Genomic DNA, 90,588 nt, shown 5'->3' on the forward strand with positions numbered 1-90,588 from the left:
GGTACTGCAGGGGGGACCCTGTGGGAGAGTAGGACACCGCCGAACAATTATTCCAGAAAACCCCCGGGCCCTTCGGCCCGGGGGTTTTCTGCGTTTAGGGTCTGTTGTATGCGCTATGACCTGGTGATCTTCGACAACGACGGTGTCCTCGTGGACAGCGAACCCATCTCCAACCGGCTGTTGGCCGCCTACCTCACCGAGCTCGGCCATCCCACCACCTACGAGGACTCCATCCGGGACTACATGGGGTCCGCGATGCACCGGGTCCACGACCTGGTCGCGGAGCGTACGGGGGAGCGGCTGCCGGCGGAGTTCGACGACGTCTTTCACCGGCGGGTGTTCGCCGCGTTCGAGCGGGAGTTGAAGCCCGTGGCCGGCATCGGGGACGTACTGGCGAAGCTCGCCGCGGACGAAGTGCCGTACTGCGTGGCCTCCTCGGGGAGTCATGAGCGGATCCGGGTGGGACATCGGACGACCGGACTCGACCGGTGGTTCGACGAGACGCGGATCTTCAGCTCGCAGGACGTGGGCAAGGGGAAGCCGGAGCCGGATCTGTTCCTGTACGCCGCCGAGCGGATGGGGGTCGCGCCCGGGCGGTGTGCCGTCGTCGAGGACTCTCCGCTCGGGGTGCAGGCGGCTGTCGCGGCGGGGATGGACGTGTACGGGTTCACCGCGATGACACCGGCCGCCAAGCTCGCGGGCGCCACCCGACTCTTCGCCGACATGAGGGAGTTGGCCGGGCTGCTGGGCTGACCGCCCTGACATTTGTCATGCGAAGCTGCTTACGATCGTTTCTACTGGGGGACCCCGCCCGACGGCGAAGCTGAGGGCATGACGACGAACCAGCACGAGACGCAGCAGCAGAACAAGCAGAACGCTCTCGCTCCGCTCATCGTGGACGTGGCGGTGCCCCTCGGGTCGTACTACCTGTTCAAGGACGCGTTCGGGATGAGCACCTTCGCGGCGCTCGCCTGGAGCAGCGTGGTGCCGGCCGTGCGGACCGTGTGGAGCCTGGTCAGGGAGCGGAGGACCAACGGGCTCGCCGGGCTCATCCTGGTGGTGAACGTCGTCGGGCTGCTGCTGAGCTTCGTCTCCGGTGACCCGCGGCTGATGCTCGCCAAGGACGGCGGGGTCAGCAGTACCGTCGCGATCGGGATCCTCGTCTCCGTGGCGCTGGGGAAGCCGATGATGACCGCCGGACTCAAGCCGTTCCTGGTGAAGGGGGACGCGTCCAGGCAGGCCGCCTGGGAGCGGCTGGCAGGGGGCCGGGCGGAGGCCTCCACGGACTTCCTGCGGGCCGAACGCGTCTACTCGGTCGTCTGGGGCGTGGCGCTGCTCGCGGAGTGCGTCCTGCGGGTCGTGGGGGCGTACACGGTGCCGGTGGACACGATGGTGTGGCTGGGGTCCGTGGTGATGGTCGTGGCGATCGCGGCCGGGATCGTCGTCAGTGGCGGGCTTGCCGCCGGGCCGATGATGGACATGGTCATCGCCGAGGCCGGGGCCGAGGAGAAGGCCCAGGACGAGAAGGACCGGGCGAGTGGGGCCCTGGTCGGCGCCGCACGGTAAAGCTGAGGGAAATTCATCTTTGGCTGGATCTACCCACGAGTACCTCGGGGCCCTACGCTCGCCGCCATGACAGAAGTGCTGCGGCGCGGTAGGGCCTCGTTGGCGTTCAGTTTCTTTGCGCAGGGGGCCGCGTTCGCTCTGCTCGTGACCCGGATCCCGGCCATCCAGGACCGGTACGGCGTCTCGGACGCGCTGCTGCCGGTCTTCCTGGCCGCGGTGCCGGTGCTGGCCGGGGTCGGCAGTGTGACGACCGAGCAGCTGGTGAAGCGGATACCCGCCAGCCGGCTGTTGCGCTGGTCCCAGCCGGTGGTGCTGCTGGCGCTGGTCGGCGTGGGAGCGGGCGACGGGATGGCCGCGCTGGGGCTCGCCCTGGGCGTGTTCGGTCTGTCCGTGGGGGCGCTGGACGCCTCGATGAACATGCTCGGCGTGAGTCTGCAGCGGACGTACGGGCGCAGCATCATGCTGAGTTTCCATGCGGCGTACAGCCTGGGCGGCATCGTGGGGGCCTCGCTGGCGTGGGCGGGGGCGCACTGGCATCTCGCGCTGTGGGTGTCGTATCTGCCGGTGGTCGCGGTGCTGCTGCCGGCGGCGCTGGTGGGGAGCCGGTGGTATGTGGACGGGGATGCCGCCTCGGACGCGGACGGGGATGAGGACCGGGAGAGGGAGGGCGGGAAGGCCGGCGGGGGTGTCGTCTTCAAGCTGCTGCTGCCCCTGTGTCTGGTGATGACCTTCGCCTACATCGGGGACTCGACCGTCTCCAACTGGAGTGCGAAGTATCTGCAGGACGTGCTGGGGAGCAGTGAGCAGCTGGCGACCGTGCCGTACAACGTGTACATGGTGACCACGCTCGTGGGTCGGGCCATCGGGGACTTCGGGGTGCGGCGGTTCGGGGCGGCGGCCGTGGTGCGGCTGGGGGCGCTGGTGGCCGCGGCGGGGTTCGCGGTGGTCGCGGGGGCGCCGGGGGCCTGGGTGGGGATGGGTGGGTTCACGTTGGTGGGGCTGGGGTTGTGCGTGCTGGTGCCGCAGACCTTCGCGGCGGCGGGGCGGCTGTTCCCGGGGGCCTCGGACGTGGCCATCGCTCGGCTGAACGTCTTCAACTACGTCGGGTTCCTGGTGGGGTCTCCGTTGGTGGGGGCGCTGGGGGACGCGTGGAGCTATCGGGGGGCGATGGTGGTGCCGATGGTGTTGGTGCTGGTGACGATCGTGTACGCCCGGTCGTTCGCCGCTCAACCGGACCGATACGGTGGCGGGCATGAGCGGCCGCGCACAGCTGATGTGGGACGAGGCAGTAACGGGGTATGACTTCGGCCCCGAGCATCCGATGGATCCGGTTCGGCTCGAGCTGACCCGGAGGCTGGTGGGTGCCCTGGGGCTCGACCGGGAAATGGACGTCGTAGGGGCGAAACCGGCCGGGGACTCGACGTTGCGGCTGGTGCACCGGGCGGACTACGTGACCGCCGTGAAGGCGGCCTCGGCGGATCCCGGGGCGGCGGACACCGGGTATGGGCTGGGGACCCTGGACGATCCGGCCTTCGCCGGGATGCACGAGGTGTCGTCCCTGATCGCCGGGCTGTCCGTCGGGGCCGCGGAGGCGGTGTGGCGGGGGGACGCGCTGCACGCGGTGAACTTCACGGGCGGGCTGCATCATGCGATGCCCGGGGGTGCGTCGGGGTTCTGCATCTACAACGACGCCGCGTTGGCCATTGCCCGGTTGCTGGAGCTGGGGGCGGAGCGGGTCGTCTATGTGGACGTGGACGTGCATCACGGGGACGGGGTGCAGGCAGCGTTCTGGGAGGATCCGCGGGTGCTGACGATCTCGTTGCACGAGCATCCCCGGACGCTGTTTCCGCAGACCGGGTGGCCGGAGGAGACGGGGGCGGGGGCCGGGGAGGGGACGGCGGTGAATGTGGCGTTGCCGGCGGGGACCGGGGACGCGGGGTGGTTGCGGGCGTTTCATTCCGTGGTGCCGGAGCTGATCGCCGACTTCCGGCCGGATGTGCTGGTGACGCAGCACGGGGCCGACACGCACTTCGAGGACCCGCTGGCGCATCTGGCGGTGTCGTTGGACGCGCAGCGGGCGGTGCAGGTGGCGTGTCATGAGCTGGCTCATGAGTACGCAGGGGGGAAGTGGGTCGCGTTGGGTGGCGGCGGTTACGCCGTGGTGGATGTGGTGCCGCGGTCGTGGTCGCATCTCGTGGGGGTCGCGGCGGGGCGGGAGGTGGCGCCGGAGACGGTGATTCCGGAGAGCTGGCGGCAGGAGGTGTTCGCTCGGACGCGGCAGCTGGCGCCGGTGCGGATGACCGATGGACGGTGGCCTGTGGAGTGGCGGGGGTGGGAGGAGGGGTACGACCCCGCGGACCGGTTGGATCAGGCGGTGCTGGCGACTCGTCGGGCGGTGTTTCCGTTGCGGGGGTTGTTGGCGTAGAGGGTGGGTTGGGGGCTGTCCGTCCGCCCCCACCCCCGACCCGGTTGGGGACTCGGTGTGCTTCTCCGCCTGTCCGGGAGGGCTTGTCGGTTCTGTCTTCGGCGTTAGGCCGACCGTGGGGTGTTGTGGGGTTTCGCGGCGGGGGGTCGGAGGGGTGCGTCAGCATCGCTGGGGTGTCGAGCGGTGGTGGGATTCGGGCGTATCTCGTCGGGGCGGGGCTGGCCGGGGTGGTGGGGACGGCTCGGGAGGTGAGTCTGCGGAGCTATCGGCTGTTCGCGGCCCGCGATCCCCGGGTGTTGATCGGGATCGATCCTCAAGGGGGGTGGGGGGAGCGGGAGTTGGTGGAGTTGATGGCCGCCAGGTGTGGGGTTTCGGACGATCCTCGGTGCGTTTCGGGGCAGGATGTGATTGATCCCGGGCGGACCGTTGCCGCGCTTGACGCCTTTGGCGAGCGGGTGGGGGCGGTCGCCCAGCGTGGTGGGGCCGTGTTGCTGGGGACCGGGCATCCGGGGCGGTTGTTGGGGTTCTACGCCGGGCTTGCAGACGCTTTGTCGGCGGCGGGATGTGAAGTCCTCACCCCGGCGCAGGGTCGCTGTGTCGACATAACGACCCGGTTCGGTCTACGCACGGGCAGGATCGACTACGTACGGGGGGTTGGGGTTGTTCGGGGGGAAGGCGGTGAACGCGCCGGTTGTGCGACCCCTGTGCACAGTCACTCGCCGCTGCCGGTTCGGGTGGCGCTGGAGGCCGTCGTCGAGGAGGGCCGGCCGCTGCCGGATCTTGTGATCGGCGATCACGGGTGGGTCTGCGGGGCAGGTCAGCTGGGGTTTGCGGCCATCGGGCTGGCCGACGTCGATGATCCCGCGCTGTTTGTGGGGGAGGCCGAGGGGGCCGTCTCCGTCGTCGTTCCACTTGATGACGGCGTGCGGTCCGATTACTACCTGCCGCTTACCCGCTACGTACTCAATCGAGCGTGTCTGTCACAGTAGGCCTGCGATGGGTGCACCTCTTCCCCACTCGCATCACCCGCCCCTACATTGGGGAGTGAGCACGCAGCGACGAAGAGTCACCGGAAGGGGAAGCCGGTGGCCGTCGAGTCGAGTGCGGAAGGTTCAGGTGTGTCATGGCTGCAGCTGGCGAGAGGCCTCTGAACGAGGTTCAGTTCCTTACCGTGGCGGAAGTCGCCTCGGTGATGCGAGTGTCGAAGATGACCGTGTACCGGCTGGTGCACAGCGGTCATCTGCCCGCGATCCGGGTGGGGCGGTCCTTCCGCGTCCCCGAGCAAGCGGTCCACGAGTACCTCCGCGAGAGTTATGTGGGGGTGGAAACCGCCTGACACGGCGTCGGCGGAGGGGTCCGCAACAGCGTCACAGGGCACCTCAGGACCCCTCCGGCGCCCTCGATTACGACCTCAGCGCTCGGGCGGGTAGGCTGGCCCCTCGTAGGTCGTATGGGCCCATGGCGCCCAAACACCGAGTGATGAGAAGTGAGCGAGGGTAGTCGTGGGCTCTGTTATCAAGAAGCGGCGCAAGCGGATGGCCAAGAAGAAGCACCGCAAGCTGCTCAAGCGCACGCGCGTTCAGCGTCGTAACAAGAAGTAAGGCCAGTCCTTACGCGAAGCAGGACACGTTCATGCTTCGCCGACGCGAGCCGCGGAAGCGTGGTGTGGCCCCCCGGCCGGGTTCTTCCGGTGGGGGGCCACACGCATGTCCGGGTGGTGTGCGGCGGGCTGAATGCCGTGCGTATGTCTGGACGGCACCCTGGTTGATCTGGTCGTACGACCGGGTCGTTCTCGTCACCTCGTGCATCGGGCAGTCATCACAGCGCAACATCAACCGGATAGGTTGGCCCGCAGACAGGGAACGCGGCAGGGTACGAGCAGTGGGACGAGCAGTGCATCAGTGCGGACGAGAGGAAGGCGCTGGTCTTGGGGAAAGTCGTGCTCGTGACCGGAGTGGCCCGTCAGCTGGGGGGCCGGTTCGTACGACGGATTCAGCGTGACCCGGACGTCGCGCGTGTCGTCGGGGTGGACGCCGTGCGGCCCGAGCACCATCTGGGCGGTGCCGAGTTCGTCCAGGCCGACATCCGGCAGCCCACCATCGCGCGGGTGCTGGCCGAGACGGGCGCCGACACGGTCGTACACCTGGACGTGACGGCCACCGCGCTGGGCAGCGGCAGCCGGACCACGGTCAAGGAGACCAACGTCATCGGGACCATGCAGCTGCTCGGTGCCTGTCAGAAGTCGCCGAGTGTGAAGCGGCTGGTGGTCAAGTCCTCCACCAACGTCTACGGGTCCGCGCCGCGGGATCCCGCTGTCTTCACCGAGACGACCTCCGCCAAGTCGCTGCCCAGCGGTGGCTTCGCCAAGGACGCGGTGGAGGTCGAGGGGTACGTGCGGGGGTTCGCCCGACGGCGGCCCGATGTCGCCGTGTGCGTGCTGCGGTTCGCGAACATCCTCGGGCCGACGGCCGAGACCCCGCTCGCTTCGTACTTCTCGCTTCCCGTGCTGCCGACCGTGTTCGGCTACGACCCCCGGCTGCAGTTCGTGCACGAGGACGACGTGATCGAGGTGCTGCGGATCGCGTCCCACGAACCCGAGCGGGGCACGCTCAACAGCGGCACCTTCAACATCGCGGGTGACGGGGTGCTGCTCCTTTCGCAGTGCTCGCGGCGGCTCGGGCGGCCCACCGTGCCGCTGCTGCTGCCGGCCGTCACCTGGGCCGGGTCACTGGTGCGGACGCTGGGCATGACGGACTTCTCGCCCGAGCAGATCCGGCTGCTGACCCATGGGCGGGTCGTGTCGACGACGCAGATGCGCGAGACGCTCGGATTCGCCCCCAAGTACACGACGGCCGAGACGTTCGCGGACTTCGCGCGCAGCCAGGGCTTCGGGCTGCTGCCTCCCGACGTGGTCGCGGGGGCCGTCGACCGGCTCGCCGCGCTGCCTCTCGCCCGCAGCGGCCGCCCAGCGGCCCACCCCCCGACGCCGAGCGCCAGCTGAGGAGCGCATCAACGATGGCGGACGCCAAGGTCATTCCGTTCGACGACGACCGGACCCGTGGGGGTGCCGTGGCGCGGCCGCCGCGGCGCCGCAGTGCGGGGAGCCGGCTCAGGAACGGCGAGCCCGTGCCGGTCCGTGAGGTCGGTGAGGGCGGTCAGATCGGTGAGATCGGTGAGATCGGCGAGGTCCAGGCCCTGCCCACCAGGGCGGGCGCGCAGGATGATGTTCCCGTGACGGATGTGACGGGCGCGCGGGACGAAGGGGGCCTGGAGCGGCGTATCGCGGGCGGGCTGGCCTTCCTGCGCCGCCGGCTCACGGGCGACTACGAGGTCGACGACTTCGGCTACGACGAGGAGCTCACCGACCAGGTCCTCATGTCGCTGCTGCGTCCGGTGTACGAGAAGTACTTCCGGGTCGAGGTCAAGGGCATCGAGAACATCCCGGCGGACGGCGGGGCGCTGATCGTCTCCAACCACTCCGGGACGCTGCCGCTGGACGGGCTGATGATGCAGGTCGCCGTCCACGACCACCATCCCGCCGATCGGCATCTGCGGCTGCTCGCCGCGGACCTGGTGTTCGTGCTGCCGGTCGTCAACGAGCTGGCGCGCAAGCTCGGGCACACGCTGGCCTGTGCGGAGGACGCGGAGCGGCTGCTCGGCGCGGGTGAGCTGGTCGGGGTCATGCCGGAGGGCTTCAAGGGCATCGGCAAGCCGTTCAGCGAGCGCTACAAGCTGCAGCGGTTCGGGCGGGGCGGTTTCGTCTCCACGGCGCTGCGGCAGGGTGCGCCGATCATTCCCTGCTCGATCGTCGGGGCGGAGGAGATCTACCCGATGATCGGTAACGCCAAGACGCTGGCGCGGGTGCTGGGCTTCCCGTACTTCCCGCTGACGCCGACCTTCCCGTGGCTCGGTCCGCTGGGGGCGGTCCCGCTGCCCACCAAGTGGACGATCCAGTTCGGCGAGCCGATCCCGACGGACGGTTATCCGCCGGAGGCGGCCGAGGACCCGATGCTGATGTTCAACCTGACCGACCAGGTCCGCGAGCAGATCCAGCACACGCTCTACAAACTGCTGGTGCAGCGGCGGTCGGTGTTCTTCTGACGCGGGTTCCGGTACGGCTGTGGGGGCGCCCTGGCAGAAAGGGCGCCCCCACAGCCGTGTGGTCAGTCCGTGTGGTCAGTCCGTGTCGGCGCTGTCGATTCCCAGGCCTGGGAGGAGGCCCGGGAGGAGGGGCGGGACGGTGACGTCGGGGGTCGTGGACGGGGTCGTGGTGGACGGGGCGGTCGTACCGGACTCCTTCGGGGGGTCCAGGAGATCACCCGTGCTGCCGCCGAGGAGGCCCTCGTCGGTCGAGCCGGAGGTGGCGGGCTTGCTGGGGCTGTCCGTGCCCGTGCCGGTGCTCACGGAGGAGTCGCCGGTGCTCGGGGGCGCGGAGCGGCCGGTCTCCTTCGCGCTGCCGGTGGACGCCGAGCCGGAGCCCCTGCCGTCGCCGCCGCTCTGGGCGGGTGGGCGGGGGAGGAGGGACTGCAGCGGGGCGACCTCTTCGTCTATGGCGTCGAAGACGGACGAGACCTGCTGACTCACATCGCCCAGCTGGACCGGAAGCCTCTCGCGCAGCGCGCCCCAGGCATCGCGGTGCGAGCGGGAGAAGGAGTCCAGGGCCTGGATGGGGCCCAGGGAGTCCGGGTCGTGTTCGTACGCCTCGTGGAGGAGGCGGTGGCCCTCCGAGGCGTCGTGCTGCATGCCGTTCAGGGCCCGGCGGATCTCGCCCAGGGATTCGTGGTCGAGGTGGCCGCCGCGGCCGCGCTCCATGAGGCGGCGGGCCTCGCTGAGCCGGGTGGAGGCCTGGTCGAGGTAGGTCCGGCCGCGCTCGTCCTCGCCGTCGGACAGGTAGTTGAGTTTGAAGTCCTCGATGCCGCGTTTGAGCCCGTAGAGCCCGTCACCCGGCAGGGCGTCGGAACTCGCGGCCGCGACACCGCCGAAGGCGCCGGCGGCGACGCCGACGCTCAGGCCGCCGGCCGTGAGGCCCTTGGCCAGCCGGCTGCGCGGCCGGAGCTTTCCGAGCGGACTCGCCCGGTGCGCGCCCCTGGCCCGGTTGGGTCGCTGTTCCGGTACCGAAGGGTCTGTCGCTTCGCCTCCTGCGGTGCCCGCCTGCAGCATGGCCTCCATCGCGGCGACCAACTGGGCCCGCTGAACGACCTTGACCTCGGGGTCGAACTCCGGTTTCGGCAGCTCGGCGAGACTCGTCGCGAGGGCCAGGAGGCGGCCCTGCTCGGTCTGGTCCGCTGCGGCCGGCGCCGGCGGCGATCCTTCGGTCTGCTCGGCCGCCGTGCTCTGGTCGGACTGCTCCCCCAGAGCCTGGGCGAAGGCGTTCGCCCGCCGGTGCGCCGATACGTTCGCGATCACTGGCGGCACCTCCTCTCGTCATGACGGTCGACTCCCCGGGGGTCTCGAGGGTTGCACGGCCCGAACCGCTTCCACACGATCGAGTGATCGGGGGCGGCCGGGTCGTGACCACAGGGAGCCTGTATCCCGCACAACGACTGGCGCGGCACTTGGGTTACGGACGGCGGATGATCGGATCGGGAAGTCAACGGACTTTCACTGAAAGTGAGTTGGGGATACCCGACGGTAGGTGTGCCCGGCGGGGGTGGACTCGGCGGGGTGGACCTAGCGGGCGTCGTCCGGGAGGAGGCGGGCGAGGGTGCGGACCGCGCGGTACTGGAGGGTCTTGATCGCGCCCTCGTTCTTGCCCATCACGCGGGCCGTCTCGGCGACGGACAGGCCCTGCAGGAAGCGGAGTGTCACGCACTCCTGCTGCTGGGGGTTGAGACGCCGTACGGCGTCCAGGAGCGCGGCGTTGGAGAGGGACTCCAGGACGGAGTCCTCGGGGGAGCGCTCGACCTCGTTGGCGTCGAGCATCTCGCCGGTGGTGACCTCGAGGCGGAAGCGGCTCGACTTGAAGTGGTCGGCGACCAGGTTGCGGGCGATGGTGACGAGCCAGGCGCCGAAGTCGCGGCCCTGCCAGGTGAAGGTGCCGATGCGGCGCAGGGCGCGCAGGAACGTCTCACTGGTGAGGTCCTCGGCGGTGGCCTTGCCGCCGACGCGGTAGTAGATGTAGCGGTAGACCGTGTCGCTGTACTGGTCGTACAGGCGGCCGAAGGCTTCGGCCTCGCCGGCCTGGGCGCGTTCGACGAGGTCCATCATCCGGGCGCTGTCGCTGTCGGCGGCCGGTCGGCGGGGGGCGGCGGCCGCGCCGCTGGTCGAGCGTCCTCTTCTGCCGACCGCGGCGCTGCCTTCCGCCAGTGCGTAGCACGGGCCCGCCGGAGCGGTGGCCGTGGCGAAGGCGGGTACGGCATACGCGGTGGGGACGAAGCCGCGCAACAGGTCCTGGACCGTAGCGACCGTTGCGCGCAGCGTAGCCAGGCCCGAGGTGTCAACCCCGACGTGTGGGTACACGGGACTCCCAGAGGCAGAGCTTCCATCACGTTCAGTGCGGGAACTTTCACCCGTCGTAGCGACAGGAGGGTTCCGGTTTGCGTCTGAGGAGAATAACGCTTCGTATAGGTGCTGCTACACCGAGTTGCTCAAAACTTCGATTACGTCGCTTTTGTGGCCGATTGGCGCTCGATCAACTTGCCCAGGGTGAGCGGATGTTGATCGGAAAGGTTCGGGTTTCGAGTCGGTCCGGGGCGTGTTGTGGCTGTGCGCGGACAACGCGAATGGACGGTCGCCGCAAGGGGTACGACCGTCCTTCTGGTGTCGCGTTCGGTTACCGGCGTCGCCTGTGCAGGGCGATCGCCGCCGCGGTGCCGCCCGCCACGGCTCCGACGCCCGCCGCGGCCGGGATGCCGACCTTCGCCGCCTTGCGGCCCGTGCGGTAGTCGCGCAGGCGCCAGTCGAGCCCGGCGGCGTGTTTGCGGAGTTTGCTGTCGGGGTTGATGGCGTAGGGGTGGCCGACCAGCGAGAGCATCGGGATGTCGTTGTGCGAGTCGCTGTAGGCGGCGCAGCGGGTCAGGTCCAGGCCCTCCGCCACGGCCAGCGCGCGGACCGCCTCCGCCTTGGCGGGGCCGTGCAGCGGCTCGCCGACGAGCTTGCCCGTGTAGACCCCGTCGAGCGACTCGGCCACCGTGCCGAGGGCGCCGGTGAGGCCGAGGCGGCGGGCGATCACCTGGGCGATCTCCACCGGGGCGGCCGTGACCAGCCACACCTTCTGGCCCGCGTCCAGGTGCGCCTGGGCGAGGGCTCGGGTGCCCGGCCAGATGCGCTCGGCCATGTACTCGTCGTAGATCTCCTCGCCGATCGACATCAGCTCGGCGACGCGATGGCCCTTGACGATGGACAGGGCGGAGTCCCGGGCGTCCTGCATGTGCTCGGGGTCCTCGACGCCGGCCATCCGGAACCACGCCTGCTGCCAGGCGAAGCGGACCAGGTCACGGGTCTCGAAGAACCTGCGTTTGTACAGGCCGCGGCCGAAGTGGAACAGGGCCGCGCCCTGCATCACGGTGTTGTCCAGGTCGAAGAAGGCGGCGGCCAGCGCGTCGCCGTGGACCGGGAACTGCGGTTCGGCCCCTTCCTGCGGGGCCTCGTGCTGTTCTTCCTGTGTGGACTTGCGGGCGGCCTCGGCCGAGGCCTCGCCAGCCAACACGCTCCGCGCCGTGGCGGAGCGCCTACGGGGAGTGAGCCATCCCAAAGCGGCCATGGCGTGAGCATAGCCAGTTTGTTCGGTGGTTCCGGAGCCACGAGGTTCGAAGGGTGTGAACTCTCCGCGACCTGGCCGTTAAAGAGGGACGAGAATGGCCCGCATGAGTTCCCTCTTCCGGCGTACTGCCGCTCCCCGGGAGCGGTCGGTCACGCTCATCGGCAAGCCCGACTGCCATCTGTGCGAGGACGCGCAGGCTGTGATCGAGAAGGTCTGCGGAGAACTCGGTGTGTCGTGGGAGTGGAAGGACATCACCCGGGACCCGAGCCTCCACGACCAGTACTGGGAGCAGATCCCCGTGGTGCTCGTCGACGGCGAGCAGCACACTTTCTGGAGGGTGAACGAGGAGCGCCTCCGCAAGGAACTGACCAAGTAGTACAAGGCTGGACCGAACGTCGCTTAGGATCGACGGCGGTTCGGTCTCGGGGGCGGGATTCACAAGGAGTGTGTCGGTTTTGCCCCCAGGGATGGCACTGGCAAGGACACGCGTGACCCCGGTCACGTTGGGCGGGCAAAACGGACACCATCTTTGTGCACGCGTTCACAAAGACATAGCCTGCTGTCGACGGGGCGGTCCGGGTACGTGTGACCGCCTGCAGCCCCGCTCTACCCGCAGGAGCACCGTGGCAACTGGCCGAACTCACCGACCGGCGAGCCGTAGCCGAGGGATTCCCGAGGCCACCGTCGCCCGGCTTCCGCTGTACCTCCGCGCGCTGACCGCACTGTCGGAGCGCTCGGTACCCACGGTCTCCTCCGAGGAACTGGCCGCGGCGGCGGGGGTCAACTCCGCCAAGCTGCGCAAGGACTTCTCCTACCTGGGTTCCTACGGAACGCGCGGTGTCGGCTACGACGTCGAGTATCTCGTCTACCAGATCTCCCGTGAGCTCGGGCTCACCCAGGACTGGCCGGTCGTGATCGTCGGCATCGGCAACCTCGGCGCCGCGCTCGCCAACTACGGCGGCTTCGCCTCCCGCGGCTTCCGGGTCGCCGCGCTCATCGACGCCGACCCCGCGATGGCCGGGAAGCCCGTGGCGGGCATCCCCGTCCAGCACACGGACGACCTCGAGAAGATCATCACCGACAACGGCGTGTCGATCGGCGTCATCGCCACCCCGGCCGGCGCCGCCCAGCAGGTCTGCGACCGGCTCGTGGCCGCCGGGATCACCTCCATCCTGAACTTCGCGCCGACCGTGCTGTCCGTGCCGGACGGCGTCGACGTGCGCAAGGTCGACCTCTCCATCGAGCTGCAGATCCTCGCCTTCCACGAGCAGCGCAAGGCCGGCGAGGAGGCCGCGGCGGCGCACGACGGCGCCGTACCCGCGGCACCCGTCGCGCACGAGGACACCACCGACCAGGGGCCCGACGGGGACGTACCCGCCGTGATGCCGGCATGAGTCTCCTCGTCGTCGGGCTGAGCCACCGCAGCGCACCCGTGAGCGTCCTGGAGCGGGCCTCCCTCTCCGGCGACGCCCAGTTCAAGCTGCTGCAGGACACGGTCGCCGCCGAGCCGGCCGCCGAGGCCGCCGTCCTCGCCACCTGCAACCGCATCGAGCTCTACGCCGACGTGGACAAGTTCCACGCGGGTGTCGCCGAGCTGTCCACGCTGCTCGCCCAGCACAGCGGGGTCGGACTCGAGGAGCTCACGCCCTACCTCTACGTGCACTACGAGGACCGCGCCGTCCACCACCTGTTCTCGGTGGCCTGCGGCCTCGACTCCATGGTCGTCGGCGAGGGACAGATCCTCGGGCAGCTCAAGGACTCGCTGGCCAGGGCGCAGGAGCTGCACACCGCCGGCCGGCTGATGAACGACCTGTTCCAGCAGGGGCTGCGGGTCGGCAAGCGCGCCCACTCGGAGACCGGCATCGACCGCGCCGGGCAGTCCCTGGTCACCTTCGGCCTGGAGCAACTCGCCGCGGGCGGCGACGTACAGCAGTGGGCGCGGGGCAAGAAGGCGCTGGTCATCGGGGCGGGCTCGATGTCCTCGCTCGCCGCCGCCACCCTCGCGCGCGCCGGTGTCGCCGAGGTCGTGGTCGCCAACCGCACCCTCGACCGCGCCGAGCGGCTCGCACAGATACTGACCGAGGACGGGGCCACGGACGTGTCGGCCCGCGCGGTCCCGATCGAATCGGTGCCGGCCGAGCTGACACGTGCCGACGTCGTCATCTCCTGTACGGGAGCGACGGGCCTCGTCCTCACCGCGGAGCAGGTCGCCGCGGCGGTCGAGGGCAGGACCGGCACGCCGGTCGCCCTCACCGAGTCCGAGGACGTCATACGTCCGCTGCCGGCCACCTCCCTCGGTACCGAGGACGGCTGCCCGCTGGACCTGTCCGCGGTGCAGCAGCAGCCCGGGTTCTCCGTGATGGGCGAGGCCGCCGTGGCCGGCCTGGACGCCGCCACCCTGGAGCAGCACGCCGCCTGGGTCGACAACGCCGGCGTGGACCGCCGCACGGCCGGCCGGCGCGGCCCCGAGGCCGACACCGAGCTGATCACCGCGCTCGCCAGGACCGCCGCCACCGTCGGCCGCATCCCCGAGCACCGCACTCCCGAGCCGGTCGCCGGCGTCGTACGGCCCGAGCCGGTGCTCTTCCTGCTGGACCTGGCGATGCCGCGGGACGTGGACGCCGCCGCGCACCGGCTCGCCGGGGTGCGCCTGGTCGACATCGAGTCGCTGTCGGAAGCCTCCGCGGACGCCCCCCTGGCCACCGATGTGGACCAGGTGCGGCGGATCGTCTCCGACGAGGTCGCCGCGTTCGGCGCCGCCCAGCGGGCCGCGCACATCACCCCGACCGTGGTCGCGCTGCGCACGATGGCCGCCGACGTCGTCGCCAACGAGATCGCCCGCCTCGAGGGACGGCTGCCCGGCCTCGACGACCGGCATCGCGCCGAGATCACCCAGACCGTGAAGCGCGTCGTCGACAAACTGCTGCACGCGCCGACCGTCAGGGTCAAGCAGCTCGCGGCCGAACCCGGCGGCGCCGGATACGCGGACGCGCTGCGAACCCTGTTCGACCTCGACCAGGAGGCGGTGGCCGCCGTGTCCCGGGCCGAGGACAGCACCGAGAAGAACGCAGAGAACCGAGGGCCGGCATGAGCGGCATGAGTACAAGGGCACTGAGACTGGGGACCAGGCGGAGCAGACTCGCCATGGCCCAGTCCGGGCAGGTCGCGGACGCCGTACGCCGGGTGACCGGACGTCCGGTCGAGCTCGTCGAGATCACCACCTACGGCGATGTCTCCCGAGAGCACCTCGCGCAGATCGGCGGCACCGGTGTGTTCGTCACGGCCCTGCGGGACGCGCTGCTGGGGGGCGAGGTCGACTTCGCGGTTCACTCGCTGAAGGACCTGCCGACCGAGCAGCCCGAGGACCTGGTCCTGGCCGCCGTTCCGGTGCGCGAGGACCCGCGCGACGTGATCGTCGCCCGCGACGCGCTGAAGTTCACCGACCTGCCGCGCGGGGCCCGCATCGGCACGGGTTCGCCGCGCCGCATGGCCCAGCTCAACGCGTACGCGCGCACCCACGGCCTCGGGATCGAGACGGTCCCCATACGCGGGAACGTCGATACGAGGATCGGATACGTCCGTGACGGCGAGCTGGACGCGGTGGTGCTGGCCGCGGCCGGCCTCAGCCGCATCGGCCGCATCGACGAGGTCACCGACTTCCTGTCGATAGACACGGTTCTGCCCGCTCCCGGCCAGGGAGCACTGGCGATCGAGTGCCCCGCGGACAACGCGTCACTCGTCGCCGCGCTCGGTGAACTCGACGACCCCTTGACCCGGGTCGCCGTGACCGCCGAACGGTCACTGCTCGCCGCCCTGGAGGCCGGCTGCTCCGCCCCTGTGGGCGCGCTGGCCGACCTTCTGGCCGACGGGCAGATTGTCAAGGAAATGCGCCTGCGGGGAGTCGTCGGCACGACCGACGGCACCCGCATGGTGCAGCTGTCCACCACCGGTCCCGTGCCCGAGACGCATGACCAGGCAATGACGCTCGGTCGCGAACTCGCCGCCGAGATGCTTGCCCAGGGCGCGGCCGGTCTGATGGGGGAGCGAGCACAGTGAGCCCCACCGCCCTTCCTGCCGCCGGTCCTGAACACGGGCACGTCACCTTTCTGGGTGCCGGACCCGGGGATCCGGGGCTGCTGACTCTGCGCGCCGTGGAGGCGCTGGCCAACGCGGACGTCCTCGTCGCCGAGCACGAGGTGCTCGACGTCGTACGGTCGCACGCGCGGCCCGGCGTCGCCGTCGTGAACGCGGAAACCGGTCCGTCTTCGGACCCGCTTCCGGGCACGGGCACGCCTGTCCCCACGCTTGTCGACGGAACGTCAACAAGCGTCGAGGTACCCGCAGTGCGGGATGCCTCACATCTTGTCATGGAGGCCGCGCGGGGCGGCAGGCGGGTCGTCCGTGCGGTGACCGGGGACCCCGGACTGGATACGTACGCGGCGGAGGAAATGCTCGCGTGCGCCGCCGCCGGGGTGCCGTTCGAGGTGGTCCCGGGGGTCGCGGCCGCCGTCGGCGTGCCCGCGTACGCCGGTGTGCCGCTGCGGGACGCGCAGGGCGCGGACGTCCGGTTCGTGGACGCCCGTACCGCCTCGGACCGCTGCTGGACGGAGGTGGGCGCCTCGGACGGCACGGTCGTCGTGTCGACGACCCTCGACTCCGTCGCGGCGGCCGCCGGTGAGCTGGTGTCGGCGGGCCGCAAGCCCGACACCCCGATGACGGTCACCGTCGCCGGTACGACGACCCGTCAGCGGACCTGGTCGGCCACCCTCGGCACCATCGCGCAGACGCTGAAGCAGGCCAAGGTGCTGCCCTCGCCCGAGGGCGGCCGGCCGGTGATAGCCGTGGTCGGCGAGCGTTCCGCGCCCGCCCTGCGCGACCAGCTGGCGTGGTTCGAGTCCAAGCCGCTGTTCGGCTGGAAGGTCCTCGTGCCGCGCACGAAGGAGCAGGCGGCCTCGCTCTCCGACCAGTTGCGCTCCTACGGCGCCGTCCCGCACGAGGTGCCGACGATCGCCGTCGAACCGCCGCGCACACCGCAGCAGATGGAGCGGGCGGTCAAGGGGCTGGTGACGGGCCGCTACGAGTGGATCGCCTTCACCTCGGTCAACGCCGTCAAGGCGGTGCGGGAGAAGTTCGAGGAGTACGGGCTCGACGCGCGGGCCTTCGCGGGCATCAAGGTGGCCGCGGTGGGCGAGCAGACGACCAAGGCGCTGGTCGCCTTCGGCGTGAAGCCGGACCTGGTGCCGAGCGGCGAGCAGTCGGCGGCCGGTCTGCTGGAGGACTGGCCGCCCTACGACCCGGTCTTCGACCCGATCGACCGTGTCTTCCTGCCGCGCGCCGACATCGCCACGGAGACGCTGGTCGCCGGGCTGATCGAGCTGGGCTGGGAGGTCGACGACGTCACGGCCTACCGGACCGTGCGGGCGTCCCCGCCGCCGGCGGAGACCCGGGAGGCGATCAAGGGCGGTGGCTTCGACGCCGTGCTCTTCACGTCGTCGTCCACCGTGCGGAACCTGGTGGGTATCGCCGGGAAGCCGCACAACGTGACGGTCATCGCGTGCATCGGTCCGGCGACCGCCAAGACCGCCGAGGAGCACGGGCTGCGGGTCGACGTCATGGCTCCGGAGCCGTCCGTGCTCAAGCTGGCGGAGGCGCTGGCCGACTTCGGGCTGCGGCGGCGCGCTGCCGCCCAGGAGGCCGGGGACGCGGTGACGCGGCCCAGCGAGCGGCGACCGGGCTCTCGTAGGCGACGGGCGACCTGAGGCGAGGGTTTCCGGCCCCGTACCCGTTGACCCGGGTGCGGGGCCGCGCCTGTTGGTGCCGTCAGCTTCGGGAGGCGTACGGCAGGAAGAGCCCTCCGCCGGAGCCTGGAAGTGTGTGATGCGGTGGGGCGTGTGCCGGGGCGGCGGGCGGTAAAAGACCAAAGAACCCAGGGAAAAACCCCTCCAACCAACCAAACCTCGCGCACATCACACGGGCGGGTGAAACAGGCTGGTGCGGGTGGCGCGCAGGCGGTTCGGGCGTGCAGTCTCACCCCAGACAACCGCACACATGCATCGGCCCCCGCCGGGACGGCAATCCCAGTGCGAGGGCCTGACCAACGAGGAAGAGCAGAACTTCCCCATGGCTGAGCAGAAGCCTAGTCCTGCCCCACGTCCGAATCACGGTGTTCGGCGATCCACCACCCACTCCGGCGTCACCCACGTACGAACGCACCAGTCGGGCCGCTACATCGTCGTCGGCAACCACCTCGCCCAGCACCGCGAGCTGTCGCTGACGGCCATCGGACTGGCCACCCACATCCTGTCGCTGCCGGAGGGCGCCCCGGTCGACATCCGCAGCCTCGCCGACCGCTTCCCCGAAGGGCGCGACCGGATCGCCTTCGCGCTGCGGGAGTTGGAGGCGTACGGCTATCTGGAGCGGGTCCGGGAGCGTACGGAGGCCGGGCGGTTGTTCACCCGCACGTACGCGCACCACACTCCCGGCGCCAACCTTGCGCCCGCGGCCTCCGGGCCTGTGCCGTCGCCCCGTCCTCGTGGGCGAAGCGCTGTGGTTCGTGCTTCCGGGGAAAGCCGCGAGACACCTCAGGAGGATGACCGAGGCGCGGCCCCGGCTGCGTCCTGTGATGCGCAGGCCGCTGCCGTAGTTCCTTCGCCATCTGCGGCTCCCGAGCAGACGCCCGGATCGCGGAGCCTGTCCGTAGAAGCAGCCCTTCTCGACGGGCGCCACGACAGAGCCGTCACGCTCCTCGCGGGCCTGCGCGGCACCGACAAACGCCTGATCCTCTCCCAGCGGGACCTGCGGTGGCTTGCCCCTGCCGTCACGGCCTGGTTGGACCGCGGTGTCTCGGCTGCCGTCGTCCACAGCACCCTGATCAGTGACCTTCCCGAAGTCATGCGGCACCCGGCTGCCGTGCTCGGCTACCGCCTTCGCGAACTGCTGCCCGCGCCAATCCCAGTGACCGTCGTGCCACCTGCCCTGCCAGCAGACAACCGGGCACAAGGCCGCCCTCATCCCTTCCAAACCTGCGACGGCTGCGAACGCGCCTTCCGTGCCCCGCACGCCGGCCGGTGCCGTGACTGCCGATCCCGGTTGTCGGAGGCAAGCGGGCCATGTCGCGCGGCTTGAGCCACATCCATGAGTGCCAGTGCTGTGCCGAGCACGTCAGTGGCTCGAATTCCAGGAGTCCGTCACGTCGCTCCACTCGGTGTCGTTGAGCAGGTACGCGTAGGAGGGACGGCCCTTGCTGCCGCTGGTGCGGAAGGGTTTCCCGTGGTCGTCGATCCGTATCGTTCCCTGACGGCCGCCGCTGGACCACTGCAGTTCCACGTACCAACTCACATCGTGGGCGGTGACATTGGCGGTGATGTACAGCACCTCGGGGTCGGACTGGCTGACCTTGTAGGGGAAACCGGGCTGGCCGGCCTTCGGCGCGATGACGGGGTGAGTGGCGTCGAGGTCCGTGTCGAAGGACCTCGTCTGCACGCCTGCGCCGCAGCCCGCCCAGCCCCGGTAGGCGTTCCAGGCCGGGGGTCGGCTCGAGCCGGCCACACGGACGTACATGGACTCGATGACGACGGTCGCGTCCCCGGTGCCCTGGACGGTCAGGGCCACCCGCTGCGTGTCGGCGGCGATGGCGCCGTGCGCCTTCGCCCAGCCCGGCGCGTCCTGCTCCACTGGTGGCGGCGCGACCTCGCTGGGAGGCCGGTTGATCAGGAAACTGTCGCCGCACTCATTGTCCCAGGTAAAGGCACGGGTGGTCACCGTCAGCGGGACCTCGTCGCTGTCCTGGGCGCCGCTCGGGGCAGCGCTGTGCGACGACTTCTTGGCGGCGGGCGCCGTGGGGGGCGCGGGGTGGCTCGGACTCGTGGTGGGGGACGCGGACGTGCTCGGGTGCGTCGTGGGGGAGGCGGAGGACGGCCGGCCGGAGGAGGCCACGGCGCCGATCGGCCGGCCGCTCCCCTCCGTGTGCGTCTCCTCTCCCTTCAGGTTGACCATGATCGCGGTGGATATGGCGACCGCGGCGGCAGTGCCCGCCGCGATCAGTGCCCACTGCTTGCGGGCGGTCCGGATGCGCGCCGGGGTGCCGTTCGTGAGGACGACCGCTTCCGGCGACGGTTCGGCGACGAGCGCCGGAGGGTTCCCGAGCGTGGGCGGAGGTGGGACGTCCGGCACCGCCTCCGGCAGGGCTTCGCCGGTGCCTGCCGACGCTGAGCGTGGCTCCTGCTCGGTCGGCTCCCCATCCGCCGCCCGCCGTGCGCGTTCCCGTGCCGCGTCCGCCAGGGCCCAGCGCCTGTGCAGCTCGTTCAGTTCCTCGGGGGTCGCCTTGCACACCCGGGCGAACCGGGCGACGACAGAGTTGTCGGCCGGCACCCCGTCCCCCTTGCAGTACCGGTGAAGCGACGTGGTGCTCATGTGCGCCCGCTTCGCCAGAGCCTCGTAACTCAGCCCGGACCGCTCCTTCAACTCGCGCAGCAGCGCGGCGAAATCGGCGATCTCTTCAGCCGCCCCCACCGGTCCTCCATTCCGTTCGGCATCCCACGATGGCCACGTTTCTCCAGGTCAGAGCCAGTGTGAGCATCCCGGCATTCCGAAACCCCCGATGGAATGGCGGATGGGACGCCGCCTGGCACAGGTTTGGGCCATCCAAGCACGGCGCCTCGCCGGACACGGTGACCGCCCCGCCCAACTCCTTTTCAAGGGCGCGTATTTCGGGTCGGACCCCTCCCGGGGCCAGGACCCCATCCCTGTACCCGGGAAGGCAAAACCCAGCATGGCTTCAGTCCGAGTCACACCCGCCGTGAGGCACGGGAAGCACCCTGGCATGAGCAAGACATGTCTCGGTGTGATCGCCGCCGGTCTGCTGGCCACCGGCTGCTCCGCAGGCCTTGCGGACAGCGCCCAGGACGTGAGGACCACCCCGCCGGCCATCGCGGCCGCACCGACAGCGCCCGCCACCGGATACGACGGACTGACAGGCCTGCCGCTTTCCGCCTACGGCACCTCCGAGCAGGACGACGTCCTGCTGTACGACACGAACGAGGCGCTGGTCGCCCGCTGCATGAAAAGCCGGGGATACACAAGCTATTCAGACCAGAAGAAGACCCAGACCGCCGCGAAGACGAAAGAAGAAAAAGAAGCGATCCGCCCGGCCGGCGCCTGGGGCTACATCGGCGGTGCGACCGCGAAGCGCATCGGTTTCCACGTCGCAGTGCCGGTCCCCGTCTCCAAAGGCCCGACCGGGCAGGAGCTGAAGGACTACAACGTCTGCTGGGACAAGGCGGACAAGCAAGTACCGTCACTCGCCGGCACCCGGGGCTGGAAACTGACCCAGGATCTGTTCGGCCAGTCGTTCCAGCGGGCGGCCGCGGACAGCCGGGTCGGAGCCGCGCGCAAAAGCTGGTCGTCCTGCATGAGCAGGGCGGGACATCCGGCCGACGATCCCGAGATGCTGGCCAATGGCTTTCTGAACGCCAAGAAGGCGACCGCGAAGGAGATCGCCGCGGCCACCGCCGACGAGTCCTGTACGCGGTCGTCGAATCTGGCCGGCGTCTACTTCGCGGTCCTCAGCGGATACCAGCAGCAGCTCATATCCGCCAACACCAAAGTCCTGACCGGTTACAAGACACAGGTCCAGGCGCAGATCGACCGGGCAGCACGTCTCCTGACCGCGTCTGACACGGCCTGAACCACACCCTCACCCCTCGACTCCGGACGGCACGGTGTCAGACCGCGCGCGACCGTCCGGCCTTCCAGCACGACAAGAAAAGCGAGAAAAGGAGAACTTGCGTGAATCGACGAGCAAAACAGGTGGTCCTGTCCGCGCTGACGACCTTCGTGGCGGCGGCCTCACTCACCGTCGCCACCGCGCCGCAGGCGTCCGCGATCAATGAAGTCCCCTGCAACCGGCCCGATTTCACCGAGGTGAGGGGGACCTCCGACTTTCCATGGGCCACATGGAGCGCGTGTTACGCCAACGCCGGAGAAGCGGGCGTCAACCCGGGCGCGGGGGATGACTACGCCCACTCAATCAGCACCGGCAACAACCGGGTCCAGTGGCACGGTGACGGAAGGTGGCAGCCCAATGCCCCGATCGCGAAGTGGGTCACCTTCACCTGGCCGAACCACCCTGGCGGGGTCCGCATCGACAAGATCCGGATCCTCTGAACAACCGCCCTCAGGGGGACGGCGGTCGTGTCCGATCGCGGTCCCCGATGCGCAGGGCCACGCGCCAAGGCCCTCAAAGATCTGTTGACCGCAGTGCCGCCTGCGTGCGAGCGAAGTCGCAGCCTTCGGCGGTGGGCAACAGTGCCCGCGGCACCCACACCCCTCGACTCCGGGCGGCACTGCGCCGGACGGCACCACCGTCCGGCCCCTCGGCACGACGAGAAATGGAGAACTCCCATGAACCAAAAAGCCAAACGAGTGGTCCTCTCCGCACTGACAACCCTCATGGCGGCAGCCTCACTCACCGTCGTCACCGCGACGCAGGCATCCGCGATCAATGGAGTTGGCTGCGACCGCAGCGATTTTCTCCACGTAGGAGGGCACAGCGATGAGACTGTTGGTAATTGGGAAGTGTGTTATGCCAACGCCGGAGAAGCGAATGTCAACCCCAAGGCCGGGACTGACTGGGTAGACTGGATCAGTACCGGCAACAACCGGGTCCAGTGGCACGGGGACGGAAAGTGGCAGCCCAGTACCCCGATCAACAAGTGGACCTATTTCGTCTGGCCGAACCACCCCGGCGGGGTCCGTATAGACAAGATCAGGATCCTCTGAACAACCGGTGTCAGCAGGGGGCGGCGGTCCTGCCCGATCGCCGTCCCGCACTGCTTGTTGATGGGCCGGCACGAGCCCCAATTCGGCCGACTGGCGTACCCAGGCCGGCGCACTCGAAGCACTCACAGCCGCCGACGGCCTGTGAACCTGTGACGCGTCTGCCGGGGGCGCGGTCCGGCGCTTGCGGGGTGCCGCCGCGCCCACCCGTGCCGCCCCAGCGGCACGATTGCCCGCAGTCACGAGGGCGAGTGTGCGGCGACACGGCGTCGGCAAAGTCGGGTCCGGGACGGGCGTAGCGTAGACGGCATGACGAAGTACGGATCCTTTCCCGGTGCGCGGCCGCGGCGGTTGCGGACCACGCCCGTCATGCGGCGGATGGTCGCCGAGACCCGGCTGCACCCGGCCGACTTCATCCTGCCCGCGTTCGTGCGGGAGGGCGTGAGTGAGCCGGTGCCGATCCAGGCGATGCCCGGGGTCGTGCAGCACACGCGGGACAGTCTGAAGAAGGCCGCGCTGGAGGCCGTGGAGGCCGGGGTCTCCGGGATCATGCTCTTCGGGGTGCCGGAGGAGTCGAAGAAGGACGCCCTCGGGACGCCGGGGACGGATCCGGACGGGATCCTCCAGGTCGCCATCCGGGATGTGCGGGCCGAGGTCGGGGACGAGCTGCTCGTCATGTCCGATCTGTGTCTCGACGAGACCACCGATCACGGGCATTGCGGGGTGCTGGACGCGCAGGGGCGGGTCGACAACGACGCCACGCTCGAGCGGTACGCCGAGATGGCTCAGGTGCAGGCCGACGCCGGGGCGCATGTCGTCGGGCCCAGCGGGATGATGGACGGGCAGATCGGGGTCGTCCGTGACGCGCTCGACCAGATCGGGCGGGAGGATGTCGCCGTCCTCGCCTACACCGCGAAGTATTCGTCCGCGTTCTACGGGCCCTTCCGGGAGGCCGTCGGCTCGTCGCTGCAGGGTGACCGTAAGACCTATCAGCAGGACCCGGCCAACTTGCGTGAGTCGATGCGTGAGCTGGCGCTCGACCTGGAGGAGGGCGCCGACATGGTGATGGTCAAGCCGGCCGGTCCCTACCTGGACGTCCTGGCGCGCGTCGCGGACGCGGTGGACGTACCGGTCGCCGCGTACCAGATCTCCGGCGAGTACTCGATGGTCGAGGCCGCCGCGGAGAAGGGCTGGGTCGACCGCGACCGGGCGATCTTCGAGACGCTGACCGGCATCAAGCGGGCCGGAGCGCGGAACATCCTCACCTACTGGGCGACAGAGGCGGCGTTGAAGCTCCGGTAGCTCCGGCGGTCTCCGAGGGGCCCTCGTCGCGGAGGCCCTGGCCGTCGTTGCACGCGGTGAGCGTCAGTGCGGCGGCCACGGTCAGGGCGGCCGCCAGGAGACCGGCGCGGCGGCGGACGGCGGGAGTGGGTCGTGTGGGCATGGGGCAAGCCTGGGGGCGCGGGCTCCGGCCTTCCACACTTGGCGTGCAAGTCGGGACACCGGTCCGGTCCCATACTGTCTGACCTGCGGAAACCCCGTCCCGTTGGGACGGCGTATGGGACGGCGTGCGGGACGGAACGGTGGCCTGCGGTCCGCACGAGGTCCACATACCGAATAAGGCGCATGTAGGCGCCAGCTATATCCCTAGGGTGCGGACATGACTCTCGCATCCGCCTCACCGCCCGCACTGGCCGCGCGCGCCCGGTCCACCGGGGGCTCGCCGGTCCGGGACATCCTCGCCGTGACCGCCCGCCCCGAGGTGATCAACTTCGCGGGCGGGCTGCCCGCGCCGGAACTCTTCGACCGGGAGGGGGTGGCGGCCGCCTTCCGGCACGTCCTGGAGGAGACCCCGGCCCGGGCCCTCCAGTACGCCACGACCGAGGGCGAACCGGAGCTGCGGGAGCGGCTGGCCGCGAGGACGTCGGTGCGGGGGCTGGCGACCGACGCCGACGACATCCTCGTCACCACCGGCTCCCAGCAGGGCCTGTCCCTGCTGGCGACGGCCCTCGTCGACCCCGGCGACACGGTCCTCGTCGAGGCGCCCTGCTATCTCGCCGCCCTTCAGGCCTTCGCCCTCGCAGGAGCCAGGATCGTCGCCGTCCCGGGGGACGGCGACGGCCCCGACCCCGACGCCCTCGCGGAACTGGTGGTGCGCGAGCGGCCCAAGCTGCTCTACACCGTCCCCACTTTCCAGAACCCCTCCGGCCGCACTCTCCCCGCCGAGCGCCGCGCCGCGATCGCCTCCGTCGCCGCGCGCCACGGCCTGTGGATCGTCGAGGACGACCCCTACGGCGAACTCCGCTACGACGGTGAGCGCGTCCCCTGGATCGCCGCCCACCCCGACGCCGTCGACCGCACGGTCCTGCTCGGTTCCTTCTCCAAGGTGATGGCCCCCGGTCTGCGGCTGGGCTGGCTGCGCGCCCCGGCGGAACTGCGGCGCGCCTGTGTGGTCGCCAAGCAGGCGGCCGACCTGCACACCCCGACCGTCAACCAGCTCGCGGCGGCCCGCTATCTGGCCGTGAACGACCTCGACGGGCATGTGGCGAAGGTGGCGGGCGTGTACCGCGAGCGCCGGGACGCCATGCTGGCGGGGCTGGCCGAGGCCCTGCCCGAGGGGTCGGCCTGGAACCGCCCGGACGGAGGCATGTTCCTCTGGGCCCGGCTGCCGGAGTCGTACGACACGACGGCCCTGCTTGCGCGGGTGGTGGAGGAGAACGTCGCGTACGTCCCCGGCGCCCCCTTCTACGCCGCCGACCCCGACCGCTCCACCCTCCGGCTCTGCTTCGTCACACAGACGCCGGAGGAGACAGCGGAGGGGCTGCGGAGGCTGGGGAAGGGGCTCGGGCGGTAGCCGAGGGTCAGTCCCACCAGAACGACCAGATGTGCTCTCCGACGAGCTGATCGGCGTAGGAGTCCGGCGACCCCGGGCCCTGCGTGATGTTGTCCGGGCAGAACGCGAAGTGTTCGGCGGCCACCGCGCGCGCCTCCTCCAGGGTGGCGGGCGGGGCGGCGACGGAGAGTACGAGGACGTCGAAGCCGAGTCCGACGACGCGTATGCCGAAGCGTTCCTCCCAGGAGCGGAGGACGGCGCACAGCCGGGCCACGTCGTTCTCGTAGTTGGCGGGGCCCATCCAGCCGACGGCCGCCGGCACGTCCGCGCTCCGCCGTGCCGGCACCAGGGCGAGATGCGGGGTCGTGAACCACGAACGGCTCTCGGCGGCCAGGGAGTCGGCCACCTGCGCGGCGCGTGTGTCCGGATCGGAGGTGAGGGTCGGGCTCCCGGCCAGGCCCGGCCACTCCTCGCCGTCCCCCGCGACCTCCTCCCAGTACTCCGCGAGGACCTCCTCGGGGTCGTGGTCGCCGGGATAGGACGGCTCGCCCGGCATCAGCTCCCACTCCTGCGGAGCGCCCTGCGAACCGCCAAGGTCCACAAGCACCGGCAGAAGCCCCGCGCGCGCCGAACGGGCGCCGAGCGCGGACCAGTTGCCCGATGCGGCGGGTCGCTCGGCATGCCACAGCAACGGCTCGTGCCACGGTCCCTCGTCAGTCGCGTCGATCAGTCTCCCCGGCGGGAGTTGGAGCCCCAGCGAACGGCCGCTCGGGTCGGACGCCAGCTTGGGCAGCGGATTGGGAAGAGTCGCCATGACCGCGACTGTAGAGGTCGCCACTGACAACGCCCGCCGCGGCCGCCGGCCGTCTCAGATCCGTCCCGGCCGGGGCGTGGGACGCGCAGGTCACAGGGGTTGTCGTGTTCCGTCGTCCCAGGGCGGCGGCTTTCCTTGCCGGGGCTTTCGGAGGTCTGCCAGCGTCGGGCCCCGAACAGATCCGGAAGACCCCGGAAGGGGGAGATCGACGATGTCCGTACGAACCGTGAAGGCGAAGTCGCTGACCCGTCTCGGTCTGGTGGTGGGGCTCGCCGCGACCGCGGCGGTCGTCGCGGCGCCCACCGCGTCGGCCGAGTCCTACAACGGCTGCGCGTGGCCGCGCGTGTGCTTCTACCTCACCGACGCCAACTGGAACAGCGCGGCCCCCACGGCTGCCTTCCAGGACGTCACCACGTCCTACCAGAACCTCGGTTCGCGCAGCCGGGGTGCGGACTGGGTCGTCAACAGCCGTAACGACGACCGTGCCTACCTGCGCTACATCCGCAACAGCACTGGCGCGACCGAGTACCTCTGCCTGCCGCCCAACTACCACGTCCACTTCTCGTCGGAGTTCACGGTGACGGGCGTCCGAATCGACACGGCGGCCGACTGCTGACACCCGCCCCCGCGCGCTGCGCCGACCGCCGTCACGGCCGGCGCAGCGCCTTCTCGCAGTAGGGCCAGTCGTGGAAGTCGTGGTGGACGCTCCACAGGCGTTCGGCGGCCTCGATGTTCCACTCGGGGTCGAGGGCCTTCGTGGGTGTGCCGCCGAGATCGTGCAGCCGGGCGTCGGAGATCTGGAAGAGCCCCCAGTTCCGGCTGCCGTTGGTGTTGGGCAGGATGTGCAGCGGGTCGAGGAACGACTGGCAGTCGGCGATGGCGACGGCGTCGTCCGGGTCCGCGGTGAACACCTGACGGATCCGCTTGCGGACCCGGTCCGGCGACCAGGTCGTCATCCGCACCTTCGAGTCGTAGAGCGCCTCCTTGGTGGCGTCCCCCACCACCCCGTTCGGCGAGACGCCCGCGAACACCTGGAACGCGGTCACCCGGCGCAGGGTCTGGGGGCCGAAGTCGCCGTCCACGTCGATTACCGCGCCACGGCGTCGCAGCAGCCTCTGCACCTCGGTCACGCACGTGTCGTGCTGGCCCATGCTCACCACCGGTTCGCACGCCTTCGAGAACAGCAGCCGGCTGTCCTGCTGCTCCTGCTTCCGCGTCCCGGACGAGGAGACGGCGGACACGGCCCAGCCGACGAGCGCGAGTAGGGCGACCGCGGCGACCGCGGCGACGGCGGTGACAGTGGTGACGGTGGTACGCGAACGGCGCCTCGGGGCCGGGGGCGGCGACTCGCCGGTCTCCACGGGTGCTTCCGGCGGCGCGGCAGTGGTCCGCTCCGTGTCCGCCAGGGCCCACAGTTGATGCAGTTCGCGCAGTTCGGCGGGCGAGGCGCCGCAGACGGTGGCGATGCGGTGGGCCACCCCGTAGTCCTGCGGCACGGCGCCGGAGCAGTAGCGGTGCAGGCTGGAACGGCTGATGCCGGTCTTCGTGGACAGGTCCTTGTAGCTGAGTCCGGCTCTCTCCCGCAAGGCACGCAGACAGGCCGAGAACCGGTCGGGCGCCCCGTTATCAATCATGTAAGTCCCCCTTGCTCGGCGAGACTTGGTCGGAGCCCCGCGCTGCCAATGTGCCAGAAGCGGGCAGCCGTGCGCAGGGGGCGGAGCGGCCTGGAGTCGCGAACGGGCCCCTTCTACCCCACCGTTCCCTCGAAGCACTCCTTCGCGCCGCCCGTCGCCGGCAGGAAGCAGGCCTGGACCGCCGTGCCGGGGCGGGATGCCGTCATGGGGGTGTGGACGTAGGTGTCCGCCTCGGAACGGGTCCCGACGCGGGCGACACGGCCCCGCAGTTCGGCGGCGTCGCCGATGCGGGTACCCCACATCCGTACCCAAGTGGCCCCGCACGCCCGGCTGTAGCGCAGCTGCAGGGTGGCTCCCGTGGCGGTGACGTGCTCGGCCAGGGTCTCCGGCTCGGCGACGCACTTCATGACCATCGGGTCCTTGCCCTCGCAGGCGGCGCCCCGGCAGGCCGGGCCGTTGGCGGACGGCGACGCGGACGCCGGCGGCCCGGCCGCCTCGCCGTGGTCGGGGAGGAGGACGACGGTCAGCAGGACCACCGCGAAGAGTACGACGGACATCGATGCGAGAACCGCCGCCAGCACCGCTCCCCGGTGCCGGGCGGGAGTGACAGGGGCCGTGGGTGTGGGGGCCGGGGGTGTCGGTCCGGACGGCGGGGCGGACCACTCCGCCTTCGCGATGTCCAGGAGGGCCAGACAGCGCCCGTCCGGTTCGCCGGCCAGGCGGCACAGCTCCTGTACCGCCTGACGTGGGGGCAGTGTCCGGCCGTTGAGATAGCGCTCCCAGGACGACTTGCTGAACGTGGTCCGCTCCGCCAGCCCCGCCAGGCTCAGCCCTGTCCGCTCCTTCAACTCCCGTAGCGTGGCGGTGAGTCTGGCACTCTCAGGAGACGGTGACCGCGAGGGAGTCGTCATCCGCGCAGGGCCTTCCACGTGTGCGGGCCGACCATGCCGTCCACGTCCAGCCCCGCCCGCTGCTGCAGGGCCTTGACCGCGCGCTGCGTCAGCGGGCCGAACATCCCGTCGATGCCGCCCGGCGAGATACCGGCCCGGCGCAGCAGACACTGCGCCTCGGCGACGTCGGGGCCCGCACTGCCGTAGGCGATCTCGGCGTCCTGGGTGCGGCTGATGCCCGCGTACCAGCGGCCGTCGGTCTGCCGGAGGCTGCAGCGGTACGCGGGCGCGTGTGAGGACGCGACGCCGGCGGCGGAGGCGGCGGGGGGAATGGCCGCCGTCGCCGGTTCGCCGTGGCCGTCGTCGAGCCGGGCGAGCAGCAGGACCGTCGAGGCGACGGCCAGGACCAGGGCGACCGAGCAGGCGACGAGCGCGATGCGCAGCGACCGCCCGGTAGCGTGGGCCGGGCCGGCCTCCACAACGGGCCCCTGCGGCGCCGGTCCCTGTCGCGTCGGCTCCTTCACGCGTACGCCGTCCCAGGCCTCGTCGGCCACCTCGTGCAGCGCCAGCATCCGGACCGGGTCGGCGCCGGCGATGCGGACGAGTGCCTCCACGGCCTCGGGGGGCGGCAGCGAGCGGCCGACCAGATACCGCTCCCACGACTTCTGGCTGTACTCCGTCTTCGCCGCCAGCTGCCGGGTGCTCAGCCCGGTGTGCTCCTTCAGCCGGCGCAGCTGCAGCACCAACTGTCGTACGCGCGGATCCAGTTCGGCGGACAGCGCAGTGCGGCGCGCCATGTTCCCCCCAGAGGTGCGGTGATGAACCGTGGTCAGCGGCCCCCCGCTGCGACGCATTCTGCATGAACAGTTCAACTCCTGTCACAGCCGTCCCGCGAGACCGTCCCTGCGGCCGGTGTCCTCGCAGGTCAGCGCGTGGGACGTCCCGTGAGGCCGTCAGTTCCGCCGGGGGCGTGGCGGCCCCGGCCGGTCGCGGACCACTCTCGAGTCGTCACCGGCTCGCCCTCAAACGGGCCCGGTGGCGGCGAACCAACGATCGGAAAGAGGAACGTATGCGACCGAACGTCCTGGCCAGGACCCTTGTCAGTCTCACCGCCGTCGCAGGCATCGCCGCCGGGACCCTGGCGGCCGCCGGTACCGGCTACGCGGCGCCGGCCGAGCAGCCCGCGGTGAGCGTCCAGGCCGCGGCCGCGGCCTCGTACGAGAACTTCGGCCTGACCATCGCCGAGGGCAAGAACGTCCAGAACTTCCTGGCGGACTACTGGGGCTACACCGACGACATCGACGGCAAGCTCGGCACCAACAGCTGGAAGGCGTTCCAGCGCTGCCTCAAGAAGTACTGGGGCTACACCGGGGAGATCGACGGCGACCCCGGCACCAACACGATCAAGGCACTCCAGCGCCTCCTGAAGAACGACTACGGCTACACCGGCGACATCGACGGCATCGCCGGCTCGGGCACCAAGGCCGCCTTCAAGCGGTTCGCCGCCTGACGGTCCCCCGCAACGCACCGCGGCCCGTCCTCCCCGGGGGAAGGACGGGCCACGGTGTTTTCGCGTGCCGTCCGCGGTCAGAGCCTGTCGGGCGTCCTGATGCCCAGGAGGGCCATGCCCTGGTGGAGGGTGCGGGCCGTCAGGTCCACCAGGAAGAGACGGTTCTCGACGACCTCCGGCGCGTTGTCCGGCGACAGCACGTGGCACTGGTCGTAGAACGTCGTCAGCAGGGACGCCAGCTGGTAGAGGTACGACGCGAGCTTGTGGGGCTCGTACGCCGACGCCGTGTCCAGGACGGTCTCGCCGAACTGGTCCAGGTGCAGGCCGAGGGCGCGCTCCGCGGGGGCCAGGTCCAGCTCCGGGTGGGCGGCCGGCTTGGCCTCGCCCGCCTTGCGCAGGATGGACTGGATACGGGCGTACGCGTACTGGAGGTACACGGACGTGTCGCCGTTCAGCGAGACCATCTGGTCCAGGTCGAACTTGTAGTCCCGGACCGCGGACGTGGACAGGTCGGCGTACTTCACCGCGCCGATGCCCACGTACCGGCCGTTCTCCACGATCTCCGGCTCGGTCAGGCCGACCTTCTGCGCCTTCTCCCGCACCACCGCCGTCGCACGGTCCACCGCCTCGTCGAGGAGGTCGACCAGCTTGACCGTCTCGCCCTCACGGGTCTTGAACGGCTTGCCGTCCTTGCCGAGGACCGTGCCGAAGGCCAGCTGGTGCGCCTTGACGTCCTCGTTCAGCCAGCCCGCCCTGCGGGCCGTCTCGAAGACCATCTTGAAGTGCAGCGACTGGCGGGCGTCCACCACGTACAGCAGCGTGTTCGCCTTGAGGTTGAAGACACGGTCGCGGATCGCGGACAGGTCCGTCGCCGCGTAGCCGTAGCCGCCGTCGGACTTCTGGACGATCAGCGGGACCGGGTTGCCGTCCGGGCCCTTGACGTCCTCGAAGAAGACGCACAGGGCGCCCTCCGAGCGGACCGCCACGCCCGACTCCTCCAGGAGGCGGCAGGTCTCCGCCAGCATGTCGTTGTAACCCGACTCGCCGACGATGTCCTCGTCCCGGATCTCCATGTCCAGCTTCTCGAAGACGGAGAAGAAATAGATCTTCGACTCGTCGACGAACTTCTGCCACACGGCGAGCGTGTGCGGGTCGCCGGCCTGGAGGTCGACCACCCGGCGGCGGGACCGCGTCTTGAACTCCTCGTCGGAGTCGAACAGCCTGCGCGCGGCCTTGTAGAGGCGGTCGAGGTTCGACATCGCCTCCTCGCCGCTGACCTGCGACTCCTTGTGGTCCAGCTCGTGCGGGTGCTCGTCCAGATACTGGATGAGCATGCCGAACTGGGTGCCCCAGTCGCCGATGTGGTGGCGGCGCACGACCGACTCGCCGGTGAACTCCAGCAGTTGGACCACCGCGTCACCGATCACCGCCGAGCGGAGGTGACCGACGTGCATCTCCTTCGCCACGTTCGGCTGGGCGTAGTCGATGACCGTCGTCCCCGGGCGGGGGGCCGGCGCGACGCCGAGGCGGTCCTCGTCCGCGTACCGCGCGGCCAGGTTCTCGGTGATCGCCCGGTCGGTGATCGTGATGTTCAGGAAGCCGGGACCCGAGACCTCGATCTCCTTGATCACCCCGCCGGTGGTCACCTGGGACACGACCTGCGTCGCCAGCTCCCGCGGGTTCGCCTTCGCCTTCTTGGCCAGCGCCAGCACCCCGTTGGCCTGGAAGTCGGCCCGGTCGCTTCGGCGCAGCAGCGGGTCCGCGCCGGCGGCCTCCGGCAGGGTCGCCGAGAGCGCGGACGCGAGATGCTGCTGGACGGAGTCGCTGAGGGACGTGACCGAGGCCATAGGAGTGGGTGCCGTTCTCCTCGTGGGGATGGATAGACACGCCCAGTATCCCATGGGGGGTAAAGCGGTTTTCGCGGGTGCGGGGTGGTCTGGGAGTATGGGACTCCCATACACAGGCTCCAGAATCAAGAGGACGTGCCGATCGTGGCTCAGAGCACCGAGACCACCGACTGGGTCTCCCGTTTCGCGGATGAGGTCATCGAGGAGTCGGAGCGTCGGGCCCCCGGCAAACCCGTCGTCGTCGCGTCCGGGCTCTCCCCCTCCGGTCCCATCCACCTGGGCAACCTGCGCGAGGTCATGACACCGCACCTCGTCGCCGACGAGATCCGGCGGCGCGGGCACGACGTCCGGCACCTGATCTCCTGGGACGACTACGACCGCTACCGCAAGGTGCCGGCCGGCATCGCCGGGGTCGACGACTCCTGGGGCGAGCACATCGGCAAGCCCCTGACCTCCGTCCCGGCCCCGGCCGGATCGGCGTACCCGAACTGGGCCGAGCACTTCAAGGCCGCGATGACCGAGTCGCTGGCCGAGCTGGGCGTCGAGTTCGACGGGATCAGCCAGACCGCCCAGTACACCGCCGGGGTCTACCGGCAGCAGATCCTGCACGCCGTCGCGCACCGGGCCGAGATCGACGCGATCCTCGACCAGTACCGCACGAAGAAGGACCCGGCGAAGCAGAAGCAGCAGCAGTCGCAGAAGCCGGTCGACGAGGCCGAGCTGGAGGCCGCCGAGGGGTCCGGGGCGGCGAGCGAGGACGACGGCTCGTCCGGGGCCGGATCCGTGGGCTACTTCCCGTACAAGCCGTACTGCGGCAACTGCGAGAAGGACCTCACGACCGTCACCGCCTACGACGACGACAGCACCGAGCTGACGTACTCCTGCACCCTCTGCGGGTTCTCCGAGACCGTCCGGCTCAACGAGTTCAACCGCGGCAAGCTGGTCTGGAAGGTGGACTGGCCGATGCGGTGGGCGTACGAAGGGGTCGTGTTCGAGCCGAGCGGGGTCGACCACTCCTCGCCCGGCTCCAGCTTCCAGGTCGGCGGGCAGATCGTCGGCATCTTCGGCGGGAAGCAGCCGATCGGGCCCATGTACGCCTTCGTCGGCATCAGCGGCATGGCGAAGATGTCCTCCTCGCGGGGCGGCGTGCCCACACCGGCCGACGCCCTGAAGATCATGGAGCCGCAGATCCTGCGCTGGCTCTACGCCCGGCGCCGGCCCAACCAGTCCTTCAAGATCGCCTTCGACCAGGAGATCCAGCGGCTCTACGACGAGTGGGACAAGCTGGACGCGAAGGTGGCGGAGGGGGCCGCCCTCCCGGCCGACGTCGCCGCGCACTCGCGTGCCGTGCGCACGGCCGGCGGCGAGCTGCCGCGCACTCCGCGACCGCTGCCGTACCGGACCCTCGCGTCCGTCGCCGACATCACCGCCGGCGAACAGGAGCAGGCACTGCGGATCCTGAGCGAACTGGACCCGCAGAACCCGCTCGGAACACTGGAGGAGGCCCGGCCGCGCTACGACAGGGCGGAGGCCTGGATCAACACGCACGTCCCCGCCGACCAGCGGACCATCGTGCGCGGCGAGCCGGACGCCGAACTGCTGAAGTCCCTCGACGGCGCCGCGCAGGAATCACTGCGGCTGCTGCTCGACGGCCTCGCCGAGCACTGGTCGCTGGACGGGCTCACCCATCTCGTCTACGGCGTCCCCAAGGTGCAGGCCGGGTTCCCCGCCGACGCCACGCCCAAGGAACTGCCGCCGGAGATCAAGACCGCCCAGCGGACGTTCTTCGCGCTGCTGTACCACCTGCTCGTCGGGCGCGACACCGGGCCGCGGCTGCCCACGCTGCTGCTCGCCGTCGGACAGGAGCGGGTGCGGGCCCTGCTCGGGGAGTGAGGCCGTGAGAAAAGCGTCCGGTGCCCTCGGGCACCGGACGCTTTCTCATGCGATGTGGTCCTCCTCCAGTTCCGCCGAGTGACGGTGCTGGAAGCGTTCCGCGAGGGTCTTCAGAGCGCTGGGGCTGAGCGTCGTGCCGAACGTCGCCTCGATGTTGTCACCCAGCACCCGGGGCGTCGGGTAGCTGCCGTCTATCGACCTGACGAAGATCTGGTAGTACGCGTCCTCGTCCGGCTCCGGGGTGCCGCCGCCCTCACCCAGTTCGCGGGTGCGGTTCGGGCCCACCGGGATGGGAAAGGTGCCCGTCTCCTCCGGAGAGGGCTCCTCGCCGGGAACGGGAGGCTCTTCCTCGTACTGCTCCCGGTACTCGTCGGCGTGCTGCTGCTGCTCGTACCACTGGGCGTACTGCTCGGACGGGTCGTACGTGGGGTCGTAGCCACCCTGGTACTCGACGTTGGTGGGGGCGGCCGCCTGGAACCAGGGGCTCTCGTCGGGGACGGGGGCGGGTTCTTCATGGACGGGCCGGCCGGGGTCCTGGCGCCGGCCGCCGAGGGGGGCCGTTCGCTGCGGGACGGGAGCCGCCCCGGAGGCACGACCGCCCGCGACCGCGTCGAGCGGAGCGGCGGTCAGTTCCTGGTGCTGGGGGGCCGGGGGCAGCAGCGCAGGCTCTATGCCCGCCGCTGCCAGGCCCGCCGGTGCCGTCTCCGCCAGGGGCACTCCGTAACGGGCCAGGCGCAGCGGCATCAACGACTCCACCGGGGCCTTCCGCCGCCAGGCTCGGCCGAAGCGGGAACGCAGCCTCGCCTGGTAGACGAGACGTTCCTGCTCCAGCTTGATGACCTGGTCGTAGGAGCGGAGCTCCCACAGCTTCATACGGCGCCAGAGCAGGAAGGTGGGCAGCGGGGAGAGCAGCCAGCGCGTGATGCGGACGCCCTCCATGTGCTTGTCCGCCGTGATGTCCGCGATCCGGCCGATCGCGTGCCGGGCCGCCTCGACCGCCACGACGAACAGGACGGGGATCACCGCGTGCATACCGGTGCCCAGCGGGTCCGGCCAGGCGGCCGCGCCGTTGAAGGCGATCGTGGCCGCCGTCAGCAGCCAGGCCGTCTGACGCAGCAGCGGGAACGGGATGCGGATCCACGTCAGGAGCAGGTCCAGGGCGAGCAGGACGCAGATCCCCGCGTCGATGCCGACCGGGAACACATAGGAGAAGTTCCCGAAGCCCTTCTTCAGAGCCAGCTCGCGCACGGCCGCGTACGAGCCGGCGAAGCCGATGCCGGCGATGATCACGGCGCCGGTCACGACCACGCCTATGAGAACGCGGTGCATCCGAGTCAGCTGGATTGGCGCGGCCACCTACTCCCCTCCCCTTGCGTGTTGTTGCGCGCAACAGGGTGGCACATGTGTGCGGCGAACGGGTTGCCGGATCGTCAGCTCTTCGAAGGAGAGGGCGACGACGAAGCCGACTTCGTGGGGGAGGCCGAGGGCGACCCGGAAGCGGTCTTCGTGGGCGACGGACTCGTCGCCGACGCCGAACTCCCGCTGCCGCCTTCGCCGTTGGCGGACCGGACGGCGGCGACCACCTCCTTGGCGGCCTTCTTCGCGGCCGCCGTCAGGGTGTCCGCGCTCGGCGTCTTCTCACCCGCGAGGCCGGCGCCGTTGTAGTCGAGAGTGACCACCACGTTCTCCACCCGGGTCACGACCGTCTGCTGCTTGAAGGCGCCTTCCTTCTTCTTCAGGTCGTAGCGCACGAGGGTCGTCTCGTCGCCCGTCCCGGCGACCGTCTCCGTCTTGGCGTTCTTCGCGTCCGTCACCGCCTGGGCGGCCTTGACCTGCTTCGCGTAGTACGTCTGCGCCTGCGACTCGGCGTCGCCGCTCGCCGCGTCCGACTCGAAACGCAGCAGGGAGACGTTGAGCCAGCGGAACTGCGAGCCCTTCACACCGTTGTTGTCCAGGCTCGACCAGGAGCAGCTGGCACGCGCCCCGATGTCGCGGGAAGTGCCCTCCTTGCCGGAGGACGTGCCCTTCGGGACCAGTTCGGTCAGCGTCTTCTTCGACAGCACCTTGCACGCGCCGGGCAGCGTCGCGTACGCCGCCGCCTGCACGGTCGGCGAGGCGCTCGCGGCGACGTCACCGGCGCCCGCGGCGCTGTCCGCTGAGCTGGAGGCGGCGCTCGAGTCGGCGCTCGAGTCCGAGCCGGAGTCAGAGGAGCAGGCCGCGGAGAACAGCATCACCGGCGCGGCGAGCGCGGCTGCGAGGACGCGGTTCAGGCCTCCCGTGCGGGGGGCGCGCTGGTTCAACTGGTCGTCTCGCTGGGCTCGTCGCTGCATGGTTCCTTCACTCATGACGCTCGTGGTTCCTGCGGTCGGATCGGGTCCGAGGGGCCACGGTACGCGGTGAGACAGCTGTGCGGTTCCCCTTCAAGGGCTTTGCGGACGGGCGACGAGCGGGCGCCGAAGGGCCTCAGCCGGCCAGGGAGTCGGCCAGCTGAGCCGCCAGTTTCCGGGCCTTGTCCTGCATTTCCTCACTGTCCGGGACCGCGCCGACGGTGGCCGGCTGCTCCTCGTACTCGATGGTCACGATGACGTTGGACGTGCGGAACGCCACAGTCACGGTGCGCTGTTTCGCCGTCGAACCCGAGCTGCCGAGGGCGTCGTCGACGAACGCCTCGTCGCCGAGGTCTTCGAGCAGGCGGGGCTGGAGGTCGGCGGGGGTGGTGGAAGGGGAGGGGGAGCCGGAGGCGGGGGAGGACGTCGGGGTGGAGGAAGGAGAGGACGAGGTGGAGGGGCTCGCGGTGCCTGAGGGGGACGCCGTGCCGGTCTCGGAGGCGATGGGCTCCGGGAGGTCGGCCGCGGTGACCTTCCTGGCGAACAGTTCCTCGGCCTCGGCGTCGTCGCTGACGGCGTTGTCGTAGGAGACGACGCGTTCGAAGTCGACGAGGAGATGGTCGGTGGCGTCCGCCGACTGCACCTTCCAACGGCAGCCGACCTTGCGGTCGGTGTCGAACGTCAGCGTCGCCTCACCGGCGTAGGCGGTCTCGCGCTGCTGCTCGTCGGTGATCTCCCGGATGCCGGGGAGGAGGGAGTCGAGCGTGGAGCGGCCGAGGGCGCCGCAGGGCTCCGGGAGGGTCGTGTACTTGCCGGGCTGGGCGGCGGCCGAGGCGGTGCCGGCCTGGCCGGGGTTGGAGTTGTCCGTCTCGCCGCCGTTGTCGGAGCCGCCGGTGCAGCCGGCCAGCAGCGCCGCGAGGAGTGCGACGACGCCGGGTACGTAGGCCTTCCGCTGCACGGTCGGCTCCTCTCGACGGTCGTGACGTTGGCTTATTGGGTTGCCGGGCGGGGGTGGCCCCGGCAGACAATGTGTATCGCACGCAACACCGTGGATGCCGGTCCGCTGTCCTGTTTGCCGGTCCTTGGCACCGGTTTTGCGGCTCATCACTTTTGTAATTTTTCCGGGGGAACGAGGACGATATGTCGTACGTGGAAATGCCGGGCGCGAAGGTGCCGATCCGGATGTGGACCGACCCTTCGACGGTCGAGGACGTGGCGCTGCAGCAGCTGCGGAACGTCGCGACCCTGCCGTGGATCAAGGGCCTGGCGGTCATGCCGGACGTGCACTACGGGAAGGGTGCGACGGTCGGCTCGGTCATCGCGATGCAGGGGGCGGTGTGCCCGGCCGCGGTGGGGGTCGACATCGGGTGCGGGATGTCCGCCGTCAAGACCTCTCTCACGGCGAACGACCTGCCGGGGGATCTGTCCCGACTGCGGTCGAAGATCGAGCAGGCCATTCCGGTGGGGCGGGGGATGCATGACGATCCCGTGGATCCGGGCGGGCTGTACGGGTTCGCGGCCTCGGGGTGGGACGACTTCTGGGGGCGGTTCGACGGGGTTGCGGAGGCTGTGAAGTTCCGGGGGGAGCGGGCCGCGAAGCAGATGGGAACGCTCGGAGCCGGCAACCACTACATCGAACTTTTGTTTGATTCGGAAAATGTTGTGTGGCTGACGCTTCACTCCGGGTCCAGGAACATCGGCAAGGAACTGGCCGACTATCACATCGGCGTGGCCCAGAAGCTTCCGCACAACCAGGACCTGGTCGACCGTGATCTTGCGGTCTTCGTCTCGGACACCCCGCAGATGGCTGCCTACCGGAACGACCTCTACTGGGCGCAGGAGTACGCGAAGTACAACCGCTCGATCATGATGGCGCTCCTGAAGGACGTGATCCGCAAGGAGTTCCGGAAGGCGAAGCCAACCTTCGAGCCGGAGATCTCCTGCCACCACAATTACGTGGCGGAGGAACGGTATGAGGGCATGGATCTGTTGGTCACCCGAAAGGGCGCGATCCGGGCGGGCTCGGGCGAGTACGGGATCATTCCCGGCTCCATGGGTACAAGTTCGTACATCGTGAAGGGCCTGGGGAACGAGAAAGCCTTCAACTCGGCCTCGCACGGCGCGGGCCGCCGCATGAGCCGCAACGCGGCAAAGCGGCGCTTCTCGACGAAGGACCTGGAGGAGCAGACACGGGGCGTGGAGTGCCGTAAGGACTCCGGTGTCGTGGACGAGATCCCGGGGGCCTACAAGAACATCGACCAGGTGATGGGGCAGCAGCGGGACCTCGTTGAGGTCGTGGCGAAGCTGAAGCAGTTCATCTGCGTGAAGGGCTGAGGCGCCGGGGCGAGGGCCGTCGTGTCCGGTGGTCCGCCGCGAGGCCGGGCCGCCGGTTCGGCGGCCGATGAGCTGATCGATGACCGTTCACCCGTGGAGGTTCAGACGAGTCGTTTCTCCAGCAGGGTCACCGCGTACGGACTGCCCGAGCCGTCGTTCTTCGCCCCCTGTTCGCCCACGACCTGGTAGCCGGCGGACTCGTAGTACTCGCGCAGGCGGGGGTTGGAGGACAGGCAGTCCAGGCGGGCGTAGGGGCGGCCCTCGGCGGTGATGCGGGATTCGGCCTGTGCCAGCATCCTGCGGCCCGTTCCAGGGGGAGCCGTGTGCGGAGTGGTCATCAGGCGGTGGATGTAGCCGGCGTCGGGTGGGCGGGGGCCCCAGGCGGCCGGGTCGTCCCACCAGAGTTCCCAGGCGCCGGTCAACGAGCTGTTCGCGTAGGCCAGCCAGACCTCGCCCTCGCGCATGCGGTCGCGGAAATGGGTCTCGTTCTTTTCGCCCGGCTGCCATTGGCGGATGCCCCGGGCCAACTGCCAGAGTGCTGCCGTGTCGCGCAGGCGGACCAGGAGGGGGGCGTCCCGCGGGATCGCCTTGCGGTAGGTCAACGGCGGCCAGGTGGTGGGTTGTGGTTCCAGGAGGCGGGTGCGGAGGGCTGCCGACAGGGCGGTCGCGTTCAGCCCCAGGGCCGTCGTCACGTATGTGTCCACCGAGCCGTAGCGGGAGCGCAGGGCCTTCAGGAAGAGGCGCATCACCGACTCGGGGGCTCGGGCGAAGGACGGCCAGGTGGGGGAGCGGCCGTCGTTTCTCGCACGCCAGTCCGCCAGCAGGGCCGGTGCCGCGAGTTCCGTCAGGCTGAAGTCCTCGATGATCACTTCGTCGGGGACGCCGAGCAGGGCCAGGACCAGGGCCGCCAGTTGGCCCGTGCGGTCCTTGCCCGAGGCACAGTGGAAGACCAGGGGTTCATCCGCTTTCGCGACCAGTTCCAGGGCGGCCGCGATCTCCTTCGTACCGTCTTCCGCCACCTCCATGAAGCGTTCGGAGAGGTAGGGGCCCGGGGCGATGTCCGGGGTCAACGCGGCCTGGTCGTAGGGGCGGTGCTCGATGCTCAGGTTGTGGTAGGCGAAGGAGGCGTCCGCCGGGATTCGGCCTCTCCTCTCTGTCTCCCACGGGTGGCGGAGGTCGATCACCGTGCCCACGCCCAGGGACAGGAAGCGGTCCCAGTCGGCGGTGTTCCTCGTCAGCTTGCCCAGGGAGTCCGCGCGGAACAGGCGGGCGGGGCGGATCCGGTGGCCGTCCCGGGTGCGGTAGCCGCCCAGGTCGCGGAAGTTGTGCAGCTCGTCGAACGGTAGGTGTCTGTCCACGCCGTGACCTTATGCGTCCGCCCAGGAACCGAACTGCGGTTCGGCGTTGTCTTCGGTTTGGCCAGATCGGCTCGTTGACACGGGGGTGTCGTGATGAAGCGGTTGCGGGGTTCGGTGTGGGCGGCGGGGCTCGTGCTCGTCGTGGGGGGTCTGCTCGCGGGGTGTTCGCAGGAGTACGAGGACCAGCGGGGCAAGGGGGACGCCCCGGTCGCGGGGAAGGCGGGGGACGACACGCCCGCCGAGGTGTTCAACATGCCCGACGGGTTCGGGAACCTCGCGACGAAGTGTGTGGGGCACGGGTTTCGGGCGTATGTGACGACCAACGCGACCGGGCCGTCCAATGTGCAGATCGTCGAGGACAAGTCGTGCGGTGGGTGAGCGCCGGCCTGGTGGCCGTGCTCGTTCTCGCGCTCGGCGGGTGTTCGCAGAAGTACTACGACGAGCGGGGGAAGGCCGACGCGCCGGTGGCGGGGAAGGCCGGGGAGGATTCGGCCGCCGAGGTCTACAACTTCCCGGACGGGTTCGGGAACCTCGCCACCAAGTGCGTGGGTGAGGGGAAGCGGGGTTACGCGACGACCCGGGACATCCACGTGGAGGACGACGACGGCGACGGCCACTCCGACGTCGTGATCATTCCGGCCAACGCGGTGATCGTCGACGACCCCGGCTGCAAGGGGCCGTAGCCGCGCTACTTCGCGTGCCGTACCGCGTAGATCATGACGAACGCCACGATGTGGATGCCGAAGAGGAAGTAGCCGAGCCACCACCACATCTGGCGTTCGTCGTGCGGGTCTTTGCCGGTCATCACAGCTCCCGGTGCACCTTCGTGTTCGAGGCCTGGGCGCGTGGGCGCAGAACGAGGAGGTCGACGTTGACGTGGCTGGGGCGGGTCACCGCCCAGGTGATCGTGTCGGCCACGTCGTCGGCGGTGAGGGGTTCGGCCACGCCCTGGTAGACCGCCGCCGCCCTGTCGGCGTCGCCGCCGAAGCGGGTCAGGGCGAACTCGTCGGTCCGGACCATGCCGGGCGCGATCTCGATGACGCGGACCGGGCGGCCGACGATCTCCAGGCGCAGGGTCTCGGCGAGGACGTGGGCGCCGTGCTTGGCGGCGACATAGCCCGCGCCGCCCTCGTAGGTGCCGTGGCCTGCGGTGGAGGAGACGACGACGATCGTGCCGTCGCCGCTCGCGTCCAGTTTGGGGAGCAGGGCCTGGGTGACGTTCAGGGTGCCGAGGACGTTGGTCTCGTACATGGTGCGCCAGTCCTCGGGGTCGCCGGTGGCGACCGGGTCGGCGCCGAGCGCGCCGCCCGCGTTGTTCACGAGGACGCCGATCGTCTTGAAGGCGGTGGCGAACTCGTCGACCGCCGCGCGGTCCGTCACGTCCAGCTGGTACGCCGTCGCTGAGTGGCCCGCCGCGGTGATCTCCTCGGCCAGCGTCTCGATCCGGTCCTTGCGGCGGGCGGTGAGGACGACGCGGTAGCCGGCCGCGGCGAGCTGACGAGCCGTGGCGGCGCCGATCCCGCTGCTCGCACCCGTGACGACGGCGATGCGGGAGGCGGCGGACGGGGCGGCGATGGCCATGGGCTGCTCCTGGGTGAGGGGTGGGGCGCTGCCGTCCAGCGTAGGGGAGGGTCAGCCGCCGGTCCTCGGCGCCCACATGATGACGGCCATGCCGGTCAGGCAGACAAGGGCTCCGGTGATGTCCCAGCGGTCGGGGCGGTAGCCGTCGGCGAGCGCGCCCCACAGGAGCGACCCGGCCACGAAGATGCCGCCGTACGCGGCGAGGATGCGGCCGAAGTGGGCGTCGGGCTGGAAGGTGGCGACGAAGCCGTAGGCGCCGAGGGCGAGGACACCGCCGGTGATCCACAGCCAGCCGCGGTGTTCGCGCAGGCCCTGCCAGATCAGCCAGGCGCCGCCGATCTCGAAGAGCGCGGCGACGACGAAGAGGGCTGCCGAGCGGAGGATGAGCATGGGCGGCAGCTTGCCACCGTCGCGGGGACGGGTACTGGGACGGGTACTGCTTCTGACCGTGTTTGCGGGGGGTGTGCGCTCCTTGTGAGGTCCGTGAGTACGATCGCGGCACGTGGGCGTGGACGTGGACCGCGGTGCGGGAAGCCACGTGGGGGGCGGACAGGTGACCGTTCAGGAGTCGGAGACACAACCCGTCGTGGCCGAGGGGGCCGTCGGGCGTGGACTGCCGCGCAACTGGGTCTTTTTGCTGCTCGGTGCGGCGGTCGTGCCGGGGGCGCTGCTGGTGCTGGTCGGGCGGTCGCTGGAGGAGCCGGCCGTGCAGGCGTGGCGGACGGTGTGTCTGGCGGTGACCGTGCAGGCGCTGCCGTTCCTGTTGCTGGGTACGGCGCTGTCGGGGGCGATCAACGCGTTCGTGCCGGCGAGTGTTTTCCAGCGGCTGCTGCCGAAGCGGCCGGCGCTGGCGGTGCCGGTGGCGGGGATGGCGGGGGTGGTGCTGCCGGGGTGCGAGTGCGCGTCCGTGCCGGTGGCGAACAGTCTGATCGGGCGGGGGGTGACTCCGGCGGCCGCGTTCGCCTTTCTGCTGTCGGCTCCCGCGGTGAATCCGGTGGTGCTGACGGCGACGGCCGTCGCGTTTCCCGGCAAGCCCGGGATGGTGCTGGCCCGGTTGCTCGCGTCGCTGGTGACGGCCGCGGTCATGGGCTGGCTGTGGCTGTGGCGGGGCCGGGAGGAGTGGCTGCGGCCGGTCGTGCGGCACACCGGGCACCGGGCGGGGGCGGACCGCTGGACGGAGTTCCGGCGCGGCTTCCAGCACGATTTCCTGCACGCGGGGGGCTTTCTGGTGGTGGGGGCGATGGCGGCGGCCACGTTCAATGTGGCGGTGCCGCGGTCGGTGCTCGACACGTTCGCGGGGTCGGTGTGGCTGTCGGTGCTGTTCCTGGCGGCGCTGGCGATCCTGCTGGCGGTGTGCAGCGAGGCGGACGCTTTCGTGGCGGCCTCGCTCAGCGGTTTCTCGCCGGTGGCGCGGCTGACGTTCATGGTGGTGGGGCCGATGGTCGACCTGAAGCTGATCGCGTTGCAGGCGGGGACGTTCGGGCGGGCCTTCGCGGTCCGGTTCTCCTCGGCGACGGTGGTCGTCGCGGTGGTGTGCAGCGCGGTGATCGGAGGGGTCCTGCTGTGAAGCGGTTCGTGCAGGTGGCGTTGTTGTTGCTCGGGGGGCTGGGGCTGTTGCAGACCTCGCTCTTCACGGACGAGTACCTGCGGCTCGTGAAGGAGGGGATGCGGCCGCTGCTGGTCGTCTCCGGGGTGGTGCTGGTGGGGCTGGGGGTGGTGGAGGCGTGGTCGGTGCTGGCGGGGCCCGGGCACCACGGGCGGCACGGGCATCATCCGGAGGGGGCGGAGGGTGTGGATGGTCACGGTCATGACCACTCCGGTGTGCCCAGGGTCGCCTGGCTGCTGTTCCTGCCCGTGCTGAGCCTGCTGTTCTATGCGCCGCCCGCGCTCGGGTCGTACACCGCCGCCCGTGAGCCCGCGAAGGCGGTCGCCGTGCAGGACGAGGGTTTCGATCCGCTGCCGGCGACCTCGCCGCTGCCGATGACGCTGACCGGCTTCACCCAGCGGGTGCAGCAGGACCGCAGCCGGGCCGTCCGGACGCGGACGGTCCTGATGACCGGGTTCGTCAGTCCGGCTCCGGCGAAGGACGACGGCTGGTACCTCACCCGGATCATCATCAGCTGTTGTGCGGCGGACGCCAGCTCGGTGAAGGTGCTGGTCCACGGGGTGCCGGCGCCGAAGACGGACTCGTGGGTGAACGTCACGGGGACCTGGCACGCGAGCGGCACGCTGGGGACGTCGTCGGCGGTGGTGGCGCTGGACGGGCGGAGCGTGAAGAAGGTGCGCAAGCCGTCCAACTCGTACATGGACGCGTTGCCGCTCGACTGAGGGCGGAGGGGCCGGTCGGAGAAGGAATAGAAAGGGAGAGGGGGTCGTTGCAGGGCTATAGTTGAACGGTCAACAACTTTGGAGGTTGAGCGACCATGCAGTTCGGGATCTTCACGGTGGGCGATGTCACGCCGGACCCGACGACGGGCCGTACGCCGAGCGAGCGCGAGCGGATCAAGGCCATGGTCGCCATCGCGCTGAAGGCCGAGGAGGTCGGACTCGACGTCTTCGCGACCGGTGAGCACCACAACCCGCCGTTCGTGCCCTCCTCGCCGACCACCATGCTCGGCTATGTCGCCGCGCGCACGCAGAAGCTGATCCTCTCCACCTCCACCACCCTGATCACCACCAACGACCCGGTGAAGATCGCCGAGGACTTCGCGATGCTCCAGCATCTCGCGGACGGGCGGGTGGACCTGATGATGGGCCGTGGCAACACCGGCCCCGTCTATCCGTGGTTCGGGCAGGACATCCGGCAGGGCATCAACCTCGCCATCGAGAACTACGCGCTGCTGCGCCGGCTGTGGCGCGAGGACGTCGTGGACTGGGAGGGGAAGTTCCGGACCGCCCTCCAGGGGTTCACCTCCACCCCGCGGCCGCTGGACGGCGTACCGCCGTTCGTCTGGCACGGCTCCATCCGGTCGCCCGAGATCGCCGAGCAGGCCGCCTACTACGGTGACGGCTTCTTCCACAACAACATCTTCTGGCCGGCCGACCACACCAAGCGGATGGTCGAGCTGTACCGGTCCCGGTACGCCCACTACGGGCACGGCACGCCGGAGCAGGCGATCGTCGGGCTCGGCGGGCAGGTGTTCATGCGGCACAACTCGCAGGACGCCGTGCGCGAGTTCCGGCCCTACTTCGACAACGCGCCGGTGTACGGGCACGGCCCGTCGCTGGAGGACTTCACCGACCAGACCCCGCTGACCGTCGGCACCCCCGAGCAGGTCGTCGAGAAGACGCTCGCCTTCCGTGAGTACGCCGGCGACTACCAGCGCCAGCTGTTCCTCGTGGACCACGCGGGGCTGCCGCTGAAGACCGTGCTGGAGCAGATCGACATGCTGGGCGAGGAGGTCGTGCCGGTGCTGCGCAAGGAGTTCGCGACCGGCCGGCCGGCCGGGGTGCCGGACGCGCCGACCCACGCCTCGCTGGTCGAGGCCGCCCGGGAAGGGGTGAACGTCGCATGAAGCTCGTCGTCGTCTCGGCGGGACTGAGCGTCCCGTCGTCGACCCGGCTGCTGGCCGACCGGCTGGCCCGGGCCGTGGGGGAGAACGTCCCGGTGGACGTGCGGGTCGTGGAGCTGCGCGACCTCGCCGTGGAGATCGCGCACAACTTCACCAACGGCTTTCCGGGGCGGGGGCTCGCCGAGGCCCTGGAGGCGGTGACGGACGCGGACGGACTCGTCGTCGTCACACCGGTGTTCTCCGCCTCCTACAGCGGGCTGTTCAAGTCGTTCTTCGACGTGCTGGACCAGGAGGCGCTGGCGGGCAAGCCGGTGCTGATCGCGGCGACCGGCGGCTCCGCCCGGCACTCGCTGGTGCTCGAGCACGCGCTGCGGCCGCTCTTCTCCTATCTGCGGGCCGTCGTCGTCCCGACCGCCGTGTACGCGGCCTCGGAGGACTGGGGGACCGAGGGGCTGCCCGAGCGGATCGGGCGGGCGGCGGGGGAGCTGGCGGCACTGATGGGCGGCCGGCCGGCACCCGGGAAGGTGAAGGACGAGTTCGCGGTCGTACCGTTCGCCGAGCAGCTGGCGGCGCTGCGGCCCGCAGGCTGAGAACCGTCGGCCGGTTGCCTCCGGCAGAGTGAGAGGGCAGTAAGAAGGCCGCCGGAAGGAAGATCATCAGGTCGTCCCACTCCGAAAGCTTGGCAAACTGGGCGGCGTGCCTCCCACCCTGCTGCTCGCCGAAGACGACCGCGCCATCCGCCACGCCCTGGAACGCGCCCTGTCCCTGGAGGGATACCAGGTCACCGCGGTCGCCGACGGCGTCGAGGCACTGGCGCACGCCCACAAGTCACCGCCGGACGTGCTCGTCCTCGACGTGATGATGCCCGGGATCGACGGCCTCCAGGTCTGCCGCGTCCTGCGCGCCGAGGGCGACCGCACGCCGATCCTGATGCTCACCGCGCTCGTGGAGACCGCCGACCGGATCGCCGGCCTCGACGCGGGCGCGGACGACTACGTCGTCAAGCCGTTCGACGTCGAGGAGGTCTTCGCCCGGCTGCGGGCGCTGCTGCGCCGGACCAGCCCGGGCAGTGTCCCCGCGCCCGCCGCCGGGGTCCCCGCCACGCCGAAGCAGTCCCCCGAACGGTATCTGGAGGCGGCCGGGCTGCGGATGGACCCGCAGGCGCGGCGGGCCTGGCGGGGCGACAAGGAGCTGGAGCTGACGCGCACCGAGTTCGAGCTGCTTGAGCTGCTGGTGCGCAACGCGGGGATCGTCCTCGACCACTCCACCATCTACGACCGCATCTGGGGCTACGACTTCGGTCCCGGCTCCAAGAACCTCGCCGTCTACGTCGGCTACCTGCGCCGCAAGCTGGACCAGCCGGGCGCCGCGCAGCTGATCCACACGGTGCGCGGGGTGGGATACGTCCTGCGGGAGGGCTGAGCGGTGGGCCGGCTCCGCCGGCTGCTGGCGCGGCCGCGGCCCAAGCTGGTGTCGCTGCGCACCACCTTCGCGGTGTCGTTCGCGGCGGTGACCGCGGCCGTCACCGTCCTTGTGGGTGTGCTGTCGTACTCGGCGGCCGCCCGGCTGGTGCGCGTCGACCAGGAGTCGGTGTTCGACGAGGTCGTGCAGGACCTGCGGGACGAGGTGCAGGGGCACCGGATGACGCCGGAGGACTTCCTGTCGGCCGCCCCCGGGCATGACATCGTGCGGCCGGCGCGGACGAACGTGCAGGTGCTGGGGGCCGACGGCGCGGTCGTGGACGGCGGGAGCCCGGTGCTGCCGGTGGTGGCCGCGGACCGGGAGGTCGCGGCCGCCGGGCCGGCCGGAAGGATGGCCGAACACAAGGACGTGGACGTCGGCAGCGACGTGTACCGGGTGGCGACCGTGGCGCTCGGCGGCGGGCGCGGCGCGGTGCAGGTGGCGCAGGAGTTCAGCGACACCGAGGACCTGCTGCGGGCGCTCCAGCAGCGCACGCTCGTCCTGATGACCGTCGTCGTGACGGCGGCGGGCCTGTTCGGCTGGTGGCTGGCCCGGCGCATCACCCACCGGCTGGTCATCCTCACCACCGCCGCCGAGGACGTGGCCCGCACCCGCAGGCTCGGCGTCCAGGTGCCGGTCACCGGCCATGACGAGGTGGGCCGGCTGGGCCGGGCCTTCGACCGCATGCTGGGGCGGCTCGCCCAGTCGGAGGAGGACCAGCGGCGGCTGGTGCAGGACGCCGGGCACGAGCTGCGGACGCCGCTGACGTCGCTGCGGACGAACATCTCGATGCTGCGCAGGATCGACGAGCTGCCCCCGTCCATGCGGGAGGAGCTGGTGGCCGACCTCACCCAGGAGGCGCGCGAGCTGACCGACCTGGTGAACGAGCTGGTGGACCTCGCGGCAGGGCAGTCCGACACCGAGCCCCCGCAGAAACTGGACCTCGCCGACATCGTCGAGGAGGTGGCGGGGCTCGCCCGGCGCCGGACCGGGCGGGAGATCGTGGTGCGGGCCAGCGGGGACACCACGACCGACGGGCGGCCGGGCATGCTCCAGCGGGCGGTGTCGAACCTGGTGGAGAACGCGACCAAGTTCGACCGGGAGGGCCGGGCGCCCGTCGAGATCACCGTCACCGGGCCGGCCCGGCCGGGGGTGGTCCGCGTCGAGGTCCTCGACCGCGGGCCCGGGATCGCCGAGGCAGACCTCATCCGCGTGTTCGACCGCTTCTACCGCGCCGCCGACGCCCGCTCCCTGCCCGGTTCGGGCCTCGGCCTGTCCATCGTGCGGGAGGTGGCCCTCGCCCACGGCGGCTCGCCCTTCGCCCGCCGGCGCTCCGGCGGCGGCTCGGTGATCGGGTTCACGGTCGGCGGGCGGGTCTGAAGGGAACGCTCCCCTCGGTGGAGGACGGACGACCGAGGGGAGCGCATACGTGCTGAGCGACCGGGAGGCGGCCGCACTGGCGGCGGTCGACGAGACGGACGCCGTGAAGACGCTGCTGGAGCTGATCGCGATACCGAGCGTCACCGGGAGTGCCGCCGAGTCCGAGCTGCAGCACCGTCTCGCGGGACGCCTCGAACGGCTCGGGCTGGACGTCGACCTGTGGTCCATGGACCTGCCCGCACTGCTCGCGCACCCGGACTTCCCCGGCATGGAGGTGCCGCGCGAGGAGGCCTGGGGGCTGGTGGGACACACCGGCGACGGTGGCGACGGGCCCACGCTGATCCTCCAGGGGCATGTGGACGTCGTACCGCCCGGGGACCCGGCCGCGTGGGACGGCGATCCGTTCGTGCCCAGGGTGACCGGCGACCTCGTGCACGGGCGCGGGGCCTGCGACATGAAGGCCGGGCTGGTGGCGCACCTGGCCGCGCTGGCGGCGATCCGGGCGGCCGGGGTGCGGCTGCGCGGGCGGGTCGCCGTGCACTTCGTGGTGGGGGAGGAGGACGGCGGCATCGGCGCCTTCGGGACCCTGCGACGGGGATACGGCGGAGACGCCTGCGTGATCGCCGAGCCGACCGCGGGGACCGTGATCACCGCCAACGCGGGCGCGCTGACCTTCCGCATCACCGTGCCCGGCAGGGCGGCCCACGCCAGCTCCCGGGAGGCCGGGGTGAGCGCGATCGACGCCTATCTGCCGCTGCACCGGGCGCTGGCCCGGCTGGAGGCCGAACGCAACCGCGACCCCGATCCGCTGCTCGCCGAGTATCCGATCCCCTACTCCCTCTCCGTCGGCACCCTGCGCTCCGGCGACTGGGCCAGCAGCGTGCCGGACGCGCTGGTCGCGGAGGGGCGGCTCGGGGTGCGGCTGGGGGAGGACCCGGCGCGGGCGCGGGCGCTGCTGGAACGGTGTGTGGCGGAGGCCGGGGCCGAGGACCCCTGGCTGCGGGCGCATCCGGCGGTGGTGACCTGGCCGGGCGGGCAGTTCGCGAGCGGGCGGCTGGCGGCCGGGCATCCGCTGCGGGACACGGTGGCCGGGGCCTGCGCCGACGCGACCGGCCGGGCCCGGCCCCGGGAGCGCGGGGCGACGTACGGCAGCGACCTGCGGCACTACACCGGCGCCGGGATTCCGGCGCTGCAGTTCGGGCCGGGGGACATCGCGGTCGCGCACAGCGCGCGTGAGCACGTGTCCGTGCGGGAGGTCGCGGATGCGGCGCGGGCGATGGTGCTGACGGTGCTGCGGACGGTGGGCGTGAAGTGAGGATGCTTCGGCGGGGCGTGGAACCCGGCGGGGCGGCGCGGCCTCTTGGCCTGCGGAACCGTGCACCGGCGGCCCGGTGAACCTGTGGGTGCCGAGCAGGGGGCTGTGAGTTCCTCTGCGCCCCTCTGAAGGCCGCGGTGCGGATGCAAGGATGTGGCGCCATGACAGCCGGGTGGTGTTCACGCATGCTGCGGGCCGCGATGTTCGCGGCCGTGTGCGTGCTGCTCGCCGCCCTGGGCCATGTGCTGATGTCCGGCGTCCATGTCCCCGGCTGGGCGTTGGCCGCCGCGGCCGCGGCGACCGGCGGGGCCGGCTGGTGTCTCGCGGGCCGTGAGCGCGGGACCGCGCCGGTGGTGGCGGTCGTGGTGGCCGCGCAGGCGGCGCTGCACTCGGCGTTCGCGTACGCCCGCCCGGCGGGCACGGCGGCCTCCATGGCCGGAGCGGCCACGGACTCCGTGCGCATGGCGGGCATGGCGGACATGACAGACGTGGCGGACATGGCCCACTCGGCGCCCGTGCCCGTACCCGTCACCTCCTGGTCCGGCGGGATGCTCGCCGCCCACCTGCTGGCCGCGCTGCTGTGCGGACTGTGGCTGGCGTACGGCGAGAAGGCCGCGTTCCGCTTCCTGCGGGCCGTCGGCGGATGGCTGGCGGCGCCGCTGCGGCTGCTGCTCGCCCTGCCCCGGCCGCTGGACCGCCCGCGGGTGGCGCCGCGTCCCCGCGGCTCACTGCCCGTGCCGGGGTTCCTCCTCGTCCACGCGATCACTTCTCGGGGTCCGCCCCTGGGGGCCGCTGCCGCCTGACGGCAGCCGGCGATCCCGGGCCGCCCCTGCGCGCCCCGGGCCCCGGCCGTGCGCGCGCCCAGGCGCGGTGCGGCCGCATCCCCCTCACCCGGACCGCCCGGCCAGCAGGCCGCCGTGCCCGGACGACCGAGAAGGACACCTCGTGGTCACCCCTGCCGCAAAACCGTGCCCGGACGAGTCGATCACCGCGTGGGCGCTGGCCGCCCGCGGCGGTGACGCCGCCGCCGTCGAGCAGTTCGTGCGCGCCCTGCACCGGGACGTCCAGCGCTTCGTCGCCCATCTGTGCGCCGATCCCCAGGCTGTGGACGACCTCGCGCAGGACACGTTCCTGCGGGCGCTGGGCAGCCTGGACCGTTTCGAGGGCCGTTCCTCCGCCCGCTCCTGGCTGCTGTCCATCGCGCGCCGGGCGGTGATCGACAGCTACCGGCACGCCGCCGCCCGGCCGCGGCTGAGCGACGCACCGGACTGGCAGCTGGCCGTCGAGTCGGCCCAGCCGCGCGGTCTGCCCGGCTTCGAGGACGGCGTCGCGCTGCTCGACCTGCTGGCCGTGCTGCCCGACGAGCGGCGGGAGGCGTTCGTCCTGACCCAGCTGCTCGGCCTGCCGTACGCGGAGGCGGCGGAGGTCAGCGACTGCCCTGTGGGCACGGTCCGCTCCCGGGTGGCCCGGGCCCGCGCGACGCTGCTGGACCTGCTGGGCGAGGCGGACCTGGCCGGCCGGGCGGAGGTGCTGCAGCCGGCCTGACCGGGGAGGGCGCGCCCCGCGCGACGGGCCGTCGGGCGAAGTCGGCCGTCGCGCGAAGTGTTCGGACGCTTGAAGTGTTCGGACGCTTGAACGGGAAATAATGCGACATAGAGCTGTGTAAGACCAGATAGGGATATGTGGGACCAGTCACGCGGGAGAGCGAGATGAGCGGCCATGGAGCGGCGTACCGCCGACGGCCGGGAAGCGCGGGGTGTGCCGGGCGACGGCGAGGCACCCACCGTCCGGGTCACCGTCGACGAGCACGGCACGGTGACCGGCTGGAACGAGGGTGCCGAGCGCCTGCTCGGGTACGCCGCGCCGGAGGTCGTGGGCCGGCCGGCCGCCGCGCTGCTCGCCGAGGAACCCGGTCGGGCGCGGGACCTTCCACCGCTCGCCGCCCTGCCGAGGTGGAGCGGCACGCTCGCCCTGCGGCACCGGGCCGGACACCGCGTCGAGGCCAGGGTCCTGGCGCATCACCGGACCGGCGGCGACGGGACCCGTGACTGGCTGCTGGTCTGCGCCGCGCCCCGGCCGCGGTTCGCCTCCGACGACGACGAGCTCATGCGGTGGGGGATCCTGCAGTCCCCGTCCTGCGCCACCTCGGTGCTCGACACCGACCTGCTGTTCCGCCGCTCCAACCGGGCCGCCGAGCGCGCTCTGGGCCTGAGCGCGGAGGACATGCGCGGGCTGCGGCTGACGGACGTGCTTCCGGTGCCGCTGGCGGAGGAGATCGAGCGGCGGATGCGGCAGGTCCTGGAGACCGGCGAGCCGCAGTATCTCGAGAACCACGCGCAGGCTCCCGGGGAGGCGCGTGAGCACGCCTGGTCGGTCCAGCTCTACCGGGTGGAGGACCCGGACGGCCGGATCCTCGGCGTCGCCAACACCGGGCACGACGTGACCGAGCAGTACTGGGCGCGCAAGCGCCTCCAGCTGATCGCGGAGGCCAGTACCCGGATCGGCAGCACTCTCGACGTGACGCGGACGGCGCAGGAACTGGCGGACGTGGTGGTCCCGGCGCTCGCCGACTTCCTCAGCGTCGACCTGCTGACCTCGTTCGAGGAGGGCGGACACGAGGGAGAGCCGGGGCGGGAGGGGGCGGCGACCGCCGGGGCGCTGCGGCTGCGGCGCGTCGCCCACCAGTCCGCGCTGCCGGGAGTGCCCGAGGCGGTGCTGCCCGTCGGCGAGGTGGACGAGTACCCGGAGGGCTCGCCGCCGGTCGAGTGCCTGCGCACGGGGCGGGGCGTGCGGCGCCGGATGAGCGGGTCCATGATCCCCGAGTGGGTCGCCGGGGACGCGGTGCGGACCGCCCGCATCCGCGAGTTCGGTTTCCACTCCGTGATGGCCGTGCCCCTGTCCGCCCGCGGCACCGCCCTGGGGGTCGTCGTCTTCGCCCGCCACCGGACCCCGGCGCCGTTCCAGGAGGACGACCTCCTGCTCGCCGAGGAACTGGCGGCGCGGGCGGCGGTCTGCATCGACAACGCCCGGCGCTACACCCGCGCCCGGGGCACGGCGGTCACCCTGCAGCGCAGTCTGCTGCCGCAGCGGCTGCCCGAGCAGTCGGCGGTCGAGGTCGCCTACCGCTATCTGCCGGCGGGCGCGCGGGCCGGGGTGGGCGGCGACTGGTTCGACGTGATCCCGCTGTCCGGGGCCAGGGTGGCGCTGGTGGTGGGGGACGTGGTGGGGCACGGCATCCACGCCTCCGCGACCATGGGGCGGCTGCGGACGGCCGTCCGCACACTCGCGGACATCGATCTGCCGCCGGACGAACTGCTCACCCATCTCGACGACCTGGTGGCCCGGCTGGCCGTCGAGGCGGACTCGGCGGCGACCGGGGAGACCGCCGGGGACGTGGGCGCGACCTGTCTGTACGCCGTCTACGACCCCGTCTCGCGCCGGTGCGCCCTGGCCCGGGCCGGGCATCCGCTGCCCGCGCTGGTGAGTCCGGACGGCGAGGTGGAGCTCCTCGAACTGCCCGCGGGGCCGCCGCTGGGCCTCGGCGGGCTCCCCTTCGAGGCGGTCGATCTCGAACTGCCGGAGGGCAGTGTGCTCGCCCTCTACACGGACGGTCTGATCGACTCCAGGTCCCGGCCGGACGGCGACGCCGGCGAGGAGGTCGACGGCGTCGCCCGGCTGTGCCGGATCCTCGCCGCCCCCGCCGCCTCCCTGGAGACCCTGTGCGACGGGGTCCTCGCCGGGATGCTGCCGCAGCGGCCCGTCGACGACGTGGCGCTCCTCGTCGCCCGGACCCGGGAGCTGGACGCCTCCCGGGTCGCCATCTGGGACGTCGTGCCCGACCCGGCCGCCGTCGCCGAGACCCGCAAGAACGTCGTCGCGCGGCTGGAGGACTGGGGGCTGGGGGAGGCGTCCTTCGTGACCGAGCTGATCGTCAGCGAGCTGGTCACCAACGCGATCCGGCACGCCGAACCGCCCGTGCAGCTGCGGCTCATCCACGACCGCACGCTCATCTGCGAGGTGTCCGACGCCAGCAGCACGGCGCCCCACATGCGCCGGGCCCGCACCTTCGACGAGGGCGGGCGGGGCCTGCTCCTGGTCGCCCAGCTGACCGAACGCTGGGGGACGCGGCCCGGGGTGGGCGGCGGGAAGACGATCTGGGCGGAACAGAACGTGTGAGCCACCTGGGCCGCCCGCAGGGTGTGACGCTGGTCACGGCTGCACGGGTGACTTTGCATGGTCATGCGTTATCGCGCATACTCTTCCTATGTCCAAGGTCCTCACCTCCCTTCCCGTCGGCGAGCGCGTCGGCATCGCCTTCTCGGGCGGACTCGACACGTCGGTCGCGGTTGCCTGGATGCGCGACAAGGGCGCCGTCCCGTGCACCTACACCGCCGACATCGGCCAGTACGACGAGCCCGACATCGCCTCGGTGCCCGGCCGTGCGCAGGCCTACGGCGCCGAGATCTCGCGCCTGGTCGACTGCCGCGCGGCGCTGGTCGAGGAGGGCCTGGCGGCGCTCGCCTGCGGCGCGTTCCACATCCGCTCGGGCGGGCGGGCGTACTTCAACACCACGCCGCTGGGCCGCGCCGTCACCGGCACCCTGCTGGTGCGGGCGATGCTCGAGGACGACGTCCAGATCTGGGGCGACGGCTCGACCTTCAAGGGCAACGACATCGAGCGGTTCTACCGCTACGGCCTGCTGGCCAACCCGCACCTGCGGATCTACAAGCCCTGGCTGGACGCGGACTTCGTGACCGAGCTCGGCGGCCGCAAGGAGATGTCCGAGTGGCTGGTCGCCCACGGCCTGCCCTACCGGGACAGCACCGAGAAGGCGTACTCCACCGACGCCAACATCTGGGGCGCCACCCACGAGGCCAAGACGCTCGAGCACCTGGACACCGGTGTCGAGACCGTCGAGCCGATCATGGGCGTGCGGTTCTGGGACCCGTTGGTCGAGATCGCCCCCGAGGACGTGACGATCGGCTTCGACCAGGGCCGCCCGGTCACCGTCAACGGCAAGGAGTTCGGCTCCGCCGTCGAGCTGGTGATGGAGGCCAACGCGATCGGCGGCCGGCACGGCCTCGGCATGTCCGACCAGATCGAGAACCGGATCATCGAGGCCAAGAGCCGCGGCATCTACGAGGCGCCCGGCATGGCCCTGCTGCACGCGGCGTACGAGCGGCTCGTCAACGCCATCCACAACGAGGACACCGTCGCCCAGTACCACAACGAGGGACGGCGTCTCGGCCGGCTGATGTACGAGGGCCGCTGGCTGGACCCGCAGGCGCTGATGGTCCGTGAGTCGCTGCAGCGCTGGGTCGGCGCGGCCGTCACCGGCGAGGTGACCCTGCGGCTGCGGCGCGGCGAGGACTACTCGGTCCTCGACACCACCGGCCCGGCGTTCAGCTACCACCCGGACAAGCTGTCCATGGAGCGCACCGAGGACTCCGCGTTCGGTCCGGTGGACCGGATCGGCCAGCTCACCATGCGCAACCTCGACATCGCCGACTCGCGCGCCAAGCTGGAGCAGTACGTCGGCCTCGGCCTGATCGGCACCGGCAGCCCCACCATCGGCGCCTCCCAGGCGGCCGCGACCGGGCTGATCGGCACCATGCCGGAGCTCCCGGAGGGCGGCGCCGAGGCCATCGCCTCCCGCGGCGAGGTCTCCGAGGACGACGAACTGCTGGACCGCGCGGCGATGGAGTTCGGCACGGACTGACTCGGCGGGCACAGGACACGGGAAGGCCGGTCCGGCGCATCACGGCGCCGGACCGGCCTTCCCGTGTTTCCCGTCAGCCTCCGAGGGACTGTCAGGCGTCGTCCTTGCGGGCCACACCGCCGTAGAAGCCGACCGGGGGCCCCGCGGGGTCGACGGGCTCGTCGGGGCGCCACTCCGGGATCAGGACCAGGCCCGGGTCGACCAGGGTGAGGCCGCGGAAGAACTCCAGCACCCGGGCCTGCCCCCGGGGGTTCATGCTGGCGGTGGCGCTGTTGTAGATCTTCACCGCGTCCGCGCGGCCGTCGTCGAAGATGTCGACGGTCGCGTGGGACAGGATGAGGTACGAACCCGTGGGCAGCCCGTCGAGGAGGGTGGCGACGATCGCGTCCGGGTCCTCCTCCTCCGTGACGAAGTGCAGGATGGCCACCAGCATCAGCGCCACGGGCTGGTCGAAGTCGATGACCCGGCGCACCTCGGGGTGGTCGAGGATCGCCCGGGGGTCGCGCAGATCGGCCAGGACGACGGAGGTGTGGGCGTCGTCGTCGTCCAGCAGGGACTGCGAGTGGGCGCTGACGATCGGGTCGTTGTCGACGTACGCGATACGGGTCTCGGGGGCGACCGCCCGCGCTATCTGGTGCACGTTGGGCTCGGTCGGCAGACCGGTGCCGATGTCCAGGATCTGCCGGATGCCGGCCTCCTCGACGACGTACCGCACGGCGCGCTGCAGGAAGCGCCGGTTGGCGCGGACGGCCGCCCGCACCTCCGGGGCCACCTTGATGAAGTTCTCGGCGGCCTCCTGGTCGACCTCGTAGTTGTCCTTGCCGCCGAGGAAGTAGTCGTACATCCGGGCCGGATGCGGCTTGCTCGTGTCGATCTTCAACGCCGGGCGGGCGCTGCCGCCCTGGGGGGAGGTCATGAAGCCTGGCTCCGTCCTGAACTCGTATCCGCGGCAGAGGTGTTCGCCGCCGAGCGAACCATGGTGAGTGACTGTCAGATCATCTCACTCCGCGTCGGCCACGACCGAACCCACCCGGTCGGCCAGACCAGGGTCACGGCGGACCAGGACGGCCGCGTAGCCGACGGCCGCGAGCAGCGTGCCCAGCGCCGCGTACGGGAACCAGTTGTACGGCGCCGGCTGGCCGGGCTTGGCCAGGTAGTAGAGGGGGACCAGGATCGCCAGGGTGCCGAGCGCGGGCAGCACCAGGTGCCGGACGGTCCGGAACTCCTGCGGACGGTAGCGGCGGTAGTACAGCGGCAGGGCGAGGTTGGACGCGAGATAGACCAGCAGGATCAGGATGGCGCCCAGACTGGAGGACTCGGTGAAGAAGACCACCGGGTCCATCGGGCCGCCGTCCGCGCCGAGCAGATGGCCGAGGCCCCAGCCCGCGATGATCAGCAGCGCGGTGACGGTGAAGGTGACGATCGCGTTGTTCGGCGTACGGCGCGTGGGGTGGACGTAGCCGAAGAAGGAGGGCAGCAGACCCTCGCGTCCGGCGTTGAACACCAGCCTCGCCTGGGAGTTGATGCCCGCGATCAGTACCCCGAGAGTGGACGTCAGACCGCCGACGTAGGCGAAGAACGCCAGCGCGCCGAGCGTGTGCCGCGCCACGTCGACGAAGGGGATCGGCGAGTCGCCGAGCCGTTCGACGTCGTAGCCGAAACCGGTGACCGTGGCGTAGGAGAAGAGGATGTAGCTCACCGTCATGATCGCCACGGAGGAGAACACCGCCCGGCCGACGTTGCGCCGCGGGTTCTCCGTCTCCTCCGCCAGCGCCGCCGAGTTCTCCCAGCCGATGAACAGGTACACCGCCAGCGGGAAGCCGGCCGCGAGGCCCCTGACTCCGTGGGTGAGGTGGGAGGGCAGGAAGGGCGCGGCGGAGAGGTCGCCGCGGTGTTCCACGAGCGCCGCGACGGACACCACGACCAGCATCAGCATCTCCACGCCGAAGAAATAGCCGGCCCACTTGGTGGAGACCACGATCCCGCGCAGCATCAGCACCACCGACAGCCCGGTCAGCAGCAGCGTCCAGATGATCCACGGCAGGTCGACACCGGTGTAGTGGTGCAGGGTGATCTGCACGAACCCGCCCGAGATCGCGATGACGGAGGCCATCGCGATGATGTAGCCGAGGCCGGCCAGCAGCGCGGTGGTGACGGCGCTGACCGGCCCGAAGGTCCGGCCGACGAAGGTGATGAAACTGCCCGCCGACGGGTGCGCCCGGGAGAACTCGGCGAGCGTGTTGCCGAGCAGCGCGACCGCCACCCCCGCGGCCATGATGGTCAGCGGCGACGCGACCCCCGCGGTCGTGGCCAGGAACGCGAAGCCGAAGAAGAAGCTCATGGCTGGGCCGACGTTGGCCATGGTGGCGGCGGCGATGTCCGCCATGCCGAGGACACCGCCGCGCAGCCGCTGCGGCGTGCCGCCGGCGGGGCCCGATGTCGACGACGGGCCGACGGCTCCGGGGTCAGGCATGCGACAGCTCCTGGGAGTACGGGAGGAACGAGGCAGGGGGAGTGGGGAGCAGGGGGAGTGGGGCGTCAGTCCGGGGTGGCGTGCCGGTGGGCCTTCACCGCGCGCACCGCCGGGTCCATCGCACCACGCGCGAGTTCGTCGAGCAGGTCGGCGTGGCAGCGGTTGCGGGCCCGTACGACCGCGGGTTCCGGGGCGGGCCGCAGCAGGCACTGGCGGCCGAGCAGGTCGGCGGCGAACTCGCGGATCCCGGCGCCGCCGAGCGCCTCCGCGAGGTCGAGGTGGAAGCGGGTCTCCAGTTCGAGCAGTCGTGCCGGGTCCTCGGCCAGGTCCATTTCGTCGACCAGGGCCCGCAGTCCGTCGAGCCGTCCGTCCGGGACCTCGCCCGAGGTGTGCGCCACGAGACCGCACTCCAGCAGCACGTGGAAGGAGTCCAGCGAGTCGGCCTCCTCGGCGTCGTGCAGTACGGCGACGACCGTGTCCCAGTCCGCCGCGACGAAGGTGCCGCCGGCCCGGCCGCGGCGGCGGTCGAGCAGGCCGTCCTGGCACATGCCCTCCAGCGCCCGGCGCACGGTGATCTCGCTGATCCCCAGTTCCTCGGCGAGGACGCCCGCGTCCGGCAGCCGGTCACCCGGCGACTCCGACTTCAGGCGTATCCGCAGGGCGATCCTGGACCGCACGAGTTCCGCTCCCGTGGGGCCGCGGCCGGCCAGGACACGGGTGTCCAACGCCCCGCCGGCCGGCGCGGGCGCCGGCTGCTTGTAGGGACCGAACTTGCCCGCCGCATTCACCACGACGCCACCTTAACGGCCTGCTGAGCGGGGTCAGAGTCTGCTGCACAGAGGCTCCCGGAAGAGACGGTTCCGCGGGGCATGACGGGTGGATGAAAAATAGAGCAACATGAACAGTTAAACAAGTCTTGTTCTTTTAGATCGTACTGAACTAATTTCCAGACACCCCTGGTCCGCCCTCCCTCCATGGATGTCGAGATGACCACAACCCTCCCCAAATCCGCTCCCGCCGAGTCCGGTGGCCTGCAGGCCGGACTCAAGAACCGCCACCTGTCGATGATCGCGATCGGCGGTGTCATCGGCGCCGGCCTGTTCGTCGGCTCCGGCTCCGGCATCGCCGCCGCCGGCCCCGGCATCCTCGTGTCGTACGCGCTCGTCGGCATCCTCGTCGTCCTCGTGATGCGGATGCTCGGCGAGATGGCCGCGGCCAACCCCACCTCCGGCTCGTTCTCCGCCTACGCCGACCGTGCGCTCGGCCGCTGGGCCGGCTTCACCATCGGCTGGCTGTACTGGTTCTTCTGGGTCGTGGTGCTCGCCGTGGAGGCGACCGCCGGGGCCAAGATCCTGGCCGGCTGGATCCCGGCCGTCCCACAGTGGGGCTGGGCCCTGATCGTCATGCTCGTCCTCACCGCCACCAACCTGGCCTCGGTCAGCTCCTACGGCGAGTTCGAGTTCTGGTTCGCCGGCATCAAGGTCGTCGCCATCGCCGCGTTCATCCTGATCGGCGGTCTCGCGATCTTCGGGCTGCTGCCCGGCTCGGACCACCCGGCGAGCGGCTTCTCCAACCTCACCGCGCACGGCGGCTTCCTGCCGAACGGGCCCGGCGCGATCCTCACCGGCGTCCTGATGGTCGTCTTCTCCTTCATGGGCAGCGAGATCGTCACGCTGGCGGCGGGCGAGACCCCCGACCCGCGGGCCGCCGTCACCAAGGCCACCAACAGCGTGATCTGGCGGATCGCCGTGTTCTACCTGGGCTCGATCCTGATCGTGGTGTCGCTGCTGCGCTGGGACGACCCGGCGATCCTCAAGGACGGCTCGTACGTCGCCGCCCTGAGCTCCATCGGCATCCCGCACGCCGCGCAGATCATGAACACCATCGTGCTGACCTCGGTGCTGTCCTGCCTCAACTCCGGCCTCTACACCGCCTCGCGGATGGCCTTCTCGCTCGGCCGGCGCAGCGACGCCCCGGCCGCCTTCGGGCAGACCACGGACCGCGGTGTGCCGCGGGCGGCCATCCTGGCGTCGGTGGTCTTCGGCTTCGTCGCCGTCGGCTTCAACTACCTGTGGCCGGACACCGTCTTCCAGTTCCTGCTCAACTCCTCCGGCGCGATCGCCCTGTTCGTCTGGCTGGTGATCTGCTTCTCCCAGCTGCGGATGCGCAAGATCATCCAGCGGGAGGCGCCGGAGAAGCTGGTCGTGAAGATGTGGCTGTACCCCTACCTGACCTGGGCGACCATCGCCCTGATCACCTTCGTCCTCGGCTACATGCTGACCGACACCGCCGACGGCGGCGGCCGTGACCAGGTGGTCCTGTCCACCCTGGTGGCCGCGGGCGTGGTGGTCTTCGCCGTCCTCCGCCAGCGGCGGCGGAGCGTCGCCGCGTCGTAGGCACGCGATCGGTCCGGGCCCCGTGCGGGCGGCGCTTCCGGCGCCGCCCGCACGGGGCATCGGTTTCGGGTGGTCAGTGGTGGCCGTGCACGACGGCGTGGCCCTTGCCGCGGCCGATCATCCACTTGTTCACGGGCGTGGTGACCAGGAAGGCGATCACGAAGCCGCCCAGGAGGGTCGACCAGAAGAGCCCGTCCGAGAGCTGGGAGTCCATCGCGCCGGGCGTGAGGACGACGATGCCGTTGTCGACCAGTTCCATCACGGCGATCGACACGGTGTCGGCGGCCAGCGCCACCTTGACGGCGGCCGTGAGGTCCAGGCCGGCCCGTCGGACGGCGAACAGCGTGAGGGAGTAGCCGAACAGGAACGCGAGGACGATCGCGACGACCGTGGTCGGCAGGTTGCCCCAGCCGAGGGCGGTACCGACGACCATGCCGAGGATCTCGCCGATCGCGCACCCGGTCAGGCAGTGCAGCGTCGCCCTCACGGCCATCGCCCAGGAGGCTCCTGGGTGTCCCGCGTGGACCCCATGGGCGTTCTGGGCGTCGTGGGTGTCATGGCCGTGCGGGGTGCCGGTTCGGTGCTCGCTGTGGTCCATGACTCCTATATACCCCCCTAGGGTATATCGGGCAAGCGGTAACGACCGCCGGTGGCCGGTGAGGGGGCCGGTGCGAAGACCGGCACCCTCACCGTTCTCCGTTTCCGTCAGTTCTTGCCGAGGAGCTTGTTCATCTCGGTGATCTCGGCGGTCTGCGCGCTGACGATGTCGTCGGCCATGGACGTCGCGGGACCGTACCGGCCCTTGTCCTTCTCGGTGGTGGCCATGGCCACGGCACCCTTGTGGTGCTCGATCATCATGGTCAGGAACATGGTGTCGAAGTCCGCGCCGGACGCCTTCTTCAGCATGCCCATGTCCGAGTCGTCCATCATGCCGGGCATCGCGGAGCCGGCCGAGTGGTCCATGCCGGGCATGGAGTCCATGCCGCCGGACGACTCCGAGGCCTTCTCGCCCCAGGACGTCAGCCAGCCGCTCATGGTCTCGATCTCCGGGTCCTGCGCCTTCTCGATGCGCGAGGCGAGGTCCTTGACCTCGGTGGACGAGGCCTGGTCGGCGGCGAGCTTCGCCATCTCCAGGGCCTGCTGGTGGTGGGGGATCATGCCCTGCGCGAAGGACACGTCCTGGGCGTTGTGCGCGCCGGCACTCGCCGACGTGGAACTGCCCGCGCCCGCCTGGCTGTCGGCGTCGTCGCTGCCGCAGGCGGCGAGGACGAGCGCGGCGGTGACGGAGACGGCCGTGAGGACGGCGCGACGGGTCAGGGTACGGGTGTTGCGCATGCGGGAACTCCTGCTGTGCTTGCGAAAAGGGATCTGGACATGCCGAGGCGCACCGCGTCCCGTACGGGTGACGTGGTGCGGCGTGGTGTCTAGATCCGCAGGAGTTGGAGTTCCGCCAGGGAGGGTGGCGCGCGTGCGTAGTCCGGGGCCTCGGCCGCGTACGCGCGGACGGAGTCGGCGCGTACGGGCACGGCCACCGGGTCGGGAACGAGGGCGGGCAGCACCGGCGCACCGCTCACCGCGGCCGCCGCGCAGGTCGGGTCGGCGTGATGGAGGTGGCCCCCGCCGTCTCCGCCGCAGTCGTCCTGAACGCTGACCGTGACGGCCGTCATGTGCCGCGGACCGGCCTCGTCGTGGCCGGCGCCCGTGGGGGCCAGGGCGTGCATCGCCAGCAGCCCGGCCAGCAGCCCGAGCACGAGCAGTGCTCGCCACCGCCGCACGGGCGGTCGCACGAGGTACTGCGCGGGGCTGTCCATCGGGATCATCCTAGGCGGAACCTGTGAAGCGGGACCGCGGCGGGCTCATCCGCGGTCTCCGTCCTGGATACGGGCGCGGGCATACCCGCGTTCACCCGGCCGCTCGGACGTCCGGTGGACGGCCGGGGCGGCAAGCCGGCCACTCGGACCGGTGAGCCGCCGCCTATGCCGTGAGGTCGAGGACGGCCTTGCCGTGAAGGCTGCGGCCCAGGACGGCGGCGATGGCTTCGTCGACCTGGTTCAAGCTGCCGCGCCAGGAGATCTGTGAGACGAGGTCCTTCGCGGCGAGACGGTCCGCGAGCCACGTCAGGTCCGGGCCGGGGAGGGGCCCGTCCTGGAGGTGGAAGGTGACGATGGAGCGTCCGTGGCGTCCGTCGTTGCCCAGGAACGCGCCGGGCGGGAACCGCACGGGCTGCAAAGTGACATCGCCGACTGCGACCAGGGTGCCGTGCGGTGCCAGTCTCTCGAACGCCCGCACCAGTTGAGGGCCTCCGACGCAGTCCACGACGGCGTCCACGAGAGCGCCGGCGTGTTCCGGGCCCGGGACCACCTCATCGGCGCCCAGCGCGCGCAGCCGGTCGCCGTGGGTGTCGGGGGCGCCGGTGGAGGCGATCACGTGTGCGCCGCCGAGGCGGGCGAGCTGCACCGCGTACTGTCCGACGCCGCCGGTGGCGCCGGTGATGAGGACGCGTCTGCCCGGCAGGGAGCCGATCCGGCGCAGTGCGCGCAGGGCGCTGGTTCCCGTGACCGGCAGGGTGCTGAGTGCTCCGGGGTCGGTGTCGGCAGGCGCGAGGCCGAGCAGACCGGTGTCCACCGCCCTGAACTCGGCCCAGCCTCCGGCGTCGCCCAGGGTGAGCACGGGGGTTCCGGCTGCCGGGCCGGAACCGTCGGCGGCCGCGCGTTCGACCACTCCGGCGGCGTCCCAGCCCAGGACGGTGCCGTCCGGCGCCTGGGAGATGGCGTGGGTGACCTCTCCGAAGTTGAGCGAGGTGGCGATCACCCGGATCAGGGCCTGGTGGGGGGTGGGTTCGGGGTCGGCGGTCTCGCCGAGGCGGAGACCGGAGGGAGTGGAGCGGTCGACGAGCAGGGCACGCATGTGGTTCGCCTTTCAGGAGTGACACGGGTAGTTATGCCACTCAGTGGCACAAGCGTGCAAGTGGCGTTTGCCTCCGCGCTACACTCGGCTCGTGACTGCCAGCCCCGCCACCTCGCCCGCAGCCGGCCGCAGGCCGGACGGATCCTTGAAGCGGGCGTCCGCCGGCCCGCCGCTGAGGGAACGCAAGAAGCGCCGCACTCGCCAGGCGCTGATCGACACCGCACTTGAACTGTTCACCCGGCACGGATTCGGCGGCGTCACCCTGGACGAGCTCTGCGACGAGGTGGAGGTGTCCAAACGCACCTTCTTCCGCTACTTCACCAGCAAAGAAGACGTCGCGATGGCACCCCTCCAGGACCTGTGGACCGCCTTCCTGGAGGAACTGCAGACCGGTCGACCCGACGGCGGTCCCCTGCTGGAGCTGGCGCGGGACGCCCTCCTCGCCGCCCTGGACCGCACAGCGGACGAGGAGTGGGCGCATCGGACACTGCTCAGCCTCCGGCTGGCCGATCAGACCCCCTCGATGCACGCGCACAGCCTGCACTTCTGCGAACGCACCACCCAGGCGGCGCTGGAGATCCTGCACCGCAGATTCAACCTCGACGACCGCGGCGATCCGCGCGCCCGCCTGGCCGCGGACATGCTCGTCGCGGCCTTCCGCCATTCCCTGACCGTCTGGGCGGCCCAGGCCGCACAGCCCAGCGAACCGAACTCGACCAGCACACCGGCCGGACAGGAACTCGCCACCCGCTTCCGCGAGTCTGTCGCCGCACTCCCAGGCGCCCTGACACTCACTCCCGGCCAGGCCACCGACTGACACGACGTCTCCGGACCGGGCACCGCCGATGCTCGGCGCAGTGTGTCGGTGGCGGAGTCAGCCCCGGAGGTTTTTGACCATGACCGCGTACACCGGTGAGTCGGCGAAGGGCTGTTGCTCGCCGGCCTTGGTGTATCCCCATGACTCGTAGAGTGCCTGGACCTTGGGGTGGGTCACGTCGACCAGGAGCACGGCGAGGTCTTCCGTGCGCTCCTTCAGCAGGGCTTCGTGGAGGCGTTCGGAGATGCCCTGCTTGCGCCACTGCGGACGCACCATGACCTCGGACACGGCGTAGGTGGAGGAGTAGCCGTTGTTCGGCTCGTAGTCGGTGGAGCGCCACCATTCGCGGCCGGGGGCGAGCGGGGCGCCGTAGGCGAAGCCGACCGGCTCGTCCGCGTCGTACGCCACCACGCAGGAGAACCCGTCCATGGCTGACCAGTGGTCTGCGAACCAGGCGAAGCGTTGGTGGAACGGGTCGTCCATCTGGTCGGCGTAGGCGTCGGCGTGTACGTCGATGAGCATCTGACGGAAGTCCCCCGGAAGGCTTCCGTGCTGGAAATGACGCAGGTCGGTCACCCTTGGCTCCATTCGGTTCTCATGCGGTCTGCCCAGTCGCGTGCGTAGGAGGTGGAGGGGGCGAGGACGAAGAGGCCCCGGTGGAAGTCGCCGATGAGGGTGCGCATGCGGCCGGGCAGGGGGTGGCCGTCCATGATCGTGAAGACTTCGGTGGCGGTGACCGTGGCCTGTTCGGCTTCTCCCTGGTGAAGCTGGGCGAGGGCGAGTTGGGTGGTTGCGAGTGCTCTGTTGCGCCGGAAGGCGGTCGGGATCTTCGCCAGTGCGCGGTGTGCCATGGCTTCGGCGTGGCCGTGGCGTCCGCTGTTGAACTGCACGACGGCGGCGAGGTGGTCGAGTTCGGCCTGGCCGTAGAAGGCCGTCCAGCGCGGACGTTGGCGCTGTGTCGCCTTGGCGAAGGTGTCCTGGGCCGATCCGAGGGATCGCAGACCGGCGCGCCCGTCACCGAGGGCCGCGTACGCAAGGGCTGCGCGGACTCGGCCCAGCGAGTCGAAAAACGGGTCGCGACGAGCTGCTGAGGAGGCTTGCGCCGCCTGTGCCGCGGCAAGGGCCTCGGGCCAGTTGCGTCGCTGGTAGGCGAGCATCGAGAGGTTGACCCAAACGCGCATTTCGGTGGGGCCGTCCTGGGAGAGGCCGGCGTACGTCGCGGATTCGTTCAGGTACGTCTGGGCCTGGTCGAGGTTGCGGGCGTCGATGCAGGACCAGGCGGCGATGGTGGTGAACTCGGCGGCCAGCGCGTACAGAGCCCTGCGGACCCGTTCGCCGGCGTTGCGCTGCTGCAGGTCCAGTACGCTGTCGCGGCCCTGGACGGCGGTCTTCTCCAGTTCCGTGTGTCCGCCCTGGCGGTCGTCGGCTTCGACCAGGGCGTTCATCCCGGCCGCGACCCGGGCCACGTCCGACATGCCGACCGCGCGGCGCTGGGTCACCAAGGGCACCGCGGCGGCCGCGGTCCCGGTGGCCGAGGCGAGGAAGGCGCGACGCCGCACGGGATCCTCCTGCGGGTGTTGCATGGTGCGTGGTGCGCTGAACCCTAAGTCCTCGACAGGGCAGCCGAACACCCGCTCCAGAGCCGCGCATGTGCGGCCGATGGGGTGGCGAGAGGTTCCGTTCAGCAGATTGCGGACCGTGCGTGCGGAGACATCGCCGGGCCTGCCGGTGATCTCTGCCAGGGCAGAGTTCATCCGACCTGCCAATTCTTCCTGGGTGAGCCCGAGTTCCTCCATCCGGCGCTTCAGGACGGCGTTCGCTCTCATGACACCGACCGTAGCCCTGCGGTCACGGGCCGAGCCAGATCCGAGGTCACGGGGAAGCAAAGTCTTCCGGTTCTGGGCAGTCGAGCAGGGCGCCACCTTTCCTGTTCCCGGCCGGCCAGAGGTCGTTGACTCGGTATCAGCCGTCGAGCGGGCGAGGTCCCTTCCCCGTCCCGCGACGGCATGGAGGAGAGCCCGCCCTTGCGCACCCCGTCGTGGGGGCGGGCGTTCCAGCCTCGGAGGGATGACCCCGTGACCATGACCTCAGCCAGACCGACAGCGACAGGCGCACCGGGCTACACCGAGACCGTGCCGTGCGAGCCGGAGTCCGCTCGTCACGCCCGTCTGCTTGTCTCCGCTGCTCTGAACACTTGGGGTATGGGCGAGCTGGCCGAGGCCGGGACGCTGATCGTCTCGGAGCTGATCAACAACGCCGTCGACCACACGCGCTGTCGCGTAGTCCGTGTCGTGGTGCGGCGTGAGGCGGACGACGTGATCCGGATCGGCGTCGCCGACAAGAGCAGGGAAACCCCGAAGCCGGGCCGTCCTCATGACGACTCGGAGGACGGCCGTGGTTTGCTCCTGGTGGAGACACTGAGCTGGCGATGGGGCTACGACCTGTATCGCCGGGGCAAGCTCGTCTGGGCCGAGCTGAGGGTGCCGGACGCATGCTGTCCCGCGCATCTCCTCACGGCTCCTGACCTCTGAGGAACTGATCGGCGACCCCGCGCCAAGACCGCTCGGTACGGCAGCTCGGCCACTGATCCGAGAACGGCCGACCGGCCATCGATCCCTGCCCCGTTTCGGCGTATCTCCAGAAGCACTCTCTCCCGACGCCTACGAGACTCTCGCCGCGGCAGGTCCGAGCTCTCGGGATGCCAGGCGGGAGCGCAAAGCACGTGCAGGACAGGAACTTCCGACAGAAAGGCAGACCGTGTTCAACTACATGGACCGCTTCCCCACAGGCAGCCCACTGCCGCAGGGACACCTGACCGCAACCCCGTGGGGCCTGCGTCGCATCGCCCCGTACCCGCCCGCCGAAGGCCCCGGCTACGCGAGGGTGGCGCTGGACCCCGCGACACAGACAGCCCGGTACTTCGACGCTTCCGGAGCGCCCACGATGTCCCCCGGGCACGGCACCTCCTCGGGTACGAACCCCACGACCGGAACCACGGGCCAGGGCGACCGCAACAGCGACTCCCCGGACAGCGACACGGGGAACGACACCGACCAGTGACTTCGGTGACGAACGACGATCGTCCGGTCCTGGTCGTCACGAACCTCGATGACCCGACCGCGGACTTCGTGATCGCCGAGCTGCACGACCGGGGCGTCCCGGTCGTGCGGTTCGACTCCGGTGACTTCCCCGCCACCCTGTCGTGCTCGGCCGCCATCGGCGACACGGACAACTGGCGGGGAAGCGTGCAGACCCCGAGCCGCCGTGCCGAACTCGGCTCGGTGCGGTCCTTGTACTACCGGCGCCCTTCCGGGTTCGCCTTCCCGCACCTCGACAGGCAGGACGAGCGCTTTGCCGTCGCCCAGGCCCGCTACGGGCTGGGCGGCATCCTCACTTCGCTGCCCGGTTGCCTGTACGTCAACCACCCCAACCGCATCGGCGACGCCGAGTACAAACCGGCCGGACTCGCCGCCGCGGCGGCGGCCGGCTTCGCCCTGCCACCCACACTGATCACCAACGTGCCCAACGACGCACGGGCGTTCATCAACGCGCACGGCCCGGCCGTCTTCAAACCCATTTCGGTGCCGCTCTACCTGGTCGACGGCAAGGCCCAGACGGTTTCCGTGACCGAGGTGGCCGCCGACGAGATCGACGAGTCGGTGGCCGGCACCATGCACCTGTTCCAGAAGCGTGTGGACAAGGTCGCGGACGTCCGGGTCACGGTCATCGGTGAGCGGGTCTTCGCGGTGCGGATCGAATCCGGTCTCCTCGACTGGCGTACGGACTACGGCACTCACACGTACAAGCCCCTCATCACGCCGCCCGTGGTGGAGCAGGCCATGCGTGCCTACCTGAAGCACTTCGGGCTTGTCTTCGGGGCGTTCGACTTCGCCCTGACCGATTCCGGGAGCTGGATCTTCATCGAGTGCAACCCTTCGGGGCAGTGGGCCTGGATGGAGCCGCCGACCGGCCTGCGCATGACCGCCGCACTCGCCGATCTTCTGGAAGGAGGGCTTCGTGCCCACTGAGCCCGGAATCGAGACGGCCGCAGCGGGCCTCCGGCGGCAGCTCGCAGACCGGTTGGAGAGGGATGGCCGGCTGCGGTCGCGCCAGTGGCGCGCAGCTGTGGAGGCCGTGCCCCGTCACGCCTTCGTCCCGCGCTTCTACCGGGAGAGCGACACCCCCGGCGTCACCACCTGGGAGCCGGTCACTCCGGAGAACGTCGGCAAGGAGGAGTGGCTCCGGCTCGTGTACACCGACGAGACGTGGATGACCCAGTTCGACGGACGGGACATCGACTGGGCCGACCCGCAGCCGATCAGCAACGCGGCCCCCACCTCGTCGTCGACGCTGCCGAGTCTCGTCGTCCGGATGCTCGAAGACCTGGACGTGCACGCGGGCATGAACGTATTGGAGATCGGCACGGGTACCGGCTATTCGACGGCCCTGCTGTGCCACCGCCTCGGCAGCGAGAGGGTGACCTCGATCGAGACGGACGAGGGCGTGGGGCGGCGAGCCCGCGACGCCCTGTCCACGGCCGGTTACGAACCTCACCTGCTGGTGGGCGACGGCCGCGCCGGCCACCTGGACGGTGCCCCCTACGACCGGCTGATCGCCACGTGCGGCTTCCGCAACATCCCGCCCGCCTGGCTGGAGCAGGTGCTGCCCGGCGGCGTCATCCTCACCACCCTGCGCGGCTGGATGCGCTCCCTCGGTCCGGTCAAGCTCATCGTCACCGGCGACAGCGCGAGCGGCTGGTTCAGCGAGGACGACCCCAGCTTCATGATCGCCCGCCAGCAGGACGCCCCCGAGAACCTCGGCGTGATCCCCGGGTCCGACGACGGAACGACGCGGAAAGCCACGTACGGGCCCGACGTCCTCACCGACTCCGGGCCGGCCTTCATGGCGCAGCTCGCGGCGCCGGACGCCCGCTTCTTCTCCACGGCGGTCGACGGCGGCCCGGTCAGCACGTTCGTGCTGGACCGCGTCACCGATTCCTTCGCCGTCCTTGTTCCTGCAGACCGTGGCTGGCAGGTCCGCCAGGGCGGCCCGCGTCGACTCTGGGACGCGATCGAGTCGGCGGTGGGGACCTGGGAGGAGTACGGCTCGCCGAGCGCTGCCGCGTTCGGGGTGACGGTGTCCGTGGATGCGCAGGTGGTCTGGCTCGGGAATCCGAGCGGCCCGCAGTGGCCGCTGCCCTCCTGACACGGCCCCACCGACGCAAGGAACGCCCGGATGGACGACGAACCGCTGGAGGACTGGGCGGAACGCCGTGACGCGAAGATCGGCCGGCTGCGCGCGGTCCCGGTCTCCTCCGGCGACGATTGATCGCGGTGTGCCCCGGTGACGCTCGGACGACTGGTCGGCCGGCTTCTCCGCGTGCTGGATGTGGCATGTCCGTCAGCGTCAAATGAACGGCTTGCGCAAGTGCACCAGTCCCACCCGCCTATGGTCGTAGGCCGTGCATCAGGTTGGAGATGAGTCCGGCCACGAATTCCTCGGTGACGGGCTCGTCGGGGATCAGCAGCCGGTGGTAGCAGGCGCCCCAGAGTTGGTCGACGACGATGCGTGGGTCCACGTCGGCCCGCAGCTGGCCGCGTTGCTGGGCGCGTTGTAGGACGTCGACGGCCAGGCGGCGGCGCGGACCGGAGTAGTGCTCGCGGAAGGCGGTGGCAAGGTCTGGGTCAGTCTGCGCAGCGCCGACCAGTTCGATGACGATGCGGCCGGCCGGGGTGTCCGCGGTGAGGTGGACGAAAGCGCGGAGCTGCGTGAGCAGGTCGGCCTCGATGTCGCCGGTGTCGGGGAAGGCGAGCGTGTTCTCGACCGCGGTGAAGTATCCGTCGAGGGCGAGCGCCCCCTTTGAGGGCCACCACTTGTAGATCGACATCTTGCTGACGCCCGCCGTCGTGGCGACCCGTTCGATGGTGAAGCCTGTCATGCCTTCGTCGAACAGCAGTGTGCCGGCGGCGGAGAGGATGTCGCGGCGCACCTCGTCGGCCGGTCGCCTGCCCCGGCCGCGCCGTACGGGTGCGCCGTCCTCCGGGGTGGAGCTGGTGCTTGAACTTGCTGTCGATGCCCTGGCCACCGCGGCCTCCTCGGGTCGGTTCGATGCGTCTTCTCCAGTCTATATGGACGCAGCGTCTACATCTTGCTAATATGGACGCATCGTCCATTACCGGCCGGACGTCTCCGGCCGCCGAAAGGAGTCCTGCCATGACCAGCACCAACACCAAGACCGTCACTCCGCGCGTCGCCGTCGTCACCGGTGGGTCCGGCGGCATCGGCCGGGTTGCCGCCGAGCGCCTGGCCGACGACGGCCTGGCCGTCGTCGTCTCCTACTCAGGCAACCCGGCCCCCGCCGAGGAGGCGGTGCAGGCGATCGAGAAGGCGGGCGGCACCGCCATCGCCGTCAAGGCGGACGTCGCCGACGAGACCGAGGTGACCGCCCTGTTCGACGCGGCCGAGGAGCGCTTCGGCGGCGTCGACGTCGTGGTGCATGCAGCCGGGATCATGCTGCTCGCGCCGATGGCCGAACTCGACCTCGCCGACTTCGACCGGATGCACCGCATCAACGTGCGCGGCACCTTCGTCGTCGGCCAGCAGGCCGCCCGCCGCGTCCGCTCCGGGGGTGCGATCGTCAACTTCTCCAGCTCGGTCACGAAGATCGCTCTGCCGAACTACACCGCCTACGCCGCCACCAAGGGCGCCGTCGACGCCATGACGCTGATCCTCGCCAAGGAACTGCGCGGCCGCGACATCACCGTCAACGCCGTCGCCCCCGGCCCGACCGCGACCGCCCTGTTCCTGGACGGCAAGCCGGACGCCGTCGTCGAGCACCTGGCGAAGATGTCGCCCCTGGAGCGACTGGGCACCCCCGACGACATCGCCGAGGTCGTCTCCTTCCTGGCCGGCCCGGCCCGCTGGGTCAACGGCCAGGTCCTCTACGCCAACGGCGGCGTCATCTGAGCACCCGTCAACCCACCCCTTCCCAAACACTCGAAAGGAACGTGAACAGCATGTCCAAGACCGTGCTCATCACCGGTGCGTCCAGCGGCTTCGGCGCCATGACCGCACGCGCCCTCGCCGACGCCGGCCACCTCGTCTACGCCGGCATCCGCCACACCACCGGCCGCAACCGCCCCGCCGTCGCCGAGGCCGCCCGCTACGCCCACGAACACGGCGTCGACCTGCGCAGCGTCGAACTCGACGTCAGCGACCAGGCGTCCGTGGACGCAGCCATCGCCGCGATCGTCGCCGAGTCGAGCCGGATCGACGTGGTCGTGCACAACGCCGGCCACATGGTCCTGGGCCCGCTGGAGGCATTCACACCGGAACAGCTGCACGAGGTGTTCGACGTCAACGCGGCCTCCACCCAGCGCGTCAACCGCGCCGTACTGCCCCACCTGCGTCGGCAGGGCGACGGCCTGCTGGTGTGGGTCGGCTCGACCAGCACCAGCGGCGGAACCCCGCCCTACCTCGGCCCCTACTTCGCCGCCAAGGCCGCCATGGACTCCCTCGCCGTCACCTACGCCGCCGAGGTCGCCCGCTTCGGCATCGACACCACGATTGTGGTCCCCGGTGCATTCACCTCCGGCACCAACCACTTCGCCCACTCCGGCCGCCCCGCCGACACCACCGTCGCCGACGCCTACGAGGCCCGCTACGCGGGACTGTCGGAGCAGGTCGGCGCACGCCTGGCGGAGATCACCCCGCCCGACGCGGACCCGGCTGAGGTCGCCGCCGCGATCGTGCGCGTCGTCGACACCCCCAAGGGGCAGCGCCCCTTCCGTGTCCACATCGACCCCGTGGACGACGGCGCCGAGACCGTCAACCGAGTCGGTGACATGGTGCGTACCGCCTTCTACCACCGCATCGGCCTCGACGACCTCCTCGTACCGCACCCCGCCTGAGCCCGGCCCAGGACGATCGGTACAGCGGTCACGTGCACCTTGGTGGTCAGTCCACCGCGTGAGCGTCCGAGCCCGTGGTCGGCGGGCTCGTCTGTGACTCCGCCGGGTTTGTCCCGCTGCAGATCCCCCTTTTTGTGGGCACCCGCTGCCCAGGGCACATCCGTGCCCCCAGCGAAACCAATGTGCCCTGGCCGCCTGACGCCCCCTCCAGGCACCAAAAAGGGTGAGGCCCGAAGGCCCCGCCCGATCCGCAAGGAACCCCAGGTCAGGGCCACACCAGGCAGTAAGGCTGATGGCCCGCCTCATGCAGACGGTGGCTGAAGTCCTGCCACTCGTGCAGCAGTTGGTACACGTTGAACGCGTCGCGGGGGCCGCCCCGGTCCGGGACCGTCGACCAGATGAAGGCCGCCGCGCCCACGGCCTCCTCGCCGATGTCGCGGAGGGGGTCCACGACCGTCATGGGGAGCTTCACGACCGCGTAGTCGGGGTGCAGGACGACCAGTTCGAGCGGGGGCACCTTGTGGAGGGGGACGCCTTCGATGCCCGTCAGCACCATCGCGGCCATCGTCTCCGGCTTGATCTTGGTGAACATGCCGTTCATGCCGAGTTCGTCGCCGCCGAGTTCTTCGGGACGCATCGAGATCGGGACGCGGGCCGCGGTCGCGCCGTCCGGCGCGCCGAAGTACTTGTACGTCACCCCCACCCGACCACCATTCCTGCTCCCCGCCCGGAGGCGATCGACCCGTTGGTCGACGCGCCGGTCGATCCGCTCGGGGTCATTCGTTCCACCCTGGTTCATGCCCTGGCCCAGGTTCTGGCTCATGCCCGGGTTGCCGCCCTGGCTCAGGCCTTGGTTGACGCCTTGGTTCAGGCCCGGGCTCGGACGTGCTTCGCCTGCTTCCTCCGCGTCGCGCCGGTGCCTTCCCCGCCTGGCACGTCGAGGACCCAGGTCGTCAGTCCCCTCGCCCAGTCCGCCACCGCGATGCATATCTCCACCCGACTGCTTTTCTAGGACGCGTGGCCCCCGCCGCGCAACCCGATCATCGTGTCAGTGACCTCCCCCACGGCCGCCCGCCGAAACGTGCGGTGAAACACCTGTCCGCAGGATCTTCGCAGCCACTGGACACCCGGTCGTTGTGAGCTACGTCTATCAGGCTCAGTCCGTCTCAGTTTCGCAGATGACGACAGATGGACACGGCCCTGCCCGCCGCCCCGCTCCTGACCCGCCCGGCGCCCCGCCACCCCCTGGCGCCCCTGGCCTACCCTGGGGAGTCACGGGCAACCGGAGTCCAGCAAGTCGGAGAAGGTCGGAGAAGTCGCAGGTCATGAGCGAGGCCATGAGTGAACTGCCCTATTCGTACGATGCGCCTGTATCGCAGGCACTGTTCGACCGAGCGGACGCCGTCACGCCAGGCGGTGTGAATTCCCCGGTCCGCGCCTTCCGTGCCGTGGGCGGAACGCCCCGTTTCATGGTGTCCGGTACGGGTCCGTACCTGACCGACGCCGACGGGCGGGAGTACGTCGACCTGGTCTGCTCCTGGGGTCCGATGATCCTCGGGCACGCGCATCCCGAGGTCATCGCGGCCGTGCAGGACGCCGTCACGCGCGGTACCTCCTTCGGGACGCCCGGTGAGGGCGAGGTCGCGCTCGCCGAGGAGATGGTCGACCGCGTCGAGCCCCTCGAGCGGGTGCGGCTGGTGTCCAGCGGCACCGAGGCGACCATGTCGGCGATCCGGCTCGCCCGCGGGTTCACCCGGCGCACCAAGGTGATCAAGTTCGCCGGGTGCTATCACGGGCATGTCGACTCGCTGCTCGCCGCGGCCGGCTCCGGCGTCGCCACCTTCGCGCTGCCGGACACCCCCGGCGTCACCGGCGCCCAGGCCGGCGACACGATCGTGCTGCCGTACAACGACCTCGAGGCCGTGCAGGAGGCCTTCCACCGGCACCCGGGCGAGATCGCCTGCGTGATCACCGAGGCCTCGCCCGGCAACATGGGTGTCGTGCCGCCGATGCCCGGGTTCAACCAGGGGCTCAAGGACGCCTGTCAGGCCAACGGCGCGCTCTACATCTCCGACGAGGTCATGACCGGGTTCCGGACCAGCCGGGCCGGGTGGTTCGGGATCGACGGGGTCAGGCCCGATCTCATGACCTTCGGGAAGGTGATGGGCGGGGGCTTCCCCGCCGCCGCCTTCGGGGGGCGGGCCGACGTCATGGCGCATCTGGCGCCCGCCGGGCCCGTCTACCAGGCCGGCACCCTCTCCGGGAACCCGGTCGCCACCGCCGCCGGACTCGCCCAGCTGCGGCTTCTCGACGACGCGGCCTACGCCGCTGTCGACGCCGCCTCCGGGCGGATTCAGGCACTGGTCTCCGAGGCGCTCACCAAGGAGGGCGTGGCGCACACGCTGCAGAGCGCCGCCAACATGTTCTCGGTCTTCTTCACCGACCGGCCGGTGCGCAACTACGAGGACGCCCGCGCGCAGGAGTCCTTCCGGTTCACCGCCTTCTTCCACTCGCTGCTGGCGAACGGCGTGTATCTGCCGCCCTCGTCCTTCGAGTCCTGGTTCGTTTCCACGGCCCATGACGACCGGGCCATCCAGCGGATCGCCGACGCCCTCCCGGCGGCGGCCCGAGCGGCTGCGGAGGCCACTGCGGCATGAGCACCCCCAAGAGCACCAGTGACATCACCGTCGTCCATCTGATGCGGCACGGCGAGGTCGAGAACCCGGACGGCGTCCTCTACGGCCGTCTCGCCGGCTACCACCTCTCCGAGCTCGGGCGGCAGATGGCCGACCGGGTGGCCGAGCACCTCGCCCCGCGTGACGTGACGTACGTGGTCGCCTCGCCGCTGGAGCGGGCGCAGGAGACGGCGACCCCGATCGCCAAGGCGCACGGGCTCGACCTCGCCACCGACGAGCGGCTCATCGAGGCCGACAACGTCTTCCAGGGGAAGACGTTCGGGGTGGGGGACGGGGCGCTGAAGAACCCGGAGAACTGGAAGCACCTCGTCAACCCGTTCAAGCCGTCCTGGGGAGAGCCGTACGTCGACCAGGTCGTCCGGATGATGGGGGCGCTGGACGCGGCCAAGGACGCGGCCCGAGGGCACGAGGCCGTGGTGGTCAGCCACCAGCTGCCGATCTGGATCGTGCGGTCCTACGTCGAGCGCCGCAGGCTGTGGCACGACCCGCGCAAGCGGCAGTGCACGCTCGCCTCGCTGACGACCTTCACCTACCAGGGCGACCGCATCGTCTCCGTCGGCTACACCGAGCCCGCCATCGATCTCGTGCCGGCCCATCTGCGGGCCGGTGCGAAGCCGGCGAAGGGGAAGGGCAAGGCGTTCGGGGCCTGAGTGCCGGCTGAGTGTTCGCTGTTACCGAATCCGGAAGTAGCGAAGGAACCCTGTCGTTCGTCGCGTCCTCTGAATGGGTGACCACCAGAGAACGTGACGAACGGGGTTGCCATGCGCGCCATCACCCGAAGGGGAGCACTCGGACTCGGGGCGGGGGCCGCCGCTGCCGGGCTCGTCGGCTGCGGGAGCATCACCGACTTCGACCGGCCGAGCCCTGCCGATGGCTCCAGCGGGCCGGGGAAGAAGCCCTCCGGGAGCCCCAAGGCCAGCGCCCGCCCGCTCGGTGACGGCTCGACGTCCTTCACTGGCAGGCAGCCCCACCAGCCGGGCAAGCCCGAGCCGCTGGAGCCGGGCCAGGAGCCGCCCCAGTTCGTCGTCTTCTCCTGGGACGGAGCCGGTGAGGTCGGCAACGGTCTCTTCCCACGTTTCCTGGACCTCGCCAAGGAGCACGGCGCGTCCATGACCTTCTTCCTCTCCGGGCTGTACCTGCTGCCCGAGTCGAAGAAGCGGCTCTACGACCCCCCGAACAACCCGCGCGGCGCCTCCGACATCGGCTATCTCACCGACGAGCACGTGAAGATGACCCTGGAGAACGTCCGCCGGGCCTGGCTCGAGGGGCACGAGATAGGCACCCACTTCAACGGGCACTTCTGCGGAGAGGGCTACGGCTCGGTCGGCAAGTGGACGCCCGGGCAGTGGCGCAGTGAGATAGACCAGGCGAAGAAGTTCGTGAAGGAGTGGCGGACCAACACCGGCTGGACCGACCTGGCGCCCCTTCCCTTCGACTACGAGAAGGAACTCGTCGGCGGCCGTACGCCCTGCCTCCTCGGCCAGGACAACCTGCTGCCCACCGCCCGCGCCCTCGGCTGGCGCTACGACGCCTCCTCGCCGGGCGGGACCCAGGTGTGGCCGCAGAAGAGGCAGGGGCTCTGGGACCTGCCGTTGCAGCAGATTCCTTTCCCCGGACACAGTTTCGAGGTCCTCTCCATGGACTACAACATCCTCGCCAATCAGTCGATCAACTCGACCAACGCGCCCAGCCACAACTACCCGGGCTGGCGGCAGCAGGCAGGCCAGGCTTACATATCTGGCTTCAAGCGGGCATATGAGACAAACCGTGCGCCTTTCTTCGTAGGCAACCACTTCGAGAAGTGGAACGGCGGCATCTACATGGACGCCGTCGAGGAGGCCTTCAAGTACATCGCGCGGGAGAAGGAGAAGGGCGCCGACGTGCGCCTCGTCTCCTTCCGGCAGTTCGTGGACTGGATGGACGTGCAGAAGCCCGAGGTGCTCGAGAAGCTCCGTACGCTGGAGGTCGGGCAGCAGCCGGCCGGCGGCTGGAAGGCGTTCACGCAGGCGGACTCCGCGAGCCCCACGAGCTCGGAAACCGCCGCCTGAAATGCGGGTTTCCGCCCGCAAGGGGGGTGCGCAAGATCCCCAGAACGGGCATGCGAAACTTTTCACATGAGTGCCGCCTGGATCCGCCCGCGCCGCGCCGCCGTCATCGGCGCCGGAGCTGCCGTCGCCGCGCTGCTGCTGTCCGCCTGCGGTTCCGGAGGAACCTCCGGCGGGGGTGGTGACACCAACTTCGTCATGGGCGAGGACGGCATCTCCACCGCCAAGAAGGGCGACCGGGCCGCCGCCCCCGACCTGTCGGGGAAGACCATCGACGGCGGCCGGCTCGACGTCGCCGACTACAAGGGCAAGGTCGTCGTCATCAACGTGTGGGGCTCCTGGTGCGCCCCGTGCCGCGCCGAGGCGCCCAACTTCCAGAAGGTCTACGACGACCTGAAGGCCGACGGAGTGCAGTTCGTCGGCATCAACACCCGCGACACCAAGACCTCCAACGCGGTCGCCTTCGACAAGCAGTTCGGCATCACCTACCCCAGCCTGTACGACCCGACGGGCAAGCTGATGCTCCGCTTCAAGAAGGGCACGCTCAACCCGCAGGCCATCCCGTCCACGCTCGTCGTGGACCGCGAGGGGAAGATCGCCGCGCGTTCGCTGGCCGCGCTCAGCGAGGACAAGCTGCGCAAGATGATCACCCCCGTCCTCGCGGAGAAGTGACGTGACCGCGGTCACCACGCTCGCCGAGACGGGCTACAACGACACGGTGCTCAACGGCGCCCTGCTGCTGGCCCTGCCCATCGCGCTGCTCGGCGGTCTCGTCTCCTTCTTCTCGCCCTGCGTCCTGCCGCTCGTCCCCGGCTATCTGTCGTACGTCACCGGCGTGACCGGCACCGATCTCGCCGAGGCGCGGCGGGGCCGGATGGTGGCCGGCGCCTCCCTCTTCGTCCTCGGCTTCACCGCCGTGTTCGTGTCCAGCGGCGCCCTGTTCGGCTACTTCGGCGAGACGCTCCAGGAGAACCAGGGCGTCCTGTCCAAGGTGCTGGGCGGGCTCATGATCCTCATGGGGGTCTTCTTCATGGGCCTCATGCCCTGGATGACCCAGCGTGAGTTCCGACTGCACAAGAGGCCCGTCGCCGGACTGGCCGGCGCCCCGCTGCTCGGCGCGCTGTTCGGCATCGGCTGGACGCCGTGCATCGGCCCCACCCTCGCCTCCGTGATCGCCCTCTCCTCCCAGCAGGGAAGCGCGGGCCGCGGTGCCATACTGACCGTCGCGTACTGCCTCGGCCTCGGTGTCCCCTTCGTGCTCGCCGCGGTCGCCTTCCGCAAGGCGCTCGGCGCCTTCGGCTGGATCAAGCGCCACTACGTCTGGGTCATGCGGATCGGCGGCACGATGATGATCGTGACCGGTCTGCTGCTGCTGACCGGTGCGTGGGACCGCCTCGTGCAGGACATGCAGTCCTGGTCCGCCGGCTTCACTGTGGGGATCTGATCCATGAGCAAGACCACCGCCACCGACGGGACGCCCCCGGCGGCCGCCACCCCCGAGGACCAGGATCTCGGGGTCGCCGGCTCCCAGCTGTCCACCGCACCCGCCGAGTCCCCCACCGGTGGGCCCACTCTGGGCCTCGTCGGCTGGGCGCGCTGGTACTGGCGGCAGCTCACCTCCATGCGGGTCGCGCTGCTGCTGCTCCTGCTGCTGGCGCTCGGCGCGATCCCCGGCTCGCTGATCCCGCAGACCGGCAGTGACGCCACCAAGGTCGCGGACTTCGAGCAGCGGCACACCACCCTCGCCCCGGTCTACGAGAAGCTCGGCCTCTTCCACGTCTACAGCTCGGTGTGGTTCTCCGCGATCTACATCCTGCTGTTCGTGTCTCTCATCGGCTGCATCGTGCCCCGCACCTGGCAGTTCGCGGGCCAGCTGCGGGGCCGGCCGCCGGGCGCCCCCCGCCGCCTGACCCGGCTGCCGGCCTACACGACCTGGCGGACGGAAGCCGAGCCGGAGCAGGTCCGTGAGGCCGCGCTCGCCCTGCTGAAGAAGCGCCGCTTCCGCGCCCTCCTCGCCGGGGACGCCGTCGCCGCGGAGAAGGGCTACCTCCGCGAGGTCGGCAACCTCGCCTTCCACATCGCGCTGATCGTGATGCTGGTCGCGTTCGCCTGGGGCCAGCTCTTCAAGACCGAGGGCAACAAGCTGGTCGTCGAGGGCGACGGCTTCTCCAACACCCTCATCTCCTACGACGACTTCAAGTCCGGCACGCTCTTCAGCACCGACGACCTGACGCCGTTCAGCTTCACCCTGGACAAGTTCACCGGGACGTACGAGACGAGCGGCCCGAACACGGGCACCCCGCGCACCTACCAGGCCGCCATCACCTACAGCGTCGGCGCCTACGGCAAGGACAAGAAGACCCTCGTCAAGGTCAACCACCCGCTGGAGATCGGCGACTCCAAGGTCTACCTCACCGCCCACGGCTACGCCCCCGTCGTGACCGTCCGCGACGGCAAGGGCGACGTCGTCTACCGCGACGCCGTACCGCTGCTGCCGCTGGACTCCAACGTCACCTCCTCCGGCGTGGTCAAGGTCTACGACGGCTACAAGAACGCCAAGGGCGCCGGCGAACAGCTCGGCATCAAGGCCACCCTCCTGCCGACGTACACCGAGGGCAGCGAGGCCGCCTCCACGTTCCCGGCGCTGCTCAACCCGGTGCTGAACCTGACGCCGTACCACGGCGACCTCGGCGTCGACTCGGGCATCCCGCAGAGCGTGTACCAGCTCGACACGGCCCACATGAAGGAGTTCAAGGACTCCAAGGACCTCCAGCTGCGCGGGAACCTCAAGCCCGGCCAGACCATGACCCTCCCGAACGGCGCCGGCTCGATCACCTACGACGGCACCAAGGAGTGGGCCAACTTCCAGGTCACCCAGCAGCCCGGCAGCGGCTGGGCGCTGGGCGGCGCGCTCACCGCGATCTTCGGTCTCGCGGGCTCCCTGTTCATCCAGCGCCGCCGGGTGTGGGTGCGCGCGGTGAAGGGCGCCGACGGCGTGACGGTCGTGGAGATGGCCGGCCTCGGCCGCAGTGAGTCCGCCAAGGTGCCCGAGGAACTCGGCGTCCTCGCCGGAACCCTGTACGACCAGGCTCCCGGAGCCCCGGAAGCCGACCCCACCGATTCCCCCGATTCCCCCGAACCCGAAGTCGTACCTGCCGAAGGGGCTGAGAAGTGACTCTCGCCGCCGCCACCAACGAGCATCTCGCGAACATCAGCAACACGCTGATCTACTCCGCGATGACCGTCTACACCCTGGCCTTCTTCGCCTACATCGCGGAATGGCTCCTCGGCAGCCGCAGCAAGGTCGGCCGCACCGCCGCCGCGCTCACCACCGAGGGCAAGGCCAAGGCCGCCGGTCCCGCCGTCACCGTCCAGAAGAGCGGCGGCACCGCCGTCCTGGAGCGCCCGCAGGTCGTGGTGCGCTCCGCGTCCGGCGCGCGGGACGTGCCCGACGGGCCGGGCGCGCACGGCGGGGACGAGCAGGGCGACATGTACGGCCGGATCGCCATCTCCCTCACGGTGCTCGCGTTCCTGGTCGAGGTGGGCGGCGTGATCGCCCGCGCGGCCTCGGTGCAGCGGGCGCCCTGGGGCAACATGTACGAGTTCAACATCACCTTCTCCACGGTGGCCGTCGGCGTGTACGTCGGCCTGCTGGCGCTGAAGAAGAACGTGCGCTGGCTCGGCCTGTTCCTGATCACCACGGTCCTGCTGGACCTCGGCCTCGCGGTCACGGTCCTCTACACGGCGAGCGACCAGCTGGTCCCCGCCCTGCACTCGTACTGGCTGTACATCCACGTCTCCACCGCGATCTTCTGCGGCGCGGTGTTCTACGTCGGCGCGGTCGCCACGATCCTGTACCTGTTCAAGGACTCCTACGAGAACAAGATCGCCACCGGCGGTCAGCCGGGCCGCTTCGCGAACTCGGTCCTCGACCGGCTTCCCGCCTCCGCGTCCCTCGACAAGTTCGCCTACCGGGTCAACGCGGCCGTCTTCCCGCTGTGGACCTTCACGATCATCGCGGGCGCGATCTGGGCGGGCGACGCCTGGGGCCGCTACTGGGGCTGGGACCCCAAGGAGACGTGGTCCTTCATCACCTGGGTCGGCTACGCCTGCTACCTGCATGCCCGCGCCACGGCCGGCTGGAAGGGCCGCAAGGCCGCCTACCTGGCCCTGGTCGCCTTCGGCTGCTGGCTGTTCAACTACTACGGCGTCAACATCTTCATCTCCGGCAAGCACTCCTACGCCGACGTGAAGAGCCTGGGCGAGCTGACCGGCATCACCTTCTGAACCACGTGCACGGCGAAGGCCGGTTTCTGTGACCTGGGTCACGGGAACCGGCCTTCTGCGTGCGGACAGGTAAGGGGGCGTGGATACGAATCTGCGAAGACGCATCCGCGCGGGGGACCACGACGCCTTCGGCGAGCTCTTCGACTCCTACGCGCGCTCCGTCTACAACCATGCCTTCCGGCTCACGGGGGAGTGGGCGGTCGCCGAGGACGTCGTCTCACTGACCTTCCTGGACGCCTGGCGGCTGCGCGCGAAGCTCGACGAGGACGGCGGTTCGCTGCGCCCCTGGCTGCTGGGCATCGCCACCAACGTCACCCGCAACACCCGCCGCGCCGCGCGACGGCACGCGGCGGCCGTCGCCCGGCTCCCGCGCGCCGAGGCCGTGGCGGACTTCGCCGACGAGGTCGCCGGGCGGGTGGACGACGCGGCCCTGCTGGACGTCGTACGCACCGCGCTGACGCGCCTCAGGCGCCCCGAGCGGGAGGTGCTGGCGCTGTGCGTGTGGTCGGGCCTGGACTACCGGGCCGCGGCCGAGGCGCTCGGGGTGCCGGTGGGGACCGTACGGTCGCGGCTCTCACGAGCCCGGACGAAGCTCGCGAAATATGTGGAACTCCCGCAAACGCGCGGACAGGTGAGAGGTGACCGCGGCACCGCGGTCGGGCCCCTGAAGGAGGGAAACCCGTGAACCAGCTTCCCGAGCAGGACCTTCCGCCGGGCCGTCACCGACTCCTCAAGGAGCATCTGATGACCGAGATCCGGCACACCGGGGAGACTCCGGTCCGGCGCGCCTGGCTGCGGCCCGCGCTCGTCGCCACCGCCGTCGCCACCGCCGCCGCCGTCACCCTCGTCGTCCTGCCGTCGTCGTCCGAGGGCGGGGCGAGCGCGCGGCCGCCCAGCAGGGCCACCGTGTCCCTGATCGAGGACATCGCGCTGGCCGCCGAGCACGAGCAGCCCTACGGCAAGGTCCGGGACGACCAGTTCGTCTACCTGGACAGCAAGGTGGTGTCGGGCGAGGCGGCGGACGGGAAGTTCACCGTCAGCCCGCTGCACCGGCAGGAGCTGTGGCTCTCGGTGGACGGACTGCACCCGGGTCTGGGACGGGAGACGGGCCGGGGCGACTGGGACATCCCGGTGGACGTGAAGCCGGGCGAGGAGGGCTGGGACGTCTCCCCCTTCTACAACCATGTGAAGACCCTGCCCACCACCGCCGACGCGATGTGGGACTACCTCTACGACACGGCCCCGAAGTACAGCGGCCAGGAGCGCTACCAGGCGATGTTCGTGCTGGCCGGCGACCTCCTCCAGCAGGCGCTGCTGCCCCCGGAGCAGAGCGCCGCGCTGCTGCGGGCCGTCGCCCGGATTCCCGGGGTGACGCTCACCGGCGACGCGGTGGACGCCGTCGGACGCCACGGTGTGGGTGTCGCGCGCAAGGACCCCGACAACCCCAGCCGGGACGAGTGGATCTTCAACAAGCGGACCTACGAGTTCCTCGGGGAGCGCAGCGTGGCCACGGACGACTTCTCGAACGTCCGGAAGGGCACGGTCATCTCCACCACGGCCGTGCTCCGCCGAGCCGTCGTCGACCACCCGGGCCGGCGGCCCTGAACCGGCCCTAGGACGACGGCGTCAGGCAGTCCTTCGAGGGCGGCTTTCCCTCCGGCCAGGCGATGCGGACGAAGCGGGAGCCGCCGTCGGAGTGCAGTTCCACGATCGGTACGGCCTTGTCGTACGGGTTGCCGTGCGCGTCGAGGCAGATCCAGCCGCTCGCCCCGCTCACCCGCAGCGACCCCTTGACCTGCGGCCACTGCAGGCCGACGTCCGCGAGGGCGGGGACGACGTGGCCGTCGGGGGTGGCCTCGCGGATGCCGTGCACGGCCAGGGTCATCGCGTCGAAGGCGATGATCAGCTGACCGTCGTCCAGGTTCACCTTGCCGATCGGGCCCACGGGCTCGTGCCCGGCGCGGGCCAGGAGGTCGGTCAGCACCTTCGCGTCCGCCGCCGAACCTCCCGTGGCCGGGGCGCCCTTCGTCCAGGCGTCCGGGTGGGCGAGGGCGGTGTAGCGGACGGACAGGTTGTGGGTGAGGGCCGAGCGGTCGAGGTCCTTCTCCCCGGTGAGGTACGACCCCTCGTCCCCCGTCAGCAGCGTGAACCTCCGGTCCTGGCAGCCGCGGGCGCCCAGCGCGTTGATGAACTGCCGCAGCTGGGTGTGCCGGCCCGCGAACAGGATGGTGTCCGTACCCGGCGCGGTGTCGCACACCAGGTGGGTGATCTGCCGGAAGGTGTTCGCGGTCGTCCCCTCCTGGGTGCGGTCGGCGGGCGGGGTGAACGGCTGCGGCTCGTAGGGTGAGCCCTCGATCAGCGCGGCGAACGACTTCTGCAGCGTCCGCGTGTACGGGTCGCCCGGCTTGTCGTACACCAGCAGTGCCCGCCCCGCGCTCACCTTCGCGAAGGAGGCCAGGGCGCGTGCCTCGTCGGTGTTGGTGGGGGAGACCCGGGCGAGCCCCGGGAACGCGTCCTTGTTCGCCGTGCTGTTGGCGAGGTCGTCGGCGGTGATGGAGGAGCCGATCACCGGGATGCCCCGGGCGGTGAGCGCGGCCACCGCCCGCTTGTTGTAGTCGGTGCTCATGCCGACCCCGGCGACCGCCCGCAGCCGGTCCTCGCCCTTCGCCATCTCCGTCAGCCGGTCGACGAGCAGTTCCCAGTGGTCGCTGGTGGCGCCCGGGTTGGCGAGCAGGATCCGGATCGCCGGGGACTGGCCGTTGGAGCTGTGGTTGGCCTGGTACTGCGCCAGGTAGGCGCCCTGCATCTCGTGCAGGATGTCGCTGAGGGTGGACGGGGTGGAGGAGGTGTAGGGCAGCATCAGCGCGACGGTGACGTAACTGTCCTTCTTCAGGCGCTCGTTCTCCTGGTGGATGGCCCGCACCACGTCCCGCAGCTGGGGCCGCCCGAAGTCGTAGGCGGCCGTCGCCACCCCGACGCACTCGTCGCTGTTCTCCGGCCGTACGACCCCGGGCGCGCAGGAACGGTCCTCGTGGGTGACGGTCCGCACGGCGAAGAACAGACCGGTCACCAGCGCGGCCGTGACCAGCAGGGCGGCATAGCGGTAGAGGCGGATCTCCCAGATCTCCCGCAGCCACCGGGTGAAGGTGCCGCTCATCAGTCCTCCCCGTCTTCGTCCGGTATGCGCAGAGGGCGGCCCGCGAGGGCGTCCTCGTGCCAGGCCCGTGCCGTCGCGAACAGCAGCGCGCCTCCGGCGGGCCGCAGATCGGACAGTCGCAGCAGCTCGAACTCCAGCCGGCCGCACACCCGCGGATCGGGCAGCACCAGCGGGTCGGACACCTGCCACACCGCGTGCAGCAGCCGCCGTATCCGCAGATGGAGGGAGCGGTCCACGCCCTCGGGCGGCTCTTCGTCGGCGTCGGTGCGGCCCAGCGCGATCGCCACCCGCCGGTCCTCGTCGCCCGTGTCGCGGCCTTCGGCGTCGTGCGCGTGGAAGTAGGGAGCGGTGCCGAGCAGACGGAGGATGTTCAGCCATTCGCCGGTGACGAGGAGCGGGAAGGTGTCGCGCAGGCCGGCGACCGCGCCGGCCGTGTCCCCGAGGGCGAGTTCGTGGTAGATGCGGAGGGCGGCGAAGGCGGGAGGCGGGGTCTGGAATCCGTGGTCCGACGAGAAGTGGGCGATCATCGCCTCGTGCGCCTCGCGCCACTTGGTGTGGTCGGTCTGCTGGTGGTGCAGCCGGAGCAGCAGCAGGGTCCGCAGGAAGGGGTCCGTGACGAAGTGGCGGCGGTCGGCCGGCTGGCCCTCGTCCGTGAGCCGGGCGGCCAGTGCCCGTACGCCCGACGGACCGAAGTCCTCGGGCAGTCGGGCCTGGGCGAGGACCGTGGCGGAGGTGTGGCCGTGGGCCGTCGCCAGGACGGTCAGTTCCTCGAGCCGGTCGGCGGGGGCGAGGTGACTGAGCAACTCGGCGTAGACGGGGCGCCCGTCGTCGGCCCGGTCCTCCTCCAGTGTGACCTTCGCGGTGAGCAGGCGTCCCAAGGAGGCGGCCCGGTCCGGATGTTGCCGGGCCGCGGTGGCGAGCACCACGATCCCGAGCGGATTGCCCCCGGTCAGCCGGTGCACGGCATGCGGTAGCCGAGGGGGAATGTCCACGTCGTGGCAGATCGCGCCCACCATGTGCAGGGTGTCGTCCGGGGACAGCGGCGGCAGCTGCACCAGCAGTGCCCGCGAGGACGGCGTGGCCCCCGGCTCCCAGTCGGTCGCCCGCGCCACCTCGGGCAACTCCCGTCGGACGGCGTCCCGCAGGGCCGGATGGCCGCTGCCGCGGACGGTCGCCACGAACACCACCTGGTCGACGACGCCGTCCGCCCGGTCGCGCAGTACGGCGTCCAGCAGCCCCGGTCCCGGACCGCTACGCGCGTTGTCCAGCAGCACGATCGGCCGGCCGAGGCGCCGCAGATGCGAGCCGAGCCCGGAGTACGCCTCCGTCAGGTCGGCGAGCAGGGCCCGCACCAGCCACCGTTCGGCGTGCTCGCGGGAGGTGCCGCCGGCCCGGAAGTTCCCCGCGAGCAGCAGCAGTCCGCGCTTGGCGTTGCCGCCCGCGTTCGGGTAACCGCGGTACCAGGTGGCCGGTTTCTGCTCCTTGTGGGAGGTGAATCCCTCCGACAGCGCCTCCAGGGTGGCTTCGACGGTGGCCGCGACGAACGGTCCGCCGCCGCTGGCCGCCGCGATCACCTTGGAGGCGACCTTGGCCGCCCACCGCCCGGCCAGGCTGAAGTGCGTACGACGCTCGTTCAGCAGCAGGATCCGGACCAGTTCCCGCCGGATCCGGTCCGAGTCGGAGCGTCCGCTCCAGTCGCTCGCCCGCACCGCCACCAGGCCCGCCGTCAGCCGGGGGAAGGTGAGCTGCCCGGCCGCCTTCACCGGCTCGGTCAGCTGCTCGGCGACCACCAGCAGCGCCTGCCACACCGCGGACCAGGACTCCGGGCTCTCCTCGTGCGGCGGGCGCGTGAACTGCCCGTCCTCGCAGTCGATCAGCGCGATCGGGGTGCGTCTTCGGGACTCGCCGCCCCGCAGCCGCTCGGTGTAGGCGTCGACGAGTTCGGCGAGGACCGCGCTCTTGCCCGCGCCCCGGCCGCCCGCCAGCACCAGCAGGGGTGGCCCGGCCGGGTGTTCGGCCTTCTCGCCCTGGTGGGCGTAGGGCCGCAGCCCGACGAGCCGGGGCACGAGACCGGCCGGCTCGACGTCGAACAGCGCGCCCCGCCCGTACAAGCGTCCGTGCACCGCACCTCCCCCAGGGCCGGTTCCCAACGCCAGGGTAAGGAGCGGGAGTTGATGTGTGCCAGATCGCGTGGTGTCCGTTGGGTTACGAAAACTCCCGTTCCCTCGGCGCGGATGCGCCCGGAAGGCGGTTCGAATCAACTTGTACTGGAGACATGCCCCGTAGCCGATGGTGCTCGGAGAGTGACAGTCACCACCGGCAACTCACTCGAAGTCAGGGGGACTTGATGACAACACCGGAACCGTCGGGACACTTCGACGTCCCGCCGCCGCCGCCCACGCCGCCGCTGGTGTCACCGGGAATCGATCTGCGGGTCAGTAAGCGACTGCTCTGGGTCGGCGGGGCCTGCTATCCGCTGGAGAACATCGCGCGGGTGTACACCCTCACGATCCATCCGCGGCGCAAGGAAGCCGTGCTGCGGTTCCTGAAGACCCTCGTGATCACCGCGGCCGGGACCATCGCCCTCACCGTCCTCAGCGGCATCACGATGGTCGCGAGCCGGGACACCGGAAGCGGGCTCATGACGTTCGTGTGGCTGGGTTCGCTGGCCGTGACGATCTACTCCCTGGTGGAGATGCTGCAGGTCCTCGGCGCGCAGTCGCACCACGTCCTGGCCGTCGAGACCTCCGGCCCGTCCCAGGCCGTGGTCACCAGCCGCAACCCGCACCACCTGAACCAGCTCGTCGGCCGGATCGCGCATGCGATCGAGAATCCCGAGACCGAGTTCCAGGTGATGGTGGAGAGCATCACGATCAGCCCGAAGAACTACTACTTCGGCGACAACGTCAACATGTACGGCGGCAGCGGCAACGTGGGGATGGCAGGCGCATGAGCACGAACAACCACTACGGCGACAACGTGAACATGTACGGCGGCAGCGGCAACATCGGCATGATCAAGAACCAGGGCGTCGTCCCCGCCGCGCCCGCCTCACCCGAACTGGAGGCGGCGGTCCGGGAACTGCTGGCGCTGCTGCGGGAGCTGCGCCCGCACATCCCGGCGGTCAGTGCCCAGGCTCTCGACGACTCCCTCCCCGCCCTCACCGCCGACGCCGCCGCGCCTGTGCAGGAACGGCACCGTGCCCTGATCGCGGTCGCCGGCATCGCGGCCACGATCGGTGCCGTGGGGCAGCCGGTCGTGGAGGCGGTGAACCGGATCCTGGGGCTGTTGAGCGCCTGACCGACGCCCCCGGGTCAGCGCAGCCGGGACGAGGACAGGATCGACAGCAGATGCGCCGGGACCATCAGCCAGGTGATCACGGCGATGGCACCCAGCGCCCAGCGGGTCGGGCCGACGGAGTCCGTCGCCGCGTCCGCGCACGCCACGACGAGGAGGACCAGGGAGGCCTCGATGCCGTTGGTCACCCGGTGGATCTTGAACGCTGCGGCGAGCCTGCGCACCGAGGCGACGCCCTGCGAGCGCGGCGCGGCCGCCTCGTCGTCCGCGACCGCGAGCCCGCGCCGGGCCCGCGCCACGTCCACCAGGTCGGTCGACGCCTTCAGCAGCACCACCCCGAGCGCCGTCGCGAGACCCAGCGACACCCAGCCGTTGAAACCGGCCCAGCCGCCGAGCCCGGACTCCGCCGCCCGGAAGCCGAAGCCGGTCATCAGCGCCGCGTCGGCGAGGTAGGCGCCGAGCCGGTCGACGTAGATGCCGGTCGCGCTGTTCTGCCCCTTCCAGCGGGCGACCTCACCGTCCACGCAGTCGAAGAGCAGGAACAGCTGCATGAAGAGGGCGGCGAGCACGGCACCGGCGAGGCCCGGTACCAGCAGGGCGGCCCCGGACAGCACCCCGCAGCCCACCATCGTCCAGGTCAGCTGGTCCGGGGTGACCGGGGTGCGCACCAGCTGGCGGGTGAAGCGCAGGGAGACGCGCCGCATGTAGAGCCGGCCCGCCCAGTGCTCGCCGTTACGGCTCGCCAGCTTGGCCTGCGGCTGGCAGACCTCCCGCAGCTCCTCCAGAACCGGGGCAGCAACCATGACCGTCCTCCCACAAGCCCACGATGACCGGGCCAGGTTACAGAGCGCTCAGGACACCGAAACGGTGGGGCGGTCGCAGGGTGCCCGCCTCCGCCGCCGTCCCCCGCACCACCCGGTGCGCGCAGGTCGCCGCCAGGAGTTCGCCGAGCAGGTCCGGGTCGCCGATCTCCAGGCCGAGCAGGGACTCGATGCGTTCCAGGCGCTGGTAGAGCGACTGGCGGCCGATGTGGAGCAGGGCGGCCGTCCGGGTGGGGGAGCAGCCGTGGCGGAGGTGGACCTCCAGGGTGCGGACCAGGTCGCTCGCGTGGGCCGCCTCCCACTCCAGGAGCGGCCCCAGCGCGTGCTGGACCATCCCCGCGAGCCGCTCCCGGTTGGCGTCCACCCCGCCCCGGGTCAGCTCCCGCTCCAGGGCGAAGGCGCGGGAGGACGTCACGAGCGGGCCGTCGGGGGCGGAGGGCTCGGCGGGCGGGACGGTGAGGGCCAGCTCCAGGGTGGTACGGGCCGCCCGCAGCGTCTCGCTCCAGCGCAGCCAGCCGGCGGCGGCCGCGACGGCATGCCCGACGGCGACGGTGAGTCCGGGCTCGGCCGCCGTACGGAAGGCGTCCTGGACGGCGCGCACGGGGTCGCCGGCGCGGTTGCCGGACAGCGTGAGCAGGGCGAGGAGGTCCCCCGGGAAGGCGGCGCGCAGCACGCCCCCGCCTCCCAGCAGCCGTACGGCCCGGTCCACACAGCCGGTGTCCCGCGTCCCGTGCACGGAGACGCCGATCAGCCGTGCCCCCGGTCCCGGCTGGAACCCGGCGAGGGCCGCCCGCGCCTCCACCTCCGGCTGGTTGAGCGCGGCCCGGTCGGCGAGGTCGGCCAGCAGGGCCGCCGTGTGGTCGTCACCCCAGGGCCGGGCCACGGAACGCCCCGAGAGGCCCCGGGCCACGATCGCCCGGTTGGCCGCCTCGGTGATCCGCACGAAGGGCACGACCCGGTGCAGGGCGAGCAGCGGCAGTTCCAGCCGGCGGGCCTCGTCGACGACCTCGTCCGGCATGCTCGGCAGGGACCGGCCGACCTCCACCGCGAGCCCCGCGGCGCCGCGCGCGGCCAGCTCGCGGACGTACCGCCGCCGGACCTCCTGGTCCGCGTCCGTCAGTCCGAAACCGTTGGTGAGCAGCAGCTCTCCGCCGTCGAGGAAGTTGGCGCCCTCGTAGACCTCGCTTGAGTGCACCCAGCGGACGGGTCGGTCGAGTCCGGCGGCCCCGGCGAGCAGTTCGGGCTCGGCGGCCCGGACCACGTCCAGGGCCAGGACTTCGCGGAGGGTGAGTGCGGGCACGGGGGCCTCCAACGGGCTGACAGAACGTCCGGCTGCTGGCTGCCCGGAGAGTACTTTCCGCACGTTGCCCAGGTGTTTCGGCCGGAGCAGAGTGAGGTCATGGACTCTGTGGATCAGACGACCGCCCGCGCCTGGCTGGCCACGGCCGTCGCCGAGGCCCGTACCGGGCTCGCCGAGGGCGGCATCCCCATCGGCGCCGCCCTCTACGGCGCCGACGGCCGGCTGCTCGGCCGCGGCCACAACCGGCGCGTCCAGGACGACGACCCCTCCATGCACGCGGAGACGGCCGCGTTCCGTGCGGCGGGCCGGCAGCGCTCGTACCGCGGCACGACGATGGTCACGACCCTCTCGCCGTGCTGGTACTGCTCGGGCCTGGTCCGCCAGTTCGGTATCTCCCGGGTCGTCGTGGGAGAGGCCGTCACCTTCCATGGCGGGCACGACTGGCTGGCGGAGCACGGCGTGGAGATCGTGCTCCTGGACGACCCCGACTGCGTCGCGCTGATGAGCGACTTCATCGAGAAGAACCCGGCACTGTGGAACGAGGACATCGGTGAGTGAGCCGCGCATTCCCACGATCGATCTCACACCCTGGCGCGACGGCGACGCCGAGGCACGGGCCGGGATCGCCCGCACCGTCGACGAGGCCCTTCAGACGGCGGGATTCCTGCTGGTCACCGGGCACGGCGTGGACCCCGCGCTGCGGTCCCGGATCCGCTCCGCCGCGCGTGCCTTCTTCGCCCTCCCCGCCCAGGTCAAGCAGCCGTACGCGGTGAAGGTCGGCGGGCGGGGCTGGCTGGGGCCGGGCGCGGAGGCCAACGGCTACTCGGAGGGCACCGAGACCCCGCCGGACCTGAAGGAGTCCCTCACCTTCGCCACGCACGAACCCTTCGACGACCCGGTGATCAACGCGGAGTGGTACGCGCCGAACGTCTGGCCGGAGGAGGTGCCCGAGCTGGAGGTGCTCTGCACGGAGTACCTGGAGAAGATGGCCGAGCTGGAGAAGCAGCTGCTCTCGCTGCTGGGCGAGGCCCTCGGTCTGGAGCAGGACTTCTTCTCCCGCCACATGGACCACCCCACCTACGGCTTCAACATCAACTGGTATCCGGGGACGGAGGTCGTCGGAGAGCCGGAGCCCGGCCAGTTCCGGATCGGCCCGCACACCGACTTCGGCACGGTCACGATCCTCGACCGGCAGGCCGGGAAGGGCGGGCTCCAGGTCTGGACGGACGCGGGCGGCTGGGAGGACGCGCCCTTCGACCCGGACGCCTTCACCATCAACATCGGCGACCTGATGGCCCGCTGGACGGGCGACCGCTGGCGTTCCGGCCGCCACCGCGTCCTGCCCCCGCCCGCCGACGAACCCGCCGAGGAGCTGATGTCACTCGTCTACTTCGGCGAGTGCACCCCGGGCACGGTCGTGGAGTCCGTGCCGGCCCCGGTGGGCCGGGTGGCGCACGAGCCGGTCGACTCGCACGCGTATCTGCGGGCCAAGCTGGACTCCATCACCGTGGACTAGTGCCGCGGCAGGCAACGTTTGCCCGTCAAGGAGCGGCGTCCGGCGCGTGCTCTCGGCGTGCCGGGTGCAAGCCCTCGTACTGGACGTAC

At 70.7% G+C, this 90,588-nt stretch carries 89 protein-coding genes and 1 pseudogene; 59 read left to right on the forward strand and 31 right to left on the reverse strand.

The window, feature by feature from the left end; genetic code table 11:
- Nucleotides 1–108: 108 nt before the first annotated feature.
- From ABT057_RS38195 to ABT057_RS38235, 9 genes are all read left to right on the forward strand, one after another.
- Nucleotides 109–753 carry an HAD family hydrolase gene (locus tag ABT057_RS38195; protein ID WP_352348511.1) on the forward strand — a complete coding sequence of 215 codons (645 nt, stop codon included), beginning with the start codon at nt 109–111 and terminating at the stop codon, nt 751–753.
- 78 nt (nt 754–831) lie between these two features.
- Nucleotides 832–1,566 carry a VC0807 family protein gene (locus ABT057_RS38200; protein WP_352348512.1) on the forward strand — a complete coding sequence of 245 codons (735 nt, stop codon included), beginning with the start codon at nt 832–834 and terminating at the stop codon, nt 1,564–1,566.
- Nucleotides 1,567–1,632: 66 nt separating this feature from the next.
- Entirely contained in the window at nt 1,633–2,868 is a 1,236-nt protein-coding gene (locus ABT057_RS38205) for an MFS transporter (protein WP_352348513.1), read from the forward strand.
- Nucleotides 2,819–3,991, forward strand: coding sequence for an acetoin utilization protein AcuC (locus ABT057_RS38210; RefSeq protein ID WP_352348514.1), 1,173 nt, complete (start codon nt 2,819–2,821; stop codon nt 3,989–3,991). Before ABT057_RS38205 ends, ABT057_RS38210 begins: the two co-directional genes overlap by 50 nt.
- A 173-nt stretch (nt 3,992–4,164) precedes the next feature.
- Nucleotides 4,165–4,980 (forward strand): phosphatase, encoded by an 816-nt coding sequence (locus ABT057_RS38215; RefSeq protein ID WP_352348515.1) that lies wholly within the window; start codon nt 4,165–4,167, stop codon nt 4,978–4,980.
- A gap of 134 nt (nt 4,981–5,114) precedes the next feature.
- On the forward strand, nt 5,115–5,327 hold the full coding sequence (locus ABT057_RS38220; RefSeq protein ID WP_004984898.1) for a helix-turn-helix domain-containing protein: 213 nt from the start codon (nt 5,115–5,117) through the stop codon (nt 5,325–5,327).
- Between the two features lie 166 nt (nt 5,328–5,493).
- Entirely contained in the window at nt 5,494–5,592 is a 99-nt protein-coding gene (locus tag ABT057_RS38225; RefSeq protein WP_003948845.1) for a 30S ribosomal protein bS22, read from the forward strand.
- Between the two features lie 326 nt (nt 5,593–5,918).
- Nucleotides 5,919–6,992 (forward strand): NAD-dependent epimerase/dehydratase family protein, encoded by a 1,074-nt coding sequence (locus tag ABT057_RS38230; protein WP_352348516.1) that lies wholly within the window; start codon nt 5,919–5,921, stop codon nt 6,990–6,992.
- Between the two features lie 14 nt (nt 6,993–7,006).
- Nucleotides 7,007–8,092: a lysophospholipid acyltransferase family protein gene (locus ABT057_RS38235; protein WP_352348517.1), complete on the forward strand. Its 1,086-nt coding sequence runs from the start codon at nt 7,007–7,009 to the stop codon at nt 8,090–8,092.
- A 75-nt stretch (nt 8,093–8,167) separates the two neighbouring features.
- On the opposite strand, the gene ABT057_RS38240 is transcribed toward ABT057_RS38235, so the two are convergent.
- The 3 genes from ABT057_RS38240 to ABT057_RS38250 form a co-directional block, all read right to left on the reverse strand.
- Entirely contained in the window at nt 8,168–9,397 is a 1,230-nt protein-coding gene (locus ABT057_RS38240) for a DUF5667 domain-containing protein (protein WP_352348518.1), read from the reverse strand.
- 264 nt (nt 9,398–9,661) lie between these two features.
- Entirely contained in the window at nt 9,662–10,450 is a 789-nt protein-coding gene (locus ABT057_RS38245) for an ECF subfamily RNA polymerase sigma factor, BldN family (RefSeq protein WP_352348519.1), read from the reverse strand.
- A gap of 313 nt (nt 10,451–10,763) precedes the next feature.
- The gene (locus ABT057_RS38250; protein ID WP_352348520.1) at nt 10,764–11,693 is read right to left on the reverse strand and encodes an HAD family hydrolase; all 930 of its coding nucleotides are present in this window, start codon (nt 11,691–11,693) and stop codon (nt 10,764–10,766) included.
- 103 nt (nt 11,694–11,796) lie between these two features.
- Between ABT057_RS38250 and ABT057_RS38255 the strand changes: the two genes are divergently transcribed.
- The 6 genes from ABT057_RS38255 to ABT057_RS38280 all read left to right on the forward strand — a co-directional run bounded on the left by ABT057_RS38255 (nt 11,797) and on the right by ABT057_RS38280 (nt 18,818).
- Nucleotides 11,797–12,069, forward strand: coding sequence for a glutaredoxin family protein (locus ABT057_RS38255; RefSeq protein WP_352348521.1), 273 nt, complete (start codon nt 11,797–11,799; stop codon nt 12,067–12,069).
- Nucleotides 12,070–12,316: 247 nt separating this feature from the next.
- The gene (locus ABT057_RS38260) at nt 12,317–13,087 is read left to right on the forward strand and encodes a redox-sensing transcriptional repressor Rex (protein ID WP_352348522.1); all 771 of its coding nucleotides are present in this window, start codon (nt 12,317–12,319) and stop codon (nt 13,085–13,087) included.
- Nucleotides 13,084–14,784: a glutamyl-tRNA reductase gene (locus ABT057_RS38265; protein ID WP_352348523.1), complete on the forward strand. Its 1,701-nt coding sequence runs from the start codon at nt 13,084–13,086 to the stop codon at nt 14,782–14,784. Before ABT057_RS38260 ends, ABT057_RS38265 begins: the two co-directional genes overlap by 4 nt.
- A 5-nt stretch (nt 14,785–14,789) precedes the next feature.
- Nucleotides 14,790–15,749 carry a hydroxymethylbilane synthase gene (hemC, locus tag ABT057_RS38270; protein WP_352348524.1) on the forward strand — a complete coding sequence of 320 codons (960 nt, stop codon included), beginning with the start codon at nt 14,790–14,792 and terminating at the stop codon, nt 15,747–15,749.
- The gene (locus ABT057_RS38275) at nt 15,746–17,452 is read left to right on the forward strand and encodes a bifunctional uroporphyrinogen-III C-methyltransferase/uroporphyrinogen-III synthase (protein ID WP_352348525.1); all 1,707 of its coding nucleotides are present in this window, start codon (nt 15,746–15,748) and stop codon (nt 17,450–17,452) included. Before hemC ends, ABT057_RS38275 begins: the two co-directional genes overlap by 4 nt.
- A gap of 361 nt (nt 17,453–17,813) precedes the next feature.
- Nucleotides 17,814–18,818: a helix-turn-helix domain-containing protein gene (locus ABT057_RS38280; RefSeq protein WP_352348526.1), complete on the forward strand. Its 1,005-nt coding sequence runs from the start codon at nt 17,814–17,816 to the stop codon at nt 18,816–18,818.
- A 36-nt stretch (nt 18,819–18,854) separates the two neighbouring features.
- Here ABT057_RS38280 and ABT057_RS38285 read toward each other — a convergent pair whose 3' ends face one another.
- Nucleotides 18,855–20,204, reverse strand: coding sequence for a helix-turn-helix domain-containing protein (locus tag ABT057_RS38285; protein WP_352348527.1), 1,350 nt, complete (start codon nt 20,202–20,204; stop codon nt 18,855–18,857).
- Between the two features lie 331 nt (nt 20,205–20,535).
- Between ABT057_RS38285 and ABT057_RS38290 the strand changes: the two genes are divergently transcribed.
- The 5 genes from ABT057_RS38290 (at nt 20,536) to ABT057_RS38310 (ending at nt 25,323) form a co-directional block, all read left to right on the forward strand.
- A complete protein-coding gene (locus ABT057_RS38290) occupies nt 20,536–21,378 on the forward strand; it encodes a hypothetical protein (protein ID WP_352348528.1) in 843 nt (280 codons plus the stop codon).
- 101 nt (nt 21,379–21,479) lie between these two features.
- Nucleotides 21,480–21,857: a beta/gamma crystallin domain-containing protein gene (locus ABT057_RS38295; RefSeq protein ID WP_352348529.1), complete on the forward strand. Its 378-nt coding sequence runs from the start codon at nt 21,480–21,482 to the stop codon at nt 21,855–21,857.
- Between the two features lie 237 nt (nt 21,858–22,094).
- Entirely contained in the window at nt 22,095–22,472 is a 378-nt protein-coding gene (locus ABT057_RS38300) for a beta/gamma crystallin domain-containing protein (RefSeq protein ID WP_352348530.1), read from the forward strand.
- A 306-nt stretch (nt 22,473–22,778) separates the two neighbouring features.
- The gene (gene hemB / locus ABT057_RS38305) at nt 22,779–23,771 is read left to right on the forward strand and encodes a porphobilinogen synthase (RefSeq protein WP_352348531.1); all 993 of its coding nucleotides are present in this window, start codon (nt 22,779–22,781) and stop codon (nt 23,769–23,771) included.
- 358 nt (nt 23,772–24,129) lie between these two features.
- Nucleotides 24,130–25,323 (forward strand): aminotransferase-like domain-containing protein, encoded by a 1,194-nt coding sequence (locus tag ABT057_RS38310; RefSeq protein WP_352348532.1) that lies wholly within the window; start codon nt 24,130–24,132, stop codon nt 25,321–25,323.
- A 7-nt stretch (nt 25,324–25,330) separates the two neighbouring features.
- Here the strand turns inward: ABT057_RS38310 and ABT057_RS38315 are convergent, their stop codons facing one another.
- On the reverse strand, nt 25,331–26,116 hold the full coding sequence (locus ABT057_RS38315) for a DUF4253 domain-containing protein (protein ID WP_352348533.1): 786 nt from the start codon (nt 26,114–26,116) through the stop codon (nt 25,331–25,333).
- A gap of 211 nt (nt 26,117–26,327) precedes the next feature.
- Here ABT057_RS38315 and ABT057_RS38320 point away from each other — a divergent pair, with 211 nt between their 5' ends.
- A complete protein-coding gene (locus tag ABT057_RS38320; protein WP_352348534.1) occupies nt 26,328–26,732 on the forward strand; it encodes a hypothetical protein in 405 nt (134 codons plus the stop codon).
- Between the two features lie 31 nt (nt 26,733–26,763).
- Here the strand turns inward: ABT057_RS38320 and ABT057_RS38325 are convergent, their stop codons facing one another.
- The 3 genes from ABT057_RS38325 to ABT057_RS38335 all read right to left on the reverse strand — a co-directional run bounded on the left by ABT057_RS38325 (nt 26,764) and on the right by ABT057_RS38335 (nt 29,437).
- Nucleotides 26,764–27,750 carry a helix-turn-helix domain-containing protein gene (locus tag ABT057_RS38325; RefSeq protein ID WP_352348535.1) on the reverse strand — a complete coding sequence of 329 codons (987 nt, stop codon included), beginning with the start codon at nt 27,748–27,750 and terminating at the stop codon, nt 26,764–26,766.
- A gap of 113 nt (nt 27,751–27,863) precedes the next feature.
- Nucleotides 27,864–28,598, reverse strand: a complete 735-nt coding sequence (locus tag ABT057_RS38330) for a helix-turn-helix domain-containing protein (RefSeq protein ID WP_352348536.1) — start codon at nt 28,596–28,598, stop codon at nt 27,864–27,866.
- Between the two features lie 59 nt (nt 28,599–28,657).
- Nucleotides 28,658–29,437, reverse strand: coding sequence for a peptidoglycan-binding protein (locus tag ABT057_RS38335; protein WP_352348537.1), 780 nt, complete (start codon nt 29,435–29,437; stop codon nt 28,658–28,660).
- Between the two features lie 272 nt (nt 29,438–29,709).
- On the opposite strand from ABT057_RS38335, the gene ABT057_RS38340 reads away from it, so the two are divergent.
- Nucleotides 29,710–30,150, forward strand: a complete 441-nt coding sequence (locus ABT057_RS38340) for a peptidoglycan-binding domain-containing protein (protein WP_352348538.1) — start codon at nt 29,710–29,712, stop codon at nt 30,148–30,150.
- Between the two features lie 77 nt (nt 30,151–30,227).
- On the opposite strand, the gene argS is transcribed toward ABT057_RS38340, so the two are convergent.
- Nucleotides 30,228–31,997 carry an arginine--tRNA ligase gene (gene argS / locus ABT057_RS38345; protein ID WP_352348539.1) on the reverse strand — a complete coding sequence of 590 codons (1,770 nt, stop codon included), beginning with the start codon at nt 31,995–31,997 and terminating at the stop codon, nt 30,228–30,230.
- Between the two features lie 135 nt (nt 31,998–32,132).
- On the opposite strand from argS, the gene lysS reads away from it, so the two are divergent.
- The gene (gene lysS / locus ABT057_RS38350) at nt 32,133–33,890 is read left to right on the forward strand and encodes a lysine--tRNA ligase (protein ID WP_352348540.1); all 1,758 of its coding nucleotides are present in this window, start codon (nt 32,133–32,135) and stop codon (nt 33,888–33,890) included.
- A gap of 45 nt (nt 33,891–33,935) precedes the next feature.
- On the opposite strand, the gene ABT057_RS38355 is transcribed toward lysS, so the two are convergent.
- From ABT057_RS38355 to ABT057_RS38365, 3 genes are all read right to left on the reverse strand, one after another.
- Nucleotides 33,936–35,246 carry a DUF2637 domain-containing protein gene (locus ABT057_RS38355; protein ID WP_352348541.1) on the reverse strand — a complete coding sequence of 437 codons (1,311 nt, stop codon included), beginning with the start codon at nt 35,244–35,246 and terminating at the stop codon, nt 33,936–33,938.
- A gap of 74 nt (nt 35,247–35,320) precedes the next feature.
- Complete coding sequence (locus tag ABT057_RS38360) at nt 35,321–36,235, reverse strand: DUF3558 domain-containing protein (RefSeq protein ID WP_352348542.1); 915 nt, start codon at nt 36,233–36,235, stop codon at nt 35,321–35,323.
- A gap of 118 nt (nt 36,236–36,353) precedes the next feature.
- Complete coding sequence (locus tag ABT057_RS38365) at nt 36,354–37,175, reverse strand: DUF3558 domain-containing protein (RefSeq protein ID WP_352348543.1); 822 nt, start codon at nt 37,173–37,175, stop codon at nt 36,354–36,356.
- A gap of 182 nt (nt 37,176–37,357) precedes the next feature.
- Here ABT057_RS38365 and ABT057_RS38370 point away from each other — a divergent pair, with 182 nt between their 5' ends.
- Nucleotides 37,358–38,551, forward strand: a complete 1,194-nt coding sequence (locus ABT057_RS38370; RefSeq protein WP_352348544.1) for an RtcB family protein — start codon at nt 37,358–37,360, stop codon at nt 38,549–38,551.
- Between the two features lie 101 nt (nt 38,552–38,652).
- On the opposite strand, the gene ABT057_RS38375 is transcribed toward ABT057_RS38370, so the two are convergent.
- On the reverse strand, nt 38,653–39,909 hold the full coding sequence (locus tag ABT057_RS38375) for a GNAT family N-acetyltransferase (protein WP_352348545.1): 1,257 nt from the start codon (nt 39,907–39,909) through the stop codon (nt 38,653–38,655).
- 93 nt (nt 39,910–40,002) lie between these two features.
- Here ABT057_RS38375 and ABT057_RS38380 point away from each other — a divergent pair, with 93 nt between their 5' ends.
- The gene (locus ABT057_RS38380; RefSeq protein WP_352348546.1) at nt 40,003–40,287 is read left to right on the forward strand and encodes a hypothetical protein; all 285 of its coding nucleotides are present in this window, start codon (nt 40,003–40,005) and stop codon (nt 40,285–40,287) included.
- On the forward strand, nt 40,275–40,592 hold the full coding sequence (locus ABT057_RS38385; RefSeq protein WP_352348547.1) for a hypothetical protein: 318 nt from the start codon (nt 40,275–40,277) through the stop codon (nt 40,590–40,592). The genes ABT057_RS38380 and ABT057_RS38385 overlap by 13 nt, the downstream gene beginning before the upstream one ends.
- 121 nt (nt 40,593–40,713) lie before the next feature.
- On the opposite strand, the gene ABT057_RS38390 is transcribed toward ABT057_RS38385, so the two are convergent.
- Together ABT057_RS38390 and ABT057_RS38395 are read right to left on the reverse strand one after the other, a co-directional pair.
- Entirely contained in the window at nt 40,714–41,490 is a 777-nt protein-coding gene (locus tag ABT057_RS38390) for an SDR family NAD(P)-dependent oxidoreductase (protein ID WP_352348548.1), read from the reverse strand.
- Nucleotides 41,491–41,541: 51 nt separating this feature from the next.
- Nucleotides 41,542–41,880, reverse strand: a complete 339-nt coding sequence (locus ABT057_RS38395) for a YnfA family protein (protein WP_352348549.1) — start codon at nt 41,878–41,880, stop codon at nt 41,542–41,544.
- A 196-nt stretch (nt 41,881–42,076) separates the two neighbouring features.
- On the opposite strand from ABT057_RS38395, the gene ABT057_RS38400 reads away from it, so the two are divergent.
- The 11 genes from ABT057_RS38400 to argG all read left to right on the forward strand — a co-directional run bounded on the left by ABT057_RS38400 (nt 42,077) and on the right by argG (nt 54,877).
- Entirely contained in the window at nt 42,077–43,057 is a 981-nt protein-coding gene (locus ABT057_RS38400) for a permease (RefSeq protein WP_352348595.1), read from the forward strand.
- On the forward strand, nt 43,054–43,818 hold the full coding sequence (locus ABT057_RS38405) for a TIGR03943 family putative permease subunit (RefSeq protein WP_352348550.1): 765 nt from the start codon (nt 43,054–43,056) through the stop codon (nt 43,816–43,818). Before ABT057_RS38400 ends, ABT057_RS38405 begins: the two co-directional genes overlap by 4 nt.
- Nucleotides 43,819–43,913: 95 nt before the next feature.
- Nucleotides 43,914–45,005, forward strand: a complete 1,092-nt coding sequence (locus ABT057_RS38410; protein WP_352348551.1) for an LLM class flavin-dependent oxidoreductase — start codon at nt 43,914–43,916, stop codon at nt 45,003–45,005.
- Nucleotides 45,002–45,592, forward strand: a complete 591-nt coding sequence (locus ABT057_RS38415; RefSeq protein WP_352348552.1) for an FMN reductase — start codon at nt 45,002–45,004, stop codon at nt 45,590–45,592. Before ABT057_RS38410 ends, ABT057_RS38415 begins: the two co-directional genes overlap by 4 nt.
- A gap of 106 nt (nt 45,593–45,698) precedes the next feature.
- Nucleotides 45,699–46,424, forward strand: coding sequence for a response regulator transcription factor (locus tag ABT057_RS38420; RefSeq protein WP_352348553.1), 726 nt, complete (start codon nt 45,699–45,701; stop codon nt 46,422–46,424).
- 3 nt (nt 46,425–46,427) lie between these two features.
- Nucleotides 46,428–47,843, forward strand: coding sequence for a sensor histidine kinase (locus tag ABT057_RS38425; protein ID WP_352348554.1), 1,416 nt, complete (start codon nt 46,428–46,430; stop codon nt 47,841–47,843).
- Nucleotides 47,844–47,892: 49 nt separating this feature from the next.
- On the forward strand, nt 47,893–49,158 hold the full coding sequence (locus tag ABT057_RS38430) for an ArgE/DapE family deacylase (protein WP_352348555.1): 1,266 nt from the start codon (nt 47,893–47,895) through the stop codon (nt 49,156–49,158).
- Between the two features lie 161 nt (nt 49,159–49,319).
- On the forward strand, nt 49,320–49,961 hold the full coding sequence (locus ABT057_RS38435; RefSeq protein WP_352348556.1) for a hypothetical protein: 642 nt from the start codon (nt 49,320–49,322) through the stop codon (nt 49,959–49,961).
- 142 nt (nt 49,962–50,103) lie between these two features.
- Entirely contained in the window at nt 50,104–50,703 is a 600-nt protein-coding gene (locus ABT057_RS38440; protein ID WP_352348557.1) for a sigma-70 family RNA polymerase sigma factor, read from the forward strand.
- Nucleotides 50,704–50,877: 174 nt separating this feature from the next.
- Nucleotides 50,878–53,334, forward strand: a complete 2,457-nt coding sequence (locus tag ABT057_RS38445; protein ID WP_352348558.1) for a SpoIIE family protein phosphatase — start codon at nt 50,878–50,880, stop codon at nt 53,332–53,334.
- 88 nt (nt 53,335–53,422) lie between these two features.
- Nucleotides 53,423–54,877, forward strand: coding sequence for an argininosuccinate synthase (gene argG, locus ABT057_RS38450; protein ID WP_352348559.1), 1,455 nt, complete (start codon nt 53,423–53,425; stop codon nt 54,875–54,877).
- A gap of 91 nt (nt 54,878–54,968) precedes the next feature.
- On the opposite strand, the gene ABT057_RS38455 is transcribed toward argG, so the two are convergent.
- From ABT057_RS38455 to ABT057_RS38465, 3 genes are all read right to left on the reverse strand, one after another.
- A complete protein-coding gene (locus ABT057_RS38455) occupies nt 54,969–55,793 on the reverse strand; it encodes an SAM-dependent methyltransferase (RefSeq protein WP_352348560.1) in 825 nt (274 codons plus the stop codon).
- 84 nt (nt 55,794–55,877) lie between these two features.
- Entirely contained in the window at nt 55,878–57,350 is a 1,473-nt protein-coding gene (locus ABT057_RS38460; RefSeq protein ID WP_352348561.1) for an APC family permease, read from the reverse strand.
- Nucleotides 57,351–57,415: 65 nt separating this feature from the next.
- The gene (locus tag ABT057_RS38465; protein ID WP_352348562.1) at nt 57,416–58,141 is read right to left on the reverse strand and encodes a FadR/GntR family transcriptional regulator; all 726 of its coding nucleotides are present in this window, start codon (nt 58,139–58,141) and stop codon (nt 57,416–57,418) included.
- A 195-nt stretch (nt 58,142–58,336) separates the two neighbouring features.
- On the opposite strand from ABT057_RS38465, the gene ABT057_RS38470 reads away from it, so the two are divergent.
- Nucleotides 58,337–59,746 (forward strand): amino acid permease, encoded by a 1,410-nt coding sequence (locus ABT057_RS38470; protein ID WP_352348563.1) that lies wholly within the window; start codon nt 58,337–58,339, stop codon nt 59,744–59,746.
- Nucleotides 59,747–59,819: 73 nt separating this feature from the next.
- Here ABT057_RS38470 and ABT057_RS38475 read toward each other — a convergent pair whose 3' ends face one another.
- From ABT057_RS38475 to ABT057_RS38490, 4 genes are all read right to left on the reverse strand, one after another.
- Complete coding sequence (locus tag ABT057_RS38475) at nt 59,820–60,344, reverse strand: DUF4396 domain-containing protein (RefSeq protein WP_352348564.1); 525 nt, start codon at nt 60,342–60,344, stop codon at nt 59,820–59,822.
- Between the two features lie 107 nt (nt 60,345–60,451).
- Complete coding sequence (locus ABT057_RS38480; protein ID WP_352348565.1) at nt 60,452–61,081, reverse strand: DUF305 domain-containing protein; 630 nt, start codon at nt 61,079–61,081, stop codon at nt 60,452–60,454.
- A gap of 89 nt (nt 61,082–61,170) precedes the next feature.
- The gene (locus ABT057_RS38485) at nt 61,171–61,557 is read right to left on the reverse strand and encodes a DUF6153 family protein (protein ID WP_352348566.1); all 387 of its coding nucleotides are present in this window, start codon (nt 61,555–61,557) and stop codon (nt 61,171–61,173) included.
- Nucleotides 61,558–61,720: 163 nt separating this feature from the next.
- On the reverse strand, nt 61,721–62,653 hold the full coding sequence (locus ABT057_RS38490; protein WP_352348567.1) for a zinc-binding dehydrogenase: 933 nt from the start codon (nt 62,651–62,653) through the stop codon (nt 61,721–61,723).
- Between the two features lie 91 nt (nt 62,654–62,744).
- Here ABT057_RS38490 and ABT057_RS38495 point away from each other — a divergent pair, with 91 nt between their 5' ends.
- Complete coding sequence (locus tag ABT057_RS38495; RefSeq protein ID WP_352348568.1) at nt 62,745–63,470, forward strand: TetR/AcrR family transcriptional regulator; 726 nt, start codon at nt 62,745–62,747, stop codon at nt 63,468–63,470.
- Between the two features lie 57 nt (nt 63,471–63,527).
- Here the strand turns inward: ABT057_RS38495 and ABT057_RS38500 are convergent, their stop codons facing one another.
- Nucleotides 63,528–64,058, reverse strand: coding sequence for a GNAT family N-acetyltransferase (locus tag ABT057_RS38500; protein ID WP_352348569.1), 531 nt, complete (start codon nt 64,056–64,058; stop codon nt 63,528–63,530).
- Nucleotides 64,043–65,296: a helix-turn-helix domain-containing protein gene (locus ABT057_RS38505; RefSeq protein WP_352348570.1), complete on the reverse strand. Its 1,254-nt coding sequence runs from the start codon at nt 65,294–65,296 to the stop codon at nt 64,043–64,045. Before ABT057_RS38505 ends, ABT057_RS38500 begins: the two co-directional genes overlap by 16 nt.
- A 255-nt stretch (nt 65,297–65,551) precedes the next feature.
- Here ABT057_RS38505 and ABT057_RS38510 point away from each other — a divergent pair, with 255 nt between their 5' ends.
- The 5 genes from ABT057_RS38510 to ABT057_RS38530 all read left to right on the forward strand — a co-directional run bounded on the left by ABT057_RS38510 (nt 65,552) and on the right by ABT057_RS38530 (nt 68,798).
- The gene (locus ABT057_RS38510) at nt 65,552–66,001 is read left to right on the forward strand and encodes an ATP-binding protein (RefSeq protein ID WP_352348571.1); all 450 of its coding nucleotides are present in this window, start codon (nt 65,552–65,554) and stop codon (nt 65,999–66,001) included.
- A gap of 226 nt (nt 66,002–66,227) precedes the next feature.
- Complete coding sequence (tgmA, locus tag ABT057_RS38515; RefSeq protein WP_352348572.1) at nt 66,228–66,530, forward strand: putative ATP-grasp-modified RiPP; 303 nt, start codon at nt 66,228–66,230, stop codon at nt 66,528–66,530.
- Nucleotides 66,531–66,535: 5 nt separating this feature from the next.
- Nucleotides 66,536–67,498, forward strand: coding sequence for an ATP-grasp ribosomal peptide maturase (gene tgmB, locus ABT057_RS38520; protein ID WP_352348573.1), 963 nt, complete (start codon nt 66,536–66,538; stop codon nt 67,496–67,498).
- On the forward strand, nt 67,488–68,675 hold the full coding sequence (gene tgmC / locus ABT057_RS38525; protein WP_352348574.1) for an ATP-grasp peptide maturase system methyltransferase: 1,188 nt from the start codon (nt 67,488–67,490) through the stop codon (nt 68,673–68,675). The genes tgmB and tgmC overlap by 11 nt, the downstream gene beginning before the upstream one ends.
- 30 nt (nt 68,676–68,705) lie before the next feature.
- A complete protein-coding gene (locus ABT057_RS38530; RefSeq protein WP_352348575.1) occupies nt 68,706–68,798 on the forward strand; it encodes a DUF6087 family protein in 93 nt (30 codons plus the stop codon).
- Between the two features lie 118 nt (nt 68,799–68,916).
- Here ABT057_RS38530 and ABT057_RS38535 read toward each other — a convergent pair whose 3' ends face one another.
- Nucleotides 68,917–69,555, reverse strand: a complete 639-nt coding sequence (locus tag ABT057_RS38535; RefSeq protein WP_352348576.1) for a TetR/AcrR family transcriptional regulator — start codon at nt 69,553–69,555, stop codon at nt 68,917–68,919.
- A 128-nt stretch (nt 69,556–69,683) separates the two neighbouring features.
- Between ABT057_RS38535 and ABT057_RS38540 the strand changes: the two genes are divergently transcribed.
- Nucleotides 69,684–70,436, forward strand: a complete 753-nt coding sequence (locus ABT057_RS38540; protein ID WP_352348577.1) for an SDR family oxidoreductase — start codon at nt 69,684–69,686, stop codon at nt 70,434–70,436.
- A 50-nt stretch (nt 70,437–70,486) separates the two neighbouring features.
- The gene (locus tag ABT057_RS38545; protein WP_352348578.1) at nt 70,487–71,380 is read left to right on the forward strand and encodes an SDR family oxidoreductase; all 894 of its coding nucleotides are present in this window, start codon (nt 70,487–70,489) and stop codon (nt 71,378–71,380) included.
- Nucleotides 71,381–71,409: 29 nt separating this feature from the next.
- Here the strand turns inward: ABT057_RS38545 and ABT057_RS49295 are convergent.
- Nucleotides 71,410–71,529, reverse strand: a pseudogene (locus tag ABT057_RS49295) (IS5 family transposase); the annotation flags it as partial.
- A gap of 116 nt (nt 71,530–71,645) precedes the next feature.
- Nucleotides 71,646–72,083: a hypothetical protein gene (locus ABT057_RS38550; RefSeq protein ID WP_010353923.1), complete on the reverse strand. Its 438-nt coding sequence runs from the start codon at nt 72,081–72,083 to the stop codon at nt 71,646–71,648.
- A 634-nt stretch (nt 72,084–72,717) separates the two neighbouring features.
- Between ABT057_RS38550 and hemL the strand changes: the two genes are divergently transcribed.
- From hemL to ABT057_RS38595, 9 genes are all read left to right on the forward strand, one after another.
- Nucleotides 72,718–74,037 carry a glutamate-1-semialdehyde 2,1-aminomutase gene (gene hemL / locus ABT057_RS38555; RefSeq protein ID WP_352348596.1) on the forward strand — a complete coding sequence of 440 codons (1,320 nt, stop codon included), beginning with the start codon at nt 72,718–72,720 and terminating at the stop codon, nt 74,035–74,037.
- A complete protein-coding gene (locus tag ABT057_RS38560) occupies nt 74,034–74,726 on the forward strand; it encodes a histidine phosphatase family protein (RefSeq protein WP_352348579.1) in 693 nt (230 codons plus the stop codon). Before hemL ends, ABT057_RS38560 begins: the two co-directional genes overlap by 4 nt.
- Nucleotides 74,727–74,837: 111 nt before the next feature.
- Nucleotides 74,838–76,124: a polysaccharide deacetylase family protein gene (locus ABT057_RS38565; RefSeq protein WP_352348580.1), complete on the forward strand. Its 1,287-nt coding sequence runs from the start codon at nt 74,838–74,840 to the stop codon at nt 76,122–76,124.
- A gap of 66 nt (nt 76,125–76,190) precedes the next feature.
- Entirely contained in the window at nt 76,191–76,793 is a 603-nt protein-coding gene (locus ABT057_RS38570; protein ID WP_352348581.1) for a TlpA family protein disulfide reductase, read from the forward strand.
- Nucleotide 76,794: 1 nt separating this feature from the next.
- The gene (locus ABT057_RS38575) at nt 76,795–77,565 is read left to right on the forward strand and encodes a cytochrome c biogenesis CcdA family protein (protein ID WP_352348582.1); all 771 of its coding nucleotides are present in this window, start codon (nt 76,795–76,797) and stop codon (nt 77,563–77,565) included.
- Nucleotides 77,566–77,568: 3 nt separating this feature from the next.
- Nucleotides 77,569–79,296, forward strand: a complete 1,728-nt coding sequence (gene resB / locus ABT057_RS38580) for a cytochrome c biogenesis protein ResB (protein WP_352348583.1) — start codon at nt 77,569–77,571, stop codon at nt 79,294–79,296.
- Nucleotides 79,293–80,408, forward strand: coding sequence for a c-type cytochrome biogenesis protein CcsB (ccsB, locus tag ABT057_RS38585; protein ID WP_352348584.1), 1,116 nt, complete (start codon nt 79,293–79,295; stop codon nt 80,406–80,408). Before resB ends, ccsB begins: the two co-directional genes overlap by 4 nt.
- A gap of 79 nt (nt 80,409–80,487) precedes the next feature.
- Nucleotides 80,488–81,093 (forward strand): RNA polymerase sigma factor, encoded by a 606-nt coding sequence (locus tag ABT057_RS38590; protein ID WP_352348585.1) that lies wholly within the window; start codon nt 80,488–80,490, stop codon nt 81,091–81,093.
- On the forward strand, nt 81,090–82,013 hold the full coding sequence (locus tag ABT057_RS38595) for a CU044_5270 family protein (protein ID WP_352348586.1): 924 nt from the start codon (nt 81,090–81,092) through the stop codon (nt 82,011–82,013). Before ABT057_RS38590 ends, ABT057_RS38595 begins: the two co-directional genes overlap by 4 nt.
- A 7-nt stretch (nt 82,014–82,020) precedes the next feature.
- Here ABT057_RS38595 and ABT057_RS38600 read toward each other — a convergent pair whose 3' ends face one another.
- Both ABT057_RS38600 and ABT057_RS38605 read right to left on the reverse strand, forming a co-directional pair.
- Nucleotides 82,021–83,565, reverse strand: coding sequence for a type 1 periplasmic-binding domain-containing protein (locus ABT057_RS38600; RefSeq protein ID WP_352348587.1), 1,545 nt, complete (start codon nt 83,563–83,565; stop codon nt 82,021–82,023).
- On the reverse strand, nt 83,565–85,688 hold the full coding sequence (locus tag ABT057_RS38605) for a hypothetical protein (RefSeq protein WP_352348588.1): 2,124 nt from the start codon (nt 85,686–85,688) through the stop codon (nt 83,565–83,567). The genes ABT057_RS38600 and ABT057_RS38605 overlap by 1 nt, the downstream gene beginning before the upstream one ends.
- Nucleotides 85,689–85,912: 224 nt before the next feature.
- Here ABT057_RS38605 and ABT057_RS38610 point away from each other — a divergent pair, with 224 nt between their 5' ends.
- Both ABT057_RS38610 and ABT057_RS38615 read left to right on the forward strand, forming a co-directional pair.
- Nucleotides 85,913–86,518: a DUF6232 family protein gene (locus tag ABT057_RS38610; protein WP_352348589.1), complete on the forward strand. Its 606-nt coding sequence runs from the start codon at nt 85,913–85,915 to the stop codon at nt 86,516–86,518.
- Nucleotides 86,515–86,865: a hypothetical protein gene (locus ABT057_RS38615; protein ID WP_352348590.1), complete on the forward strand. Its 351-nt coding sequence runs from the start codon at nt 86,515–86,517 to the stop codon at nt 86,863–86,865. The genes ABT057_RS38610 and ABT057_RS38615 overlap by 4 nt, the downstream gene beginning before the upstream one ends.
- A 14-nt stretch (nt 86,866–86,879) precedes the next feature.
- Here ABT057_RS38615 and ABT057_RS38620 read toward each other — a convergent pair whose 3' ends face one another.
- Together ABT057_RS38620 and ABT057_RS38625 are read right to left on the reverse strand one after the other, a co-directional pair.
- Nucleotides 86,880–87,665 (reverse strand): CDP-alcohol phosphatidyltransferase family protein, encoded by a 786-nt coding sequence (locus ABT057_RS38620; protein ID WP_352348591.1) that lies wholly within the window; start codon nt 87,663–87,665, stop codon nt 86,880–86,882.
- Nucleotides 87,666–87,702: 37 nt separating this feature from the next.
- A complete protein-coding gene (locus ABT057_RS38625) occupies nt 87,703–88,983 on the reverse strand; it encodes a PucR family transcriptional regulator (RefSeq protein ID WP_352348592.1) in 1,281 nt (426 codons plus the stop codon).
- Nucleotides 88,984–89,082: 99 nt separating this feature from the next.
- Between ABT057_RS38625 and ABT057_RS38630 the strand changes: the two genes are divergently transcribed.
- Together ABT057_RS38630 and ABT057_RS38635 are read left to right on the forward strand one after the other, a co-directional pair.
- A complete protein-coding gene (locus ABT057_RS38630) occupies nt 89,083–89,541 on the forward strand; it encodes a nucleoside deaminase (RefSeq protein ID WP_352348593.1) in 459 nt (152 codons plus the stop codon).
- Nucleotides 89,534–90,499 carry an isopenicillin N synthase family dioxygenase gene (locus tag ABT057_RS38635; RefSeq protein WP_352348594.1) on the forward strand — a complete coding sequence of 322 codons (966 nt, stop codon included), beginning with the start codon at nt 89,534–89,536 and terminating at the stop codon, nt 90,497–90,499. The genes ABT057_RS38630 and ABT057_RS38635 overlap by 8 nt, the downstream gene beginning before the upstream one ends.
- The last annotated feature ends 89 nt before the right edge of the window (nt 90,500–90,588 follow it).

Source organism: Streptomyces sp. NPDC002588 (assembly GCF_040295925.1).
Classification (GTDB): Bacteria; Actinomycetota; Actinomycetes; order Streptomycetales; family Streptomycetaceae; genus Streptomyces.

Excerpts from the sequence above, each read along its gene's own strand:
- ABT057_RS38235 (WP_352348517.1), top strand. The coding sequence starts at position 7,007 with ATGGCGGACGCCAAGGTCATTCCGTTCGACGACGACCGGACCCGTGGG.
- ABT057_RS38335 (WP_352348537.1), bottom strand. The coding sequence starts at position 29,437 with ATGGCGCGCCGCACTGCGCTGTCCGCCGAACTGGATCCGCGCGTACGA.
- ABT057_RS38315 (WP_352348533.1), bottom strand. The coding sequence starts at position 26,116 with ATGGCGACTCTTCCCAATCCGCTGCCCAAGCTGGCGTCCGACCCGAGC.
- ABT057_RS38460 (WP_352348561.1), bottom strand. The coding sequence starts at position 57,350 with ATGCCTGACCCCGGAGCCGTCGGCCCGTCGTCGACATCGGGCCCCGCC.
- ABT057_RS38210 (WP_352348514.1), top strand. The coding sequence starts at position 2,819 with ATGAGCGGCCGCGCACAGCTGATGTGGGACGAGGCAGTAACGGGGTAT.
- ABT057_RS38505 (WP_352348570.1), bottom strand. The coding sequence starts at position 65,296 with ATGAGAGCGAACGCCGTCCTGAAGCGCCGGATGGAGGAACTCGGGCTC.
- ABT057_RS38615 (WP_352348590.1), top strand. The coding sequence starts at position 86,515 with ATGAGCACGAACAACCACTACGGCGACAACGTGAACATGTACGGCGGC.
- ABT057_RS38600 (WP_352348587.1), bottom strand. The coding sequence starts at position 83,565 with ATGAGCGGCACCTTCACCCGGTGGCTGCGGGAGATCTGGGAGATCCGC.
- ABT057_RS38560 (WP_352348579.1), top strand. The coding sequence starts at position 74,034 with ATGAGCACCCCCAAGAGCACCAGTGACATCACCGTCGTCCATCTGATG.
- ABT057_RS38610 (WP_352348589.1), top strand. The coding sequence starts at position 85,913 with ATGACAACACCGGAACCGTCGGGACACTTCGACGTCCCGCCGCCGCCG.
- ABT057_RS38570 (WP_352348581.1), top strand. The coding sequence starts at position 76,191 with ATGAGTGCCGCCTGGATCCGCCCGCGCCGCGCCGCCGTCATCGGCGCC.
- ABT057_RS38360 (WP_352348542.1), bottom strand. The coding sequence starts at position 36,235 with ATGAGTGAAGGAACCATGCAGCGACGAGCCCAGCGAGACGACCAGTTG.
- ABT057_RS38195 (WP_352348511.1), top strand. The coding sequence starts at position 109 with ATGCGCTATGACCTGGTGATCTTCGACAACGACGGTGTCCTCGTGGAC.
- ABT057_RS38455 (WP_352348560.1), bottom strand. The coding sequence starts at position 55,793 with ATGACCTCCCCCCAGGGCGGCAGCGCCCGCCCGGCGTTGAAGATCGAC.
- ABT057_RS38200 (WP_352348512.1), top strand. The coding sequence starts at position 832 with ATGACGACGAACCAGCACGAGACGCAGCAGCAGAACAAGCAGAACGCT.
- ABT057_RS38480 (WP_352348565.1), bottom strand. The coding sequence starts at position 61,081 with ATGCGCAACACCCGTACCCTGACCCGTCGCGCCGTCCTCACGGCCGTC.
- ABT057_RS38340 (WP_352348538.1), top strand. The coding sequence starts at position 29,710 with ATGCGACCGAACGTCCTGGCCAGGACCCTTGTCAGTCTCACCGCCGTC.
- ABT057_RS38510 (WP_352348571.1), top strand. The coding sequence starts at position 65,552 with ATGACCTCAGCCAGACCGACAGCGACAGGCGCACCGGGCTACACCGAG.
- ABT057_RS38435 (WP_352348556.1), top strand. The coding sequence starts at position 49,320 with ATGACAGCCGGGTGGTGTTCACGCATGCTGCGGGCCGCGATGTTCGCG.
- ABT057_RS38540 (WP_352348577.1), top strand. The coding sequence starts at position 69,684 with ATGACCAGCACCAACACCAAGACCGTCACTCCGCGCGTCGCCGTCGTC.
- ABT057_RS38310 (WP_352348532.1), top strand. The coding sequence starts at position 24,130 with ATGACTCTCGCATCCGCCTCACCGCCCGCACTGGCCGCGCGCGCCCGG.
- ABT057_RS38220 (WP_004984898.1), top strand. The coding sequence starts at position 5,115 with ATGGCTGCAGCTGGCGAGAGGCCTCTGAACGAGGTTCAGTTCCTTACC.
- ABT057_RS38325 (WP_352348535.1), bottom strand. The coding sequence starts at position 27,750 with ATGATTGATAACGGGGCGCCCGACCGGTTCTCGGCCTGTCTGCGTGCC.
- ABT057_RS38265 (WP_352348523.1), top strand. The coding sequence starts at position 13,084 with ATGAGTCTCCTCGTCGTCGGGCTGAGCCACCGCAGCGCACCCGTGAGC.
- ABT057_RS38470 (WP_352348563.1), top strand. The coding sequence starts at position 58,337 with ATGACCACAACCCTCCCCAAATCCGCTCCCGCCGAGTCCGGTGGCCTG.
- ABT057_RS38205 (WP_352348513.1), top strand. The coding sequence starts at position 1,633 with ATGACAGAAGTGCTGCGGCGCGGTAGGGCCTCGTTGGCGTTCAGTTTC.
- hemB (WP_352348531.1), top strand. The coding sequence starts at position 22,779 with ATGACGAAGTACGGATCCTTTCCCGGTGCGCGGCCGCGGCGGTTGCGG.
- ABT057_RS38255 (WP_352348521.1), top strand. The coding sequence starts at position 11,797 with ATGAGTTCCCTCTTCCGGCGTACTGCCGCTCCCCGGGAGCGGTCGGTC.
- resB (WP_352348583.1), top strand. The coding sequence starts at position 77,569 with ATGAGCAAGACCACCGCCACCGACGGGACGCCCCCGGCGGCCGCCACC.
- ABT057_RS38320 (WP_352348534.1), top strand. The coding sequence starts at position 26,328 with ATGTCCGTACGAACCGTGAAGGCGAAGTCGCTGACCCGTCTCGGTCTG.
- argG (WP_352348559.1), top strand. The coding sequence starts at position 53,423 with ATGTCCAAGGTCCTCACCTCCCTTCCCGTCGGCGAGCGCGTCGGCATC.
- ABT057_RS38300 (WP_352348530.1), top strand. The coding sequence starts at position 22,095 with ATGAACCAAAAAGCCAAACGAGTGGTCCTCTCCGCACTGACAACCCTC.
- ABT057_RS38530 (WP_352348575.1), top strand. The coding sequence starts at position 68,706 with ATGGACGACGAACCGCTGGAGGACTGGGCGGAACGCCGTGACGCGAAG.
- ABT057_RS38380 (WP_352348546.1), top strand. The coding sequence starts at position 40,003 with ATGAAGCGGTTGCGGGGTTCGGTGTGGGCGGCGGGGCTCGTGCTCGTC.
- ABT057_RS38545 (WP_352348578.1), top strand. The coding sequence starts at position 70,487 with ATGTCCAAGACCGTGCTCATCACCGGTGCGTCCAGCGGCTTCGGCGCC.
- hemL (WP_352348596.1), top strand. The coding sequence starts at position 72,718 with ATGAGTGAACTGCCCTATTCGTACGATGCGCCTGTATCGCAGGCACTG.
- ABT057_RS38370 (WP_352348544.1), top strand. The coding sequence starts at position 37,358 with ATGTCGTACGTGGAAATGCCGGGCGCGAAGGTGCCGATCCGGATGTGG.
- ABT057_RS38280 (WP_352348526.1), top strand. The coding sequence starts at position 17,814 with ATGGCTGAGCAGAAGCCTAGTCCTGCCCCACGTCCGAATCACGGTGTT.
- ABT057_RS38445 (WP_352348558.1), top strand. The coding sequence starts at position 50,878 with ATGGAGCGGCGTACCGCCGACGGCCGGGAAGCGCGGGGTGTGCCGGGC.
- ABT057_RS38565 (WP_352348580.1), top strand. The coding sequence starts at position 74,838 with ATGCGCGCCATCACCCGAAGGGGAGCACTCGGACTCGGGGCGGGGGCC.
- ABT057_RS38490 (WP_352348567.1), bottom strand. The coding sequence starts at position 62,653 with ATGCGTGCCCTGCTCGTCGACCGCTCCACTCCCTCCGGTCTCCGCCTC.
- ABT057_RS38390 (WP_352348548.1), bottom strand. The coding sequence starts at position 41,490 with ATGGCCATCGCCGCCCCGTCCGCCGCCTCCCGCATCGCCGTCGTCACG.
- ABT057_RS38415 (WP_352348552.1), top strand. The coding sequence starts at position 45,002 with ATGAAGCTCGTCGTCGTCTCGGCGGGACTGAGCGTCCCGTCGTCGACC.
- argS (WP_352348539.1), bottom strand. The coding sequence starts at position 31,997 with ATGGCCTCGGTCACGTCCCTCAGCGACTCCGTCCAGCAGCATCTCGCG.
- ABT057_RS38410 (WP_352348551.1), top strand. The coding sequence starts at position 43,914 with ATGCAGTTCGGGATCTTCACGGTGGGCGATGTCACGCCGGACCCGACG.
- hemC (WP_352348524.1), top strand. The coding sequence starts at position 14,790 with ATGAGTACAAGGGCACTGAGACTGGGGACCAGGCGGAGCAGACTCGCC.
- ABT057_RS38395 (WP_352348549.1), bottom strand. The coding sequence starts at position 41,880 with ATGCTCATCCTCCGCTCGGCAGCCCTCTTCGTCGTCGCCGCGCTCTTC.
- ABT057_RS38620 (WP_352348591.1), bottom strand. The coding sequence starts at position 87,665 with ATGGTTGCTGCCCCGGTTCTGGAGGAGCTGCGGGAGGTCTGCCAGCCG.
- ABT057_RS38475 (WP_352348564.1), bottom strand. The coding sequence starts at position 60,344 with ATGGACCACAGCGAGCACCGAACCGGCACCCCGCACGGCCATGACACC.
- ABT057_RS38250 (WP_352348520.1), bottom strand. The coding sequence starts at position 11,693 with ATGGCCGCTTTGGGATGGCTCACTCCCCGTAGGCGCTCCGCCACGGCG.
- ABT057_RS38630 (WP_352348593.1), top strand. The coding sequence starts at position 89,083 with ATGGACTCTGTGGATCAGACGACCGCCCGCGCCTGGCTGGCCACGGCC.
- ABT057_RS38485 (WP_352348566.1), bottom strand. The coding sequence starts at position 61,557 with ATGGACAGCCCCGCGCAGTACCTCGTGCGACCGCCCGTGCGGCGGTGG.
- ABT057_RS38500 (WP_352348569.1), bottom strand. The coding sequence starts at position 64,058 with ATGGAGCCAAGGGTGACCGACCTGCGTCATTTCCAGCACGGAAGCCTT.